115 protein-coding genes, 2 tRNA genes and 1 pseudogene (1 of these 118 running past the window's edge) are annotated in these 115,343 nt (G+C 41.9%); 89 read left to right on the forward strand and 29 right to left on the reverse strand.

Going from position 1 to position 115,343, the window contains the following annotated elements; translation table 11 throughout:
* The first annotated feature begins 93 nt into the window (after nt 1–93).
* The 12 genes from ACHUET_RS09345 (at nt 94) to ACHUET_RS09400 (ending at nt 11,666) form a co-directional block, all read left to right on the forward strand.
* Nucleotides 94–294 (forward strand): hypothetical protein, encoded by a 201-nt coding sequence (locus tag ACHUET_RS09345; RefSeq protein WP_394212365.1) that lies wholly within the window; start codon nt 94–96, stop codon nt 292–294.
* A gap of 90 nt (nt 295–384) precedes the next feature.
* Nucleotides 385–978, forward strand: coding sequence for a c-type cytochrome (locus tag ACHUET_RS09350; RefSeq protein ID WP_394212366.1), 594 nt, complete (start codon nt 385–387; stop codon nt 976–978).
* 139 nt (nt 979–1,117) lie between these two features.
* On the forward strand, nt 1,118–1,765 hold the full coding sequence (locus ACHUET_RS09355; protein ID WP_394212368.1) for a DUF411 domain-containing protein: 648 nt from the start codon (nt 1,118–1,120) through the stop codon (nt 1,763–1,765).
* Nucleotides 1,766–1,863: 98 nt separating this feature from the next.
* Nucleotides 1,864–3,564, forward strand: a complete 1,701-nt coding sequence (locus ACHUET_RS09360; protein WP_394212370.1) for a copper resistance system multicopper oxidase — start codon at nt 1,864–1,866, stop codon at nt 3,562–3,564.
* 25 nt (nt 3,565–3,589) lie between these two features.
* Nucleotides 3,590–4,747 carry a copper resistance protein B gene (locus ACHUET_RS09365; protein ID WP_394212372.1) on the forward strand — a complete coding sequence of 386 codons (1,158 nt, stop codon included), beginning with the start codon at nt 3,590–3,592 and terminating at the stop codon, nt 4,745–4,747.
* A 27-nt stretch (nt 4,748–4,774) separates the two neighbouring features.
* Complete coding sequence (locus tag ACHUET_RS09370) at nt 4,775–5,260, forward strand: DUF305 domain-containing protein (RefSeq protein ID WP_057758571.1); 486 nt, start codon at nt 4,775–4,777, stop codon at nt 5,258–5,260.
* 431 nt (nt 5,261–5,691) lie between these two features.
* On the forward strand, nt 5,692–5,970 hold the full coding sequence (locus tag ACHUET_RS09375; RefSeq protein ID WP_057758573.1) for a DUF5676 family membrane protein: 279 nt from the start codon (nt 5,692–5,694) through the stop codon (nt 5,968–5,970).
* A gap of 140 nt (nt 5,971–6,110) precedes the next feature.
* Nucleotides 6,111–8,576 carry a copper-transporting P-type ATPase gene (locus ACHUET_RS09380; protein ID WP_394212374.1) on the forward strand — a complete coding sequence of 822 codons (2,466 nt, stop codon included), beginning with the start codon at nt 6,111–6,113 and terminating at the stop codon, nt 8,574–8,576.
* Nucleotides 8,577–8,655: 79 nt separating this feature from the next.
* Nucleotides 8,656–8,934 (forward strand): Sec-independent protein translocase subunit TatA, encoded by a 279-nt coding sequence (gene tatA, locus ACHUET_RS09385; protein WP_394212375.1) that lies wholly within the window; start codon nt 8,656–8,658, stop codon nt 8,932–8,934.
* Nucleotides 8,935–8,990: 56 nt separating this feature from the next.
* A complete protein-coding gene (tatB, locus tag ACHUET_RS09390; protein WP_394212377.1) occupies nt 8,991–9,377 on the forward strand; it encodes a Sec-independent protein translocase protein TatB in 387 nt (128 codons plus the stop codon).
* A complete protein-coding gene (gene tatC, locus ACHUET_RS09395) occupies nt 9,374–10,210 on the forward strand; it encodes a twin-arginine translocase subunit TatC (RefSeq protein ID WP_394212379.1) in 837 nt (278 codons plus the stop codon). The genes tatB and tatC overlap by 4 nt, the downstream gene beginning before the upstream one ends.
* A gap of 163 nt (nt 10,211–10,373) precedes the next feature.
* Nucleotides 10,374–11,666 carry an ATP-grasp domain-containing protein gene (locus ACHUET_RS09400; protein WP_394212381.1) on the forward strand — a complete coding sequence of 431 codons (1,293 nt, stop codon included), beginning with the start codon at nt 10,374–10,376 and terminating at the stop codon, nt 11,664–11,666.
* A 466-nt stretch (nt 11,667–12,132) separates the two neighbouring features.
* Here the strand turns inward: ACHUET_RS09400 and ACHUET_RS09405 are convergent, their stop codons facing one another.
* Nucleotides 12,133–12,327, reverse strand: coding sequence for a heavy-metal-associated domain-containing protein (locus tag ACHUET_RS09405; RefSeq protein WP_394212383.1), 195 nt, complete (start codon nt 12,325–12,327; stop codon nt 12,133–12,135).
* Between the two features lie 150 nt (nt 12,328–12,477).
* Here ACHUET_RS09405 and ACHUET_RS09410 point away from each other — a divergent pair, with 150 nt between their 5' ends.
* The 3 genes from ACHUET_RS09410 to ACHUET_RS09420 all read left to right on the forward strand — a co-directional run bounded on the left by ACHUET_RS09410 (nt 12,478) and on the right by ACHUET_RS09420 (nt 16,271).
* Nucleotides 12,478–14,955 (forward strand): heavy metal translocating P-type ATPase, encoded by a 2,478-nt coding sequence (locus tag ACHUET_RS09410; protein ID WP_394212385.1) that lies wholly within the window; start codon nt 12,478–12,480, stop codon nt 14,953–14,955.
* Between the two features lie 65 nt (nt 14,956–15,020).
* A complete protein-coding gene (locus ACHUET_RS09415) occupies nt 15,021–15,413 on the forward strand; it encodes a MerR family transcriptional regulator (protein WP_394212386.1) in 393 nt (130 codons plus the stop codon).
* Nucleotides 15,414–15,713: 300 nt separating this feature from the next.
* A complete protein-coding gene (locus ACHUET_RS09420; protein WP_394212388.1) occupies nt 15,714–16,271 on the forward strand; it encodes an ArsB/NhaD family transporter in 558 nt (185 codons plus the stop codon).
* Nucleotides 16,272–16,366: 95 nt separating this feature from the next.
* Here ACHUET_RS09420 and ACHUET_RS09425 read toward each other — a convergent pair whose 3' ends face one another.
* Together ACHUET_RS09425 and ACHUET_RS09430 are read right to left on the reverse strand one after the other, a co-directional pair.
* Nucleotides 16,367–16,714, reverse strand: coding sequence for a DUF3147 family protein (locus ACHUET_RS09425; RefSeq protein ID WP_394212389.1), 348 nt, complete (start codon nt 16,712–16,714; stop codon nt 16,367–16,369).
* 30 nt (nt 16,715–16,744) lie between these two features.
* Complete coding sequence (locus tag ACHUET_RS09430) at nt 16,745–17,626, reverse strand: cation diffusion facilitator family transporter (RefSeq protein ID WP_394212390.1); 882 nt, start codon at nt 17,624–17,626, stop codon at nt 16,745–16,747.
* A 103-nt stretch (nt 17,627–17,729) separates the two neighbouring features.
* Here ACHUET_RS09430 and ACHUET_RS09435 point away from each other — a divergent pair, with 103 nt between their 5' ends.
* A complete protein-coding gene (locus tag ACHUET_RS09435) occupies nt 17,730–18,005 on the forward strand; it encodes a metal/formaldehyde-sensitive transcriptional repressor (RefSeq protein WP_394212392.1) in 276 nt (91 codons plus the stop codon).
* A 35-nt stretch (nt 18,006–18,040) separates the two neighbouring features.
* Nucleotides 18,041–18,391, forward strand: a pseudogene (locus ACHUET_RS09440) (manganese efflux pump MntP); the annotation flags it as partial.
* 172 nt (nt 18,392–18,563) lie between these two features.
* On the opposite strand, the gene ACHUET_RS09445 reads toward ACHUET_RS09440, so the two are convergent.
* The 5 genes from ACHUET_RS09445 to ACHUET_RS09465 form a co-directional block, all read right to left on the reverse strand.
* Nucleotides 18,564–19,157 (reverse strand): hypothetical protein, encoded by a 594-nt coding sequence (locus ACHUET_RS09445; RefSeq protein ID WP_394212393.1) that lies wholly within the window; start codon nt 19,155–19,157, stop codon nt 18,564–18,566.
* Nucleotides 19,158–19,168: 11 nt separating this feature from the next.
* Complete coding sequence (locus tag ACHUET_RS09450; RefSeq protein ID WP_394212394.1) at nt 19,169–22,240, reverse strand: tyrosine-type recombinase/integrase; 3,072 nt, start codon at nt 22,238–22,240, stop codon at nt 19,169–19,171.
* A complete protein-coding gene (locus ACHUET_RS09455) occupies nt 22,237–24,768 on the reverse strand; it encodes a hypothetical protein (protein ID WP_394212396.1) in 2,532 nt (843 codons plus the stop codon). The genes ACHUET_RS09450 and ACHUET_RS09455 overlap by 4 nt, the downstream gene beginning before the upstream one ends.
* A 117-nt stretch (nt 24,769–24,885) precedes the next feature.
* A complete protein-coding gene (locus ACHUET_RS09460) occupies nt 24,886–26,061 on the reverse strand; it encodes an Arm DNA-binding domain-containing protein (protein ID WP_394212398.1) in 1,176 nt (391 codons plus the stop codon).
* A 2-nt stretch (nt 26,062–26,063) separates the two neighbouring features.
* The gene (locus tag ACHUET_RS09465; RefSeq protein ID WP_020442991.1) at nt 26,064–26,279 is read right to left on the reverse strand and encodes a hypothetical protein; all 216 of its coding nucleotides are present in this window, start codon (nt 26,277–26,279) and stop codon (nt 26,064–26,066) included.
* A 136-nt stretch (nt 26,280–26,415) separates the two neighbouring features.
* On the opposite strand from ACHUET_RS09465, the gene ACHUET_RS09470 reads away from it, so the two are divergent.
* Nucleotides 26,416–26,622 carry a helix-turn-helix domain-containing protein gene (locus ACHUET_RS09470; protein WP_394212400.1) on the forward strand — a complete coding sequence of 69 codons (207 nt, stop codon included), beginning with the start codon at nt 26,416–26,418 and terminating at the stop codon, nt 26,620–26,622.
* A 227-nt stretch (nt 26,623–26,849) separates the two neighbouring features.
* The gene (locus tag ACHUET_RS09475; protein WP_394212401.1) at nt 26,850–27,128 is read left to right on the forward strand and encodes a hypothetical protein; all 279 of its coding nucleotides are present in this window, start codon (nt 26,850–26,852) and stop codon (nt 27,126–27,128) included.
* Between the two features lie 463 nt (nt 27,129–27,591).
* Here ACHUET_RS09475 and qatD read toward each other — a convergent pair whose 3' ends face one another.
* The 4 genes from qatD to ACHUET_RS09495 are packed head-to-tail and all read right to left on the reverse strand — an operon-like array spanning nt 27,592 to nt 32,130.
* Entirely contained in the window at nt 27,592–28,323 is a 732-nt protein-coding gene (gene qatD / locus ACHUET_RS09480; RefSeq protein ID WP_394212403.1) for a Qat anti-phage system TatD family nuclease QatD, read from the reverse strand.
* Nucleotides 28,320–29,618, reverse strand: a complete 1,299-nt coding sequence (gene qatC, locus ACHUET_RS09485) for a Qat anti-phage system QueC-like protein QatC (RefSeq protein WP_394212404.1) — start codon at nt 29,616–29,618, stop codon at nt 28,320–28,322. Before qatC ends, qatD begins: the two co-directional genes overlap by 4 nt.
* Complete coding sequence (locus tag ACHUET_RS09490; RefSeq protein WP_394212406.1) at nt 29,615–30,370, reverse strand: hypothetical protein; 756 nt, start codon at nt 30,368–30,370, stop codon at nt 29,615–29,617. Before ACHUET_RS09490 ends, qatC begins: the two co-directional genes overlap by 4 nt.
* 2 nt (nt 30,371–30,372) lie before the next feature.
* On the reverse strand, nt 30,373–32,130 hold the full coding sequence (locus ACHUET_RS09495) for a KAP family P-loop NTPase fold protein (RefSeq protein ID WP_394212408.1): 1,758 nt from the start codon (nt 32,128–32,130) through the stop codon (nt 30,373–30,375).
* Nucleotides 32,131–32,395: 265 nt separating this feature from the next.
* On the opposite strand from ACHUET_RS09495, the gene ACHUET_RS09500 reads away from it, so the two are divergent.
* Nucleotides 32,396–38,707, forward strand: coding sequence for a P-loop domain-containing protein (locus ACHUET_RS09500; protein ID WP_394212409.1), 6,312 nt, complete (start codon nt 32,396–32,398; stop codon nt 38,705–38,707).
* Nucleotides 38,619–39,341: a hypothetical protein gene (locus ACHUET_RS09505; protein ID WP_394212411.1), complete on the forward strand. Its 723-nt coding sequence runs from the start codon at nt 38,619–38,621 to the stop codon at nt 39,339–39,341. Before ACHUET_RS09500 ends, ACHUET_RS09505 begins: the two co-directional genes overlap by 89 nt.
* A gap of 568 nt (nt 39,342–39,909) precedes the next feature.
* Here ACHUET_RS09505 and ACHUET_RS09510 read toward each other — a convergent pair.
* Nucleotides 39,910–39,986, reverse strand: a tRNA-Arg gene (locus tag ACHUET_RS09510).
* A gap of 352 nt (nt 39,987–40,338) precedes the next feature.
* Between ACHUET_RS09510 and ACHUET_RS09515 the strand changes: the two genes are divergently transcribed.
* The 6 genes from ACHUET_RS09515 (at nt 40,339) to ACHUET_RS09540 (ending at nt 46,490) form a co-directional block, all read left to right on the forward strand.
* Nucleotides 40,339–40,995, forward strand: coding sequence for a c-type cytochrome (locus ACHUET_RS09515; protein WP_394212413.1), 657 nt, complete (start codon nt 40,339–40,341; stop codon nt 40,993–40,995).
* 298 nt (nt 40,996–41,293) lie between these two features.
* Nucleotides 41,294–42,256 (forward strand): ABC transporter ATP-binding protein, encoded by a 963-nt coding sequence (locus ACHUET_RS09520; protein ID WP_201599143.1) that lies wholly within the window; start codon nt 41,294–41,296, stop codon nt 42,254–42,256.
* A gap of 29 nt (nt 42,257–42,285) precedes the next feature.
* Nucleotides 42,286–43,059, forward strand: a complete 774-nt coding sequence (locus ACHUET_RS09525) for an ABC transporter permease (RefSeq protein ID WP_057762348.1) — start codon at nt 42,286–42,288, stop codon at nt 43,057–43,059.
* A 305-nt stretch (nt 43,060–43,364) separates the two neighbouring features.
* Entirely contained in the window at nt 43,365–44,402 is a 1,038-nt protein-coding gene (locus ACHUET_RS09530) for a FecCD family ABC transporter permease (protein WP_394212415.1), read from the forward strand.
* Nucleotides 44,399–45,667, forward strand: a complete 1,269-nt coding sequence (locus ACHUET_RS09535; RefSeq protein WP_394212417.1) for an ABC transporter substrate-binding protein — start codon at nt 44,399–44,401, stop codon at nt 45,665–45,667. Before ACHUET_RS09530 ends, ACHUET_RS09535 begins: the two co-directional genes overlap by 4 nt.
* A 46-nt stretch (nt 45,668–45,713) precedes the next feature.
* Nucleotides 45,714–46,490, forward strand: coding sequence for an ABC transporter ATP-binding protein (locus ACHUET_RS09540; protein ID WP_394212419.1), 777 nt, complete (start codon nt 45,714–45,716; stop codon nt 46,488–46,490).
* A 30-nt stretch (nt 46,491–46,520) separates the two neighbouring features.
* On the opposite strand, the gene ACHUET_RS09545 is transcribed toward ACHUET_RS09540, so the two are convergent.
* Nucleotides 46,521–47,396: a DMT family transporter gene (locus ACHUET_RS09545; RefSeq protein WP_394212421.1), complete on the reverse strand. Its 876-nt coding sequence runs from the start codon at nt 47,394–47,396 to the stop codon at nt 46,521–46,523.
* 279 nt (nt 47,397–47,675) lie between these two features.
* On the opposite strand from ACHUET_RS09545, the gene queF reads away from it, so the two are divergent.
* A complete protein-coding gene (queF, locus tag ACHUET_RS09550) occupies nt 47,676–48,545 on the forward strand; it encodes an NADPH-dependent 7-cyano-7-deazaguanine reductase QueF (protein WP_394212423.1) in 870 nt (289 codons plus the stop codon).
* Between the two features lie 117 nt (nt 48,546–48,662).
* Here queF and ACHUET_RS09555 read toward each other — a convergent pair whose 3' ends face one another.
* Entirely contained in the window at nt 48,663–50,381 is a 1,719-nt protein-coding gene (locus ACHUET_RS09555; RefSeq protein WP_394212425.1) for a proline--tRNA ligase, read from the reverse strand.
* A 578-nt stretch (nt 50,382–50,959) separates the two neighbouring features.
* On the opposite strand from ACHUET_RS09555, the gene ACHUET_RS09560 reads away from it, so the two are divergent.
* Nucleotides 50,960–51,691: a DUF4230 domain-containing protein gene (locus ACHUET_RS09560; protein ID WP_394212426.1), complete on the forward strand. Its 732-nt coding sequence runs from the start codon at nt 50,960–50,962 to the stop codon at nt 51,689–51,691.
* A 1-nt stretch (nt 51,692) separates the two neighbouring features.
* Here the strand turns inward: ACHUET_RS09560 and ACHUET_RS09565 are convergent, their stop codons facing one another.
* Nucleotides 51,693–53,312: a cryptochrome/photolyase family protein gene (locus tag ACHUET_RS09565; RefSeq protein ID WP_394212428.1), complete on the reverse strand. Its 1,620-nt coding sequence runs from the start codon at nt 53,310–53,312 to the stop codon at nt 51,693–51,695.
* A gap of 201 nt (nt 53,313–53,513) precedes the next feature.
* Between ACHUET_RS09565 and ACHUET_RS09570 the strand changes: the two genes are divergently transcribed.
* The 10 genes from ACHUET_RS09570 to ACHUET_RS09615 all read left to right on the forward strand — a co-directional run bounded on the left by ACHUET_RS09570 (nt 53,514) and on the right by ACHUET_RS09615 (nt 65,659).
* On the forward strand, nt 53,514–54,185 hold the full coding sequence (locus tag ACHUET_RS09570; protein WP_394212429.1) for a phosphoribosylanthranilate isomerase: 672 nt from the start codon (nt 53,514–53,516) through the stop codon (nt 54,183–54,185).
* A 135-nt stretch (nt 54,186–54,320) separates the two neighbouring features.
* Entirely contained in the window at nt 54,321–55,595 is a 1,275-nt protein-coding gene (trpB, locus tag ACHUET_RS09575; RefSeq protein ID WP_201599184.1) for a tryptophan synthase subunit beta, read from the forward strand.
* Nucleotides 55,596–55,754: 159 nt separating this feature from the next.
* A complete protein-coding gene (locus tag ACHUET_RS09580; RefSeq protein ID WP_394212430.1) occupies nt 55,755–56,516 on the forward strand; it encodes a hypothetical protein in 762 nt (253 codons plus the stop codon).
* Between the two features lie 53 nt (nt 56,517–56,569).
* Entirely contained in the window at nt 56,570–57,394 is an 825-nt protein-coding gene (gene trpA / locus ACHUET_RS09585) for a tryptophan synthase subunit alpha (RefSeq protein WP_201599187.1), read from the forward strand.
* Nucleotides 57,395–57,879: 485 nt separating this feature from the next.
* Complete coding sequence (accD, locus tag ACHUET_RS09590; protein WP_178379272.1) at nt 57,880–58,824, forward strand: acetyl-CoA carboxylase, carboxyltransferase subunit beta; 945 nt, start codon at nt 57,880–57,882, stop codon at nt 58,822–58,824.
* Nucleotides 58,825–59,010: 186 nt separating this feature from the next.
* Nucleotides 59,011–60,369 carry a bifunctional folylpolyglutamate synthase/dihydrofolate synthase gene (locus ACHUET_RS09595; protein ID WP_394212431.1) on the forward strand — a complete coding sequence of 453 codons (1,359 nt, stop codon included), beginning with the start codon at nt 59,011–59,013 and terminating at the stop codon, nt 60,367–60,369.
* A 234-nt stretch (nt 60,370–60,603) separates the two neighbouring features.
* A complete protein-coding gene (locus ACHUET_RS09600; RefSeq protein WP_394212433.1) occupies nt 60,604–61,746 on the forward strand; it encodes a LysM peptidoglycan-binding domain-containing protein in 1,143 nt (380 codons plus the stop codon).
* A gap of 293 nt (nt 61,747–62,039) precedes the next feature.
* Entirely contained in the window at nt 62,040–62,570 is a 531-nt protein-coding gene (locus tag ACHUET_RS09605) for a DUF2726 domain-containing protein (RefSeq protein ID WP_371532694.1), read from the forward strand.
* Between the two features lie 237 nt (nt 62,571–62,807).
* On the forward strand, nt 62,808–64,262 hold the full coding sequence (locus tag ACHUET_RS09610; RefSeq protein ID WP_394212434.1) for a hypothetical protein: 1,455 nt from the start codon (nt 62,808–62,810) through the stop codon (nt 64,260–64,262).
* A gap of 221 nt (nt 64,263–64,483) precedes the next feature.
* Nucleotides 64,484–65,659, forward strand: a complete 1,176-nt coding sequence (locus tag ACHUET_RS09615; RefSeq protein WP_394212435.1) for a hypothetical protein — start codon at nt 64,484–64,486, stop codon at nt 65,657–65,659.
* 34 nt (nt 65,660–65,693) lie between these two features.
* Here the strand turns inward: ACHUET_RS09615 and ACHUET_RS09620 are convergent, their stop codons facing one another.
* The 7 genes from ACHUET_RS09620 to gatC all read right to left on the reverse strand — a co-directional run bounded on the left by ACHUET_RS09620 (nt 65,694) and on the right by gatC (nt 71,748).
* Nucleotides 65,694–66,671, reverse strand: a complete 978-nt coding sequence (locus ACHUET_RS09620) for a DUF1853 family protein (RefSeq protein ID WP_394212437.1) — start codon at nt 66,669–66,671, stop codon at nt 65,694–65,696.
* 102 nt (nt 66,672–66,773) lie between these two features.
* Nucleotides 66,774–66,941: a hypothetical protein gene (locus ACHUET_RS09625; protein WP_394212439.1), complete on the reverse strand. Its 168-nt coding sequence runs from the start codon at nt 66,939–66,941 to the stop codon at nt 66,774–66,776.
* Between the two features lie 103 nt (nt 66,942–67,044).
* Complete coding sequence (locus tag ACHUET_RS09630) at nt 67,045–67,923, reverse strand: hypothetical protein (RefSeq protein WP_394212441.1); 879 nt, start codon at nt 67,921–67,923, stop codon at nt 67,045–67,047.
* A gap of 215 nt (nt 67,924–68,138) precedes the next feature.
* A tRNA-Pro gene (locus tag ACHUET_RS09635) sits at nt 68,139–68,215 on the reverse strand.
* A gap of 114 nt (nt 68,216–68,329) precedes the next feature.
* Complete coding sequence (gene gatB / locus ACHUET_RS09640) at nt 68,330–69,856, reverse strand: Asp-tRNA(Asn)/Glu-tRNA(Gln) amidotransferase subunit GatB (RefSeq protein ID WP_394212443.1); 1,527 nt, start codon at nt 69,854–69,856, stop codon at nt 68,330–68,332.
* Nucleotides 69,856–71,352, reverse strand: a complete 1,497-nt coding sequence (gene gatA, locus ACHUET_RS09645) for an Asp-tRNA(Asn)/Glu-tRNA(Gln) amidotransferase subunit GatA (protein WP_394212445.1) — start codon at nt 71,350–71,352, stop codon at nt 69,856–69,858. The genes gatB and gatA overlap by 1 nt, the downstream gene beginning before the upstream one ends.
* Before the next feature lie 81 nt (nt 71,353–71,433).
* Nucleotides 71,434–71,748 (reverse strand): Asp-tRNA(Asn)/Glu-tRNA(Gln) amidotransferase subunit GatC, encoded by a 315-nt coding sequence (gatC, locus tag ACHUET_RS09650; protein ID WP_201599209.1) that lies wholly within the window; start codon nt 71,746–71,748, stop codon nt 71,434–71,436.
* 624 nt (nt 71,749–72,372) lie between these two features.
* Between gatC and ACHUET_RS09655 the strand changes: the two genes are divergently transcribed.
* From ACHUET_RS09655 to rplQ, 33 genes are all read left to right on the forward strand, one after another.
* Complete coding sequence (locus tag ACHUET_RS09655; protein ID WP_443517537.1) at nt 72,373–73,410, forward strand: rod shape-determining protein; 1,038 nt, start codon at nt 72,373–72,375, stop codon at nt 73,408–73,410.
* A gap of 227 nt (nt 73,411–73,637) precedes the next feature.
* Entirely contained in the window at nt 73,638–74,495 is an 858-nt protein-coding gene (gene mreC / locus ACHUET_RS09660; RefSeq protein ID WP_394212448.1) for a rod shape-determining protein MreC, read from the forward strand.
* A gap of 127 nt (nt 74,496–74,622) precedes the next feature.
* On the forward strand, nt 74,623–75,108 hold the full coding sequence (mreD, locus tag ACHUET_RS09665) for a rod shape-determining protein MreD (RefSeq protein WP_058024002.1): 486 nt from the start codon (nt 74,623–74,625) through the stop codon (nt 75,106–75,108).
* A 74-nt stretch (nt 75,109–75,182) separates the two neighbouring features.
* A complete protein-coding gene (locus ACHUET_RS09670) occupies nt 75,183–75,869 on the forward strand; it encodes a Maf family protein (RefSeq protein ID WP_394212450.1) in 687 nt (228 codons plus the stop codon).
* A gap of 120 nt (nt 75,870–75,989) precedes the next feature.
* Entirely contained in the window at nt 75,990–77,594 is a 1,605-nt protein-coding gene (locus ACHUET_RS09675; protein WP_394212452.1) for an Rne/Rng family ribonuclease, read from the forward strand.
* A 408-nt stretch (nt 77,595–78,002) separates the two neighbouring features.
* Nucleotides 78,003–78,314 (forward strand): 30S ribosomal protein S10, encoded by a 312-nt coding sequence (rpsJ, locus tag ACHUET_RS09680; protein ID WP_010196670.1) that lies wholly within the window; start codon nt 78,003–78,005, stop codon nt 78,312–78,314.
* Nucleotides 78,315–78,363: 49 nt separating this feature from the next.
* Complete coding sequence (gene rplC, locus ACHUET_RS09685) at nt 78,364–79,002, forward strand: 50S ribosomal protein L3 (protein WP_201599214.1); 639 nt, start codon at nt 78,364–78,366, stop codon at nt 79,000–79,002.
* Between the two features lie 14 nt (nt 79,003–79,016).
* Nucleotides 79,017–79,619 (forward strand): 50S ribosomal protein L4, encoded by a 603-nt coding sequence (rplD, locus tag ACHUET_RS09690; protein WP_075106934.1) that lies wholly within the window; start codon nt 79,017–79,019, stop codon nt 79,617–79,619.
* The gene (rplW, locus tag ACHUET_RS09695; RefSeq protein WP_238038746.1) at nt 79,616–79,966 is read left to right on the forward strand and encodes a 50S ribosomal protein L23; all 351 of its coding nucleotides are present in this window, start codon (nt 79,616–79,618) and stop codon (nt 79,964–79,966) included. Before rplD ends, rplW begins: the two co-directional genes overlap by 4 nt.
* 11 nt (nt 79,967–79,977) lie before the next feature.
* Nucleotides 79,978–80,805, forward strand: coding sequence for a 50S ribosomal protein L2 (rplB, locus tag ACHUET_RS09700; RefSeq protein WP_058025575.1), 828 nt, complete (start codon nt 79,978–79,980; stop codon nt 80,803–80,805).
* A 12-nt stretch (nt 80,806–80,817) separates the two neighbouring features.
* Nucleotides 80,818–81,093, forward strand: a complete 276-nt coding sequence (gene rpsS / locus ACHUET_RS09705) for a 30S ribosomal protein S19 (protein ID WP_010196682.1) — start codon at nt 80,818–80,820, stop codon at nt 81,091–81,093.
* A 10-nt stretch (nt 81,094–81,103) separates the two neighbouring features.
* Complete coding sequence (gene rplV / locus ACHUET_RS09710; RefSeq protein WP_021813373.1) at nt 81,104–81,433, forward strand: 50S ribosomal protein L22; 330 nt, start codon at nt 81,104–81,106, stop codon at nt 81,431–81,433.
* 3 nt (nt 81,434–81,436) lie between these two features.
* Complete coding sequence (rpsC, locus tag ACHUET_RS09715; RefSeq protein WP_394212456.1) at nt 81,437–82,165, forward strand: 30S ribosomal protein S3; 729 nt, start codon at nt 81,437–81,439, stop codon at nt 82,163–82,165.
* Nucleotides 82,166–82,168: 3 nt separating this feature from the next.
* Nucleotides 82,169–82,582 carry a 50S ribosomal protein L16 gene (gene rplP / locus ACHUET_RS09720; RefSeq protein ID WP_010196693.1) on the forward strand — a complete coding sequence of 138 codons (414 nt, stop codon included), beginning with the start codon at nt 82,169–82,171 and terminating at the stop codon, nt 82,580–82,582.
* The gene (rpmC, locus tag ACHUET_RS09725; protein WP_110923946.1) at nt 82,582–82,779 is read left to right on the forward strand and encodes a 50S ribosomal protein L29; all 198 of its coding nucleotides are present in this window, start codon (nt 82,582–82,584) and stop codon (nt 82,777–82,779) included. Before rplP ends, rpmC begins: the two co-directional genes overlap by 1 nt.
* Nucleotides 82,776–83,051: a 30S ribosomal protein S17 gene (gene rpsQ / locus ACHUET_RS09730; protein ID WP_021813375.1), complete on the forward strand. Its 276-nt coding sequence runs from the start codon at nt 82,776–82,778 to the stop codon at nt 83,049–83,051. The genes rpmC and rpsQ overlap by 4 nt, the downstream gene beginning before the upstream one ends.
* A gap of 183 nt (nt 83,052–83,234) precedes the next feature.
* Nucleotides 83,235–83,603, forward strand: coding sequence for a 50S ribosomal protein L14 (gene rplN, locus ACHUET_RS09735; RefSeq protein ID WP_010196702.1), 369 nt, complete (start codon nt 83,235–83,237; stop codon nt 83,601–83,603).
* A gap of 8 nt (nt 83,604–83,611) precedes the next feature.
* On the forward strand, nt 83,612–83,929 hold the full coding sequence (gene rplX, locus ACHUET_RS09740) for a 50S ribosomal protein L24 (protein ID WP_011279796.1): 318 nt from the start codon (nt 83,612–83,614) through the stop codon (nt 83,927–83,929).
* A 21-nt stretch (nt 83,930–83,950) separates the two neighbouring features.
* Nucleotides 83,951–84,487: a 50S ribosomal protein L5 gene (rplE, locus tag ACHUET_RS09745; RefSeq protein ID WP_057758706.1), complete on the forward strand. Its 537-nt coding sequence runs from the start codon at nt 83,951–83,953 to the stop codon at nt 84,485–84,487.
* Between the two features lie 12 nt (nt 84,488–84,499).
* Entirely contained in the window at nt 84,500–84,805 is a 306-nt protein-coding gene (gene rpsN, locus ACHUET_RS09750) for a 30S ribosomal protein S14 (RefSeq protein WP_193006033.1), read from the forward strand.
* A gap of 11 nt (nt 84,806–84,816) precedes the next feature.
* Nucleotides 84,817–85,215, forward strand: coding sequence for a 30S ribosomal protein S8 (rpsH, locus tag ACHUET_RS09755; protein ID WP_057758708.1), 399 nt, complete (start codon nt 84,817–84,819; stop codon nt 85,213–85,215).
* A 176-nt stretch (nt 85,216–85,391) separates the two neighbouring features.
* Nucleotides 85,392–85,925 (forward strand): 50S ribosomal protein L6, encoded by a 534-nt coding sequence (gene rplF, locus ACHUET_RS09760; RefSeq protein ID WP_201599217.1) that lies wholly within the window; start codon nt 85,392–85,394, stop codon nt 85,923–85,925.
* A gap of 11 nt (nt 85,926–85,936) precedes the next feature.
* The gene (gene rplR / locus ACHUET_RS09765; RefSeq protein WP_057758713.1) at nt 85,937–86,287 is read left to right on the forward strand and encodes a 50S ribosomal protein L18; all 351 of its coding nucleotides are present in this window, start codon (nt 85,937–85,939) and stop codon (nt 86,285–86,287) included.
* A gap of 2 nt (nt 86,288–86,289) precedes the next feature.
* The gene (gene rpsE, locus ACHUET_RS09770) at nt 86,290–86,805 is read left to right on the forward strand and encodes a 30S ribosomal protein S5 (protein ID WP_010196711.1); all 516 of its coding nucleotides are present in this window, start codon (nt 86,290–86,292) and stop codon (nt 86,803–86,805) included.
* A 20-nt stretch (nt 86,806–86,825) separates the two neighbouring features.
* Complete coding sequence (gene rpmD / locus ACHUET_RS09775) at nt 86,826–87,005, forward strand: 50S ribosomal protein L30 (RefSeq protein WP_057758718.1); 180 nt, start codon at nt 86,826–86,828, stop codon at nt 87,003–87,005.
* Nucleotides 87,005–87,445: a 50S ribosomal protein L15 gene (gene rplO / locus ACHUET_RS09780; protein ID WP_057758719.1), complete on the forward strand. Its 441-nt coding sequence runs from the start codon at nt 87,005–87,007 to the stop codon at nt 87,443–87,445. Before rpmD ends, rplO begins: the two co-directional genes overlap by 1 nt.
* A 19-nt stretch (nt 87,446–87,464) precedes the next feature.
* On the forward strand, nt 87,465–88,796 hold the full coding sequence (gene secY / locus ACHUET_RS09785; protein WP_178379273.1) for a preprotein translocase subunit SecY: 1,332 nt from the start codon (nt 87,465–87,467) through the stop codon (nt 88,794–88,796).
* Between the two features lie 30 nt (nt 88,797–88,826).
* Nucleotides 88,827–88,943 carry a 50S ribosomal protein L36 gene (rpmJ, locus tag ACHUET_RS09790; RefSeq protein WP_010196721.1) on the forward strand — a complete coding sequence of 39 codons (117 nt, stop codon included), beginning with the start codon at nt 88,827–88,829 and terminating at the stop codon, nt 88,941–88,943.
* 252 nt (nt 88,944–89,195) lie between these two features.
* The gene (rpsM, locus tag ACHUET_RS09795; RefSeq protein WP_021813384.1) at nt 89,196–89,552 is read left to right on the forward strand and encodes a 30S ribosomal protein S13; all 357 of its coding nucleotides are present in this window, start codon (nt 89,196–89,198) and stop codon (nt 89,550–89,552) included.
* Nucleotides 89,553–89,572: 20 nt separating this feature from the next.
* Complete coding sequence (gene rpsK / locus ACHUET_RS09800; RefSeq protein WP_045454458.1) at nt 89,573–89,962, forward strand: 30S ribosomal protein S11; 390 nt, start codon at nt 89,573–89,575, stop codon at nt 89,960–89,962.
* A gap of 48 nt (nt 89,963–90,010) precedes the next feature.
* Complete coding sequence (gene rpsD / locus ACHUET_RS09805) at nt 90,011–90,652, forward strand: 30S ribosomal protein S4 (protein ID WP_058025563.1); 642 nt, start codon at nt 90,011–90,013, stop codon at nt 90,650–90,652.
* A gap of 80 nt (nt 90,653–90,732) precedes the next feature.
* Entirely contained in the window at nt 90,733–91,740 is a 1,008-nt protein-coding gene (locus tag ACHUET_RS09810; RefSeq protein ID WP_201599219.1) for a DNA-directed RNA polymerase subunit alpha, read from the forward strand.
* Between the two features lie 19 nt (nt 91,741–91,759).
* Nucleotides 91,760–92,119, forward strand: coding sequence for a 50S ribosomal protein L17 (gene rplQ, locus ACHUET_RS09815; RefSeq protein WP_021813387.1), 360 nt, complete (start codon nt 91,760–91,762; stop codon nt 92,117–92,119).
* A gap of 92 nt (nt 92,120–92,211) precedes the next feature.
* On the opposite strand, the gene ACHUET_RS09820 is transcribed toward rplQ, so the two are convergent.
* Together ACHUET_RS09820 and ACHUET_RS09825 are read right to left on the reverse strand one after the other, a co-directional pair.
* A complete protein-coding gene (locus tag ACHUET_RS09820; RefSeq protein WP_394212460.1) occupies nt 92,212–92,832 on the reverse strand; it encodes an L-threonylcarbamoyladenylate synthase in 621 nt (206 codons plus the stop codon).
* A 232-nt stretch (nt 92,833–93,064) separates the two neighbouring features.
* A complete protein-coding gene (locus ACHUET_RS09825) occupies nt 93,065–93,808 on the reverse strand; it encodes an elongation factor P hydroxylase (protein WP_394212462.1) in 744 nt (247 codons plus the stop codon).
* A gap of 182 nt (nt 93,809–93,990) precedes the next feature.
* Here ACHUET_RS09825 and ACHUET_RS09830 point away from each other — a divergent pair, with 182 nt between their 5' ends.
* From ACHUET_RS09830 to lysM, 6 genes are all read left to right on the forward strand, one after another.
* Nucleotides 93,991–94,584, forward strand: coding sequence for a YceD family protein (locus ACHUET_RS09830; RefSeq protein WP_394212463.1), 594 nt, complete (start codon nt 93,991–93,993; stop codon nt 94,582–94,584).
* 318 nt (nt 94,585–94,902) lie between these two features.
* Nucleotides 94,903–95,085 (forward strand): 50S ribosomal protein L32, encoded by a 183-nt coding sequence (gene rpmF, locus ACHUET_RS09835; protein ID WP_057758809.1) that lies wholly within the window; start codon nt 94,903–94,905, stop codon nt 95,083–95,085.
* A gap of 424 nt (nt 95,086–95,509) precedes the next feature.
* A complete protein-coding gene (fabD, locus tag ACHUET_RS09840; RefSeq protein ID WP_394212465.1) occupies nt 95,510–96,478 on the forward strand; it encodes an ACP S-malonyltransferase in 969 nt (322 codons plus the stop codon).
* The gene (fabG, locus tag ACHUET_RS09845) at nt 96,475–97,203 is read left to right on the forward strand and encodes a 3-oxoacyl-ACP reductase FabG (RefSeq protein ID WP_238038754.1); all 729 of its coding nucleotides are present in this window, start codon (nt 96,475–96,477) and stop codon (nt 97,201–97,203) included. The genes fabD and fabG overlap by 4 nt, the downstream gene beginning before the upstream one ends.
* A 253-nt stretch (nt 97,204–97,456) precedes the next feature.
* Entirely contained in the window at nt 97,457–97,693 is a 237-nt protein-coding gene (gene acpP, locus ACHUET_RS09850; protein ID WP_058025368.1) for an acyl carrier protein, read from the forward strand.
* A 257-nt stretch (nt 97,694–97,950) separates the two neighbouring features.
* Entirely contained in the window at nt 97,951–98,460 is a 510-nt protein-coding gene (gene lysM / locus ACHUET_RS09855) for a peptidoglycan-binding protein LysM (RefSeq protein ID WP_201599224.1), read from the forward strand.
* Between the two features lie 140 nt (nt 98,461–98,600).
* Here lysM and queG read toward each other — a convergent pair whose 3' ends face one another.
* Entirely contained in the window at nt 98,601–99,764 is a 1,164-nt protein-coding gene (queG, locus tag ACHUET_RS09860) for a tRNA epoxyqueuosine(34) reductase QueG (protein WP_394212467.1), read from the reverse strand.
* A gap of 248 nt (nt 99,765–100,012) precedes the next feature.
* On the opposite strand from queG, the gene ACHUET_RS09865 reads away from it, so the two are divergent.
* Entirely contained in the window at nt 100,013–101,824 is a 1,812-nt protein-coding gene (locus ACHUET_RS09865; RefSeq protein ID WP_394212469.1) for an NAD(P)H-hydrate dehydratase, read from the forward strand.
* Between the two features lie 18 nt (nt 101,825–101,842).
* On the opposite strand, the gene ACHUET_RS09870 is transcribed toward ACHUET_RS09865, so the two are convergent.
* A complete protein-coding gene (locus tag ACHUET_RS09870) occupies nt 101,843–102,340 on the reverse strand; it encodes a DUF4124 domain-containing protein (protein ID WP_201599227.1) in 498 nt (165 codons plus the stop codon).
* A 973-nt stretch (nt 102,341–103,313) separates the two neighbouring features.
* Here ACHUET_RS09870 and ACHUET_RS09875 point away from each other — a divergent pair.
* The 8 genes from ACHUET_RS09875 to ACHUET_RS09910 all read left to right on the forward strand — a co-directional run bounded on the left by ACHUET_RS09875 (nt 103,314) and on the right by ACHUET_RS09910 (nt 111,041).
* Nucleotides 103,314–105,026 (forward strand): acetolactate synthase 3 large subunit, encoded by a 1,713-nt coding sequence (locus tag ACHUET_RS09875; protein WP_238038788.1) that lies wholly within the window; start codon nt 103,314–103,316, stop codon nt 105,024–105,026.
* Nucleotides 105,026–105,523: an acetolactate synthase small subunit gene (ilvN, locus tag ACHUET_RS09880; RefSeq protein WP_075106943.1), complete on the forward strand. Its 498-nt coding sequence runs from the start codon at nt 105,026–105,028 to the stop codon at nt 105,521–105,523. The genes ACHUET_RS09875 and ilvN overlap by 1 nt, the downstream gene beginning before the upstream one ends.
* A gap of 150 nt (nt 105,524–105,673) precedes the next feature.
* Nucleotides 105,674–106,690 carry a ketol-acid reductoisomerase gene (gene ilvC / locus ACHUET_RS09885; RefSeq protein WP_238038758.1) on the forward strand — a complete coding sequence of 339 codons (1,017 nt, stop codon included), beginning with the start codon at nt 105,674–105,676 and terminating at the stop codon, nt 106,688–106,690.
* A 351-nt stretch (nt 106,691–107,041) separates the two neighbouring features.
* Nucleotides 107,042–107,374: a hypothetical protein gene (locus ACHUET_RS09890; protein WP_227517147.1), complete on the forward strand. Its 333-nt coding sequence runs from the start codon at nt 107,042–107,044 to the stop codon at nt 107,372–107,374.
* Between the two features lie 369 nt (nt 107,375–107,743).
* The gene (locus ACHUET_RS09895; RefSeq protein WP_057758834.1) at nt 107,744–107,956 is read left to right on the forward strand and encodes a cold-shock protein; all 213 of its coding nucleotides are present in this window, start codon (nt 107,744–107,746) and stop codon (nt 107,954–107,956) included.
* 238 nt (nt 107,957–108,194) lie between these two features.
* Complete coding sequence (locus tag ACHUET_RS09900) at nt 108,195–108,758, forward strand: DUF421 domain-containing protein (protein ID WP_394212472.1); 564 nt, start codon at nt 108,195–108,197, stop codon at nt 108,756–108,758.
* 456 nt (nt 108,759–109,214) lie between these two features.
* The gene (locus ACHUET_RS09905; RefSeq protein ID WP_193011083.1) at nt 109,215–109,964 is read left to right on the forward strand and encodes an electron transfer flavoprotein subunit beta/FixA family protein; all 750 of its coding nucleotides are present in this window, start codon (nt 109,215–109,217) and stop codon (nt 109,962–109,964) included.
* A 144-nt stretch (nt 109,965–110,108) separates the two neighbouring features.
* Nucleotides 110,109–111,041 carry an electron transfer flavoprotein subunit alpha/FixB family protein gene (locus ACHUET_RS09910; RefSeq protein WP_201549324.1) on the forward strand — a complete coding sequence of 311 codons (933 nt, stop codon included), beginning with the start codon at nt 110,109–110,111 and terminating at the stop codon, nt 111,039–111,041.
* Between the two features lie 207 nt (nt 111,042–111,248).
* Here ACHUET_RS09910 and ACHUET_RS09915 read toward each other — a convergent pair whose 3' ends face one another.
* Complete coding sequence (locus ACHUET_RS09915; protein ID WP_394212474.1) at nt 111,249–112,043, reverse strand: TrmH family RNA methyltransferase; 795 nt, start codon at nt 112,041–112,043, stop codon at nt 111,249–111,251.
* A 105-nt stretch (nt 112,044–112,148) separates the two neighbouring features.
* The gene (locus tag ACHUET_RS09920) at nt 112,149–113,132 is read right to left on the reverse strand and encodes a class 1 fructose-bisphosphatase (protein WP_394212475.1); all 984 of its coding nucleotides are present in this window, start codon (nt 113,130–113,132) and stop codon (nt 112,149–112,151) included.
* A 385-nt stretch (nt 113,133–113,517) separates the two neighbouring features.
* Between ACHUET_RS09920 and ACHUET_RS09925 the strand changes: the two genes are divergently transcribed.
* The gene (locus ACHUET_RS09925) at nt 113,518–114,591 is read left to right on the forward strand and encodes an aspartate carbamoyltransferase catalytic subunit (RefSeq protein WP_394212476.1); all 1,074 of its coding nucleotides are present in this window, start codon (nt 113,518–113,520) and stop codon (nt 114,589–114,591) included.
* 58 nt (nt 114,592–114,649) lie between these two features.
* Nucleotides 114,650–115,343 carry the 5' portion of a dihydroorotase gene (locus ACHUET_RS09930; RefSeq protein WP_394212478.1) on the forward strand. The gene runs 518 nt beyond the window's last position, so only the first 694 of its 1,212 coding nucleotides appear in the window; it begins with the start codon at nt 114,650–114,652; its stop codon lies beyond the right edge, outside the window.

Raw genomic sequence — 115,343 nt, forward strand, 5'->3', positions numbered from 1 at the left:
GCTCGTAATTTTAAGTCAATGCTTTATCTGGCATGTACTATCGTTCATTGTAAGATGAATTGAAGACACGCCCTAGTCGTTTCAACCTCTGCTATGGCACATGACCCAAAAATGCATGCTGAAAAAGATCAGATGAACTGTGAAAAAATGGAAAAGCACATGCAAATGATGGGCAAAATGGATCATAGTAAAATGGATATGAAGGATCCTGCTATGAAAGCCATGATGACCAACATGAGCAAAATGAAAGCGATGTACCAAAAGCACTGTGTTACTAGTAAAAGTGATTCTTAGACATTGATCGTAGAAATTCAATATTATTGTTAGATGGTTTTGTCGAGCAGTAATTGGGTATTAACAAAAATGGATTTTTAGGACAAAACTATGAAGTTTTTACTAGGGATACTGCTTACTGTCTTTGTCGCTATTGTGGGCATTTTTATTGTGGTGACTAGTGGCGTGATAAATATCGGTGCTGATCAAGTCCATAGTCCGCTGGTTTACAATTTTTTAGAAACGGCACGTACGCGTTCAATAGCAAATGCTAGTAAGGACATTGCTGTTCCAAACCTAGAAAAGACAGAAATGATCAGCTCGGGCGGGGCAGACTATAAAGATATGTGTGCAGGCTGTCACTTATCTCCTGGGGTAGAAAGTACTGATTTTAGTGCAAGTTTATATCCAAAGCCGCCCAATTTTACCAATACTGAATTGGTTGAACGCTATAAAACAGATGCCGGTGCTCAGCAAGCCTTTTGGGCCATTAAACACGGTATTATGGCATCAGGTATGCCAGCATGGGGCGCTTCGCACGATGATGATAGAATGTGGGCAATGGTCGCTTTTATCAGATCGTTACCTGAATTAAATGAAAACCAGTACACCATGCTAACGACTAGGATAGACGATGATATGTTGGGCATGTCATTTGATGGTGAGATGGATATGTCAGGTGATGGATCCGGAATGCAACATTGATTTTTCGTAAAAGATGCAGTGCTTAATAGTGCTGCCTTTTGCGATTTGAGTTTTAAGCTTTACCAGTACTACTTTGGTCAGTGTTACGGCTTTAATTTTTATAAATGTGATCGTCAGATAGACGCTCAGGAGTGGTTTTATGAGACGCTATACTAATAGATTTATTAATGAACACAACCTGTTATCTGGCCGTGTGCTCTCAGCGATTGTGGTATTGCCATTATCGTTAACGATAGCCGCTTGTAGTCAACCTAACGCGACTACTGCTGACTCAAAACCAGCGACTGAGCCAACTACCGCTACGCAAAAAACCGCTCTAGTAGAGCAACCACAAGCCGAAATAATACCTGTCAGTGCTCATTCAGATACCCAATCAACTATTTTGCGAAATGTGTCAGCCACCGTCTATAAAGATGCCAATTGTGGTTGCTGTAAAGAGTGGGTCGGCCACGCAGAAGACAATGGGTTAAGCGCAGCTGTCCATGATGTTGCCGACGTGTCTTTGTTTAAAGATCGTTATGGCATACCACAGCAAATGCGCTCTTGCCATACTACCGTTACTACCGATGGCTTTGTCTTTGAAGGCCATGTCCCTGCCAAATATATGGCGCAGTTTCTAAAGAACCCGCCAAGTGATGCGATTGGCCTTGCCGTACCTGGCATGCCAGTTGGTAGCCCTGGTATGGAATATCAAGATAAATTTATGCCATATAAAGTGATGCAGCTTAACAAAGATGGCTCAACAGCCATTTATGCAACCATTGACTCACCGCAGCAGCAAATCTAGTTTGATTAAAACATTACATAGCTCATTCTGTTCTATTAATGAGCCAACAGTTATATGAACTCAACTCCCATTTCACGGATTAAGTTAGGTAAATTATTATGAACAAGAATATGTTCAATCGCAGGCGTTTTTTGACAGGGTCTTCTACTTTGTTAGGGGCATCCATGCTATCTACGCTGCCGTCCATTGCCAATAGTGCACTCGGTAAAGGTCAACAAAACGTAGCCGTCAACAGTGATAAAGCTGACCATATCGTACCCATCTTAACTGGCAACGAGTTTGACCTGTATGTCAGCAAGAAGCCCGTTACTGTCAATGGCAAGTCGAGTATGGCAACACTGATTAATGACTCACTACCAGCACCAACGCTAAAGATGCAAGAAGGCGATACCGTAACCATTCGTGTTCATAATCAGATGGATGAGTCGACCTCTATCCATTGGCATGGTTTGCTCGTTCCATTTGAGATGGATGGGGTACCAGGTATTAGCTTTGATGGTATTCCTGCGAACAGTACCTTTACCTATAAATTCAAACTCATTCAATCGGGTACGTATTGGTATCACTCCCATACTGGCTTTCAAGAGCAAACTGGGATGCGCGGCGCTATCGTCATTGAGTCTAAAGGCCGCGAACGCCACCCAGTCGCCGAAGATCATGTGATCGTGCTGAGTGATTGGACACACCGCGATCCGCATAACTTACTGAAGCTACTCAAACAGCGTGCAGACTTTGATAACTACCACTTGCCAGATTTTAAAAAGCTATTGGCTGATATTGCCGCAACAGATTTAGAAGCTGCTTATGACAAGCGCAAAATGTGGAATCAGATGCGCATGATGCCGACAGATTTTACTGATCTATCTGGTGAGAAGACCTTTACGTATCTGATGAACGGTAAAACCACCGCAGCCAATTGGACACAACTAGTGAAAGCGGGACAGCCTGTCAAACTACGCTTTATTAATGCCTCAGCACAGACGATATTTGATGTGCGTATACCGGGTCTAAAAATGACCGTCGTCTCAACGGATGGCAATGATGTCGCGCCTGTTGCGATTGATGATTTCCGTATTGGGGTGGCTGAGACTTATGATGTCATCGTCACGCCGACCAAAGACGCACATACCATATTTGCCCAAAACATCGATCGTTCAGGCTATGTCGCGACCACGCTTACAACCAAAAAAGGTGCGCGAGCTGCCATACCTGCTATGGACAAGATCGAATGGCTAACCATGGCAGATATGATGGGTGCGATGGGTGATAAAGGCTACAAAGCAAAACACGCCAAGACCGAGTATGACTTCAAATCTGATATGCGCGTCGACAGTCCACGTATGAACCTTGATGATCCTGGTATTAACCTGCGTGAGATTGATAGAAAGGTTTTAACTTATGACCAATTACGCTCTGTCGATGAGGCCATATTTGCGGAGCAGCGCCAACCTACTAGAGAGATTGAGCTACATTTAACGGGTAACATGGAGCGCTATATTTGGGCGTTGGATGGTGTCATGTTTAAGGATGCGACCCCTGTCAATATTAAGCCAAACGAACGCGTACGTATTACCTTAGTCAATGACACTATGATGAACCATCCGATGCATTTGCATGGTATGTGGAGTGATTTGCGCACGCCATCTGGAGACTTTCAGGTACGTAAACATACGATTGTGGTGCAACCAGCACAAAAGATTAGCTTTGATGTGACGGGTGAAGTTGGACGATGGGCATGGCATTGCCATCTGCTTTATCACATGGAAGCCGGTATGTTCAGAGAAGTTGCCGTTGTTTAACAAACCTTCAAATATGAGGCTTATTATGAAAATATCTAAGAAAAATCTGCCATTCATTGGTTTGTCATCGCTAGTCTTGCTCACATCATCTTTTGCAACGGCTGCTGATATGTCTGATATGGACCACAGCGGCATGGATATGTCTGGTATGGATCACAGCGGCATGGATATGTCAGGCGATATGTCTGATATGGATCACAGTGGTATGGACATGTCGGGCGATATGTCTGATATGGATCACAGTGGTATGGACATGTCGGGCGATATGTCTGATATGGATCACAGTGGCATGGATATGTCAGGCGATATGTCTGATATGTCTGATATGTCTGATATGTCTGATATGGATCATAGCAGCATGGATATGTCTGGTATGGATCATAGCGGCATGGATATGTCTGGTATGGATCACGGCGGCATGGATATGTCGGGCATGGATCATGGCAGTATGGATATGTCTGGGATGCAGGGCGGGCAGCCACCAGCTAATGCTCGTAGTCCAGACTATTCAAATGGGGTTCCCTACGGGCAGTATGGTAAGCCAATGATGATGGGCAGCATGCCATTATGGGGAGTATCAGTAGACGACTTGGGCTATCAGTTTGATGAAGACCAAATCAACTTCGAGGCGACGGGTTGGTACGGTACTGATAGCAATCGTATAAGACTACGTACCGAAGGTAGTGCTCAGACTAAAGATGATAAAGAAATAGATAGCTTGAGCTCCCTTGCTTATTGGAAACCACTGAGCATTTTTTGGAATGGTGAAGCTGGTGTCGCTTACGATACTGAAAACGATAACGCTGCAGTGATGGCAGGTATTGTCGGCACCGCGCCGTATTTCATCGAAACGGATGCGAGAGCCTACTTATATACCGATGGTCAACTTCGTCTTGATTTAGGTGCAGAGTACGAATGGCGTTTGGATCAGCATTGGGTAGTCATACCGGAGGTGGGGTTGACTGCTTTTAGTAAAGATGACCATGATAATGGCATTACCAAGGGTTTTAATGAGATGGAAACTGAGGTTAGGCTGACTTACGAGACATTCAGTCGCCAGCTAGCCCCTTATGTGGGTGTTAGTTATGAGACAGCGCTTGGCAAGGCTCGTGGTCAACGACGTCAAGAAAATGAATCGGTTGATAGCAGTAGTTTGACTGCGGGGGTCAAATTCTGGTTCTAATATTATTAAAATAATAGGGGATATACTATGAATGCTTCAGATCAAAACAGCATGAATCATCAACAGGGCATGAACCCTTATGTAAAGTTCACTCTGATGATTGTGACGTCTACGATTGTGATGTACATCATGATGTATTTCAATACTTATGAATGGGATCATATTTATTTTAGTGAAACCCGAGCTTACATGGCGCTCTACATGGGTGCCGGTATGGCAGTGGTCATGTTGGCATTTATGACGAATATGTATAAGAAGACCAAAGTCAATTTAATGATCTATGGTCTAAGCGTATTGATGTTTGCTGTTGGTATTTGGGGTGTTAGATCACAAGCAACTGTCGATCAAGTCGATTGGATGCAAGCGATGATACCGCATCACTCGATTGCCATTCTCACTAGTAGTCGCGCTGATATTGAAGATCCGCGTGTACAAAAGCTTGCTGATGATATTATAAAAGCGCAAAAGCGTGAAATCGCTGAGATGAAGCAATTGATTGATGAGCTTGAATAACGATCTATACTGATAGGAATATTTTAAACAAATAAAATAATGGTCTATCAAATGATAGACTTAAGCATATAGGTCTTTTTATTCAAAGCTACTTTCACTACAGAATCAAAACATTGCTCATGAAAAAGCAATAAAAGGCTGAGTATGCATGGTTCACTTTCCCTACCGGCCTTCTGGCTGCTGCAATTGTTGTCTCTTTTAGTGCTTACTCCTATATCAAAATCTCTAACGCTTACCCGTCAGCTGGCGGTGCTGCGACGTACTTGCATCAAGTATATGGAGACTGTTTGACGACCGGTTTTAATGCTCTGCTGATGTAATTTTCTATAATTATTGCGCAGAGCTTTCTGGCTCGGATGTTCGGGTCATATACCATACCGTTGTTTGGTGGTGACGAAAGCGGTGTATAGCATCCACCAAGGAGAGTCAAGATGAACGAATTGAATTCAAAAGCGAATACTTTAAGAATTGGTCCTGTGGGCAACAGCGTGTCTCTGTTTCTGCTCATTAGCTATCTCTTGTGCATAGGCTTTGGCCTACTCGCACCTGAGCAGATAAGCATGCATGAGGCTTGGGCACCGCTGCTACCTGGTTTTGAGTGGCTGACATGGTCAGGTTTCCTAATTGGATTTGTCGAATCCTATCTTTATGGTTGGTATTTTGCGATTGTGTTTGTACCGCTATATCGCTGGTTTGCCAAAGCAGGATGAGTCTAGCGTAGCCATTGAATCTTCGGCTCAGATAGGTCAGCTATGCTGAGAACGACGGACAGTGCACCAATCTTGGATGGGATCAAAAGCTGGCGACTTAGACCTAAACTATCATTGCAATCAATAACGGGAACATAGTCATGAAACACGATACGACAAAAAGTACTTCGGACAGCGAAGACCATGATTGCTGTGATGGGACAGCGAATACAGGCATAGAATCCAATAAAGATATCGCTTACGATAAGGTGCCAGCTGGCTACAGCGGAACCGTTTATACCTGCCCTATGCATCCCGAAGTGAGAGATGTTGAAAAAAGCGATTGCCCAATATGCGGTATGTTTCTCAAACCTGAGGGCGAGGTTACTGATGAAGACAGTCATGCACACTGTCATGGAAAGGATACTGACCGTACTAAGGTAAACTCTATAAAAGGCGGCAAGTACGATAAGGTGCCAGCTGGCTACAGCGGAACCGTTTATACTTGTCCCATGCATCCCGAAGTCAGAGATGTTGAGAATAGTGGTTGTCCCATATGTGGCATGGCACTTGAATCAGAGACTGTTACTAGTGGTGAAGAGGATACCTCAGAGCTCGATGACATGACTCGGCGTTTTTGGATTTGTACCGTGCTGACCGTCCCTTTGTTTTTGTACGCAATGAGCGATATGGTAGGTATAAATCTGGACAGCTTCATTCAAGGCGGTCAGGGTGATATCGCTGGGCAGATTGCGCAGTGGATACAGTTGGCGCTTGCGGTACCAGTGGTGTTATGGGGAGCAGCACCTTTCTTCGTACGAGGTTGGCAATCCATAAAAAGTCGCAATCTAAATATGTTTACCTTAATTGCGATAGGCGTAGGTACCGCGTTTGGTTTCAGTCTGATAGCGACCTTTATTCCGGGCATTTTTCCAGACAGTTTTAGGGATGCCTCCGGTCGAGTCGGTGTGTATTATGAAGCGGCAGCGGTTATCACGACACTGGTACTATTAGGTCAGGTTCTAGAGCTTAAAGCCCGAAGTCAGACTTCTGGTGCAATCCGAGCACTGCTTGAGCTCGCACCACCAAATGCAAGGCGGGTCGATGACAACGGCGTTGAGACAGAAGTCTCTCTTGACGAAGTCGTCAGTGGTGACAAATTACGGGTTAAGCCAGGAGAGAAGCTGCCTGTAGATGGTACAGTGCTTGATGGCAATAGCAACGTTGATGAATCAATGGTCACTGGTGAACCACTGCCTGTTTCAAAGGTACAAGGCGATACGGTTACTGGCGGTACAGTAAATGGTACAGGAACGCTATTGGTCGAAGCGGTCGACGTCGGTGATGATACGGTATTGTCTAAGATCGTCAAGATGGTTGCCGAAGCCCAACGCAGCCGCGCGCCCATACAGAAACTCGTTGATAAAGTAGCAGGTTGGTTCGTGCCCATCGTCCTTATTTGCTCCGTCATCACTTTTATCGTTTGGGCAATATTCGGACCTACGCCAGCGATGGCTTTTGCATTGGTTAATGCTATTGCGGTTTTAATCATCGCTTGCCCTTGTGCGCTGGGACTTGCCACGCCGATGTCAATCATGGTGGGCACGGGTAAAGGTGCGCAGAATGGTGTACTTATCAAAAACGCTGAAGCGTTAGAGAGTATGGAAAAAGTCGATACTATCGTTGTCGACAAAACAGGCACCTTGACCGCAGGTAAGCCAGAACTCACGGCTATCGAGGCACTTGGCGGCTTAGATGAGAATGAGCTGCTTATCCTTGTTGCAGCGGTAGAGACCGCCAGCGAGCATCCTTTAGCAGAAGCTATCGTCAATGCTGCAAGGGCAAAATCTCTCGATATCGTCAACGCAAGCGATTTTAGCTCCACCACAGGCGAGGGCGCACAGGCTCTCGTTAATGGCAAGCAAGTAGCGGTCGGTAACTCAAAGTTTATGAAGCGTCTTGATAGTTTTGACAGTGCACTTTCAGAACGCACTGACAAACGCCGAAAAGATGGTGAAACCGTCATGTTCGTAGCCGTAGATGGGCAAGCCGCTGGTCTAATCTCAGTCGCTGACCCGATCAAGCCAAGTACTAGTGAGGCAATATCACTATTGCATCAAGCTGGTCTGCGGGTGGTTATGCTGACAGGAGATAATGAGATAACTGCCAAAGCCGTTGCTAATAAACTTAATATTGATGAAGTCCATGCTGATGTCTCCCCAGAGGACAAGAACCGAATTATCAAAGAGCTACAAAGTAGCGGCAAAATCGTAGCGATGGCGGGAGACGGTATCAATGATGCGCCTGCGCTTGCACAAGCTGATGTCGGTATTGCTATGGGCACAGGTACCGATGTGGCTATGGAAAGTGCAGGTATTACCTTAGTGAAGGGTGACTTAATGGGTATTGTCAGAGCATATAAACTAAGCCATTCAACCATGCGCAACATTAGGCAAAATCTGTTCTTTGCCTTCTTCTACAATGCGCTTGGTATACCGCTTGCGGCAGGCGTGCTGTACCCATTCTTCGGACTGTTGCTCAGTCCAATGATAGCGGCAGCAGCCATGAGTCTCTCTTCAGTATCAGTTATAGGTAACGCGTTAAGATTACGTCGTCTGAAGCTATGATGTTGGCACTGTAAAAGACATTCTTAGCGCAGTCATAATTACGGGTTTTATCAAGACCTCAAAATATAAGGATAACGTTATGGGTAGTTTCTCTATTACACATTGGCTGATTTTATTGGTAGTAGTGGTTGTCGTATTTGGCACTGCTAAGCTCAAAAATGCGGGTAAAGATTTAGGTGGTGCGGTCAAGGGTTTTAAAGAAGCGGTAAAAGATGAAGAAACCGAACACGCGCGCAAGAAACAGGTGCTTGATCATGAAAATAGTACTTCAGCTACCGACTTAAATATACAGTCAGGCACTCAGGTTGATGATATGGAAATTAGACCTGTCACCACTGAGGATAAGCACAAAGTATAAAAAGTGCCATTAGCTGACGATACTCACTCGCCTATTCATTACTATATTTGACTGTTATGTTTGATATCGGATTTTCCGAGTTACTCTTGTTCGGCGTCATCGCCTTGATTGTATTGGGCCCAGAAAAACTGCCACAGGCTGCACGTACGGCTGGGCAATGGTATGCCAAATTGCGTCTTATGATATCCACCCTACAATCTGAAATAGAGTCTGAGCTTGATCTGGCTGAAACACGAAAACAAATGCAAGACGAGTTGGCGAAAATCCGCCAGACTGAGACAGATATGAAGCGTGAGCTGGCAGAGATGCGCGGTAACATGCAAAAATTTGAAGACTCACAGAATCATCACTTAAATGAGCCACATCAGCCAGTCGCCCTTGATGAGCAAGATCATCAGCCCACTAGCGCCTCCTCTTTAACCACACAGGAGGCAGATAAATGAATCTATTTAAACGACAAAAAAGCCGACAACAGAAGATAGCGGATACAGAGCTTGAGGCGACAATAGACACGGCTGATAGTCATAAGTCTGATGATGCGCTGAGTGCACTTGGTGACATGCCTATTACGGCGCACTTGATAGAGCTACGCGCCCATTTAATCAAGATATGCGTAGCGGTTTTGATTATATTTTTAGCATTGGTAGGGTTTTCACGTGAGCTCTATACTCTTCTATCAGACCCTTTGGTTGCTCAGTTGCCTGCTAATTCGACTATGATTGCGACCGATATCACTTCGAACTTTATGGCACCCATTCGTTTAACGATTTTTGTCGCTGCATTTTTAGCGATGCCTTATATCTTGTATCAAATTTGGTCATTCGTCGCGCCTGGTCTTTATAAAAAAGAGAAAAAAATAGCCATTCCAGTATTACTGTCTTCAATATTTCTATTTTATACGGGTGTTGCCTTTGCCTATTTTGTCGTACTCAAAAGCGTATTGAAGTTTTTTATCCTATTTGCACCGCAAAATGTCATACCGATGACTGATATTGACAGTTATCTGAGCTTTGCGCTCAAATTGTTTATGGTGTTTGGACTAACTTTTGAGATTCCAGTGGTTACCTTGTTGATGATAATGGCTGGTATCGTATCTACTCAGAGTCTAGAGAGTAAACGCCGATATATTATTGTTGGTTGTTTTGCAGTGGCAGCGATAGTGACACCGCCCGATGGTGTCTCAATGCTATTGCTAGCAATTCCAATGTGGCTACTATTCGAGCTAGGTTTGTTTTTAGCAAAAGTACTTATCAAAGAAGAGCGTAAAACTGTCTGACCTTACAAAGTAACTAATTCATAAAATAGATATATTGCAAAATGACTATTTTATACAGTAACTATAGAAATAACCTTATCTTAAATATTTCATATACCTTCTTTATTTTGGCTGTCCCTTAAACCCTATCAGTACATTCACTAAACTTAGTAATGAGATGTAAATGGAACACCTAAGCAATAACCAAGAAAAAGAGAATGACAATCTTGCAGATCAACTCAATCAAGAGTGCTATTGCCATACTCTAGATCGCAAAGCACTTAATACCAGCCTGCAAAATCAATTGTCAGACACTAGAGACAACCCAATAGGAGATAATGAACTTAATCAGCTTTTTTCAGCAACACCTGTGTTCGTACCCAAAACAGAGATAGAGACAATGGTGCGAATCGTTGAAGCTATTGAATCAGCTGCTAGGTTACCATCGTACCAACAGCAAGTACTGTCATGGGCACCTAATATCGCGGCTTTCGATCCAGGGCCAATAGGGGCCTTTATGGGCTATGACTTTCACTTAGGGAGCGATGGTCCTCAGCTTATTGAGATAAATACTAGTGCTGGAGGCGCATTTTTAAACGTAGCACTTGCCCGCGCACAAAAACAATGCTGCCACCCTTCCGAGCAAAGTGCTGCTACTACTAAAATGCTTGAAGGGTTTCAAGAATCCGTCACTAATATGTTCATACAAGAGTGGCAGCGACAATCAGCTACTGCCATGCCCAACCGCATAGCTATTATTGATAATGATCCTAAAAGCCAGTTCATGTATTTAGAGTTTCAGCTGGCTTGTAAACTACTTCAAGCTAAGGGCATTGATACCGTTGTACTTGATCCGTCTGAACTTAACTATGTTGATGGCAAGCTGACAGCCTATGGCAAACCCATTGACATGATTTATAATCGATTGGTCGACTTCGCATTTGAGGAACCTGACCATGCGCTGCTTAAGCAGGCGTATCTAGAGGGTGCTGTGGTAGTGACACCTAATCCTCATGTACATGCTATATTGGCCAACAAACACAACTTAACCTTACTATCCGATACGCAGACATTGCGTGCTTGGGGGCTAGATAACGCTGCCGTTGAATATCTAGAAAACTCTGTACCAAAGACGCGAATAGTTGCAAGAGCTGATGCAGCGGAGTTGTGGCGTACTCGGCGAGACCTGTTTTTTAAGCCAGTGGCTGGTTATGGAAGCAAGGGCGTCTATCGTGGTAGTAAGCTGACTCGACGCGTTTTTGAGAACATACTGGATGAGGATTATATTTCACAGACTTTTGTGCCTGTAACAGAGCGAGTGCTAAAAATTGATGATATCGTAACAACAAGAAAGGTAGATATACGTCTTTATACGTATGGCGGAAAACTGTTGATACTTGCTGCGCGTGTGTATCAGGGTCAGATGACTAACTTCCGTAAGCCAGGGGGTGGGTTCGCGCCTGTCTTTCAGGTGTGATCGTCTAGGTCTTATTTAGATGGCATTAGGCTGTGATCAGTCCGGTTGACTAATTCAACATTCTTCTTACCTAATAAAAGGTGGTTGTATATTTATGATTGTCTATTATTTTCGGCACGCTTTTTAAAACACTTCGAAATCAATTGAAGCTAGAGATAGAGGGGATTACCAAAGGAGCTAGATTGTTTTAGAGCTAAATTCTATCTAAAGTCACAATAAAACGTCACCTGAAGCCATATACTTAGTAGTATATTGCAGCTAAAATCCTAAGCATACTCAAAAGCACATATATGACAAGCGCACGGGGCAAATGCGTTAATAAGATGCATTTGCCTACTTAAGCGTTATCAATTCAACTTCTTTTATCCCACTCCAGCTTTCCTTTAAATGGTCAGTGTCCTCAAAATTATGAAGCCCATTATTCCTTTCCGTTAAAACATTCGGGCAGCGTGTTTATAACATTAATTCATTGCACTTGTGCAGGGAAGCCACCCTTTGCTAAAGCAGCCGTCATCTGCTCAGTACTTGCAATGGTTTCGATACTGACCATTTTGGCTGCTAGATCCATGTCAACCTTGGCATTTGAGTCGATATCGTGAATGATGGCTGTCACACCACGAGCACAGCCGCCACAGTTCATGTTTGTAATCCATAGTTTCATAGCCTTTCTCCAAATAAGTTTTATTTCATTACTAAGCTTAAGCCTTGTCATGATGGTAAGGTCAAACACATTTTTAAAAAACATGCTTGACCTTACCATTATGTCAACCTATATGCTGTTGATAACAGATTGAACATAATAGAGGGTGTTATGAATTCAGAGAATAGTAAGCCTTATCTTTACAATGAAACATTGCCCATTGAGGGTATGACTTGTGCTTCCTGTGTGGGACGAGTGGAAAAAGCATTAAAAAAGGTTGGAGGCGTTGAAAATGCTGAGGTGAATCTAGCGACTGAAAACGCCATGATTTCCTCGTCTCAACCTTTAGATCTTATCGCAGTAACCAAAGCAGTAGAACGAGCCGGTTATAAGGTTTTGGCATCTCAGCCAATCGAGCTGTCGATAGAAGGGATGACTTGTGCTTCCTGCGTGGGACGGGTAGAAAAAGCATTAAAAAAAGTCGAAGGTGTACAACAAGCAAACGTCAACCTTGCTACCGAACGAGCATGGGTACAAGGCAACGCTCAAGTACAGAGCAGCGATTTGATTCAAGCCGTTAAAAAATCGGGATACACGGCTAAACAGATTGAGCAAAGTGTGAGTGTTCAACAGGATAAGAAAGCCACGGAACAGCAGCAGCTCAAACGAGATTTAATCATCTCTTTGATTTTGGCCGTCCCTGTTTTTATTCTAGAAATGGGCTCACATATAATTCCAGCCTTTCATATGTGGGTGATGCACAATATCGGCACTCAACAAAGCTGGCTAATTCAATGTGTTTTGACGACGCTGGTACTCGTCTTTCCAGGGAGACGTTTTTATCAAAAAGGCATTCCGGCATTATGGCGCTTGGCCCCAGATATGAACTCATTGGTAGCGGTTGGTACATTGGCGGCTTATGGTTTTTCATTAGTCGCAACATTTATTCCACAAGTTCTACCTAAAGGCACTGTAAATGTATATTACGAAGCAGCGGCTGTGATTGTAAGCTTAATTTTATTAGGGCGTTATTTTGAAGCAAAGGCAAAAGGACGTACTTCTCAAGCCATCCAGCATTTAGTTGGCATGCAAGCAAAAACAGCGCGTATTCATCATAACGAACAAGTAGTTGAAGTCCCGATTGCAGAAGTGACCACTGCAATGATCGTTGAGATTCGTCCCGGTGAGCGTGTTCCAGTCGATGGGGAAGTTATTGAAGGTCAAAGCTATATTGATGAATCTATGATTACAGGTGAACCCGTTCCTGTCAAAAAACAAGTCGGTGATCAAGTGGTAGGAGGAACGGTCAATCAGAATGGCACATTGAATTTTCGGGCAACTACCATTGGCGACTCGTCGGTATTGGCGCAAATCATTCGCATGGTTGAACAGGCTCAAGGGGCTAAATTACCGATTCAGGCATTGGTTGATAAAGTTACTATGTGGTTTGTTCCCATGGTCATGCTTTTAGCGACTCTGACTTTTGCTGTGTGGTTTGTTTTTGGTCCTGAACCTGCTTTGACGTTCAGTCTTGTCAACGCCGTTGCCGTCCTAATTATTGCTTGTCCCTGTGCAATGGGATTGGCAACACCTACCTCCATTATGGTTGGTACAGGTCGCGGTGCAGAAATGGGCGTCTTATTCCGTAAAGGTGAAGCGTTACAAGCTTTACAAGACGTTCAAGTCATTGCGGTCGATAAGACCGGCACATTGACTGAAGGCAAACCAACCTTAACGGATTTTTATGTCCAACAAGGATTTGAACACGAACAAGTCTTGCGTATTGTGGCATCGGTTGAAGCAAAATCTGAACATCCCATTGCCTTAGCCATCGTTCAGGCAGCTGAGCAACAAAATATTAGCTTATTACCGATTACTACTTTTGACTCTATGACGGGATTTGGAATCAAAGCGGAGGTGGCAGGTCAAGCCGTTCATATTGGTGCTGATCGTTATATGCAGCAATTAGAACTTGATGTTACTCCCTTTAAAGACAAAGCGGCACACTTAGGACAAGAAGCTAAAACCCCCATATATGTCGCGATTGATCAGAAATTGGCTGCTATTATTGCCGTTGCAGACCCTATTAAAGACACCACTTATACCGCTATTGCAGGTTTACATCAACTGGGCTTGAAAGTGGCGATGATGACAGGCGACAATCGCCATACTGCGCAAGCGATTGCAGCAAAACTAAATATTGATCAAGTGGTCGCAGAAGTGTTGCCTGATGGAAAAGTAGATGCGATACGTCAACTGCAACAACAATATGGACGAGTGGCTTTTGTTGGTGATGGTATTAATGATGCACCCGCTCTCGCTCAAGCTGATGTCGGGCTGGCAATTGGGACAGGGACAGATGTGGCGATTGAGGCAGCAGATGTGGTGTTGATGTCAGGTAGTTTACAAGGGGTTCCTAATGCGATTGCTTTAAGTAAGGCCACTATCAAAAATATTCGACAAAATCTATTTTGGGCATTTTTCTATAACATTGCTCTAATTCCAATTGCCGCAGGGGTTTTATATCCAGCATTTGGAATTTTGTTGTCACCCATTTTTGCAGCAGGAGCAATGGCCTTATCTTCTGTTTTTGTACTAGGTAATGCCTTACGTTTAAGGTATTTTCAGGTGCCCGTGATTAAAACGTAGATACTGTTAATATAGGGTTAAAGTAGCTGTTTGGCTTTAACCCTTTTTATATCAGGAGGAAAGTTATGAATATCGGTCAAGCGTCAGAGCAATCAGGAATCTCTCCCAAAATGATCCGCTATTATGAACAGATCGAATTGCTTGATGCCGCAAAACGTTCAAATTCAGGGTATCGAATCTATTCTAAACAAGATATAGACGATTTATGCTTTTTGAGACAGGCTCGTGATTTAGGTTTTTCCTCCAAACAGATGAAAGAGTTGCTTGATTTGCGGAAAAATACAGATCGGCAGAGTGCTGATGTTAAACAATTGACACTGCACCATATCGCAACTTTGAACCAAAAAATAGCTCAATTGCAAGATATGGTGAGCTTATTACAGGTTTCTGCTGATCATTGCTCAGGTGATGCAAACGCCGATTGTGCCATATTAAAAGATCTTGAACAAAGCCAATAGAGTCTTATCTATTTTTCTTATTCATATATTAGTCTGAAAAAAGCATACATAATTTGACATTACCTTACTTCATAGTCGTAAATGTAAAGTACCATCTTACTATTAGATAAACAAAAACCTACAATCCTAATATCTATCAGTTCACTTTTATCTGGATTTTCTTCATCTTTTAAGTAACCGTCTATGAAGTAAGTCATATGTTTGTAGAACGGTGGACCCATGTAAGTTCCTAGTGTAATTGTACTATCTCTTATTGTTCGAACTGATAAATGTTTCGGATTCAGTTCTATAGGCAGTTTGGTGGCTACAATATCGCCAGCTATTATCTCCTTTGCAACCGCAGGTCGCTGGTGGCAAAGCGGTCGTGATAACAAATTTTCTATGCCCCCTTTTCTAGGCAAGGCTCATTGGCAAATTGTCTTGTTTTCAATCGTTATGTACTTGGTGGTTTATGGCTTGGGTAACGCAGGAATCACGGCATATGGCGCGCAAATACTAAACTGGTTAGGACATCAAGGTAACGTCATTGCGACGGTCGGCACAGGCTTTCTATCAGCTATCGTAGCATCTGTAGTGAATAATATGCCGTCAACGCTCATAGGAGCACTGGCGATTGATAGCGCCCAAGGTCCCGTTGCAACGCGTAATTTGATGATTTATGCCAATGTTATTGGTAATAATTTAGGGCCAAAACCCACCCCAATTGGTAGCTTAGCAACCTTGTTATGGCTACACATACTGGCGGAAAAGGATTGTAAAATCAGCTGGGGTCAGTATATGAAGATTGGCTTACTAATCACGCCATCTGTACTACTCGTAACGCTTTTAGCTTTAGTGTTTTTGTTACCTAGCGTTTAAGTCAGATCGCATTTATTTTGCTCTATAAAAGGATCTGTAAATGGTCTGACGTTTTATCAAATTTTTAAAAATCTTGGGAAAGTATGTATTCTTGACTAAAAAAGATTAATCTTAAAGCTTTGTAGTGCGGTTGCGAATAGTGCAAAAAATAAAGCCGTCAGCAAGCTACTAGACAACAGTGCCATACCAAAACCAAATTTGTTGAGCAGGTAAGGGAATAACAAGAAAAAAGGCAACGTTCCGAGAACATACCAAAAGGTATAGTAGGCGTGATTACTTATCTTAGCGATTGGCTGTTTTTCAACATACAGCCAAATTAAGGTAAGGAGCGTGACTAAAGGCAAGGAGGCAAGCAAAGCACCTATTCTATCGCTACGTTTAGCAACCTCAGAGATAATAACAACCAGTGAGGCAGTGATTGCGTATTTAAGCCATATATTCAAGGTACTCTCCTAGACACAGAATCACTCCATTCAGATTTTATTAATTTCAACAGAGACATGAGAAATTTGAGGTAGGGATTCTGATAATATTTTTTTGTATTCTTCCGTACTTAAAGGGGATGATGAGGAAACTGAAAGGATGGCAGCTTGGTGGGTTGAGGCTATTTTCCAGACATGAATATCGTTAATAAACGTATTTCTCTTATCAAGAGTCTGCGATATCTTCTCAAAAGTTGAAACATCAACAGAGTGATCTAAAAGCACGCTACTCGATTCTTTAATTAATCCATAAGACCAGTGAAGAATCACTATTGCTCCGACAATACCCATGACAGGATCAATCCAGATGATGCCCATATATTTACCGATTAATAACGCCACGATAGCAAGCACAGAAGTGAGTGCATCCGCTAAAACATGTAAATAAGCCGCTTTCATATTGTGGTCATGGTCATGGTGATGGTCATCTTTAAGTATAAATGCCGACACTATGTTTACGATTAGACCGACAACAGCAACGATAATGGCTTCGTTAAAATATATATTGTTTGGCTCTATTATTCGTTGGACTGATTCTAAAATCATTAATAATGCGACAATGGCTAATGCAATGGCACTCGCAAAACCACCGAGATAATTTACCTTACCCGTACCAAAACTAAATGATTTATTATTAGCGTTCTTTTTAGCGTACGAATAAGCAAAAATGGCAATAAGAAATGCAGCTGAATGCGTGCCCATGTGCCACCCATCAGCAAGTAATGCCATAGAGCCAGACCATGTACCAGCAGCGATCTCTAAAACCATGATTATCGTCGTCAACCAAAATACAATCTTTACTTTAGATTTGTTTTGGGCGCTATCGACACCGAAATCATGAGAGTGTTCCCACTGAATAGTTGATTCTTTCACGTTTTAAATCCTTAGCTGTGTATGAAAAGATAGCAATCTTATGTATTATAAACATCATCAATAAATATACTGCCCCCCAGTATAAAATAAGGTAATAAAAATAATGTCACACACTCAAAAAAGTAAGAGCAAGCTACTAGGACGTATCAGACGTATCAAAGGTCAATCGGTAGCAATAGAGGCTTCATTAGAAGGTAATCCTGAATGCATGGCTCTTTTGCAGCAAATAGCGGCATTAAAGGGGGCGGTAAACGGTCTTATGAAGGAGGTCTTAGAAGAGCATATAAGAGAACATTTAGGGGCAGAAGGCATTACCCAGCAACAACGACAACAAGAAATAGAAGACGTGTTATCTATTCTAAAAACTTATATGAAGTAGAAAATTAAGAGTAAAAATATCTCAAAAGGTACTGGCTTATTGTACTAGGAATACTATTATTGGCGCTAGCATTGGTCGCGTTTAGGATTAGGATGCTTTATGAGTCGCGTTCAGTTAATGATGACGATACTCGGATCAATGCAAGTCATAAAACACTGCTATCGTTAGCCATAGCTACCAGTCTCGATGCCATGGCAGCAGGCTTTACGTTAAACCTGTTGGCTGTTAATGCTTATGTTGCCTGTTTAATCATGGCACTGACGACCGCTGTTTTAAGTGTCTTAGGAGCTTATATAGAACGCCAATCAGGGACATGGCTCGGCAGTTGGGCAGAAGCGCTTAGCAGTTTGGTGTTGATTGCAATTGGAGTAAACAGGATGGTTTGAATCGACTAAAAGTATATTAAGAGGCACTCAGATTTTTATAATTAAATTAAATAAAATCATAACAGCTACTGCTAAAGCTACAAATGTTATCTAATTATTTTTAATCGAGATCACTATATTCATTCGATGGTTTTAGTAATTATAGTATCAATTTAAATTGTTAACACTAAAGCTACTTCTCCAGTTTAGCCTGATTGTTCAATGCTCCGCGTGTTGTATCAAGCAAATCTGCGACGTTGTTTAATAAAACATAGTCTTTCGGATTTTTTGCCTCCCTATTAAATATCTCACTCCATATTGGGCTTTTATGCTTTTGCGTTATTTCTTTAAGACTTTTATACAGGATTCCAGGTTTAGATAATGACAGCATCGATATTGCTCGAATAAAATCCATAAAAATAAAGTCAATAACATCCTGATCAAATTCCTTATCAATTTCACTTTTGTGCTCTGGTTTAAAATTATGTTTAGATGTTCTGTAACTTAAGAATATAGTGTTACGGTTATTAAGGTCTTTGCGATTGAATACTGGTGAAAAACAACCTCCGATTAGCAGATATTTATTAGTATCTTCACTTATTAGTGATACATTATGAATAGGTAAGCTCTGATAACAGTTAAACTTATCAGTTATACACTTGATGTATGTCTCTTGCCCTCCTACGATATACGCACTCATCATTAATTTATAAAGCTTCCCAGCTAACGGATGCAATCTAATATTGGTACTATCGTTAATAGTAATAGTTTTAGCCTCTAATCTCACAATATTATTCCTTATTTGAGTTTGATTTTTTCAATTTTTTCGCCTATCAAGATATATACGTAATGACAAAATATTTGTATTGTTCTAACATTCCACTGATTGATAGGCATATTCGAGGCCACTCTGTTTTTTATTCTCTCGGACTCAGTTTGACTAGCCAGTGAAAGCTCAACTCGAATTTTCTTTTGATATAACATCCTTTTTATTACTTTATTTTCAATTTTATTTATCTGCGATCGAGAAATAGCTTGCAACACAAACTCCCATGAATCTTTATCTTGTTTTGAGGCTTGCTTGTAGTGATATAGCTTTAAGCGGATGTTTTTCTTATATACAAGTTGACAGATTATTCCAAGATAGCTACTTAAGTCTTCTGCTTGATCAAACATAATATAGTTTCTGTGGTATTGAGCATGGGTAAGTATGTAATGAACAAATCGAAGAATAGATTTTTTATCTTCATCTTTACTCTGTTGATACAAGCTACGAAATTTATCAGTCATTTGTAACATGACCTTCCTATCAACACCGTATTTATCTTTAACAGGTAATAGGGTAGTAATATCCTTCGAACTAAATAGTCTTGGATTATCTTTTTTAGTTTGAAATTTAGGCGCTTGGATGAGCTGCTGTGCATTGTAATACCACTGTTTTACTATTTCCTCACTCACATCGAACGGATTTACAAGATCTTCAAAATTACCATTGGGGTCGTAAATACTCAAAAGCTGGTGAACTTCATCAAAAGCAAATCTTTTAATTTGTTCATTGCGCTCTACATCGAGAATTCTGCTATGTTTTGGTTTAGGTAGTTCTGACAATTTGAGTTTGCTCATCAGGTAATCGTTGATCTCCTGAGAAGCATCTTTAATAATAGACTTTTTTCTTCTAGGTATCTTTAATAGTTCACTGTGTTCAACAGATAATTGAAAATCAATATTCCACAGCAATAGCCCAGTTTCAATATCTGTAAAATGCACATAAGATGAAAACGTTGTGTTGGGACTGGCATGACCTGCAATACCCGCTAATGAATAAATCTTCTTATAAGCAAGATTGGTCTCGAAACAATTCATAATACCTATAGCTTGATCATCTTCGTAAGGCAGTAGACTTTTTAAGAAGGCTGTGCTCGGATGACTGGCAAATTGATAGTCTTTATCATATAAAAACGAAATTAATTGCAAATTACTTAGACAACTATGTCGCAGATGATGCGTAGTGAGATAGCCTAAACCCGTAACTTCTTTTATAATACTGCTAAGCATTTTTGATAGTGCTTGAGCGTTGTAAGGTATGCCATCTTGACTAGAAATAAGCGTTTGGCCATTAACATTTGAACGTCTGCCATAAACACGCCTTAGCAATTTAATATCAGATTCTGTTAGTAGCTGTGCAAGCAACACACGACGCGTAGCCGATAGACTTTTATTATTACCAAGTTTATTGCTACGAATCTCTAAGTAATTCTGAGTTTTTGATACATCGCTTAGTCGTATTTTAACAATTTCGCCAATTCTAAGACCACAACGGTGTCCCAATATCAAGGCTAGGCTTAATGCATGCTTCTGATCAACTGTTACTTTAAGTTCGTCAATTTTAACCATGATGGCTTGGAACATATTTTCTGAAATATAGCCTGCTTTATGGTGCGATCTTTCATCTTTAGATAGATTCGTCATAGGCTCAACGTTATAGTATTGAACCATATACTGATGAACTTCACTAATGACTGCAGCAGCTTTATTTTTAGCATTATCACTCTTGCTAAGCTCAATCATCTCGTTATATAGTGCTACAAAATCTTCTTTTTGATAATCCTCTAAAATTACATTTTGAGTAAGTGCAAGCCAGCGATTAGTAACTCTATTACTATAAGTTTGAATACTGCTTACTTTACAGCTAGCGGTCTTTGACAGTAGGAAACCAACAATGACTATTTCACTGAGAGGCGCATCATTACTAATTAATCTTTTGTGAAGCTCTGTTAGCTCTTTAGTAAATACTTTCTTAGAGATTTTCGTAGTAGAATTTCTTCTAAATAGTTTGGCTATTTCAACTGTTAATTTGGGGTTGGATCTTACTATAGCGTTGGAAGTGCTTATTTGTTGATCAATTAAATCTCCTTGCTGACTATCTACATTATGCTTAACGTTGTAGATAAGCGACTGCCAATTAGATGTTGATAAACTATAGGTGGTCTCTGTAGTGTCAGCAATGATATACCAAGCGTGTTCTGGCATATCCAATGACAAATAGCTTTCAAGTACATAAATTGCTCCACTCAAAAATTTATTTAAGCCAAAATTTATATTTCCATTCTGATTTTTTTCAATAGTCTGTATTCGCTTATAAAACCCGTATATATTTAAGTTTTCAGATTTATTAACTACCGCACCTTTCCTGTTTTTGAGATAAGACTGAACCATATATGTAGATAATGGTGAGAGAAAAACTTGTGCCTGATGCACAGCTTTCGCGTCTATATACATATTTGTATGATAAGAATTATCATCAATAATTATAGTGATAACTGGTAGCCCAGAAATTTTTTCAATAACTAAGCGTTTCTTAGATATTTGATCTAGGATTGCCTGTAGCACTGCCGCTTTCAATACTGCACTATGAAATACTAAACTTAAAAAGACGTCACTTTCGGTTATATCTGTCGAAGCTTTATTTTCTAAAGTTTTCATCCACTTCAGATAGAAGTCTAGTACTAGTTTACTGTTTTCAAACCACTCTCTAGTGCGAAAAGATTTTGGACGAAATGAGTTGATTATCAGTTTTGGAAATCCAACATCAATATTTTTATCTTCTATCCTCTCTTGGCAGTACTTAATAGCATGATTGTAACCTTCAGAATATTTTTTTATATCTTGAAAATGCTTGTTAGTGGATAACTTATTATCAAATTCTTGCCACATTAAATTAAAAAGCTGTTGCTGATCTTGAGACTCTTCGATTTCGATAAAACTGATATGTTGATCAATTAATTTTTGTGCTAATAGAAAGCGTTTTTGTTCTTGCTTATCACGCTTTGCTTCTCGAATCTCAATACCAGATTGTCGATTAGTCATCATGATAGCTCCAATTGAATAGCTTTAAATCCGATTCCATCAATTAATTCATTAAGTATTTGGGCAAATTCTTTAAGATCACTTCGTTTCAGTCCACTAAATCGATCATAGAAACTAAAGCCCAGCTCATCAGAATGTCCCATCCATGCACTAACCACATCGTGCCCAAGGGGCTTGTCTGATAAGTAAGTTTCAAATGAATATATGCCAATGTCTGAGCTTCTAAGTGAACGTATAAAATGTCTATGCCAATTTAAAGGGAGCAAAATGTATGCTGATAAACGCTCTTTTATGAATGTGCTGTCAAGCCTCTGCTCAGTGACAGTATTGGTGAGTACATCTAATTTTAGATAAGTGATTAGTCCAATCTTTCCCTCTAAAATATCTATATAGATGTGACCAAGATCATTATCTAGCTTGTTCAGTAGATTACCGTTTATCTTGATAAATTTTTTATACTCGTCAATCTGCTGGCATACTATTTTTGGTAAATAGATAAACCTACCGATAGCATCAAGTTGAACCTCTTTATCGCTGATAAAGTACATTCCTGTTCTAGTATCTATATCTGATAATCTACCAAATGGCTCAGTAACAGGACGATGGCCACTTGCGATAGACATCAATAAATATAAATAGTCCATAAAACGATTATGTAGAGACACAATAGTGTTCATTTTGCTTAAATCTAGATCTTCAACAGCATATTCTACTTCTTTCCGTAGTTTTATAACTATCTCTTCTAGTTTTATCTGATTGATAGCCAACGCGCTTCCTATATTCTTATCCCAGTAACTCGTTAACTCCTCATCAGGTAATTCAAACAGCTTATAAATATTACTGCTGGCGTGGTCAGGATCATATTTATCACCGAGTAACGCTATCAGATGGTTCATATATTCGCGCTGACATCTAAATAAGTCATACTGGCTAGTATTGAAGTAGGGTAGGGCTGAATGATGATGCACGGGGGAACTAGTAAGCACTTCTATCAGAGCTTTATCTATGCTTTTTTGAGTCAAAAAATGCGATAGGTAGTTTTTAATCTTATTAATACTCAATCTTAAACCAAACTTTTTATTAAGCTCTTGAAGTTCAACTTTTGCTTGGGCATAAATACAATTCGCTATAGAGTCACTAGTATCTCGCACCATTTCAACGTGCATTAAACCCACGGGTTGTGGCATGAATAAGTAAAGATCCCTACTATTATCAGCGCATAATGATTTGTCCCAATCATCATCAATACGACTACGTGATGGCTGAAACGTTAATCGATAGCGATAACCGTTGAATCCGAGCCGTAACTGTTCAGAAGTATATATGTCATGAATACCTGTAAGTAATAGCATGTATAGATATAATACTGATTGTTGAGATATATCGAATCTAAACTTATTTTCTTCGTACTCATGCTCATATTCGTACTCTCTATCAATCGACTCAAAATCGAGCTTACTTAGTTTACTGGCTATGTGTTCGACCAGAATTTTTATTTCATCTTCATGCGCTGAATTAACATCAGTGACCTGGCTCATAGCATTTTTTCGGCGACTATTCAGCTGACCTTCAGCTTTTGCAAGGTCGATATAGTAATTGCTTGGATCGGTGATAAGTACTTGCTCAAAAGACTCTCTCTCATCGTCTTGACGCTCACCAACCTCAAAATCTCCACCATCGCTAACATCTTCAGCGATATTAACCAAATCATTGACTGTATTTCCGGTTGTATCATCATAGTAGGATGCGCCACTAACAACATGATAAGTAGTACTGGTAATTCGGGTAATACCAGAGTCATCTTTAAAAAAGTTTTCTAATGGCAAGATATATTCGTAGAGATAGTGAGCTATGCGTTCATTAATTTCGGATTGGGCCTCGCTAGAGTATAGTGCTACTTCAACGCTCAAGAGCTTACTTTTATATTTTTTAATCTCTAACTCAAATGCTTCAGGAGATCTATTTAACCACCTATTATAGTTATCGTTCTCTTGCGCTTGGATTAGATATTCTTTAATATATTGTAAGTTTCTGAGTTCAGTCATATCTGGCAAAAAAGGAATCAAAAAACTACGAGTTTTATTTGTTAAAAAACGACATTCATCAAGTGTAGTTTCAATTCGACTATCATAGTCACTCAGTTCTACCATTCTAAGGCATAAGAAAAGGTACAAAGAACGAATAGTATTTACTTTAGTGGACTCCGCACGGTTTACCAAAAAATTAACTAAATATAGCTCTTTCATGTTCTGATGAGGTTTTCTTATACCCTTAAGAAAGACTTTATGATCTATTCCTTCCTCATAAATCTTTAGCTTTTCTGACTCTTCTAGAGTACTATCCAAGCCTTTGGTCGCTATCCATGTAGATAAAATTTTATACTCGTTGTAAAAGTCTGATCTAAATTGCTCAGGCAAAGTATCTTTCAAAAATTTTAGCTCTATTATTAGGCTTTCAATCTCACTAGGATTAGCGAATTCAAGAAGATTTAGCTTTAACCAGTCCTCAATAATATTATCTTCACCATCCATGATTACGCAACCTTTATAAGCTATTTAAATAACTGTAACTCCATTTATGCAAAGCATCCACCCATAAAATAAAAAAAGACATCTATTTGGATGTCTTTTTGTTAAATATAGGTATTTTCATGGATTTTGTAATATACCTCGCTCTATCAGTAGCTTATCTAAAGCACTTCCATCTTGACGAGTTAGGTTGGGCACATAACGCGAATAGACTGTGAACAACATTGTAGTGCTGCTATGACCCATTTGTGCAGCAATCCACTCAGGAGACTCACCAGAGGCAAGCCAAAGAGTGGCAGCCGTATGCCTTGATTGATAGGGGTTACGTATATCAAGCTCTAGATATCGCAGTAACGGATACCAAACGCGCTTTGTCACATTGCGATGACTCAAAGGAGTACCTGCTCTTGTACTAAAAACAAACTCGCTATGATGTTTGGTTAGGCTCTGCTGCTCAATCAATGCATCATAAACCAATTGGTTCATCTGAATGATACGATTAGAGCCGGAAGTTTTAGTATCACCTATAACGCCCTTAACCACTGCTTGATCAATAATGATTTGTCGACGCTCAAAATCAATATTTTTCCAAGGTAAACCGTCAATTTCACCTGTACGCATGCCTGTAAAAAACCGTACCGTAAAGTATGGCTTATAATCTACTCTAACGTTTTCAATGATCAGCATGACTTCCTCTAAAGTAAAAGGACTAACACTGCTTTTAGCTACACTTAGTGGCTTTATGTTTTTCCAAGGGTTCTCAAAATTGAAACGCTCAGATGCTTCTATAATTACCATACGTAATGGAGTCATAATATGGTTGATGCGAGACGCTGATAAAGGTCGTCCATTATTTCCTTCTTTGACTAAATTGCCCCGAAAAGCCATTATTTTAGCTTTGTTAATGGTATTCAGTGGCACATTGCCAAAATGGGGGAGTAGATAAATCCTAAATATATTCTCTACATTGTCTATTTGAGAATCCCGCCATTCTGGCTTTTTCTCCTCTATCCAAACTTTGCTGAAGCTATCAAAGCTTGAGTTTGAATCCTTATGACTGTTTGTTGATCTCATAAGTTCTAAGCTTTTAAACTTCTCAATCTTTTTACTTTGCGGAAAATAGTTTTCATATTTAAAACTACCCAACTGAATTTCAGCCTCCATTTTACTAACGAAGTTTTCTAAACGCTTTCGATTAGGCTTAGTGTCAGCCAGTAATGTTTGTTCTCTACAACGTTGACCTATATATCTAAAATCTACATACAGATTGCCATTACGGCTATTAATACTTGCCATGATTATGCTCCCGCTGCAAATGGAATGGTATCGTCGTAGCCTGTCAACATTAACTCTTCAATTTTTTGCCATATAAAAAGGATTTTCCTCCCTCCAAACGGCTTGATATAATGAACCCCCTCAATAAATACCGCATCTTTAAGTTGATTGCGTATGGTCTTACTGTCATATTTAATGCGTTGTGACAGCTCTTCGGTTGTTAAATAGGTATAACTCATAGTAAAATCCTTACTAAAGATTAAAGTGTTATTATTTAATAGCTTTATGACCTGCTATAGAACATAATTTACACTAAAAATAATCTTTTGCAAGACATTTTTATCTACAGTAGGTTATTTTATTATGGAGGAGGTTATGGTGAAATGTAATTTATCTAAAATTATGGGCGAGAAGAGACTTAAGATTGCGGATGTGTCTAGAGACACCGATGTCAACAGAGGCACAATTACGCGCATGTATAACGAAGAAGCGACTAGAGTGGATCTAGAAGTCGTAGAAAAACTATGCCTATATTTGGATATTGAAGTAGGGGACCTTTATGAGCTAGTCAAAGAAGAATAGACGATCTTCGTTTTAAGATCTAAGTTAATGGTGCTCTTAGCCGTTATTACACCAGACAATACGCAGTAAACTGTCGTTAATCAGATAACATAAATGTTCTATAAAAGAATAAAAAGTTCTATAGAAGATTATTTTAAGTTGCAATAGCTTAAAATATATGTATAATTTAATCTGTAGTAGGTTATTAAACCCAACAGAAAGAAATATTAATCTATAGGAGATTATACATGAACACATTTATTAAACCGCCTCATGCTTCGATTTGGTTGAGTGCTGAAGCGATATCGATATCTACCAAGCTTATGGTGAACCTGCAAATACAACAGGGTTCGCAGCTGGCGAAAATGCTAGGCGTCAATCCGATATTTTATAATGATGAGGCGATTAGGATATGGGTGCAACGCGAGCTAAATGAAGGATTAGTGTCAAATCGTTATACCTTAACGAATCTTGAGACCAAATTTTTGGCCATTATGAATCATTACGATATTACTTATTCGTTGTGATTGACGTCAACTATTTGGTTTGGAGATAACCATGAGCTTAAAACTTATTTTTAACCCTAATTCAGATCAGTCAGACATACAACTATGTGAAGACTATTGGGGATATGGGCATGATGGACGTTATTTAGAGCATATAGAGGTACTCTGTAGGCGATATTATATCGATTATCATATTCTGTTTGGCACATTGGCTGAATGTCAGGTGTACTTAGATGATTTGCACTGTGAGTATTGTGGACGACCGTATCAACCCGATGTACCGGCTGATGTTCTTTATATCAGAAAACAGCCGTCTTGGTTCTGCGAATCATGTATTAGTTTTTCTAGAGGTGAGATTGTAGTTGGTAGGTGAAATTCGGAGTGTACTCAATAACCAGATTGCTGATGCTCTCTGGTTTGTTTGCAAATGTGATTTATTTATAGATATATCTAAACGAGGGGGAAGAGCTGAGGCTTGCTCCGATTAATGATTAAGCCTTACTAGATGTTTTAGATTCTTTTCTAACTGTTCATGAACTAAGGCAACAGGTATATGCCACAATTCAGATAACTGCTTAGTGGCAATATCACTATCCCATGGCATTAGAGACTTTCTATTGAACTTTGCAAATGGGCCATCCGTTTCAGTAAGAATCCGATCTTTTGGCATCATTGATACCAAAGCTTGCCCTTTTTTAGTATTAAGCATTGCAGGACCAACGGTGAACCAACAACCCATATTAATCGCTCTTTTAAGCTGTCCCTGAGTACCTGTAAACCAGTGAAGTAAAGGAATGCCATCAATGCTTTCTAACTCATCTAGAACCTCAGAAGAACTCTTTATACTATGAATACTCATAATCCGACCGCCAGAATTGTGCGAAGTCTTTAGGATATGGCGAAAAACTTTCAACTGAATGTCCCAATGCTTTTTAAAGTTAGTTCCTCCATCAAGACCAATCTCACCGATATACTTCGCTTCAGGTAGTAGAGCATCGAAAAGCTCAAGCTCGTGTGCTCGATGATGAGCAAGCTGGGGATGTAGCCCCAAGGCTGTTCTAATACGAGAACTGTCGTGTGCTAATAATTTGGTTCCTTCCCATGCTTTGGGAGTCGTAGTTACTGATAATAAATATATGCCTCTATCGTCACATTCTTTAGCTACTTCAAATGGGTTTTGATATAGATCCAAATGACAATGCATATCTATCTTCATAACACACCTTCTGATTCGAAATATAGCTTAACTTCATCAAGACCTTGAGTAAACACAGTCTTATAATCTGCTAACTCGTTTTCAGATAAAGGCCCACTATTTAGAACCCAAGTGCTAATGTTCTTACGCTCTTTTTGTGCTATAGCAATTAACATCGCCATAACATCATCCCGATGGTCAGGATCAGATAGTGCATTAGTAAGTGTTTTAAAATAAGTTATATTTTCTTGAATCCCTCCTGTGTGTAGAGATGCTTTACGAATAATACAAGGTACACAAGTTCCACACTGTTGATTTTTACGTTTCCAATGGCTGCAAGACACTGTTTCATTTACTAAATTTGCAAGTAGGGCTCTATTGGCACATTCTAATACCATCTGACCTTTGGTCTTAAACTGATAAGGATTAACAATATTGCATGCAATACCAACTTGATCAAAAATGTCTTGAATGCTTTTAATAAAGTGAGGGTGAGTTGTTCTGGTACTCAGTGAACCAATACGCCTAGGTGTCAATGGCGCATTTAAAGAAATAAATCCATTCTCAGGGACATACAAATCAACACTTTGTAGATTATTATTTTGTTGCAAAGCATTTGCGCCTACAACTGCGAAAGCCAGAAAATTGATACTACGAGTACGCATTGTAATATCTGTGACACCAGTTGCCTTGTGAGGGTCGGCGTTTACTTTAAAACGGGAATACTCACCTGTTAAAATCTGGTCTATTTTTTCTTGATGAGATTTATCGCCTTTATAGGCATGACTAATTAGCAATGGTTTACACCCATCGCTGAGTAGGTCTATTACCCCAATAGTTGAATCTAATCCTCCCGAGAATAGACTTACGCAATCAAGCTCATCCAGTTTAACTAATTTAAATCTTCCTCCATAAGGTATAGGAGGTTCATACCCGCCTTCTACAAACTCTAAGTTCCATATATCGCCACTTAAAAAGTGTAGAGCTTTTTCTAATTCACGCTTTAGTGGAATCCAACTCTCTGGCTCGCAAAGTGGAAGTTTAAGTGAAAGCTGACGCGTCCATCCGTCTGCACTGTCTGAACGTAACACAAACGTATCAGCTGCTGTAACAGCTAAAGCAATAGATAGGAAGTCAATTGCTTTAGGACTGATACCAACGCCCAAACGCTGAATTTTCTCTGTTATTGGATTACCGATAACGCTAATATTTCTACGAGCGTGCCTTCCATCGATTCCGTATAACTGCACAGGTATCAATGAATCACTCGCTACGGGAAGTTGTTGCCAATCATGATGAAATACTAATTCTGTCATACGTAATCTTCCCACTCAGTCCAAACATCTATAATTGTTTGTCGTTGAATTTCTTTAAATTGATCTTGTGTGATCAAACGAATATTATTGGAAAGTCTATTTGCCATATGCTTATCAACAACTACATGGATCAACTCACGTAAAGTATTCTCAGTACGAATTGACTGCGTGAAAGCTTCAGCTTTATTAAAAGCATAACGTGAATCCATTATCATTTGTAGAAGAATATTCTCGGATAAATAATTTATCATGGTATTCACAATAATTTCATCAGTAATACTTTGGGCGTCAAAGGTTTCCATGCCTTCTAAAGCTTCTGCTAGAGCTTGACTCATAGCAAATTTTATCTTTTCTGAATCACCATCTTCAGTTGTAAGAGATTGCGCTATTCTAGATATTGCAATTTCAGCGGGAAGACCATTTAGACTATCTAAATTAATAGTTTCAGTACCAGTGACAGTGACAGTGCCATTGGTCAATAAGCCGAATAGTTGCGAACCTGCACTAGTTGTACTACCTAAACGCCTAACTGCAGCTGTACTTCCTCCACTACTACTTTTTGCGTAATACCCAACAGCTTTTTTGAAGTCTGAAGTACTACCATTAGAGGCAGCCCTGCCTAATGCTTGTCTATAAGGGGAGTATCTACGGTTTTGTGCGTCTGGAAGGGCTTCTTCAGGTGTATCATCAGCCCAAGGTGGTACTAATGGCGATTTACCACCTGGACCAAAACTAGATTGTGACGTTCCCATTACTATCCCCTATACCATGGTTGATTTTTTAACATTTGCTTCATCCAAGGGTGACTTTTATCTAGACTACTTAAATATCTAACAAAAACTTTTGCAGCTTCTGAAGAGTATTCTGCGAGTATAAAAGCTCCTGCGAACCCTTCTGGCTGCGTATTCCAATCAGAAACATTTCTTAAATGACTAATAAGGCCTTCCATAACGGGAACCTGCTCTTCTATTACAAGCTCTTCCAGACTTTTCTTAGCAGCTGGAGATGATACTCTCTTAGTCTTACTTAAGGATTCTAATGCGACTCTGCCTATTGGAGATAAACCAGTTACATAACTACCTAGTGGTATAGTCTCACGAGATAAATAAATTGCTGGTCTTAGATCAATTTCACTTAGTTTAGGCTCAAGTAAGCACCACTCATTAATGAAATCGCGTCGTTGATTTAGTGATTCTGGTAGAGATACTGATTCATTTTTGTCTTCTAAAGCCTTAAGAAAATTAGGTTTTCCTTGCTCTCTATCAATTGCACTATAGAATTCCTTTGTTGCATCTGCTCCAGCACATCTTTCAAATATTACTAGTTTAGTAATAATAGCTTCGTTAATCGGCATTTCACGCCGCTGCGCAGTTTTAACACGCATTTTTATTACATTTAAAAGCCGTTTTACAGTTCTAGGGTTTCCATGAATGATTGGCGAATTGGCAAGTATAGGAGCAATACGCTCAACTCGTTCAAACGATTGTCCTAAGTCACTATTTTCATCATAACCTATAAGCCTTAAAACCTGTTCTCTTGTGATAGGTTCATCTTTCCAAGATTGTTGTAAAGCTTTCTCTAGACCTATTCTAAGCTCACTCAGTTTATCATCAGAGACTTTAGCCTCAATTGCATATAGCATAAATAAGTAAGAACGAATCTCTCTCACACCAGCTTTGGGTACGCGGATAGGCACTTGAATGAGTTTGTCGATATAATCAAGCTGGTGTCTATCTGTACTACCTTTAAAATGCTCAGCAACTGAAGATTTAATCATTTCTTCATCAGCAGCAATTATAAAAGCTGTGTTTTTAAGGAATAAAAATAATCTAATAGCTTCAAGTGTGTGGATTGCATTAGCAGGCAAACAGCGATCTAAATTATCAATAATAATAACTACAGGCTTATTTAATGCATCTAATATTTCTTCATACTCTGTTCTAAAAGCATGGATTTGTTGAGGAGGAGTTTTAGACTCTTTAGGTTTTATCGTTTTATCAAACTCATTCTTCACATCTACTACTACAGCACGACCTTCTGTATACTCATCCTCGTTTTGAAGTCCATCGGTTGCATTACCAATAGCATTAACTCCTCTCGCAAGAAATCCTGCTGTAGGAACACCAGCAAATAGTGCAGCACCCTCTGCAGCTAGACCTAATGCTCTAAAAATATTGACTCGCTTAAGTAAACCTTTACCTTTCTCTACTAAATCTTTATCTCCTTTAGCTTCTTCTAAAAGTTTTGTAGCTATTACCTCTAGAAGGGCGGCTCTCGCATCATCGAAACCTTGATAAAGCCATGCATCAAAATTTATTACGATATAATCCTGCTCGTCATCTTCAAGTTTAGTTTCAATAAGCTTGAGAAGTGAAGACTTTCCCGCTCCCCAATTACCGAAGATTCCAATTGAAATAGGCAGTATATTTTTAGCAGATAAAATATCGACCGCAAGATCCGATACTTCCCCAAAATTTAGATAATCTTCGCTTGATTCAACGTCAGACCACATAATTTCATCTCATTTATATAATTTCATAAACAATAATTATAAACTATTGTACATATCTAAACTTGAATGAATATGGTGGTTTTTGAGTATTGTTAGATGTTTTTTAGTTTTTATTTAGCTAGATGCGACAGTACTTGACGTATGAGATTGTTTGTACCTATCAATTTTTGTGAGGTATTGGTATATTTAAATTCAAATATTAATCTGCAAATCATGAAATACCTCTTGGATTATTTTAACTATTACATTGAATGAACCATTTCCTATGAATCAGAATGCAACATCGATTAATTTTTCAAGAGCTGGTGATATATTTCATTATCGCTGGGCTGTCAAACGCTGCTTGAAGCTGTTAGATTTCGATACGGATTTAACTCATATTACGATTGAAGGTTCTGACGATTATAGTCAGGGTGGTGAAAATGTTGTTGATTTAGCCGAGTATAGGAAGTCAGCTAATGGTGAAAATTCAGTAGAATACTTTCAGCTAAAACACTCTACTGTTAGAGCCGATGAAGATTTTAAGATATCTGACCTGAAAGACACTATTATTGGGTTTTCCCAAAGATATGTAGACTCCGTAAATAGTAATCATTTTAAAAGCTATAAATTCACTGTAACAACCAATAGAAAAATATGTCCTAACTTTAAAAAAAATATTAGTAGTCTTGCCCATGGCATTCCAGCAGATAAAGCATTCGTCAACACTATAAAAAGATATACCAAGCTTAGTGAAACAGAATTGAAAGATTTTTGTTCACACCTTAACTTACATGATATCGAAGGCAATTTTAACGTACAAAAGCAAGATATTCATAAAGAGCTATCTAGAATTTGGATATCAAAGAACGTTACTGATATGGAGCGTCTGTTGGTAGCAACAGTTTGGGAGCGTTTAGAGCCGAATAAGAGAAATACAGTAAAAAAAGAGGATATTCTTGAAGCGTTTAATATTACTGATATTAATGACTTCTTTCCTGCTCCGCCAAAATTTGAAGCACTTCCAAATAATTATGTTCCTCGCCAACAGCAAGATGCCATAATCAATAGTATTCAATCTACTAATGCTCATACTATCATCACGGCATCAGGGGGTGTAGGCAAGTCAATTCTAAGCAGTAATTTAGTTAATATTTTACCTATGCCTAACATAGTGATTGCTTATGATTGCTTTGGCAACGGTGGTTATCGTAAAACTAGCGAGAAACGGCATACTGTCAAAGATGCAATGACGCAGGTTATTAATGAATTAGCCAAAGCTGGGTATTGCCTACAAATTATTCCTACTAGAAATGAGCCTGATGAACATTGGATTCGTCAGTTTTTAGACAGGATAAATGAAGTTTGTAGTAACTTAACAGCCGATCACCCTCAAGCATTACTGGTCATCGTATTTGATGCTGTGGACAACGCCATGATGGCGGCAGATGAGTTCAATGAAAGTTGCTTTGCTAATCAACTTTTAAAGGAAGATGTGCCAGATAACTGTCGATTGGTTTTTACCTGTAGGCCTGAAAGGTTGGAGCTACTTGATCCACCAAGCTCTATCGTACCACTAGAGCTATCACCCTTTACCATTGAAGAAACGCTCAAAAATCTTCAACAACATTATGCTGATGTAAATATAGCGCAAGCAGAAGAGTTTAATAGTTTGACGGGGGGTAACCCTCGAGTGCAAGCCAATGCATTAGCTTTAAATTATAAGTCATTACATGAGTTACTATTGTCCTTTAACTCAACAACCATAACTGTTGAGGATTTGATAGAAAGACAGTTGGCGAAGGCTATTAATGAATTAAAAGATGACTTTCCTTTAGTTTATAGACAGGACATCGATAGCATTTGTATAGGACTGGCAACATTACCACCTTTTATTCCTTTATCCGTATTAGCTACTATTGCACTGGTTCCAGTGGACTTAGTAAAAAGCTTTGTAGCAGATTTAGGGCGTCCTTTATGGCTGACAGACCACGCTGTTCAGTTTCGGGACGAACCTACTGAAAAATGGTTTCAGGATACCTTTACTGCAACCAATGATCAAATATCAAGCTATATTGATGCTATCAAACAACTTGATACCATTAGCCCGTATATTGCTGAAGCTCTACCCATATTACTTCATAAGTCCGAAAAGTATAATAAATTAGTGGCACTAGCACTGTCTGATAAATATCTACCTGAAGGTAGTCCATATGATAAGAGCCTAATTAAGATTATACGCTTACAATATGCTTTTAAAGCTTCGTTAAAAGTTAATCGTATTCATGACGCTACTAAACTCGCATTACTAGCAGGTGAAGAAATTGCTAGTAACGAACGTCAAAATGAAGTATTCAAAAATAATATTGATTTAGTCACTCAAAACCTATCAGAAGGCAGAATAACGGAGCTAGCTCATAAAAAGGTCATAAGAGGAAAATGGCAAGGTTCTGAATTAGTTTATTCGGCGTCATTACTCGCAAGCTTACCCGATTCAAAAGGACAGGCTACAGTTTATCTGCGTTCTGCTGAACACTTTTTGCATCGTTATTTTAAAAAAAGAGATGAAAACGATGAAGAAAAAAACGGTTTCTTTAATGAAAAACTAGAAGATATTGATATTGTAGAGCTTGCTTCAGCACATTTTAATATTTTTGGAAGCAAGGATAGTGTGGATTTTATCGTGGGGTGGAAACCACCAGAGACGATGTATCGTATAGGTCTACGGTTTCTTAAAAGGTTAATTGATAGAGGTGATATTGCTACTGTAGCTCAGATGGCAATTTATGGAAAAGATAACCCTAGCTTTGTCCTTGCAGCGACTGAAGTACTTATGCAAGTAGGTATAGCACCACCACGAGAATGCCTGACAAGGTGTCTTAATATAGTTATTAATCCTAAAGCACGACTTGTAGCATCAAGCGAATATAGCGGTTACAGAGCTTCTTATTCTAACCATACCTTCCTATCATTTTTTGAAGCTTGCCTAATTGAAAAACTACCGATAAAAGATATTAGAAGAGGGTTGAACTATTACTACAATAAACCCTATTCGTATGCTCTTTCAGAAATAAGACCTAATGCGGATGACGTTGAGAATTTCTTACGCTTTTTATCCTTGCAATCAAGCTTTAAAGATAAATTTAAAATAGATCCAAAAAACTTTATTAAACAATGCTTTCAACGGGAGGGGCAAAAAAGCTATGAAGCGCAAAAAGAGTTTGAGGATAGCTGTAATTTAATTGATGAGTTTCTACCGCTATACATCTTGAGGATAAAAGCTTTTAGTGATGTAAATATCATAAGCTCAGATGACTTGAATAAGAATAGAGAGGTTTTCGTCAAGTCGCATTCTAGTCATTATCAAGATTACGATCCTAAAGCTTATTTAGCAACTAAAGCAAAGTTTGAGATCATACTCTTTGGACAATCCGACTTATTTATAGATATATTTATCGAACAGCTCATGACAGACGTAATCAAACGTAGCCTTCAAAATGATTTTTGTTTTTTAAGTGCTAGTTGTCAGCATCATAAGCTTGAAGAATTAGTTGATTTTTTTGAGTCTGATTTAAACAAACTTTTAAACAAGTTTGATATTAAAGAGTTACCAGAGACGTATTCCGATAGTTATATAAGTTTTGCTAGAGCAGTATTAGCTATCGATACAGAGGCCGCATCAGTCTATTTCGATACGGGCTTAAAGAAAGCCACAAATTTTGGCAATGAAGTAGCCCACAGATGGGAAGCAATATCTGCTATAGCTCAACGTAGCGTTGAAGACAAACTATATAGTCCACAGCTTGCCCATCGTTATATGCGTGTGGCAGAGCTGATCGGTGACTCTGATACGGGACAAAACTATTGGGATGAGAGACAAATATTCTCTACTTGCTTAAAAATATCACCTTTAACAACGTTGGCAATAGCAAACAGATGGAAAGAACGTAATGTTGGATGGCATGGTATCTCAAACCTTGTTGGTGGTATTCTAGATATTAAAGAGATTAATCCGATTATTTTATGGGCATTCACAGCATTCAGTTTTGATAGTAGTTTGGTAGGTTTTTTCGATAAGATCGTTGCTATAACATATGATAAGCAGAATCAGCAGACTATGCTTGATCATGTGATTAGAGCGTTAAGGGTTAAGGGCTGTACTGGTAGAGATTGGAAGACCATCGAAAATATAGCGAGCCAATACAATTTAAGCAATAATGAATTAAATAATTTAGAACGATTAATCGGAACTGATGAAAAAAGTGATTCTAAGATAGTACCTATTGTTAATCTCGCTAAAAAGAAAGATAACAGCGAAAAAAATCAGAGCTGGCTAAAACGTTACGGCCATGTAGATATTCTAACAAAAAATGGCTTTAGAGAAGCTTTTAATATTTTTAAAGATAATAGAAGGTCTAGACAGTACGATGATTATTTTTGGCAAGGTTGCTTTGAACAAGTCAGTTCTAGAAAGTCACTAGTGTTTTTAGATATAGTTGTCAATTCAGAAGAATTAAGCTTTCATGGGATAAGGGACGCCTTCGAAGCTATCCCAGAACAATGGAAAACTCGGCCCGCTTTATTGAGCCATTGGTCTGTATTGATAAGTCACCTAGCTTCTAGATTTCCTATTAATTTCACACACAATAATCGTTACGAGCAAAACTTTTTGGGTTCCTTTATTATCAATGAGGCTTCTAGAGAGGTTATTCGTTTAGGAGCAACCAAAGGATTGTCTGAAACTGGATTGGTTGAAGACGCAGGTTCACTTTTTCAGTTTGCGCGTTATTATGCATCGCAACTAACTGTTGCAGAAGCTAAAGACTTGGTAGATTTCGGTCTCTGTCGTTTTGAAAAGTATGTCGATTCAGAATATGCAGACGGCGTATGGAAGGATGAATTTTTATTACCGACCAGCATAGCGCATGCAATAATTAGTTATATCTATGCAAACTTAGGATCTCCTTTTGTAGAGGAGCGCTGGCGAGCTGTACATGCAGTAGTACGATTATATCAATTGGAATGTTATGAGGAAATAGACTTATTGATGGACTGTCTATCTAACAGTGTGTTAGATATTTTCATTCCACCAGCCTATGAATTTTATGCATTACATGCAAAATTATATTTATTAGCTGCTCTAACTCGCTGTGTTCATATTAGTGCAACTCCTTTACTAAAACACAAAGAAGAATTTGTCGCCATAGCCCTTGATGACAGCCAAGGCATTCTATTTCAGTATTATGCCAAACAAATATGCTTGCAAATTTATGGAAGTATCCCCAATAGTTTTGATGAATCCACTTTTAATCGTATTAATCAAATAGCTGTTTCTCAAATCTCCGCTATTAGTGGTGAAGAATACGGCTACTCTACCGATTCACCTTGGCATCAAAACCAAAATTTCAATGACTTACCTGAATTCTATTTTGGATATGATTTTGATAAATCGTGGCTTCCACCTCTCGGTAGAGTATTTGGTATTTCAGCGAAACAAGTAGAAGATATAGCAAAGGATATTTTGTTTAATGAATGGGGTATGGTGATTGATGGCAAGTGGATAAACGATAGCAGGAAAAATCTGTGGAAAAAGCTAAATAGCCATTCACGTCAGTATGATATGCATGGTAGAGATGGTAGTTATCCCGATATCGACAGTTATAGCTTTTATATCTCCTATCATTTAATGCTGGCTGTTGCTTCGAGGTTAGTTAAGACTATGCCAGTTGTTCAAGTCAGCTATCACGAAAAATCATCTTGGTTAGAGTGGTTAGATAGGCATTTATTACTAGATGATAATCTAAAGTTGTTATCAGAAAGCAGAGATTACATACCTATCGAGAGAAGAGACTGGGTGATAGAAGATGACATTAAAGAATGGCAATGGCAAATAAAAGAGAATGATTTTATTGATTTGCTGGTTAGCACTCAAGGTAATAGTACTTGGTTGAATGTAGAAGGCGAATGGGAAGAGGTTGAACATAATAGAATCGAACGGGTCTCATTCAAAAGTATATTAGTATCCAAGTGTTTCAGTCAGTCCTTATTAAACACGACTATTAATCACGAGAACTATGTCCACGAATGCTTCCTCTATGACTTTTGCTTGATTGATGATGAACATGACGACAAAATGTTTACAGCAGTAAAACTACTTGAGTTAGATGAGCAAAGGTACGGTGTTGGCTCTATGGATCCGTTTCTTGGTGGTGTCAGAAGGATGCAGCCATTTAAACTACATTCCTCTATTAAAGAGGTAATTCATTGTACTTATAGCGATGATATGAAAGACTGGCAACTTGATGATAGGGCATGTTTACAAAGCAGATATTGGAGCGAAGATAAGCCAAGTCATAATGACGATTATATGAGGAATGGTAATCAGGCGTTAGCGTCTCTAGATTTATTAACTCTCGTATGTAAGCAAATGAATGTAGAAATTGCTATTCAAGTGAATATTAAAAGAACATATAAAGACTCATATAATAGTCGGAGCAAGGACGATGACATTGGATATATCCCACCCTATAGCAAAACCTTCCTCTTATCTGCAGATGGAAAGCTTAGAGACGCAACAAAGCGTTATCAACTTAGGTAAGCGATTAATTGATAATTTTAAAGATGATGAAGTTGACGAAATAACAGCATGGATGTGTAACTATATCGCTGAAAAGATATTATTAGCTGAACAAACTAATAATGAAGAGACTAAGAAAGAATGCTTTGACACTATACTTAAACTCTGGGAAAGACATTCTTCATTTCCTGATGGCAAACGTCCATTTGAAAATCTTGAGCCCATTTTAAAAACATTTAATTCTCTAAATCCTAATAGTCAAAATTATAGATACCTACCTAATCCATTTGCTCAATTCTCTTCAAATAAAAATGACACCGATTCGAACAGTTGGCTTAAGATGACGAAAGCTTTAGATAAGAATGCACGTATTCTTATCTGTTTTTGTATTGATCAAGCCATTAAAGAAACTATAGATGAAGATACCAAGAACTGGCTGAATGAAATAAGCCGACTCTTGGAAGACCCCATTATTAATTTTAGATTCCTTTATCCAGATGAAGGTGAGTCTAAAGCTAACCAAGATAAAATAGAGTCTTTGAGAGGCAAGCTCGCAATTATGGAAGAGTTCAGGTCATTAAGTGAAAATATTGTGCGGGCTATTGAGGATGAAATATCTGATTTGGAAAAGAACCAATCCGTCACGAACCTTTGATATTTCAAAAACTTTGTTCATGAAATTTTATGCAAATCTTACATAGATAAATTTAACTTACTTTATCACTACTCTCTTAAATCAAATGCCTGTCTATAACTTCTAGTACATTGTTAGTCTTAAAATGCTTACATTCAGCAGAAGAATTGAGATTGTAGGCCATACCATTTTATATTCAAACTGAAAAAATGATTACGGATGAATTGATAGAACGCTCTTCATTCTTATCTCAAATTGAGCTTGATTCTTAAATTTTAAGCTACTGAATTTGTCCATAATCATAAATTATAGGGATCCGTTACCACAACCGACTTTTAACAATCTTGGTCACAAAATGGTCACCGTTTGGTCACCAATCAGGTGGTCACCAATTTTTAAAGGATAGAGTGCATGCACGCAAACTTATCGCGATTATATTATTAAAGAGTAGACTGCCTCTTAATGGTTGGTGAATATATAGCAGCTAGCCCTTATAAATAAGGGTTTTAAAGGAGATTTTAAACATAAAAAAGCCTCAAACAATATAATGTTTGAGGCGAAATTTGAAAAAAACTTAAGCTGTAAATAGTGGCGCGCTCGACAGGGATCGAACCTGTGACCCTCGGCTTCGGAGACCGATACTCTATCCAACTGAGCTACGAGCGCATGTGATAACGATATGTCTGACTGTCACGCTTAGATGCGCATGATAACCAGCATAAGATGCCTAGAAATAAAGACCGCTTAGTCTAACAAATAAAACGCATAAAGCCAATAAATGACAGTCGTGATTGAGGTTTTTTAAGAAAAAACAGCCAAGTCATTAAACAAGCATGGCAATTTACCTGCCTTTTCCCTTATAATGTTGGGGAGAATTCATATTTATAATCACCGATTGCAAGTGCGCTGGCACGCGGGATGGCTGTCTGCTATTGAGGACTTAGAGGTCGTCAAAGGAGGACAGACAGAATGTCCGAGCTGTGCTAGTCCTTGTATACGTAATAAGAGAACGTGACGAATGAGAAAAGTAGTTATGTTATCGGCAGCTGCCATTCTAGGAATCGCTAGTATCGCGGTGAGCCAAGCTGAAGATATTGTCGACACGCCTGTAACTGTGACTGATGTCGCAGAAGGCCAAGAAGTCGTAGAAGAAGCGCCGCAAACGCTAGGTGGTGAGCCCCAAGCTGCTGCAGACACAACAGATGGCGCTGCACCTGCTGATGGTGCCGCTCCAGCAGAAGGCGAAGAGACCGCTGCTGCAGCGCCTGCCGCTGACGAAGAGCCTATTCCACAAGATACGCCGCAAGTACAAAAGCTGATTGCTTTGTATCCTAATCTGATTGCGCGTATTCAACCTGTTGCAACGGTATGTTTTGAAGACGATGAAGTGTGTGACGTAACAGCACGCTCATCTGGCCCATCTGCAGGCGACGGTCCTCGTGATGGTAAAGCAGTATACAATGCGGTATGCCATACTTGTCACGCCGCTGGTTTGTTAGGTTCACCTATCTTCGGTGATGCTGGCGCTTGGGGACCACGTATCGCGAAAGGTAAAGATACGCTATATACCCATGCTATCAACGGTTTCAATGCGATGCCTGCTAAAGGCGGCGCGGACATTCCTGATGAAGAAGTCCAAAACGCTGTAGACTATATGGTTGCAGAAGCAAGCTAATTTTTGCTAACGGCTTTGCTGGCTTTTACAACAGTGATCGATGAGCGCCTATTTCAGTAATGAGATAGGCGCTTTTTTATGATGAGTATTATTAATACGGTACTTCAAATATAAAGCAGTTGAAATTTGCGATTAGTAGCCTCATTTTATGAGATTACACCGTGTCTCCTAGATAGTAGAGCGTGTTGAACATTTTTATATGGCATAGGCCATTATGATAATGACAGTCGAATGTTCAACACGGCCTATTATTCTAAAATCGTGTTTTATACAAATTGATAAAAAATAAGAGGTCTTCATGTCTGATGTACCAGCACTTTCTATCCAAGGCTTATCCAAAACCTATGATAATGGGTTTTCGGCATTAAAAGGGGTTGATTTAACCGTACCACAAGGTGGGTTCTTTGCATTACTTGGGCCAAATGGCGCAGGTAAGTCCACCATGATTGGCATTATCAGTTCACTATTTAAGCCAACCACGGGTAGTGTCCATATTTTTGGGACAGATCTATTAGAGAACCCTTCGATTGCCAAACAGTACCTTGGAGTAGTACCACAAGAATTCAATTTCAACATGTTTGAAAAAGTCGAAGATATTTTGATCACTCAGGCCGGTTACTTTGGTATTCCAGCGAAAGAAGCCAAGCCAAGGGCAAAAAGACTGCTGACAGCACTGGGGCTTTGGGATAAGCGTGACAGCAAATCACGCGAATTATCTGGCGGTATGAAACGTCGTCTGATGATTGCGCGAGCATTGATTCATAAGCCAAAATTATTGATTCTTGATGAGCCAACGGCTGGTGTCGATATTGAGCTGCGCCGCTCGATGTGGGAGTTTATGCAGCAGATTAATATTGAAGAAAACACCACGATTATTTTGACCACCCATTATCTGGAAGAAGCCGAGCAGTTGTGTAAACGCATTGCGATCTTGGATCATGGTGAGATTCGTATCAATACAGAAATGAAAGATTTATTGGCACAGTTATCTGTAGAGACGTTTGTCTTTGATCTAGAGACGCCGCTCACCGAGCAATTGGCCTTGACCGGAGTGACAGATATCTCACAGCCAGATGAGCAGACGCTAGAAGTCACCCTGACAGAAGGCGAGTCATTAAATGGTGTCTTTGATCAGTTATCCGATAAAGGCATCAAAGTCGGCAGTATGCGTAATAAAGCCAACCGTCTAGAAGAGTTGTTTATGCGCTTGGTTGACAAAAATATTGAAAGTGCAAACAGCATGAAGGAGGCGGGATTATGAGTCAGGAACTAATCGATCATAATAAAACGATGTCACTGAGTAAAAAGTGGATTGCTTTTCGTACGATATGGTTCAAAGAAGTGCGCCGTATTCTGCGTATTTGGCCGCAGACGCTATTACCGCCAGTGATTACGATGAGTTTGTACTTTGTCATCTTTGGTAAGATGATTGGCTCGCGTGTGGGTGAGATGGGCGGTGTGCCCTACATGCAGTTTATCGTACCAGGTTTGATCATGATGTCGATCATTACCAACAGTTACTCGAACGTGGTTTCGAGCTTTTTTAGTGCCAAGTTCACCTCTAGTATCGAGGAGCTTTTGGTCTCGCCTGTCTCTAAACATGCAATTTTGATGGGTTATATCAGCGGTGGTATTTTCCGTGGACTCGCCATCGGTGTCATTGTTTCGATTGTCGCGCTATTCTTTACTGACCTTGGTATCGAGCATTTATTTGTCACTGTATTTACGGTACTTGGTACGTCTATCTTGTTTTCACTAGGCGGTTTTATCAATGCGGTGTTTGCGCGCTCATTCGATGATATCTCTATCATTCCAAGCTTTGTATTGACCCCGCTGACCTATTTGGGCGGCGTCTTTTATTCGATGGAAAACTTATCGCCATTTTGGCAAAATATCTCGCTATTAAATCCTATCGTGTATATGGTTAACTCGTTCCGTTACGGTATCTTGGGCTATTCTGATGTCAACGTTTGGTATTCGATGGCGGCTATTTTTGTGTTCTGTGCGATATTTTATACCATTGCTTATCGCTTGCTCAGTAACGGTTCGCGCGTGCGTTTGTAGTTTGCTTTATCGTCTAAGCTGCTGATTGTTAGTAGTTTGACGCTTTCTTTTTTTTTTATTCAATTTGGTCGCATTATTTTTCGGATAGGTGTGTAGGTCTTGGTAATTTCTTTTGTGATAAAAGGAAGCACCAGTCTTATCATGCCTATCCGTTTTTTTTAATAAAATGATACTTGTTACGTAAATGCAGGGGTTGCTTAGCAGAAAGATAAGCTATTAATTGCGAATAGTCCTCATTAGCATTATACTTCTCATTTTTTAAGATAAAAGGTAGCCTCAGGTTACCTTGGTAATTGAGACACTAAATGACCCAATCAGTCAGCGAACAAATCATTCGACAGCAACGTCGCATAGAATCGAAACGCCGATTGGTGTTGTTGGCACTTGCGGTAGCGTGTGTCGTGGGTCTGGTGCTAGATGTAATGACAGGCCCTTCTATGCTACCGATGGGAGAGGTGATTAGCTCGCTATTGCAGCTAAGCGGTGTAGATGATACCTCACATACCATTGTTTATGATTTGCGCCTGCCTATTGCGTTCATGGCTTTGCTAGTAGGGGCATCGCTCGGTGCCGGTGGTGCTGAGATGCAGACACTACTCAATAATCCGATGGCAAGTCCTTATACGTTAGGGCTTGCGGCAGCAGCAGGATTTGGCGCCTCCTTAGTCATTGCGTTTGGTAGTTTTGGTTTGCCACTACAATATGCTGTGCCTATTGGAGCGTTTTCGATGACAATGATCGCCTCTGCGGTGCTGTTTTTGTTTGCGTCATTGCGACAGTTTGCGGCTGCTACACTGATATTAGTGGGTATTGCTCTATTATTTATTTTTCAGTCACTATTGTCATTGGTGCAATTTACCGCATCAGCTGAGGTCTCCCAGCAAATTTTATTTTGGCTATTCGGTAGCTTAACCAAATCTACTTGGTCCAATGTGTCGGTGGTCGCTGTCGTCAGTGGCATTTGCATTGCTCTCTTGATGCGCGACAATTGGAAATTAACCGCGCTAAGATTGGGTGAACAGCGGGCATCAGCACTTGGTGTCAATATCACGCGTCTGCGTATTAAAACCTTGATTTTAGTGGCGATGATGACGGCAACAGCGATTAGCTTTGTTGGGGTGATTGGCTTTATCGGTTTGGTGGCACCGCACGTGGCACGGTTGCTCGTTGGTGAAGACCAACGTTATTTTTTGCCCGCGACCATGCTCGCAGGCGCAGCGTTTTTATCATTCTCATCGGTGTTATCGAAAGTGATTGTCCCAGGGGCATTGTTTCCGGTTGGGATTGTCACGTCGTTTGTGGGTGTACCCTTTTTATTCTGGATTATTTGGACTAAGCGATGAAAAACTGGATTTGCGGGACAGTGGCAGTAGGTTTGATGTTAACGACGTTAACTGCTCATGCAGAAATCAAAACCATCAACGATGTGCTAGGACGCGACGTTCAAGTCGATGTGCCTGCCAAGCGTGTGGTATTAGGGTTCTATTATCCTGATTATATTGCGGCGACAGGCTCGGAAAAATTTGGACAAGTGGTGGGTATTTCACGAGAGTTTTGGGAAGATTTTAATCCCGGTAGTTGGGAATTATATAGCGAAAAATTACCAAATCTAAATAGCATTGGCGATATTGGCAATATTGACAGAGGCACGTTTTCTTTCGAAAAAACCTTAGCAATGAAGCCCGATGTGGTGGTGTTAGCAAAATGGCAATATGACACCCTAAAGGCCGAGATGCCCCGTTTTGAAGCGGCAAACATTCCAGTGGTGGTGGTTGATTATAATGACCAAACGGTAAAAAACCATGTCAAAAGCACCGAGATTTTTGGACAATTGGCAGGTAGCGAGCAACGCGCTGACCAAGCGGCGCAAGAATATGCTGATGGCATCGCAGATATCCAGAAACGCGTACAAGCCGCAGCGCTACCTAAGCCCAAAATCTATATGGAGTTTGGTGATAAAGGTCCGCAAGAGCATAGCTTCACCTTTGGTAAAAACATGTGGGGCGCGATTGCAGACACGGTAGGTGGCGATAATATCAGTAGACCCTTCATCGAAGACTGGGGCATCATTAACCCAGAACAAGTTTTGGTCAGTAAACCTGACGTGATTATGATCTCGGGCACCGAAGTGGGCATGAAGCAGCCCAATGCGATGGCAATGGGAATCGATATCCCAACTGATGAAGCCCAGCGTCGCCTAAAAGGCTTTACCACCCGTAGCGGTTGGGAAAATCTGCCCGCAGTGAAGAACAACCGCGTATATGGCATTTATCACACGACGTCTCGCTCGTTGTCTGATTTGGCAGCCGCACAATTTATGGCAAAAGCGTTATATCCTACAGCATTTGCTGATGTCGACCCTGAAAAAACATACATGGATTTTCACGAAAAGTATTTGCCAGTCAAGCCTAACGGTACGTTTTTCATCCAGCTAGGCTGTGGAGCAAGTATTTGTGACGACAATGCTAATGTTCAAGCAAAAGATCAGGGCAACGCATCAACCGCTGCGACCCAAGCCGATTCTGCTGCCAATATGTCTGAAAACGCCACTGAAAATGTGTCGTGGTTTACTAAGCTTATGAATTGGTTCAGCAGTTTATTTGCTTAAGTAGAGACATGCCCTGATTTTTGACAATTTAATAGAAGAAGTCGCTATGCTCAAGCTTAACCGTTTAACCATCCAATATGGCTCGCACACCGTTGCTAGGGAGATTGATGCCCAGTTTGAGTCGGGCAAGATTTACACCATTTTGGGAGCAAATGGGGCAGGTAAGTCGAGTTTGCTCAAAGCGATTTTTGGTGAGTTGGCATTTTCTGGCGCTATTGACTATCAGGGCAAAGCGCAGAGCAAAGCCCACCTCAATACATGGCGAAAACCCATTGCCTATATGCCGCAAGACAGTCACACTGACGCCGAGTTAACTACCCTTGAAGTGGTGTTGCTCGGACGCATGGATGCCTTGAGCCGTCATATTGGCGATGAACTATTAACAGAAGCGGTCGAATTATTGGCAGAGCTGAATATTTCTCATTTGGCACATCGTCCGATCCACTTATTGAGTGGCGGGCAGCGGCAACTGGCGATGTTTGCTCAAGCCTTACTGCGCCGTCCCAAGATTTTGTTACTCGATGAACCTGTCTCCGCACTTGATATGGCACATCAAATCAATCTATTGGACAAAGTGAGCCATTATACTCAGCAGCATCAACTGATTTGTATTATGGTGTTGCATGATTTGAGCCTAGCTGCTCAATTCTCGGATGAAGTTTTACTGTTGGCTGATGGTCACATTCATGCTCAGGGTATGCCGAGCGCTGTATTGCAATCCGATATTTTACGCCAAGTGTATCACGTGGATATTGAGATTTTGACCAGTCATCAAGGCTTGCCAGTGATTCATCCGTATCGCAAGCAGCTTGCTGGCGTCTGACCCATGCCTGATTAGGTGACTCATGCCTGATTAAGAAAGTTTAACGGCTTTTTTGTCAGGTAAGCTGCTGATTACCCCTGCAAAGATGACCGCTACAATACCAAAAACCTCTATCCAGCCAATGCTTTCACCGGCAAAAATGACCCCATAAGCCGCGGAAAACACAACGGTTAAGTAGGACAATGCCGCGACCGTGAATTTTTGCCCCACGTGATAAGCATGCGTCATTGCTAATTGAGCCAGTAGCCCTGCCACGCCGATACCAATGATGTAAGGCAAACTCGCACTCGTCAAAGCACTCCAACCAAACCATGTCGCTGCTACGGCTGAGACAACGGTCGCCACTGCCGAAAAGTAAAACACAATCCGCCACGCAGGCTCACCCATCAAGGATAGCTCTCGCACTTGTAGCAGCGCAAACGCCGTAAAAATACCGCCACTTAAGGTAATCAAAGTTTCCAACAGTCTGTCGGAGGCGAAGGCAGGTTTTAACATCAAACAAATACCAGCCAATCCCAGTAGTAGCGCACCCCATGTTTTGAGCGATGGTTTGTCTTTGAGCCAAAAAATAGATAGCAAGGCAATAAAAACGACAGAGGTGTAGTTCAGCGTCACAGACGTTGCGAGCGGTAAATGGCCTAAGCCATAAAATGCCAGTAATAATGCCGTCGTGCCTGCCAGACTACGCTGCATGTGGCCCCAAAAAAAAGGCGTCTTGAGGGTTTTTTTTCGCGCAAGGGTCGTGCCAAAAATGACTAAGGCAGGCAACAAGGAGCGCCAAAACGCCAGTTCATATTCATTCATGTGCAAGTGAGTGGCGGCGTTTTTGACCAAAATACTCATCGTAGCAAACAAGAATGCCGCAATAATCATCCAGCCTGAGCCTAGAGAGACTTTTTTTATCATAAGTAGCGATAAGCAAAAAGAGGCAATTGTACCATTCCAAGCGGTATACTTTTTGGTTAATTTAGAGCGTTAAGGAGGGTGGTATCTGAACTCGGGCAGACAATATTTAATGATGTGAAATTAAGAAATAAAAGTGAATATCGGCTTATCCTCATTGGCTAAGGCGTGACAGCCGCAAGCATACAAAAGGCGCACACAGGCAGGCCAATTGCGTTAAAATAGCGACCTATCAATATTACGTACATTATTTAGCAACTTATTTAGTAGTCAGGGCCGTTTATGAGTATTCATGGTATTTTAGGAGAACAAACCACCGATTATCCGACTGAGTATAGCCCAGAGACGTTATATCCTATTGCACGTAGCATGGGACGTGATGCGATTGGTTGGCACGCTGGCAAACTAACGGTTGGCGTAGATTGGTGGCAGGCATTCGAGATCTCTTGGTTAAATCTGCAAGGTATTTCGCAAGTGGCGATGGCCCGATTTAGTATTCCTGCCAGCTCGCCATTTATTGTAGAGTCAAAATCGCTCAAGCTATATTTGAACAGTATCAATTTTACTGAGTTCGCCAGTTGGAATGACGTCCAAGCGTTGATCGCTAAAGACTTGTCAGCTTGTTTGCAAGCGGAAGTACAGGTGGAATTATTTGCGCTGAATGATGCAGCAAGCCTGCTGATTGCCCAGTCAACAGGTATTTGTATTGATGACGCATTGGCAGGTAGCACGGGAAAAATCGCGTTAACTGAGCATCCTGATGCGTTACTGCTGAGTAATGATGAAACAGAAGCGAGCAGTGAGATTTTGGCAAATAACAGCAATCAGCCTTATGTGTTTTATTCTAATCTGCTGCGTAGTAATTGCCCTGTGACCAATCAGCCAGATTGGGGTACACTAGCTGTGTCGATAACAACTGACAAGACTTTTAACAACGCAAATATGCTACGTTATATATTGAGTTTCCGTCAGCATAACGGCTTTCATGAGCAGTGTGTTGAGCAGATATTTGCTGATTTAAGTGAGCATTATAAGCCAAGTGAGTTGATGGTTCGTGCATGGTATACACGCCGCGGCGGTATCGATATCAATCCTTGCCGTGTCAGTGATATGGCACTATTGCCTGCACCCAGTCGCCTGATTCGCCAGTAGTTTATGAGTCGTACAAAAAAGCGCCTATCTCATCAAATGGGATAGGCGCTTTTTTTGTGCATCAAATCAAGCATATCTGACGTTCAATTTACTGACACTGTATGCTTGGACTGCGATTTACTCACAGCCAAGTTTTGCCAGTAGCTCGTCACGGCTAAGCAACTCTTTTTCACCGTCACGGCGATTGACATATTCGTACTTGTCTTCAGCGATGTTGCGATCAGACACGACGATGCGGTGCGGGATACCAATCAATTCTAAATCAGCAAACTTCACCCCTGGGCGTTCGTTACGATCGTCCAGTAGGATATTGACGCCTTTGGCTTTTAGCGTTTCATAAAGCTCAGTGGCAGTCTGCATGACCGTCTCTTCTTTTGACTTCATCGGTACGATAGCCACTTCAAAAGGCGCAAGTGAGTCTTTTACATCAGGTGTTTGTGGCCACATGATACCGTTATCATCGTGGTTTTGCTCGATGGCAGCAGCGATGATGCGGCTGACGCCGATACCATAGCAGCCCATCATCAAGGTTACCGGCTTGCCAGCTTCGCCTGAGACGCTGCAGCCAAGTGCTTGTGAGTACTTATCACCCAACTGGAAGATATGACCAACTTCGATACCGCGTTTGATTTGTAGGGTTCCCTGACCATCAGGTGAGGCGTCGCCTTCGAGTACGTTGCGGATATCAACGATGCGCGTGATGTGCGCGTCACGATCCCAATTGACTCCGGTTGTGTGTTTGTTGACTTCGTTGGCACCAGCGACAAAGTCAGAGAGAATAGCTGCTGCGCGATCGACGAACACAGGTATGTCTAGATCGACACCGATATAGCCCTTGAGCAGTCCTGCGGCTTTCAGCTCTTCTTCGCTCGCCATAGTCAGCGGCGTGTTTACTTCTTCGATTTTTTCCGCTTTGATATCATTGAGCGTATGATCGCCGCGTAGTACCAGCGCAACCAACTGCTCTTCGCCTTCTGGCGTATGGCCTTTGACAATCAAGGTTTTCACGGTGGTGGCAAGTGGAATGTCTAAATGCTCAGCAACTGCTTCGCAAGTTGGCATGTTAACGGTATCAACGTTGGTTAGCTCTTGGGTCGCAGGCTGACGCTCGCCCGTGCTGATGGCTTCAGCAAGCTCAATATTGGCTGCATAGTCAGAGATGGTGGAGAAGGCAATGTCATCTTCGCCACTGTCTGCCAAAACATGAAACTCATGTGAGGCAAAGCCGCCGATAGAGCCAGAATCCGCTTGTACCGCGCGAAAGTCAAAACCCAAACGGCTAAAGATGCGGGTATAGGCGTCGTACATATCTCGATAAGTCTCAGCAAGTGAGGCTTGATCGATATGGAACGAGTAAGCATCTTTCATGGTAAATTCGCGTGCGCGCATCACACCAAAGCGTGGACGAATCTCGTCACGGAATTTGCTTTGAATCTGAAAGAAAGTAATCGGTAGTTGCTTATAACTACGTAGCTCGCCTTTTGCCAGATTGGTGATGACTTCTTCATGCGTTGGACCCAGCACAAAGTCACGATCATGACGGTCTTTGAAGCGCAGTAGCTCAGGGCCGTAGTCTTCAAAGCGTCCGCTGGTCTGCCATAGCTCAGCAGGCTGCGTCATCGGCATCAGCAACTCTTGTGCGCCGATGCTTTGCATCTCTTCACGAACGATGCGCTCAACCTTTTGCAAAATACGCAGACCCATGGGCAACCAAATATACAATCCAGAAGCGATCTTGCGGATAAGACCAGCACGCACCATCAATTGGCTTGAGGCGATGTCGGCATCACTTGGGGTTTCTTTTAGTGTGGCAAATAAAAATTGACTGGCTTTCATAAATAAAGCGTAACCTTATCAACGATAAAAAAATAAGAAATAGTAGGATGTTGAGCGTATGGCTAATCGTTTCATTGCCGCCGCAAGCTTACCTTTATCACTTAGCAATATTCTAGGGTATTTCCTAGTTACTCACATGCTGATATAAAAAAGCACATTAGTAAGAACCACTCTTATAAGAGTAAACAAGAGAGGCAAATTTGATTTGAGGTATGAACATGCCGAAATGCAATATATTCAGGGCAAAAGCCCGATAATACTAAAAGACTGACATTTTATACATACAATCTGACTATGTTAGGTAAAGTTCGCCTAAGACGCAATGACTTTTTGTCTTTTCAGACCGAACGTTATACAAAGGCTGAGATGAGACTCGAATAATTGAGTTGTTGATAAGCTTTTAAGCTAAAGGAAATGTACACTTTAGAGAGGGCTTAGTTTGCTCATTATGTAGAAGATTGGTAGCCATTACTTGAATTTACTGCACAATAGTCACATTTATAGGTTAAGCAGTTGTTTTAATTGCATAAAATCGTTAGTCGTCTGAAAAACGATCCACTCTTATAAAGGTAACTTCTATGAGTAGTCCTGATATGAATAATACCAATGGCACCCACAAGCCAGCGAAGCAGCCTATTGCCACGATGTCTTGGGTGATACTGCTCATTGGCTTAGCAGCCATCGTTTTTGCTATTTATAGCGCGCAAAAAATCACAGAAGAAGAACCGATAGAAACCATTACTCGAGAAGGCGTGGTCACACAAATCCAGCAATTAAACAGACTCCATACCGTCGCGTTCAGCGTTGATACGGTGATTACGAGTGAGCGTCCGGGGAGTTGGATGAAGTTATGGCAAGATGAACAAAAAGCGCTGTTCATCGCTCATGGTCGCGTCGAAGCAGGGGTTGATCTGAGTGCTTTGACGCCTGAGATGGTACAAGTGGTACAGCCTGTTCAAGCCGATGAAGCGCAAGTAGATAGTAATGTACCCATTTCAACCATGCCACAAATCAATATTACCTTACCGCCCACAGAGATATTTTCAGTATATTTAGATGATATCGAGATTTATGACTGGCAGACAGGCGCTTTTGGCATGATGCAAGTTGATCCTAAGATATTGGCGCAAGCACAAACGATGGCAAAAAAAGAAGTGCTAGAGCGTGCCTGCCGAGGAGACGTCATGAATATGGCATTGCAAAACGCCCAAACGCAATTGCAGCAGCTGTTTGCTTTAACGGGTGCTGTCGTGACGGTCAACACGCAAGGTGCAGGCGCATGTCAGTTGCCTGCAGTCACTAATAGCTAATTTACTCTTTTTTAAACTCAGCAATGGCGAGCTTACGTGCTGATTTATGCTCGACCATTGGCGCAGGATAATCAACATCGGCAAACTCCCTATCCTTTGATAGTGCCTTACGCATCTTGTCTTCACTATGCAAGGTGCTCGCGGGGATATCCTTTAATTCTGGTAGCCATGTCTTAATGAACAATGCTTTTTTATCATGAGTGCTGCCTTGGCTAAAGGGATTCATAATACGGAAGTAGGGCGCTGAGTCAGTGCCTGTTGATGCGCTCCATTGCCAGCCGCCATTGTTGGAGGCAAAATCCCCATCTATGAGCTGCTGCATAAAGTAGCGCTCACCCAAGCGCCAATCAATCAACAAGTCTTTGGTCAAAAACATTGCCGTGACCATTCTTAGTCGATTGTGCATAAATCCAGTAGCGTTCAGACAGCGCATCGCCGCATCAACGAGTGGCACGCCTGTTTTGCCAGTGCACCATGATTCAAAATCATCTTCATCGTATGACCAACTCACTTTGGTGTCAGTGTCTTCTTTATACGCTTTATGGCGAATCAGGTTTGGCTTATCGACCAGTACATGACGATAGAAGTCTCGCCAAGCAAGCTCGCTTATCCAGCGGTCGATATCTTCATTATCGCCATCATTACCGTGTAGCTTTTCTTGTACTTTGCTGGCTTGTAGATAGCAGAGCCGAGGGCTAATGGTGCCTATAGTGAGATAAGCGGATAGCTGACTGGTGGCATGCAGGTGCGGCACATCACGGCTGACATCATAGTCATTGATATCATCATCGACAAACTCATCTAAACGCTTGCAAGCAGCAGACTCACCTGCAGGATAGGCGTCCCTTGCGGCTGTGAGTTGGGCTTTCATATCGATATGCTTTAACGAGTCCTCTTTTTGCAGCGTCTTTTGATAATCACCAAGCATTTCTTCACTGAGGGCTTTAATATCGTTGACTGTATTGGCACTATCTTTCGATGATTTTAGATTGATTTTATCATCGCAGTCGACTGCTGGTGCGTCATGCATTTGAATGGTGCTAACGTCTAGCGTATGCCGCCATTTTTTATAGAATGGCGTGAAGACTTTATACATACTATCGCCGTCATTTGTCGTGATACTCAGCGGTGGCAAAATACATTGGTCATGCCAGCGGACAAACTCGATGTCGTCCTTTGCAAGCTGCTCACACAATTGCTCATCACGATCAATCTCATTGCCTTCGTATTCATGGTTAGCCATGACGCAGCTGATGTCATTGTCCTTGCATAAGCTCGTCAGAGCATCTATACAGTCAGAAAAGCTTGGACAGACCTGTACCGTTAAAGTGATATTTAGTTGTGATTTCAGATCTTTTGCTAGTATAGGTAACGTACGGGCAATATGGTCGACTTGTACTAGAGAGGTATCATGCTGTTGCCACTGCTCAGGCGTCAAAAAGAATATGGCGGATACCGATGCATTGTCTTCATTAGCACGTTCGCACAGTGCTGCTAATGCAGTATTATCATGAATGCGCAAATCTCGACGAAACCACATCAAGTAATGCAAAGGACTGTCGCTATCGCTACTGTCATCATTTTTATTATTGCTACCATTGTTGTTAGTAGTCTTTGACATCAAAGTATCCCTATATTAATCAATCGCAATCATAAACAAAACTGAGCATAAAAGTATGCTAGGATAAGTTTTTGGATGCAATGGCTTTGCCGTTTGCGTAACAAATTCTCATCATATCTCACGATTTATCTTTAGTCTGACGCTATCTGATGTCGCTATAATCGATGTCAGATTTATGAATATAAAATCCAAGGTCACAAAATGCACGTTAAGTTTTGCGGATTTACTCAGCTTAGTGATATACAGACTGCGGCACAGTTAGGTGCAGACGCAGTCGGTTTGGTGTTTTATCCACCAAGTCCGCGTGCGGTCACAATAGAGCAAGCACAAACATTGAGCGCTGCCGTACCTGCTTTTGTGAGCGTGGTGGCGTTAGTGGTTAATATGCCTAAAGATGAGCTAGTCAAATTAGCAAACGATGTACCTTTTGATATCATTCAGTTTCACGGTGATGAAACGCCTGAGCAATGCGAGCAGCTAGCAAGCACAGTCAATAAACGCTGGATCAAGGCATTGCGTATCAATGCAGAGCAAGACACACCCGATAGCGTTCGTGCTCAGATTGCACAGTTTGCTGACGCAGGTGCCAGTAGTATTTTGCTCGATGCTTATCATCAAACGGCATATGGCGGAACAGGGCAGCGCTTTGACTGGAGTCTCATTCCCCAAGACAGCGCGCTACCAATTGTATTGGCTGGTGGTCTTGATGCGCAAAATGTCGCAGAGACATCAAATCTGCCTATCTATGGCGTCGATGTCAGTGGTGGTATTGAGGTTGATAAAGGTAAAAAAGACGCCGCCAAAATGCGTGCCTTTATGAAAGCAGTCAAGCGCGACCGATGGCAAAACGCTACGGTCACTGACGCCATTTAAGTTTGTTATCGTAGGTTGTTTTCTATATATAATAGGCTTATTTGATCGTTATTCCGATTTTTCCGTTCCAATCTTATTTCATTTTTCTCTTTATATTTATTCTAAAAAATACCACTTATTACAGTAGGAATTATCATGAGTCATGTCGCGAACAAAGATTTATCTACTACAGCGCAATCTGTAAACACCTTTACCAATCCTGAAAATGTACAGGATTTTAACCAATACCCCGATGCACGCGGACATTTCGGCGTACACGGTGGTCGCTTTGTCTCTGAGACGCTGATGGCGGCATTAGAAGAGCTTGAGACACTTTATACTAAAGTCAAGGCAGATCCAGCGTTCTGGGAAGAGTATCATAACGATTTGGTCAATTATGTCGGTCGTCCAACACCGCTTTATCATGCCAAACGCTTGAGCGATGAGATTGGCGGCGCACAAATTTATTTTAAGCGTGAAGACTTGAATCATACAGGCGCGCACAAAGTAAACAACACCATTGGTCAGGCATTGCTTGCCAAGATGTGTGGTAAAAAACGTATCATCGCTGAGACTGGCGCAGGACAGCATGGCGTAGCGACGGCGACAATTGCCGCACGCTTGGGGCTAGAGTGTATCGTCTATATGGGTGCTGACGATGTTGAACGTCAAAAAATGAACGTTTATCGTATGCGTTTGCTTGGTGCCACTGTCGTGCCAGTGACGTCTGGCTCACGCACGCTAAAAGACGCGATGAACGAAGCCATGCGTGATTGGGTGACTAATGTCGATAGCACGTACTATATTATTGGTACCGTTGCAGGGCCGCACCCTTATCCGCTATTGGTTCGTGATTTCCAAGCGATTATTGGGAAAGAAGCGCGCATTCAGCATTTAGAAAAAACAGGCAAAATGCCAGATGCCTTGGTTGCTTGTGTCGGTGGTGGCTCAAACGCTATCGGTTTGTTCTTTGACTTCCTAAACGATACTGACGTTAAGATGTATGGTGTCGAGGCGACAGGTGATGGTATTGAGTCAGGTCGTCATTCAGCGCCATTGGCTGCGGGTCGTATCGGTGTATTACATGGCAACCGTACTTACCTCATGGCAGATGATGATGGCCAGATTCAGGAGACACATTCTATCTCAGCGGGTCTTGACTATCCTGGCGTTGGTCCAGAGCATAGCTTCTTAAAAGACATGAAGCGCGTTGAGTATGTTGGCTGTACCGATAAAGAAGCGCTAGAAGGCTTCCATGAGTCCACGCGTAAAGAAGGCATCATCCCTGCGCTTGAGACTGCTCATGCCGTCGCTTATGCATTGAAACTGGCCAAAACCATGACGCCTGATCAGACAATTATCGTTAATATGTCCGGTCGCGGTGACAAAGATTTGCATTCGGTGATGAAGGCAGAAGGGATTGAGATGTAGGAAGAATAGAGTAGTTTAGATGGTTGTATAAGAAAGTTTAGCAGCGTATTGATTCGATTAGGTATCATAAATCTCAATACGCTAATTGATAACCACTCTATAGAGTAGAGTGGTTATCAATATTGCTAGCTATTTTTTAATTATTGATAGTATACCTCCATGAATTTGAACCGCTTAATACCGAGTAAGCCTAGCCAGTTGAGCAAATATCCAGATCAAACGGTGCTAACAGCGCCAGTCACAATAAGTGTGGGTGTGCCTACTGAAACAGTCAGTTTTTGGCAGAGTTATGGTTTCTTTGTAGTTGTCATTGTATGGTCAGTGATTTATGTCTTTATGGCCGTTTGGGAGTTTTCGACAGGTTATACGGTTACGACAATTGATGAAATTTTAAGAAGTATTATTGGGCTTTGGTCTTTTTTAACTATTCCCATGCTGTTTTTATTCCTGATGATATATTGGTTGCATCGTACCTACAGAGGTTTTGTCGTTCCAAATCCATGGGTTGCAAAGCGGTTGACTTGGAAGCATGTGCCAATCATGGTTATTAAAGAAGATAGCATTAGCTTTCTATCTAGCTTCTTTATATTCATTGATAAGCTACATCATGATCAGATAGTAAGCTTTGATGATGTTGAAAAGTTTTATCTAAATCAAAGTAGTCATTCTGGTATTGGTTTTTCGATAATATATAAAAAACAGCACGTTGCAGCTATGAAAAATAAAGATAAAAGACTTGAAGGCTTGTTAGCTCACAAAAAATTTACGTTATATGAGCATTACAATGTTTTGAATGGCCGGTATTATATTGATTTGCGTGAAATTCTAAATATTATGAATACTTTTCACAAGCAAAGAACTGATGGTATTAAATATTTGTCGCAAGATAACCACGATAATTTAATGGATATTGGCTGGTAAGAATACACTTATATAAGCTAAAAATTTATTTAACGAAATTATAAGAGAGCATTATGACCAGAATTGAAAGCACTTTTGAAACCCTGAAATCACAAAATAAAAAAGCTCTAATCCCTTATGTGATGGCAGGCGATCCTAATCCTGCAACGACCGTTGGTCTATTGCATGACTTGGTCAAGCACGGCGCAGATATGATCGAAGTTGGCTTGCCGTTCTCTGATCCGATGGCAGATGGCCCTGTGGTTGCGTTGGCTGGTGAGCGCGCATTAGCAGCAGGTACGAGTACTCGTGATGCGCTCAAGATGGTGGCAGAGTTTCGTCAAACAGATACGCAGACGCCAATTATTTTAATGGGTTATCTTAATCCTGTTGAAATCATCGGCTATGACAATTTTGTCGCGCTATGTGAGCAGTCAGGCGTTGATGGTTTATTGATGGTAGATTTGCCACCAGCAGAGGCGGGCAGCTTTACGCAGCATTTGACCGACCATTCGATGAATGAGATTTTCTTGCTATCGCCAACGACGTTGCCTGAGCGCCGTGAGCAAGTATTGACCCATTGTGGTGGCTATATTTATTATGTATCGCTAAAAGGTGTGACTGGCTCAGCCACGCTAGATACAGACGATGTTGCGACCCAAGTCCAAGCAATCAAAGCAGAGACAGACCTGCCAGTATGCGTTGGCTTTGGTATCCGTGATGGTGCCTCTGCAAAAGCAATTGGTACTCATGCGGATGGTGTTATCGTGGGTAGTGCGCTGGTACAGAATTTTGCAGATATCGATGCCAATGATACCGATGCGGTAGCAAGTGCTCAGCAAAACATCATGGCAAAAATGGATGAGCTGCGTGCAGCATTAGACAGTCTGAGTGCTTAATACTCATTATCCTAGCATTGCCTTTATTGAGCTAACAGCTGCATGATGTTTTAAGTATCTCATTGAGGCGATTTGATAAAGGTGATAGTTATAAAGGCGATAGTTGATTTGAAGGGGTTATTTTGAGTAGTTGGCCTTGAATCGCGAAGTTAGATAACGGGAAGCAATGACTCAAAAACGTTACTGAAAGATGACGTTAAATGACTTTGCTAAATTTAGTTTACGAGTGTAAACTAACATGACTATTATATGGCGTCTGATAGCCGTGGTTTGTCAGTGACTAGTTTCAAAAAGCATTTGCCAAAAAGTCTCAACAAGCACATCATCTATCAACAAGCACCTAACCAAATGATCGACACGTAAGATTGATACATCAGCGTGTCGCATAATTGCTCATGTTATGACTGGGTTTGACGCTTTGTTTAGACAACCATTAAACTCTCAATGACAAGCGAATGAGCCAACTTGTCAATAAGCCTTTTATGATGGCAAATAATATGACTGATACAGCAACAAAACTCGATAATAATACTGCTAAAGCCGAGCCAAACAGTAACGCGGATAGGCAGTCATGGTTTAACCGTCCTATACCAGGTATCAAGCAGCAATTAACTGCGCAATTGACCGCGGTAGAGACTGAACCGTCGACCAAATGCAGCAATTGTCATTCTGTGATTACCAACACCGCACTGATTTTTAACTGCTATGTGTGTCCACACTGTGATCATCATTTACCGATGAGTGCTCGTGAGCGCTTGAATTGGTTGCTTGATCAAGTAGACGGCGAGACAGGGCAGGAGTTCACTGCCAAAGATCCGCTGAGCTTTGTGGATAGCAAGCCCTATCCTGCACGTATGAGCGAAGCGCAAGAAAAGACGGGCGAGAGTGAAGCATTAGTTGCCATGTACGGCAAGTTGCGGAACCTTGATATTGTCGCTTGTGCCTTTGATTTCCGTTTTATGGGCGGCTCGATGGGGTCAGTGGTTGGCGACCGTTTTGTACAAGCCGCTGAAAGAGCGCTTGAGCAAAAAGTACCGTTAGTGTGCTTCGCTGCTTCTGGCGGTGCGCGTATGCAAGAAGGTCTGTTATCATTGATGCAAATGGCACGCACGGCGGCAGCGATTGAACGTTTGAGAATCGCTGGCATCCCTTATATCGTGGTATTGACTAACCCTGTCTATGGCGGTGTGACTGCATCATTGGCCATGCTAGGTGATATCCATTTGGCAGAACCAAAAGCGATGATTGGCTTCGCTGGTAAGCGTGTGATCGAGCAGACGGTGCGTGAGACGTTAGAAGAGCCGTTCCAACGTGCAGAGTTCTTGTTAGAGCATGGCGTCGTAGATGAAGTGGTGCATCGTCATCAACTGATCGATACCATCTATCGTTTGCTCGCAAAACTGTGCCACGTACCTAATGTAGATGCTTAATAAGATGTATGGCTCAGTATCATGAGTTAATTATTGAGTGCATAAACGCCTAGCAGCGTGCTAACATCTACTACATATGCAAGACCCTCTAATAGCATTTATCGTCATTGCACGGTAAATGCTATTTTTGGTTTTAGCCAACACATATATTTCTATTTCTTATCAAATTTCATATAGGTTTTATCCATGTCTGATCTTGTAGCGTCCAACTCTAGTAGCCCTAACGACAAAGTTGGTTTGGCCAGCTTGACCGAATGGCTAAATTATATGCAGCAAATACATGTGTCTGCGATAGATATGGGACTATCGCGTGTATTGCCTGTTGCCGAAGCGCTAGGAGTAGTACAGTCAGCCAAAGATGACGCTTATGTCTTCACTGTGGCAGGCACCAACGGTAAAGGCTCTACGACCGCTGTCATCGCCGAAATGTGTAAAGCCGCAGGTTACAAGACGGCACTATATCAATCGCCACACCTGAGTGTCTTTAATGAGCGCGTGCGTATCAATGGCGAGATGGTCAGCGATGAGACGCTGATTGATGCTTTTAGCAAAGTAGAAGCAGCACGTTTAGAGTGCGATTTGACCTTGTCATTCTTTGAGATGACAACGCTGGCAGCATTACTCATATTTGCTGAGGCAGACTGTGATGTGTGGGTGTTAGAAATTGGATTGGGTGGACGGTTAGATGTGGTTAATATTATTGATCCTGATATGGCAGTGATTACTAATATTGGTATCGATCATGTCGACTGGCTAGGTGACAATGTCGAGGACATCGGTCGCGAGAAAGCAGGTATATTGCGCCAAGGTATTTCTTTAATTTATGGTGCTACTGAAATGCCATCTAGCGTGCAGCACGCTATCGATAATGAGCAAGCGACTTGTTATCAAATTGGTCAAGACTTTAGCTACCGCGATATTGACTCAATGATTTGGCAATACAGTAATGCGGCAGTTACCTTGCAATTACCACGCCCTGCGCTGTCCTTGATCAATACTGCCAATGCACTATCGGCGGTACTTGCAAGCCCGTTGAGTGTCGATATCAGTACCATCGAGCAGGCATTGCAAACTGTCAAACTGGCAGGGCGCTTTGATTATCGCGAAAGCCATCATCGCCATTGGTTGTTTGATGTGGCGCACAACGAGCAAGGCGTGGAATTTTTATTAGCGCAGTTATTGCCATTTTGGCAGCAGCATTTGAGTAAACACGGTAGCCAAGCTGGTAGAGATCTCCCAAAAATCAAAATGTTGTTCTCTATGTTGGGTGATAAAGATATCGACAAAGTAGTACAACGTCTGACTCAAGCAGGCTTGCCGATTAGTGATTGGTTCATTGCTGAGATTGATTATCCTCGTGCCGCGAGTACCGAGCAGCTACAAGGCGTCTTAACTCAATATGTGGATAGGGCCAACATATATGAATTCGATGGCTTGCATGCAGCGACGTATGCGGTGATAGCTGATAGTCAGCCACAAGATCTAATCGTCGTATGCGGTTCGTTTCATACGATTGGAGAGGCGCTCGCTGCACTTGCCGTATGATCATTTAAGTTAAGGTGGCGCCTGTTTAGTGTTAATCTTAGTACTTGCCTGATAGCAGACAGCACGAAAAATATGCTTTATAATCAAAATGATTTGCAAGACTGGCATAAATTTTGAACACTGATGGCAGTAACTGGCGGTACGAGACGTTTATTAGCGCAATTATCTATATTGCTGTGAGACAGTCCCTGCGCCGCTCAATCAACCTTATTACCAACTAAGAGACGTAAACGGATGAACTTTTCGAGACAAGCCTTATTGGGCATTGGGATGATTCTAGGCGGTAGCGTGATGTTATACGCCATGGTGCAGCAGATTGGCGAGAGCAACCAGCCACAGCCAACATCAGCGATGATAGAGAAGCCAACGACCGAGCAAGAATCTCCGCAACCGCTAACGACTGACATCGAGACAGAAAAACGTATCCTTGCGCAAAAGCAAAAAGAACGTGCTGCTCGTGTTGCCGAGCAGGAGAGACGCGCACAGGAGTTTTTGACAGAACAAGAAGTGGCTGAAGCAGAAGCGTTGGCCAAAGCCCGCGCTGAAAGTCAGCAGTATGTCAAAAATATCGCGGCGACAAATGAACAGAGTGAGAGTTCAGAAGACGTAAAAGACACAGAAAAAAGTGTCAAAAGTAAGGAAGTGCAAGATGCTGAAAAATTGGTTAAAGCAGCCGATGATGCAGTGAATGAAGCCAAAGCAAAAAAGCAGGCGGAAGATGATCAGCAGCAGGCCAAAGCAAAACAAGAAAAAGCCGCTGCTGAAAAACTAGCAGAAAGTAAAAAAGAAGCAGAAGCAAAAAGACAAGCGGACGCTCAAGCTGCGGCCGAAAAAAAGAGAGAGGCAGCTGAAGCGGCTAAAAATGAACCACCAAAATCGCCCTCTGATTATCAAGTCAAAAAAGGCGATGGGCTGATTAAGCTCGCAAGACAGTACAACATGCCTGTCGAAGTCTTGGCTCAAGCAAATAACATTTCACCATCGACCTCATTACAGCTGGGTCAAAACATTACCATACCTTCGCGTAATCAAGTGCAACGTCTGGAGCGTGAAGCCGCTGCTGCCGAAAAAGCGGCTGAGGCTAAGCGAGACGCTCAGCAAAAGCTTCGTGAGGCTCGTCAAGAAGTCAAAGAAACCGATGCGAAAGGTAGCTTTGGGGTGCAAGTAGCGCTCGCAGATAATCAGGCCAAAGCGGATCAGTTAGCGAAAAAATTCAAAGAGGCCGGATATCAAGTGAAAACCAGCCCGACCAGTCGCGGTGTACGCGTCATTGTCGGTCCTGAACGTGGAAAGGTCGCTGCATTGGCATTAAAAGATAAGATCAATAGCGATTCTAACGTCAATACGAACGGTGCTTGGGTGCTTTACTGGCGTTAAGCTGTAGACTCAGCAACTGTTGTCAGAGATTGATGGGTAGATAGATGAAATATTTTCTTTAGTGCTGACTTGAATTATTATTTAATGATTAAAACACGACATCTGCTGTCGTGTTTTTTGTTTTATCGTTTGCCGATTGGCGCAAGCTTGGTTACGATGAGCACCATTTTCATTACTCATTTTTGTATAACCTGTCAGCCTACAAAGGTTGCCCTGTGGTGATCAGCCAGTCGTTGACTATTCAGAGTTGTGAGCGCTAGCCAGTCACTTGTTATATTGTATAAGGTAATATCATGTCATTTGGCGCTATATTTTTAATCTTGGCCGTTGGGTTTTTAGGGCTGATTACGTTACCAAAGCTATTGGCGAAACGTCCAGTCGCAGAGCCTGAACCAAAGCCTGTGCGCGGTGATGAGCTGGCTATCTGGCCATTTGCCCCAATGCCAATCATGACCGACACTGAGGTCATATTTTTTAATAAATTAAAAAATGCGCTACCGGAGTATCATATCTTCGTGCAAGTTCAGTTGTCACGAATCATTGAAGCCAATAGTGACGAGACATCGGAGCGCAGCTTTTGGTTCAATCGTATTTGTCGTCAGAGCGTTGATTATGTGATCGTGGATGTTGACGCTCAGACCACGCTTGTTGCTATCGAGCTTGATGACTGGACACATAGTAGTAAAGCACGGCAAAAGGCTGATGATAAAAAAGACAAAGCCCTTGCCAGTGCAGGCATCGCCATCGTTCGTTTTCACGCTGAGCGTATGCCTAGTGCCGATATGCTGAGATATGAGCTAATGCAGGTGATTGAGAGTTATTGATGACTTGTTTTCAGCAGAAAAATGAAATTAGCTGTGTTGCTCCCTTTTTTATTGTAACAATACTGTTATATTTGTTTACTTTATAGATAAATTATTCAAATAAGAGTATTATTGCTCCATTCAAAAGCAAACTTAAGTTTTCTATTATTTATCAGACTTCTTGACTGAGTTTGTTTTTAATTAGAGCTAACTTTTGCTACTTCTACTCTTTGAAATATCTCTATAAAGGACCGTGCGATGAAATTTTTTAAATTGAGTACATTGGCGTTAGCGAGTGTATTAGCGTTAGCAGGCTGCGGTGATGATAGCAACGACTCTGTTGGCAACGGCGGCAATACATCAGATGTGCCTGTCAAGCCACCTGTTGATAATAGTCTATCGGAGCTTGACCAAGCAAAAGAGATGATTCGTACTGCCAAGTTATTCGTGAGTGACAACCAAGCAGTCACAGAGGCTTATGAAGGCGCAAGTGATATCCTCACCGACAATCAAAGCACGCGTCTTAATTATACGTTTCATATCCCAAGTGATTTGCAAGAGTATATGAAAGAACAAAATCTCTCAAAGCTTACCGCAGCGAATATTATGGCCTTGTCTAATGATCAAGCATTTGACACCTCGCTGGGTAACATCGTTCTGACACCAGAGTCAGACTTTGTGGCAACGCTCAATGCAGATGGGCAGTTTGCTTTGACGGGTACGACCAAAGTGGATGTGCAAGAGTATAATTATATTTATAACCCGGCGACTAAAGTTTATGATGAAACCACGGCTATTGTAGATACTTTTACGACTGTATTTGATGGTTATGAAAATGCGCTAAGCTCTAATACGAGTACCTCTAACTTCAATGGCAGCTTAGGTTTTGAAAGCATTAAAATTGGTACTGGTATTGATGCGGTTGTTTTGAGTTCGAGTACCAAGGGCGCAACAGTTAGTGGACAATTTAGTGATAAAGTTGTGGTCAATGATGACTTTGATATGAATGATGTCAATGAAGCTGGCATTACACTAGAGAAGGCTGTTATCAAATTAGGTAGTCTAAAATTGTCTGCCAATGATAGTACTATTGAAGCAAAAAATTTAGAGTTTGCAGCATTAGATATCAGTAGAAAGTTGGCAGATAATAGCTTATCTGTCAGAACGATACCTTATAAGATTGCAATAACAGGCAAGTTGACTAAGGCTAAGCCTACTACAGACATAGAGATTACGCTTAACGCAACTGCTAACGATAATGATATAAAGAAATTTATCACTATTGATGGGGCGGATAATATCGAAGAAGCAGCAGACCAATATGTCGGTATGGAAATCGTATTGGCGATCAAAGGAAACGTGACCAAAGAAAGTGCAACGATTATTCCGCTTGACTTCCAAGCCAACCTCAAGCGTACGGCTCGTAATATTATCGAATTACAAGGCCTCACAGCCAGCGTAGAAGGTAAAAAGTTATTTGTAAAAGGCCAATCTACTTTAGACAATAACTATGATGTGGCTGGTACACAGTTCACAGTTGAGCAAAATAAAGCGTCGATCACATTAAAGGTTGACGCTGACGGTGACTTCATCAAAGATAGTATGGGCAAGTTAGGTGATATCATGGTTAATGGTAAAGACTATGGCGATTTGATGGATAATGATGGCAAAATTACCGCTAAGTTTAATGATAATAGTTTAATAATTCTTTAATTGAGCTATGTTCATACCTCACTTTCAGATGTTTCTATTCATGATTGAGGTATAAAAAAGAAAAAAGAGACAGCACCAGCTGTCTCTTTTTTGTGCCCTTTGACAAATGTGAGAAACCAATGTCAACTTCTGCTTCAACTCTATGTCATTTGCTACCTGAAAACGCCGTATTATTTCTATATAAACGTATGAGGATGATTATTACACCAACGACTACCAGTATGATTGTATCTGCTATAGTATCTACCTCTACGATTGCTCAAAGCAATAGGGTTGATAATGATGCCGGTGTGAATTTTTACCTCAATCCACAAACAATAAACTTCGTAGATATTAACGCTGAAATAACAGATACTCAGAGTGCTTGGACAGTCATGGCCACTGCGCATAGCCCAGCTCAGCCTATATCTGAATTTTTGGACGACTGGGATGCACCTTTAGGCTCAGGTGACCATGCTTATGTACAAGGCCGAGCTTCTTTTGAGATTCGTCCTGCGAATAGTGCGATTAGCTATGGCTTAGGATGGCGTTATGATTATTTAATGAGCTTTAGTGAGCAGACTGCTAAGGTCTACTGGCAGTATGAAAACCAGCTGCCCCCAAGCACCAGTCAGACTTATCCTTTGTATTTAGAAGCTAAGCACAACGAAAGAGTAGGGGCTAATATTGGTTTTACTAAAAAGGTTTTGCCAAACTGGCAATTAACGACTCGTGCCAACATATGGCAAGGATTGCATGCTTTAGATGGCAAAATAATAGGTGATTTGAGTACAATCGGACTACCAGCTAGTGAAATGACAAATATACGCGACAGCTTAGATGAGACGCATGCTGATATCAATTATTATTATGATAAGCCCGCCTTAGGTGAAGAAAATCTGGGCTGGAACCCAAACAAGCCTTCAGGATATGGTTATTCGTTTGATTTGCAACTGAAAGGCGATCTATCCGAGAATACAAAATTATCTATTGATGCTTACGATGTACTTGGACGTATGCATTGGAAAGAGATGCCAAGTACCCGTTATACATTAGATTATGATATCAATGGTCGACCTTTATATACCATAGAAGGGCAGCTTGATACTGATGATGTCACACAGACATTACCATGGCGGGTAGAGGGTAGTCTTCAGCATCAAATAAATAATCACTGGCAGCTTGGTCTACAGGGGCAAGTAAATGATATTCAGGATTTATACCAGCTATCGGCAGGTTATCAGACAGATTATCGTACTTATCCAATGACCATCACAGGACTCATAGAGCCGCAGACGCACGCACTAGGTCTGGCGCTAGACAGTCAATATGGTGGTATCAGACTACTGACAGACAGTCTCAATTGGGACGAGGCTAAGCGCAGTGAAGTCAGCTTATACGGGCAGTATGCTTGGTAGCTATGATATAAACAAAATAGCAGCTCCGCTCAGACTATTCTTTTATTTGGTCTAACGGTCTTGGGTAAATAACGATTGGTCGATTATCTTCGAAATATAAACCTGTCTTAGGTAGCTCGCTATCTGACCAAACTATTGGCTGCTCATGACCACCATAAGCATTTCGCTCATCATAAAAGTCGCGCTTGGTGAACCACTCAATGTAATGCGCGGCTCGCAAAGCTGTAGTGTCAATCGTTGCAAGACTTGCCATGTCTCTTTTATCGCACCACTCATGTATTGGAAAACTCGGCGTTAGCCAATATGGCCAGTCATAATCACCGCAACCAGCTGTGTTTATCGGTAAAAAGAATCGCCCTTTGATCACGCCATAACGCTTATTAATTTTTACCTGTCCATGGTTTTCTGTATCTACCCACACCGCTCGAAACTGCTTGGTTTGCATGTGCGTCATTTTACGCTGTAGATTATCATTGGAGTTAATCCCCACCCAGTTCACAGGCTCAAAAGGCGCTGAGCCCATAAAAAATTTAATGGCTAGTTCCCAATGCTCCACCAGATCCTCTTCATGATTATACAAAATCAAATCAAGCTCACCGACGGTCTGTTTGCCATTATACAGCTGTACATTATTCGCCAGTGTCTCATACGGATGCAGCTTGCGCACAAAGCCATCCTCTAACCAAAATGATAGCAGTCCCTCAAAATGAAATCCCAGTCGATTGGGACTTGGGCGTTTGAGTAAATAGCGAGTCAGCTCTTGATAGGCGGTAGTGGTGTCTAGCTCTGTTAATCGTTGCTCATACGCTTCAAACTGCGCCTGCCAAAAGCTTGCACTATGCACGGTAACCGTGTGGGTATTCTCATGCGGTGCAAAATCTAGCCACTGCGTCAAAACATTGGGACACGCCAATACATAAGCCAAATCACGCACGTAAGGTCGCTTATACGCTTCCCAAGGTGAATCATCTATGAGGCGATTAGGTATAGGCTGATTGATAGGTTCGGGCATAGGATAAACCAGTGTGAAGAGGTAGCATTTACCCTAACGGCTCGCTCTATAAAAGTCTATAGATGACAAGTATCCGATAGGGCAGTGCTCGGTTTTTTGGCTTTAAAACAGGATATTAATGTGATGGATATGAATACTGATATCAGATGGTGATAGCAAGTAAGGTAATAGGATGCTAACTACCGCTTTAAGTAGAGAGAGTTGCCATTTAGGCTGATATTGAGATGACTTTTCTTGTGGCTTAGTTGGAATATGATTTTTCTGTTTCATGTATCTAGCTCCATAATTTACCGTAACTTGATTGCCACGGTTTATGGTTGCTATTTTATGAAGTAAGGTCATTCGATAGTTCTATATAGAAAATGGCAAAGTTCTATAGAACTTCATCAGCTTTCTTTAGCCATTTTGCAACGAAGTCTTTTTTAACTGACAGCCCTAGTCCCTCGGCTTTGGCTTGAATAAGCTTATTAAGTTCTCCATAAGGATCGGCTAAGTGTTCTTTATCATATTCAGCCATTTTAATAAGTGTGGTGACTAACGCTTGCATAGAACCTACACTTTTATGGTGTGTTGGCTCGTCATCAATCGGTGTATTTAGTTGAGTTACTTTGTGACCCCTATCTATTCCTTCAATAGCCTTTGGCGTATTAAGGGTCAAATCATAAGCAGAAGGCTCTAGGTTTAAAACTTTGCTTAATTCCCTAATATCAATATAGACATCATCTCTTTTAATAATAATTGTATCTATCAAATCTTCATGACCAAAATGCCCTTTATAAACTGGTTTTTCATTAAAAAGAGCAGCTCCTTTATTTAATATAGTGACCTCGCCTTTAACATCAATATCGTTAAGATCTTCTTTCGTGTGGCTACCTACATATTCGAAGTAATTCAAATCAATAATATATCCACCACTAGAACGTAGTATAAACCTATCGTTCTCTAAGTTTCTAAAAGAAGACTTTAACCTTTCTTTAGAAATCTTCGGGAAATGAAACATATTAGAGTGTCTGTCACGAAAGTAACCATCAAAACGCCACATATTTTGAATGTTTTCATTTTCACGATAAAATTTATTTTCAACGAATGCCTGCAAAACGCCATAACCTGAAAAATGAAAAACTGGCTCAATTTCTGCACTGTCTAAAGCTCGTTGCAAAAACTTTTCAGTTCCTAAAATCTCAAATATAGAAGCTTTAATTTTCGATTCAGCTATTTTAATCATTTCATCTATAGACACATAACCTTTCACAATTCACACCTCTATACACCATTAAATCAAAGTAGATATAAGACAAACTAGCCTAAAGCTATATGGATGACTGGCTTTAGATTGTTGATCATGCCTTGCAAGATTTTTATTATTATTTGCTCAATCAAAAAATCATACAATTACTAGCCAAATTTAGCACAAAAAAAAGCCAACCATTGAAAACAATGATTGGCTTTTCTCTTTACTGCTATATTTGGTCGGAACGGCAGGATTTGAACCTGCGACCACTACACCCCCAGTGTAGTGCGCTACCAGACTGCGCTACGCCCCGAATGACTGACTATTTTACGCAAAATTATGCATATTGCAAGAGCTATTTATATCAGCCAAAATCTACAACACCATTCTGCCCAGTATAGTCAGTCTAACTGCTGCGCCGCTCGTATTAACCCAACAATTCTTTTAGAATTTGGTTCACTTGCTGCGGGTTAGCACTACCGCGGCTGGCTTTCATGACTTGACCGACCAGACCGTTAAAGGCTTTCTCTTTACCGCCGCGATATTCTTCGACCATCGCTTCATTTTTTGCGATGACTTCTTCGACCATCGCTTTGATAGCGCCAGTATCGGTTTCTTGCTTGAGGCCTTTGTCTTTGATGATTTTATCTGCGGCATCATCATCGTTGCCGCCTTCGCGCTCATATAGCGCACTAAAGACTTTCTTAGCCAATTTGCCAGATAGCGTGTCATCTTTGATACGCTTAAGCATACCAGCCAGTTGTTTGGCGCTGATAGGGGAGTCGATGATGTCGGTGTCATCTTTGTTCAATGCGCCGAGCAAATCGCCCATGACCCAGTTACCAGCCATTTTGGCATCTGCTTGCCCAACTTCTGCGACCACAGCTTCGAAATAATCGGCAATTTGACGACTACCAGTCAAGATACGAGCGTCATACTCTGACAGACCAAGCGCTTCTTCAAAGCGTGCGCGACGAGCGACTGGCAGCTCTGGCATCGCTGCTTTAATCGCATCGACAGTATGCTGCTCGATTCGGACAGGTAGCAAGTCAGGATCAGGGAAGTAGCGATAGTCGTTGGCGTCTTCTTTGGTACGCATGGTACGCGTTTCATCACGCTCTGGATCATATAGCATCGTTGCTTGTACCACTTTGCCACCATCTTCCAAGATATCGATTTGACGTTCGATTTCACGATTGATAGCACGCTCGATAAAGCGGAACGAGTTTAGGTTTTTTAGCTCAGTACGTGTACCGAGGTCGGCGCCTGGCTTGCGTACAGAGACGTTACAGTCACAGCGGAATGAGCCTTCGGCCATCACTGCGTCTGAGATACCAAGCCACGTGACTAGTTGATGAATGGCTTTGATGTAGGCAAGTGCTTCGTGAGCAGAGCGCATGTCTGGCTCAGAGACGATTTCGATTAGTGGCGTACCTGCACGGTTCAAATCCACACCCGTCATACCATCGACTGCGTCATGGACAGATTTACCTGCATCTTCTTCTAGATGCGCGCGGGTGATACCCATACGTTTAGGATATTCGTTCTTCTCACCTTCGTTGACCACAACATCGATGTAACCTTCACCCACGATAGGATTGGCCATCTGGGTGATTTGATAGCCTTTAGGCAGGTCAGGGTAAAAGTAGTTTTTGCGGTCAAAGGTATTAAATAGACCCAGCTCAGCATTGACACCGATACCGAACTTTAGCGCGCGATCGACCACGCCAGCATTTAGTACTGGTAATACACCAGGTAAGCCTAGATCGACGATACTTGCTTGGCTGTTTGGCTCATGACCAAAGTCAGTCGGCGCACTAGAGAATATTTTACTTTCTGTATTTAGCTGGCAGTGAATCTCGATACCGATGACCACTTCATAGCCATCGACGAATAGCTCTTTACGCACGGCATGCTCGCGGACGGCATTGTTATCAGTAGTAGCTGTACTCATTATACCGTCTCCTTTGCGATGGTAGAGTGTTGTAGATGATGGTCTGTATGCTGCTGGAATAGATGCGCAGTCGTGAGCAATTGACTTTCTTGCCAGTGCTTACCGATTAATTGCAAGCCAATAGGTAGACCCTCTGTCGTCAGACCTACTGGCTGGCTGAGCGCAGGTAGACCTGCTAAGTTGACCGCGATGGTATAAACGTCACCCAAATACATCGTTGCAGGATCAAGATTGTCAGTAAGCTTGTAAGCTGCCGTCGGTGCGGTTGGGCTAGCAATCACATCACAGCTAGCAAAGGCTTCATCGAAGTCTTTGACGATTAAGCGGCGGATTTTTTGTGCTTTAGTATAGTAAGCATCGAAGTAACCAGCAGATAGCGCATAAGTACCTGTCAAGATACGGCGCTGTACTTCAGGGCCAAAGCCTTCAGAGCGTGAGCGCGTGTATAGATCAATCAGGTCCGTTGGGTTTTCACAGCGATAGCCAAAGCGTACACCATCGAAGCGTGACAAGTTCGATGATGCTTCGGCAGGTGCTAGCATGTAGTAAGTGGCAAGCGTGATCTCAGGATCAGTGATGTTCACTTCTACAATTGTTGCGCCCAGCTCTTCGTATTTCTTGAGCGCGGCACGTGCTGCTTGCTCGACTTCGCTATCAAGCCCTGTACCGAAGTATTCTTTAGCCACACCAATACGAAGACCGTCAAATGGCTTATCACCAGCCGCGGCCTCTGCATCATTGATGTCTTGTACGTAGTTAGGCATATCGTATTTAATAGAAGTGGCATCGCGCGGATCGTGACCAATCATTGGCTGAAGTAGGTAAGCGCAATCTTTAGCGCTGCGTCCCATGCTACCAGCTTGATCTAGACTTGAGGCATAGGCAATCATACCAAAGCGTGACACACGGCCATAAGTAGGCTTGATACCGGTTAGGCCACAGAATGAGGCAGGCTGACGAATAGAGCCACCCGTATCACTACCAGTCGCAACAGGGACAAAACCTGCGGCAACCGCGGCAGCACTACCACCTGATGAGCCACCAGGGACGCGCTCTAGGTTCCAAGGGTTCTGTACCGTACCGTAGTATGAGCTGCTGTTATCTGAGCCCATCGCAAACTCATCCATATTGAGCTTACCTAAGCTAATCATGCCAGCTTTGTCGATGTTAGAAACAATAGTCGCATCATATGGAGAGACAAAGTTATGCAGCATCTTTGAGCCACAAGTCGTTAATACGCCTTGAGTACAAAAGATGTCTTTGTGCGCCATCGGTACGCCAAGTAGTGGACGCTGATCGCCTTGTGCACGCATCTCGTCTGCGGCTTTTGCTTGTGCACGTGCTGTCTCAGAGGTATGTGTAATAAAACTATTGATCTTGCTGTCCAGCGCGTCTATACGCTTGATGTAATGCTCGGTTAATTCTGCGCTGCTAAATTGTTTGTTTTGCAAGCCAGCAATCAGCTGCTCGGTACTTAATAAATGAAGTTCAGACATAAGGTGTCGTCCGTCAAAATGTGAATAGCATAAAATAAAATAGGATAATGGCAAATGCGTGGTTGTATTATTCAGCCACTATTATTCAATCACCTGAGGTACAAGGTATAAGCCCTCTTCAACAGCAGGCGCGACTGACTGATTGCGCTCGCGATTGATGTCGTGTTTGGCTACATCAGCACGTAACTCTTGGCAAGCTTCATGGATATTGGCTAGTGGTTTGATGTCTGTCGTATCAACGTTAGATAAGGTATGCATCAATTTTAATACTTTACTGATATCATCGGCATAGCTATCGGCAGTGCTTTCATCGACACCCAAGCGCGCAAGGTTGGCAACTTCTAGGATTTCTTCGCGGCTGACAGTGTTGTCAGACGTTGCTGGTTGCTGAGACATAGTTTCTCCAGTTAAGGACAGTTTTGTTAGAGTGGTTGACTACGATAGTCAGAATACGTAAGCCCTAAAATAGAATTGGCGATAAAGTTGGCTTATTATAAAGCATCTGACCCAAGTTTACAGAGCATGAGGCTTGATTGGTGCACAATATCCATCAACACACCGTATCAATCAAGGCATAGTGCTGACATAGCAATACACAAATACTTGCAAAACTGACCGAATAATTCATGATTGATTTTCAATTGCTTCCCAATTAGGTTCTAAAATACGTTACAGTATGCACCTAATACTAAGCAAAACAATTATCTGCCTGTAGAGCTTTGTTAGTTATCACATTAAAAGCGGCTTCATTGAGTTGAATGATAGTCACTACTATTTCAAACTTTGTAACAACTTTTAGCGTCTCAGGCAAAAATCCTTGCTTACTGATGCAAATACCTATGTTTTTTTTGAGCTAAATCGGTATAATTTAGCACAGTTTTTCATATCATCATTATTGCTTAGGTTTGACTGGTTGCGATGATTCACTTTCGCTCCCGTTAATGTCTAACGACGACCTGCTCAACACTGACGAGTAACCCCTCAGTCAATCTCATTCGCCTCATTCGTAAGACGCTGGATATATTAGTCATGAACCTGTTTGGATTTTTATCAAATAATATCGCTATCGACCTCGGTACTGCGAACACCCTTATTTTTATTCCTAATAAAGGCGTCGTACTTGACGAGCCTACGGTGGTCGCGTTACGCAGCAATCGTACTCAAAACCCGACCGTCGCTGCTGTGGGTATCGATGCCAAGCAAATGCTGGGTCGTACGCCTGCCAATATCACAGCGATTCGCCCGCTAAAAGACGGTGTGATTGCTGATTTTGAAGTGACGCAAAAAATGCTAAAACACTTTATCACTAAGGTAAAAGCCAAGCGTTTTATGGCACAGCCTAACGTGGTGGTATGTGTGCCATGTAAGTCTACCTTGGTTGAGCGTAAGGCGATTCGTGAGGCAGTATCATCAGCAGGCGCGAGCAAAGTATTATTGCTAGAAGAGCCAATGGCTGCGGCTATCGGTGCTGGCATGCCTGTTCATGAAGCCAGTGGTTCTATGGTCGTTGATATCGGTGGTGGTACGACTGAGATTGCCGTTATCGCGCTATCTGGTTGCGTCTATGCTGAGTCTATCCGTATCGGTGGCGACATGTTTGATGAGGCGATTATTACACATGTGCGCCGTACGCATGGTTGTGTGATTGGTGAGACGACCGCTGAGCGCATCAAAAAAGAAGTTGGCTCTGCATTGAATGAAGACAGCAAGCTAGAAGTAGAGGTTCGTGGTCGTAGCATGGCAGAAGGCGTACCAAAGACCTTTATCGTCAATTCAGAAGAAGTACAAAAAGCATTGACTGACCCATTAAGCGGTATTATCAGCGCTGTAAAAGTTGCCCTTGAGCAGACACCGCCAGAGTTGTCATCGGACATCGCAGAGCGTGGTATCGTATTGACGGGTGGCGGCGCATTGCTACGCGATCTTGACAAGCTTATCTCACAAGAGACTGGCTTACCAGTGACGGTAGCAGAAGACCCATTAACCTGCGTTAGCCGTGGTGGTGGTATCGCCCTTGATTTCATCAATAACAAAAGTTTGAACATGATTTTTGTTTAAACAGCTTTTGCTCATGAGTGTTATGCCCACATACCTTTGCTATCGCTATTATCCCGCTTCAGGATGGCTGACATAACCCATGAGATGACAAGTAGATAATATTAAAGGTAGCCAATTGCGCTGCCTTTAATTGCATTAATCCATGCTAGAACCCGATATCACCGATAAACATTCATGCTCTAAATAAGTGCTATTGCTCATTTTAGAATTCTTAAATTAGACGACTTATGACTCCAAGTATCTTTGCGCGCCAAGCGTTATCACTTCGTAAGACTGCCATTGTATTGATAGCAGCCTTGATACTGATGTGGTTTGATAGCAAAAACTCGGAATGGTTCAATCCAGTACGTAGTACCAGTCATGCTGCCATGCAGCCTATTTATGAGATATCTTTATTACCAAGCTATGCCAAGCATTGGGCGAGTGGTAGTTTGCAGTCAAAAGAAGCGCTGCGCCGCGAAAACATGCAACTAAAATCGCAACTCATTCATGCACATGCCAAACTGCAGCAACAAGATTATATCTTGGCGCAAAACGCACGCTTGCAGGGGATTTTATCAACCACTAAGCCTGAGCAGTTTGATCTCAACTTAGCTCAAGTCATTGGTACAGATACCAACTTACTCAGACAGATTGTTGTGCTCAATAAAGGCAAGCAAGATGGTGTACAAGTGGGACAAACGGTCATCGATGAAGATGGTATTTTAGGACAGATCATTAACGTCTATCCTAATACAAGCCGTTTGCTATTGATTACAGATGAGCAGCAGTCAGTGGCTGTCACTGTCAAACGTACTGGTCAGCGTGCTATCGTAACAGGCCAAGGTATCCCATCTGCACTGAGCCTAAACTATGTCTTTAAGACTTCAGATGTGCGTGTGGGTGATGAGTTGGTATCATCTGGTTTGGGTGGGCGAATTCCAGCGGGCTATCGTGTTGGCCGTATTGCCCACATCAAAGATGAGCAAGCGGATAATTTTAGAAGTATCGAGGTTACGCCCTCTGCAAACTTTATTGATAATGCGTACGTATTGATACTCCAAGACAAGCTACTCAATAAAAATAACACTGCTATTGGTCAGTAGCAGAGATACATTAACACTTTATGCAAAACTACCAAATGGCTCATCAAATTTTTTATCCATAGTATCCTATCAGTATTCAATCAACCATATCACAGTAGCCACTATATAATCGCTAAGGTAAGTACTCATGTCGTATCCTGATTCTGAGAATTCAACGGCACTGTTGATTGTGGTCATTGTTCTAAGCTTTATCATTGCTTCATCGCTCAATGTCTATCCCTTAAGCCCAAGTATGGCAACATTACGGCCCATGATTATGATCATGGTGCTGATATATTGGCTACTGTTCCAGCCGCGCTATGTGGGTATCTTTACCGCATTTACTATTGGGCTTATTGCAGATTTGCTGATGGACACCCATCTAGGTCAGCAAGCCTTTGCCGCAGTCGTGGTGGCACTAGTGATCAAAATTACTAGTATCTATGTTAGACAACTAAATACCATCAGCGCATGGTTGATAGCCAGTTTAGGGTTAATCGTTTTTCAGCTAAATTTATGGATGCTGCAGATGTTTATCCAAAATACTTTTATCGCAAAATCTGCTTTGTCGCTTATGATGAGTATCATCAGCTGGCCACTTGTCTTACTGGCTCTACGCAAGTTTGCGCGTTAATGATGTTTATTAACTTATCTATAAGGTATCTAAAAAATACATACCTAATAAATCTGTAAATGAAGAGAAGAGCGATGGATATCATTTTAGCGTCTGGTTCGCCGCGTCGTCGAGAGCTACTAGCAAGAGCACAGTTAGATTTTAGAGTGTTGAGTGTAGATATTGATGAAACGCCGCAAGATGATGAATTACCCAAAGACTATATTGAACGTATGGTCGCTACCAAAACCATAACTGCCATAGAGCAACTAAACGAAACATTAGAAATCGATGAGAACGGTGTCAGCGAATCAATTATCATACTGACTTCTGATACTATCGGTGTGTTACCAGATGGCAAGACAGTACTGGTCAAACCGACCGATCGTGAGCACGCTTATAGCATGTGGCAGCAGATGTCAGATAATATCCATGAAGTATGGACTGCTGTACAAGCCACCAAAATACAGCGACTACCTAAAGTAACAGAACACAATGCATCAGAGCGCACTCAAGCGTTTCAAATTATCGACCAGCAGCAAATTACTGAGCGTACAGCAGTAACCTTTATACCATTGACTACAGAGATGATGAGCAATTATTGGGACAGTGGGGAGCCTGCTGATAAAGCGGGTGGCTATGGTATTCAGGGTTTGGGTGCTGCTTGGGTGAGTCGTATCAACGGCAGTTATACCAATGTCGTTGGGTTGCCACTGGCGCAAACGCTGGCCTTAATCAAAGACATGACAGAAGGCAGTGAGGATATTGTTGAACCGTTATAATTACATATGCACATAATGACACGGTAGGGCAATGGGCAAGAGCAAGGCGCATTTGTTACACTGTCAATCTAATAGACGATGACCGTCTGATAAGAAAGCTGAGAGATAAGAGAAAAAACTATGTCCGAAGAGCTGCTGATTAATATTAGTCCAATGGAATCCCGTGTTGCGGTTTTAGATAATGGCATCTTGGGTGAGATTTATATTGAGCGACATCACAAACTGGGTTTGGTCGGCAATATTTATCTGGGTACAGTCGTACGTGTCCTTCCAGGCATGCAGGCAGCCTTCGTTGATATTGGTCAATCGCGGACAGCATTTTTACATGTTAATGATATGCAGCGTGAGCCTCGCCCAGTTGCAGAAGACAAAAGCAAAGCCGCTATAAATGACAAAAAAGAAAATAGTGACAATAGCGCCACCACAGAAACATCCACGGATAGCTTAGCAGTCACACCACCTATTGTCAGTACTCAAAGTACGGAGGTCATGCCTGTTTCTAAGACCTTGATTCAGCATCGATTACACGAAAGCCAGCGTGTCTTGGTACAAGTTACCAAAGACCAGTTGGGTAGTAAAGGCGCTCGCTTAACCACCAATATATCCTTACCATCCCGCTATCTGGTCTATTTGCCATCAAGCGATCATATCGGTATATCACAGCGTATTGATGGTGAAGAAGAGCGCACGCGTCTAAAAACTGAGCTCAGCAGTTTGATGCAAACAGTCAATCTAAAAGGTGGTCTCATTGCTCGTACTGCGGCTGAGCGTGTCCCTGTTGATAAGCTAGAAGAAGATATTTACTATCTGTTGCAGCTATGGCGTACTATCTGTGCTCGCCGCCAAGAGATCAATCATCACCAAAGCTCAGAACTTATTTATCAAGAACTATCGCTACCACTGCGCTCTATTCGTGACTTGGTACATGCTGATACCGAAAAAGTCATCATTGATAATACGCAAATCTATGAACAAGTCAGATACTTTGCCAAAGAGTTTGTACCGTTTATTTACGATAAAATCGTGCATTATACGGCAGAGCAGTCACTGTTTGACGTGCATCGGGTTGAGGATGATTTACGTGATGCATTGAAACGTCGTGTCGACCTAAAGTCTGGTGGCTATCTGATTATTGACCAAACAGAAGCAATGACGACGATTGATGTCAATACAGGCTCTTTTGTGGGCGGTCGCTCATTAGAGGACACCGTCTACAAGACCAACCTAGAAGCCACACATGCCATTGCACGTCAGCTGCGCCTGCGTAACCTAGGTGGTATTATTATTCTTGATTTCATTGATATGCTAGAGCAGCAGCATAAGGATGATGTATTAGAGAGCTTGCAGGCACAGCTGACCCAAGACTATGCCAAAACTAAGATTACGCAGGTTAGTGAGCTTGGATTGGTAGAGATGACACGTAAGCGCACACGTGAATCACTAGGGCAACAGCTGTGTGAGCCTTGCTCAACCTGCCAAGGTCGCGGGTTTGTAAAAACAGCAGAGACGGTGTGCTTTGAGATATTCCGCGAAATCATGCGCTGTGCTCGAACTTATAACTCCCCTAAGAAATTCACAGTAGTGGCTCATGCGGCCGTCATTGATTTATTGCTGACATCAGAGTCAGATACGGTAGCCGATCTAGAGTACCTACTAGGTAGGGTTATTACGTTTGATGTAGAGAATTTATATACTCAAGAGCAGTATGATATTGTTTTAGACTGATACCACTGGGTACAGTTAAAATTTTTTGGTGGCAACACGCCAACTTGCAAAGCAGATTTTTGAGAGCTGGTATCTTTCATCACTTCAGAGATTGCTCTTGCAATAACCAAAATACTGTGTATAATATACACCACTGAATTATATATGCGCAGCTGACTAAAAAAGCTAGCGCTATTACAGCTGGAGCATCGTTTCTAGCACTATTTCATTATGCCTTTGCTGACATCCATTATAGGAGAGTTGGCGGGGCTCTAAACTATTTTGCTTTTGGCACGCTATAAGTTCGGATAAAGAACTCATTCTGGTTAATAACAGAAGGCCGCTTTAAGTGAATATTTAACCAAACTGCTTTTGATCATGATCTTGCGACGCAAGAATGACGAAAGCACATATTAGGAGCTTGCTGGCATGGCTAACCAGAGAATCCGTATCCGTCTTAAGTCTTTTGATCATCGTCTGATCGATCAATCTGCACAAGAGATTGTTGATACTGCAAAGCGCACCGGTGCGCAAGTTTGTGGTCCTGTACCGTTGCCGACTCGCATTGAGCGCTTCAACGTTCTAACCTCACCACACGTTAACAAAGACGCGCGTGACCAGTACGAAATCCGTACTCACAAGCGTATGGTTGATATCGTTCAGCCTACTGACAAAACTGTGGATGCGCTAATGAAATTAGATTTAGCGGCGGGTGTTGACGTCCAAATTGCTTTGGGTTAATGCACATTACACACCCAACCCATTAATATAAGATATAAAGAGGTCTAAAATGGCGATCGGTTTAGTCGGTAAAAAATGCGGCATGACCCGTGTCTTCACTGAAACAGGTGCATCTATCCCTGTAACAGTGGTTGAGGTCGATGCAAACCGCATTACTCAAGTAAAAAATACTGATGTAGATGGTTACCAAGCCATCCAAATCACCACAGGTACTCGTCGTGACAGCCGCGTAACAGCCGCACAAAAAGGTCACTTCGCGAAAGCTGGCGTTAAAGCTGGCCGTGGTGTTTGGGAGTTTCGTGTCAACGATAGCGATCTTGAAGGTCGTGAGATTGGTGGTGAGATTCTAGCTGACTTGTTCGAACAAGGTCAGATGGTTGATGTGACAGGACAGAGCAAGGGTAAAGGCTTTCAGGGCCCTATCAAACGTCACAACTTTAGTATGCAAGATGCTACTCATGGTAACTCAGTGTCTCATCGTGCACATGGTTCAACTGGTCAAAACCAGTCACCAGGTAAAGTATTCAAGGGCAAAAAGATGGCGGGCCAGATGGGTAACAAGCGTGTTACTGTTCAAGGCCTAGAAGTGATTTCGGTTGACGCCGAAAAAGGGTTACTTGTCATCAAGGGTGCTATCCCAGGTGCCACCGGTGGCGATGTTATCGTACGTCCGTCAGTCAAAGCCTAAGCAAGGGGATTAACGTGGATTTAAAAACAGTTACAGGTGCGGCGGTTGAGCTTTCTGATACGGCATTTGGTCGTGAATTCAACGAAGCACTAGTGCATCAAGTCGTCACCGCTTATTTAGCTGGTGCTCGCCAAGGTACACGCGCACAAAAAACCCGTGCCGAAGTTTCTGGCGGTGGTATTAAGCCATGGCGCCAAAAAGGTACTGGTCGCGCTCGTGCGGGCTCTATTCGTAGCCCAATCTGGCGTTCAGGTGGTCGTGCATTCGCTGCAAAACCACAAGATTGGTCACAGAAAGTAAACCGTAAAATGTATCGCGGTGCGATGCAGTGCATCCTAGCAGAATTGATTCGTCAAGAGCGTCTGATTTTGGTAGAAGAGTTGAGCGTTTCTGGGCCGAAAACTAAAGAACTGATTGCAAAGCTAAATGAGCTTGGTGCACCTCGTGCATTAATCGTCACCAAAGAAGTTGACGAAAACTTATACTTAGCTGCTCGCAACATTCCGCACGTCAATGTACTTGGTACAAACGAAGTGGATCCAGTGAGCTTGATCGCATTTGATAAAGTGATCATGTCAGTTGAAGCTGCGAAACAATTTGAGGAAGCACTAGCATGAACAACGCAAGACTTTATCAGGTCTTAAGAGGGCCTGTATTCTCAGAAAAATCTCAAATGCTTGGCGACTCACTTGGTGTGCAGGTATTTAAAGTTGACTCTAACGCTACTAAGCTTGAAGTCAAAAAAGCAGTTGAGTTGATGTTTGAAGGTGTTGAAGTTACTAAAGTAAACACTTTGAATGTTAAAGGTAAGACAAAGCGTTTTGGTAAAAGCATCGGCCGTCGTAACGACTATAAAAAAGCCTATGTTACCTTAAAAGCTGGTCAAGATGTACAAATGGCTGATGCTGGTGAAGACGTAGCGAACACTACTACTTCTACTAGTGAAACAGCGAATAACGAATAAGGATTACACTCATGCCTATCGTAAGAGCAAAGCCAACATCACCAGGCCGTCGTTTTGTTGAAAAAGTGGTGCATCCACACCTTTATAAAGGTCGTCCTTATGCAGCGCTTCTAGAATCAAAAAGTAAGTCAGGTGGTCGTAACAATAATGGTCGTATCACTACTCGTCACATTGGCGGTGGTCATAAGCAACATTATCGCATTATCGACTTCAAACGTACTAAAGACAATATCCCAGCTGTGGTAGAGCGTATTGAATACGATCCTAACCGTACTGCTCATATTGCATTACTTAAGTATGCTGATGGCGAACGTCGTTACATCATCGCTGCTAAAAAACAAGCAGTTGGCGATACAGTAATGTCAGGCGAGACTTCTCCAATTCGTCCAGGTAACTGCTTACCGCTAAAAAACATCCCATTGGGTACTGTGATTCACAATATCGAACTTAAAATCGGTAAAGGTGCACAGATGGCTCGTTCTGCGGGTGCTAGCGTTCAGTTATTAGGCCGTGACGGTATCTATGCTATTCTACGTCTACGTTCAGGCGAAACACGCCGTGTACACGTAAACTGCCGTGCTGTTATTGGTGAAGTTTCTAACACTGAAAACAACTTGAAATCACTTGGTAAAGCTGGTGCTTCACGTTGGCGTGGTGTTCGTCCTTCAGTTCGTGGTGTCGCTATGAACCCGGTTGATCACCCACATGGTGGTGGTGAAGGTCGTAACAAAGGTCGCCATCCAACTAGCCCTTGGGGTCAGAAGTCTAAAGGACTTAAAACGCGTCATAACAAGCGTACTGACAACATGATCATCCGCCGTCGCGCCAAGAAGAAATAAAGGAAGAATTTCATGCCTCGTTCATTGAAAAAAGGTCCATTCATAGACGCGCACTTATTTGCTAAAGTTGAGAATGCATTAGACACCAACTCACGCAAGCCAATTAAAACTTGGTCGCGCCGCTCGATGATCCTACCACAAATGGTTGGCCTAACTTTATCTGTCCACAACGGCCGTACTCACGTACCGGTTATCGTAAGTGAGCAGATGGTTGGTCATAAACTAGGTGAATTTGCCCCGACTCGTACGTATCGTGGTCATGGCATTGACAAAAAAGCTAAGAGATAAGGTGCTTACCATGGAAGTAACTGCAAAATTACGCGGTGCCGCCATATCGGCACAAAAAGTTAGACTCGTTGCTGATGAAGTTCGTGGCAAATCTATTGAGCGTGCTTTGGATATCCTAACGTATAGCAATAAAAAAGGCGCTGTGTTTGTTAAGAAATGTCTTAACTCAGCCATCGCCAATGCCGAACATAATCACGGCCTAGATATCGACGACCTTAAAGTCGCCACTATCTATGTTGATGAAGGCATTACGCTAAAACGTATCCTACCACGTGCCAAAGGTCGCGCTGATCGTATCAGCAAGCGTACTTGTCACATCACTATAAAGGTAGGAGAATAAGTTATGGGTCAAAAAGTACATCCAATCGGAATTCGTCTTGGTGTTGTAAAAAAGCATAATGCAAACTGGTATGCTAACCCTAAACAATACTCAGAATACCTAATCAACGACATTCAAGTCCGTGAATATTTACGCAAAAAGCTAGATAACGCAATGGTCAGCAACATCATGATCGAGCGTCCTACTGGCGCTGCTAAGATTACCATCGCCACTGCGCGCCCTGGTATCGTTATCGGTAAGAAAGGCGAAGATATTGAAAGACTTCAAAAAGAATTGACCAAAATTATGGGCGTGCCTGCTCAGGTCAACATTGAAGAAATCACGTCACCTGACCTTGATGCACGTTTGGTAGCAGAAGGTATCAGTAGCCAGCTTGAGCGTCGTGTTATGTTCCGTCGTGCGATGAAGCGCGCCGTACAAAACAGCATGCGTTCTGGTGCTAAAGGTATTAAAGTTGAGCTGTCTGGTCGTCTTGGCGGTGCTGAGATTGCTCGTAGCGAATGGTATCGTGAAGGCCGTGTGCCATTGCATACACTTCGTGCTGATATTGACTATGCGTCAATTCGTGCAGAGACAACTTACGGCACCATCGGTGTTAAAGTTTGGATTTTCCGCGGAGAAATCCTTGACGGTATGAACAGCGTTTATAATCCCGTCAAAGAAGAGCAGACTCGTGCGCCAAAACGCCGTGGTCGCGGAAACGGAAACCGTCGAAACTCAGACAGAGGTTAAACTATGTTACAGCCAAAACGTACCAAGTTTCGTAAAATGCACAAAGGTCGTAACACTGGGCTAGCTCATCGTGGAAGCACCGTTGCATTCGGACAAATTGGTCTAAAATCATTGACGCGCGGTCGTATGACAGCCCGTCAAATCGAAGCAGCACGTCGTACCATCACTCGTAAAATTAAGCGTGGCGGTAAGATTTGGATTCGTGTATTCCCAGACAAGCCTATTACCAACAAACCATTAGAAGTACGTATGGGTAAAGGTAAAGGTCCAGTCGAGTATTGGGTATGCGAAATCAAGCCTGGTAAAGTGCTATATGAAATTGAAGGGGTGCCAGAAGAGCTTGCACGTGAAGCTTTCACGCTTGCTGCAGCAAAACTGCCCTTTAAAACTACCATTGTTAAGCGGACGATAATGTAATGAAGATCAGTGAATTACGTGATAAATCATTAGAAGAACTGACCCAGTTACTTGATGAAAAGCAACTTGATGCTTTCCGTATTCGTATGGCTAAAGCAACTGGTCAGTTGGGTAATACCCATGAAGTCAGAGGCAATCGTCGCACGATTGCTCAGCTTCAGACTTTGATCAACGAGAAACAACGAGGCGACTCATGAGCGATAACAATCAAACAGCTACCAATGCTAGCGTATTGACAGGACGAGTTGTCAGCGACAAGATGGACAAGTCCATCACAGTTTTGATTGAGCGTCTGGTTCGTCATCCTTTGTATGGCAAACAGCTTCGTCGTTCTACTAAAATCAAAGCACATGATGAGAACAACGTTTGCCAACAAGGCGACCTTGTCCGTATCAAAGAAACGCGTCCAATCTCAAAAACTAAGTCTTGGACTTTAGTTGATGTGGTTGAAAAAGTAGAAAAAATCTAAGTAAATTGCATTAAAAGCCAGAAGCTGTTAAAATAGCCGCCTTTTTAAGGATGCTGATTGCGCCGAGCGTATATCACTCACATTAAGAGTAAGTTGCGGTTATTTATATTAAAATGCCGTCCTACTCATTCTGTGCTAGCGGCAGCAACTGGTTTTTATTGCTCATACGTGTGGAGTAACGCTATGATTCAGGTTGAGTCAATGCTGGAAGTTGCAGACAATAGCGGTGCAAGGCGAGTTCAGTGCATTAAAGTACTGGGTGGTTCTCATCGTCGTTATGCATCAGTTGGCGACATTATTAAAGTAACGGTTAAAGAAGCCATTCCTCGTGGTCGTGTTAAAAAAGGCGACGTGATGAATGCAGTAGTTGTACGTACCAAAAAAGGCGTTCGTCGTCCAGATGGTTCTGTGTTACGTTTTGATGACAATGCTGCGGTATTGTTGAACCAAAACAAAGCGCCGATTGCAACTCGTATTTTTGGACCGGTAACTCGTGAACTACGTGGTGATCAGTTTATGAAAATTGTATCACTAGCACCAGAAGTATTGTGAGGTAATCCATGTCAAAATTACGTAAAGGCGATACAGTTATCGTGATTGCTGGGAAAGACAAAGGCAAGCAGGGTACTGTACAAGCTGTAAAAAACGATCGTATTAAAGTTGAAGGCATTAATATTGTCACTAAACATCAGAAGCCAAATCAGGCAACTGGCGTTGAAGGTGGCATTCTTAAGCAAGAAGCTTTTCTGCATATCTCAAATGTCGCAATCTTAAATGCGCAAACCCAAAAAGCAGACCGTATTACTTATCAGTTTGGCGAAGATGGCAAGAAACAACGCGTCTATCGTTCAAACGGTGAAGTAGTGGCGACTGCGTAAGACACTAAGGGTGTAATGGTAATGGCAAGATTAAAATCTTTATATAACGATAAATTAAAGCAGCAAATCAAAGAAGATCTTGGTTTGGACAACGTGATGCAAGTGCCTAAAATCACTAAAATCACACTTAACATGGGTGTGGGCGGCGCGTCTCAAGACAAAAAATTGCTTGAAGGTGCTGTAGCTGACATGACCGCGATTGCTGGTCAAAAACCTGTTGTCACCAAAGCGCGTAAATCAGTTGCTGGCTTTAAGATTCGTGAAGAATGGCCAATTGGCTGTAAAGTAACGCTACGCGGTGAGCAAATGTACGAATTTTTAGATCGTCTCGTTGCCATTGCAATTCCTCGTATTCGTGATTTCCGCGGTTTTTCACCTAAAGCCTTTGACGGACGTGGTAACTACTCATTGGGTATCAAAGAACAGATCGTATTCCCAGAAGTAGATTTTGACAAGATTGACCGTATCCGTGGTATGGATGTGACAATCACCACGTCAGCTCAATCTGATGAAGAAGGTCGTGCGTTGCTTAAAGCATTCGGCTTCCCATTTAAATAAGGTAAAGACGTTATGGCAAAGAAGAGCATGATTAACCGCGAATTAAAGCGCGAAAAAATGGTTGCTAAATATGCTGAAAAGCGTATCAAGCTAAAAGAAACTATCAGTGATATGACTGCAAGTGACGAAGCTCGTATGGAAGCGATGTTAGAGCTACAAGCTCTTCCACGCAATTCATCACCAGTACGTCTGCGTAATCGTTGTGCTATCACCGGTCGTCCTCACGGTTACTTCCGCAAGTTTGGCTTATCACGCAATATGCTGCGTGAGCGTGTCATGCAAGGCGATGTGCCTGGTGTTCGTAAAGCAAGCTGGTAAGGAGTAACTATATGAGTATGCAAGATACCGTTGGGGATATGCTAACCCGTATCCGTAACGCACAAATGGCTAACAAAGTATCGGTAGCAATGCCGAGCTCTAAATTACGTAAATCAATTGCTGATTTGCTAGTTAGCGAAGGTTATGTGGCGAGCGCCGTTGTTACTGAGCAAGAAAACAACAAAGCAACCCTTACTATTGAATTGAAATACTTCGAAGGCCGTGCGGTTATCGAAACTATTCAACGTTATAGCCGCCCTGGTCTTCGCCAGTTCCGTGGTAAAGACGAAATCCCTACTGTTAAGCAAGGTATGGGTGTTGCTATCGTATCTACTAGCCAAGGTATCATGAGCGATCGTGCTGCACGCGCTGCTGGTATCGGTGGTGAAATCGTTGCATTTGTAGCGTAAGCTATACGACGATGAAGTCTATTTGATGTTGGTTAGGCTTCTATCGATTGAGTAATGTTAAATTATTTCAAATTGATAGGTGTCTAACACAGTCAACTATGCTAAACTAACACGCTTTTTAGCCTGTTAGTTTTTTCGCTAATATAAAGAAGTTAAATTTTTTAAGGAATATTCCTATGTCTCGTGTGGCTAAAGCCCCAGTGACGCTGCCAAATGGCGTAAGCGTTACTTTGAACGATCGGCAGGTCGAAGTTAAAGGCAAGAACGGTACTATGTCTTTACACCTGCATGAATTGGTCGAGCTGAAACAGGAAGATGATGCTATCATTTTCTCACCTACAGTCGATTCAAAAGAAGCTATGATGCACACTGGCACCATGCGCGCTCTTATTAACAACTATGTTAAAGGCGTGAACGAAGGCTTTGAAAGACGTCTTCAGTTAATTGGTGTTGGTTATCGCGCACAAGTCGCTGGTAACAAAGTAACCTTGAACGTTGGTTACTCTCATCCAGTAGAGTACACGTTACCTGAAGGTGTGTCAGCTGAAACCCCAACGCAAACTGAAATTGTTTTGAAATCAAACAATAAACAGCAGCTTGGTCAAGCAGCGGCTAATATCCGTGGTTTCCGCCCACCTGAGCCTTATAAAGGTAAAGGTATTCGTTATAGTGACGAGCATGTGATTCGCAAAGAAGCTAAGAAAAAATAAGGTGAGTTGAAATGTTTGATAAAAAAGCAGCTCGTCTGCGTCGAGCTAAGAAAACACGCGCACATATCCGTTTCTTAGGCGTTCATCGCTTAACGGTTAACCGCACGTCAAAACATATTTATGCCCAGATTATCTCTCCAAATGGTGGTGAAGTGATTGCTCAGGCATCTACCTTAGACAGCAGCTTGCGTTCAGGCGCGACTGGTAATGCTGATTCAGCAACGTCTGTAGGCCAAATGATCGCAGAACGCGCAAAAGCAGCTGGCATTACTAAAGTTGCCTTTGACCGTAGTGGTTTCAAATATCATGGTCGAGTTAAAGCTTTAGCAGAAGCTGCTCGCGAAAACGGATTGGAGTTTTAATCATGGCTAGAAATGATAAAAATGATAAAAATGAACAGACTGACGGTCTAGTAGAACGCTTAGTTACCGTTGATCGCGTTGCAAAAGTTGTTAAAGGTGGTCGTATTTTCTCTTTCACTGCGTTGACCGTAGTGGGTGATGGTAATGGTCGTGTTGGTTTTGGTCGTGGTAAAGCGCGTGAAGTGCCTGCTGCTATCCAAAAAGCACTGGAAGCTGCCAAACGTAATATGATTACTGTTGAGTTAAATGATGCAACTTTGTATCATCCGATCAAAGCACGTCATGGTGCTAGTAAAGTCTACATGCAGCCTGCATCTGAAGGTACTGGCGTAATCGCTGGTGGCGCAATGCGTGCTGTATTAGAAGTTGCTGGTGTCAAAGATGTTTTGACTAAATGTTATGGTTCTACCAATACTGCTAACGTTGTTCGTGCAACGTTTAACGGTTTACGTGATATGTCAACTCCAGAGAAGATGGCAGCTAAACGTGGTAAATCTGTAGACGAAATCTTGGGTTAACTTAGACTAGGTGAGTTACGATGAAAAAAATGAAAGTCACTCAATTTAAATCGGGTGCCCATCGCCTAAAGAGCCACAAAGCGAGCTTGAAAGGATTGGGTTTACGCCGCATTAATCACACTGTTGTAGTAGAAGATACTCCTTCAACACGTGGCATGGTTAATCGCGTTAACTACATGGTAAAAGTGGAGGAAGCGTAATGGGTCTTAGATTAAATGAATTATCACCAGGTGTTGGCGCAAAGAAAACTGCCCAACGTCGTGGTCGTGGTATCGGTTCAGGTCTTGGTAAGACTGGTGGTCGTGGTGTAAAAGGTCAGAAATCTCGTTCAGGTTCTAGCATTCGCTCAGGATTTGAAGGTGGTCAAATGCCTTTATATCGTCGTCTACCAAAATTTGGTTTTACCAGTAAACTGGCTATGAAGACTGCTGAAGTACGTCTTTCTGAACTGAATAAAATTGAAGGCGATGTAGTTAGCCTTGAAACACTTAAAGCTGCTAACCTTATCCGTCACGATATGAAACGTGCTCGTGTAATGCTATCAGGCGAAGTCACTAAAGCTTATACCTTTAAAGGTATCAAAGTGACTAAAGGTGCTAAGCAAGCAATCGAAGCTGCTGGTGGTAGCATCGAGGAGTAGTAACGTGTCAAAACAATCAATGTCATCGGCTGGTATACCGCTTAATCCATTCGCATTTATACGCAAGTATGATGAGCTATGGTCGCGTTTATTATTCTTAATCGGCGCATTGATTGTTTATCGTTTAGGGTCGCACATTCCAGTGCCGGGTATTAATCCGGTTAATCTGGCTGATCTGTTTTCGCGCAACGAAAATACCATTTTGAGCATGTTTAACATGTTCTCAGGTGGTGCGCTAGAGCGTATGTCTATTATGGCGCTAGGCATCATGCCATATATCTCAGCATCGATTATCGTACAGATGATGTCTGCGGTATTGCCATCGCTTGAAGCTCTCAAAAAAGAGGGTGAAGCGGGACGACGCAAGCTGAACAAGTATACCCGTCAAGGAACGCTTGCTTTAGCACTAGTACAGTCATTAGGAATGTGTGCTGGCTTAATCAGCCAAAATCTTACCTTATCATCTGGTCTGACGTTCTATATTCCAGCCGTTACTTCATTGGTAGCGGGCGCAATGTTCTTGATGTGGCTTGGTGAGCAGATTACAGAACGCGGCGTTGGTAACGGTATATCAATGCTCATTTTTGCGAGTATTGTTGCTGGTACGCCAGGTATGATTTCGCAATCTATCGAACAGGTCAATCAAGGTCAAATGAACTTGATTGTACTATTTATTTTTGTATTGTTGGGCATCGCGGTCACTGCAGGTATCGTTTATATTGAACGTGCTCAGCGCCGTGTTCCTGTTAACTATGCACAGAAGCAACAGCAAGGTCGCAAAATCTATGCTCAGCAGCAGTCACATCTGCCGTTGAAGCTCAACATGGCAGGGGTTATCCCAGCTATTTTTGCCAGTTCTTTGTTGCTGTTTCCAGCAAGTTTAGGGCAGTGGGTCGGTCAATCAACTGATCCTACCTTCGTACAAAAAATACTACAAAATATGGCATTGGTACTGTCTCCTGGACAACCGCTATATTTAGTACTGTTTGGTGCAATGATTATTTTCTTCTGTTATTTTTATACGGCGCTAGTATTTAGTCCACGTGAAGTAGCAGAGAACCTTAAACGTAGTGGTGCGTATATCCCAGGTATTCGCCCCGGACAACAAACTCAGCGTTACCTCGATCATGTATTAAACCGACTGACCTTTATTGGCGCGATGTATATGACGGTTATTTGTTTAATGCCAATGGTCGTCCAGTCATCGTTTGGTGTACCGTTTCAACTTGGTGGTACGTCGCTACTGATTATGGTGGTTGTGGTAATGGATTTCATCTCGCAGATTCAAGCGCATTTGATGACCCATCAATATCATGATCAGACGTTAATTCAATCGCCCACTCAACCTTAATGAGCGGTACGATATTTCAAGGAGCATGCTATGAAAGTTCAAGCATCAGTTAAAAAGATTTGTGGTAGCTGTAAAGTTGTGCGCCGTAAAGGCCGTGTACATATTATCTGTACAGCAGAACCGCGCCACAAGCAACGTCAAGGTTAATATTTGATAGCATGAGTTTTTTAACTTTTGTTACCAAATAAATTAATACTTGAAAAATAACGGCGGATGCGATATCATCCGCCACTTGCCGTGTTTATGCAGAATGTTTTATAATGTTTTCGATCGATAGGCTTTCAACTAAGTCAAAAGAACGACTATCGTTATAAAAAATCTAGTATTAACAGCAACAAATCTGAAGAATAATGCCTTATTGATAAATAACGCTTATTTTTCTTTAATGGAGAGAAATCAATGGCTCGTATTGCCGGCGTAAACATTCCGGATAATAAGCATGCTGTTATTTCACTAACTTACATCTTTGGTGTAGGTCGTACCACTGCTCAGAAAATCTTAGAAGCAGTTGGCATTGCCCCTACTACTAAAGTTAGTCAGTTAGATGATACACAGTTAGATGCTATCCGTGCACAAGTTGCAAATTACATGACTGAAGGTGACCTTCGTCGTGAAGTTTCAATGAATATTAAGCGTTTAGTTGATCTTGGTTGTTACCGTGGCATCCGCCATCGTCGTAACCTACCAGTTAGAGGTCAGAATACCAAGAACAACGCTCGTACTCGTAAGGGTCCGACACGTCCTCTCAAAAGATAATTAACTTAGGAAGCTAAAAGATGGCAAAAGACACTCGTAGTCGCAAAAAGGTGACTCGTCGTTCAGTATCGGAGGGCATTGCCCATATCCATGCGTCTTTTAATAACACCATTGTTACGATTACCGATCGTCAAGGTAATGCATTGGCTTGGGCCACTTCAGGTGGACAAGGCTTCCGTGGTTCACGTAAATCTACACCATTTGCAGCTCAGGTTGCAGCTGAAGTCGCTGGTAAAGCGGCTCAAGAATATGGTGTTAAGAATATCGACGTTTTGGTCAAAGGACCAGGACCGGGTCGTGAGTCTGCGGTAAGAGCACTAGGTGCATTGGGTTATAAAGTTAACAGCATCTCTGATGTAACCCCAATCCCACACAATGGTTGCCGTGCGCCGAAAAAGCGCCGCGTCTAATATTAAAGACGAAGCTTTTTATCCCAAAAGCTTATAGGAGACATAACAATGGCCCGTTATATTGGACCAAAACTTAAATTATCACGTCGTGAAGGCACTGACTTAGGTCTTAAGTCTGGCGTTAAACCATACGACGTAAAAACGAAAAAAGCTGGTCGTCCACCAGGTCAACACGGTGTAAGCCGTAACAAGACCTCAGAATATGCTCTACAGTTGCGTGAAAAGCAAAAAGTTAAGCGTATCTACGGTGTATTAGAGCGTCAGTTCGCTAATTACTATAAAGAAGCTGCTCGTAAGCGCGGTGCTACTGGTGAGAACTTGTTAGCTATGCTTGAGAGCCGTCTAGACAACGTGGTATATCGCATGGGCTTTGGCTCAACTCGCGCTGAAGCACGTCAGCTAGTCAGTCATCGTACTGTTATGGTAAAAAAAGCTGGTCGTGATGAGTTTGTTCGTGTGAACATTCCATCAATTCAGCTTCAAGATGGTGATGTCATCGCTATCCAAGAGAAGTCTCGCGAACAGCTACGTATCAAAAACGCTATTGAACTAGCGACACAACGTGGTATTCCAGAATGGCTGGATGTTGATCACAGCAAACTACAAGGCACGTTCAAAAAAGCGCCTGATCGTATTGATCTACCTGCTGAAATCAACGAAAGCTTGATCGTTGAGCTATACTCTAAGTAATAACGTCGTGCTCAATGTTATGAAAATGGCATTGAGCAATTAACGTTAATTAAACCAGTTTAATAAATCGAGGTGACATCATGATGCTAAATGCAACTGAGTTTCTAACGCCGAACGCCATTAATGTGGATACGGTTAACGAAACGATTGCGAAAGTCACGCTCGAACCGTTAGAACGCGGCTTTGGGCATACCCTAGGTAATGCTCTGCGTCGCATCTTGTTATCTTCATTACCTGGTGCTGCAGTCATTGAAGCTGAGATTGATGGTGTTGACCATGAATACTCAACGCTTGAAGGACTACAAGAAGACGTACTTGACCTGCTTTTGAACCTAAAAGGCTTGGCAATTACACTTCATGACCAAAATGAAGTATTTTTGACCTTGGATAAACAAGGTCCAGGCACTATTACTGCTGCAGACATCGCGTTACCGCACAATGTTGACATCATCAATCCAGAATTGGTCTTGGGTACATTGAGCGATCGTGGTCATCTTAAGATGCGTTTGCGTGTAGTGATGGGTCGTGGATATGAGCCAGCAAACCAGCGCCGTGAAGATGGTGATACCAGAGCAATTGGACGCTTAAAGCTTGATGCAAGTTTTAGTCCTGTGCTTCGTGTTGCTTATCAGGTTGAGAACGCTCGCGTTGAGCAGCGTACTGATCTTGATCGTCTTATCGTTGAGCTTGAAACTAATGGCACTATAGATCCAGAAGAAGCAATTCGTAAAGCAGCCACTATTTTACAACAACAGATTTCTATCTTTGTTGACCTAGAAGCTGAAGAAGCGCCTGAGCCTGTGAAAGAAAAAGAAGAGGTTGATCCGGTGCTATTACGCCCTGTGGACGATCTTGAACTAACGGTTCGCTCAGCCAACTGCTTGAAAGCTGAAAACATTTACTATATCGGTGATTTGGTACAGCGTTCAGAGACTGAACTTCTAAAAACCCCAAATCTTGGTAAGAAATCATTAACAGAAATCAAGGACGTATTAGCGTCTAAAGATTTAGAGCTCGGTATGCGCCTAGATAACTGGCCACCAGCTGATTTACGTGTTGATGATCGCTTTTCTTATCGTAGCCGTTAAACTTTAAGGATTTTTGACTATGCGCCATCGTAAGAGTGGAGTCAAGCTGGGTCGTACCGGCAGTCATCGTAAGGCAATGTTTCAGAACATGACCAACTCATTATTTGAGCATGAACTGATCAAAACAACTTTACCAAAAGCTAAAGAACTACGTCGCGTTGCCGAGCCATTGATCACTATGGCTAAAGAAGACAGCGTTGCTAACCGTCGTTTAGCATTCAGCCGTATGCGTAGCAAAGCTATGGTAGGCAAATTATTTGGCACGTTAGGTCCTCGCTACCAGACGCGTCCAGGTGGTTATTTGCGTATCGTAAAATGTGGTTACCGTGATGGTGACAACGCGCCAATGGCTTATGTAGAATTGGTTGATCGCGACTAGTTTTGCATTGAAGACATATTTTATAAAAGAAGCTCCAATTCAATTGGAGCTTTTTTTTGTGCTTAAATTTAGTTAATCATATTGCTATCTGATCACAGTAGTAATGAATCGACATCAGCAGCACCTTGCCTAATGACTTCAGGGCGGCTACTAGTCATGTCTACAATGGTGGTGAGCTTGGTCGTTTTTATACCTGCATTGATGAGTCCGTCGATTTGATTACCTAATAAGTCTTCAATCTCAAACGGGTCATCCAATATATCATCTCGATTGGGAAGAATTAACGAGCTGGTCAGAATAGGTTCATCCATTGCTTCTAATATTGCTTGAGCAATAGGATTACTAGGCACACGAATACCAATGGTTTTTTTCTTCGCATGCGCTAATTTTTTCGGTACATCTTTTGTCGCATTAAGAATAAAAGTAATCGGGGCAGGGGTGTGGGCTTTAAGTTGCTTAAATTGTACATTATCCACGGTTGCATAGTTGGCAATTTCGCTTAGGTCACGGCATAGCAGTGTAAATTGATGCTTATCGTCAAGCTCACGAATTTGCTTGAGCTTAGTCAAAGCGTCTTTTGCACCTAATCGACAACCAAAAGCATAACTGGTATCGGTTGGGTAAATAATTAATTGGTCTTTGCGCAGTAGGTCAGCGGCTTGCTCAATGAGACGTGGCTGAGGATTATCGGGATGAATGTAGAAGACTTCCATAATGGTTCCTTATTTTATAATTATTGGTTTTTAATTGAGACAAATTTTTCATTAATTCGATGTAGTTCAATCATTGGACATATTAAAAAAGTTATTTTAAAAATTAAGCAAATCTGTATTTTTAAAATACTACTTTAGTTATCAGTATAGCTTAAAGCAAATATAAGTTTAGTGGCAAGGCGTTACCAACCGTAGAAAATCGTTAATAAGTAGGAACACTTAGTAATTTAAATTAAGCGTTGATTTCAGATGAATGAGTACAAACGCTAAGCAAAGCAGTCAGTAAAGTCTTAGCGTCACGCGGCAGAGTTTGAGGTTTGGCTATATAGCTTTCTACTTGCTGATAGACATCACTAGCAAAGGTGCTACTACTCGTATCAAAGTCGGCAAACAAATTATCTTGTGAGACTTGGAAGTTTCGCCCACAAGCCAAAGTAAATAGACACTCTAATGCCTGCGGCTTGATCTCTACACGCTCAAATGCTTGCTGCTGAGCCTCTGTCCTACCGTCTGGGGCATACCAGTAACCAAAGTCAGATAGTTGTCTACGAGCGTCACCAGCCACGCACCAATGACTTATTTCGTGCAAGGCACTGGCAAAAAATCCATGAGCGAATTCAATTCTGGCAGGCTTATTATTTTGAGCAGGGAAATACTCTGGCTCACCCTCACTACGAACCAATATCACTTGCTGGTTAGTAAATAAAGTGTTAAATAGCTGTATGAGCCAATCAGTAGCTAATCGTTCGCTATCAATTATCGATTCTGTTGAGTGAGTATTGTCAGGCTGAGTAGTAGATAATTTTTGCCACTGACTTCTCCATTCTTTTAAATACTCATCTTCATCGAGGCACAATCTATTATTAGGAGCATTTTCAGTATGACGATCTAGTTGAGTAAGATATTGCATCAACGAACTTGCTGTAGCAGGAGAAAGCAAATCAGAAAAATTAATTTTGTTATCAGATAGGTTCATAGAGAAGACATTGACTTAATAAATATTAAAGGCAAAAAATTTTAGATAAAACAGTAGGTAGTAAAAAATCTTGAACATATTTGCTATCAAAAAATCTTAACATACTAGCGCTAGCAGAATATGGCACTTTCCGTTAGTATGGCAGGCAATATTATACACCGTTTTTATGAATGAGGCCGCGCATGTCAAGCACTCCAGAAACTAAATCGTCAGCACCTTACGCTGACAATAAAAAAGCGCCTGTGTCCACTAGCATGCCTGAGCACATTTCTTTGGACAAGTGGGCAGACACGGGTTTTGAGTGGTCAGGCGAAGTCGATCCAAACTCTTTTGAACGTCTTGCCACGACATTGAGTACCGAGCATGATCAGTCAAATACTCAGCTAAATGCTGAACTCTATCGTCGTAATAATGTTTTGCATTTGGCATTTACGTTGACAGGTGATGTTTGGCTAACGTGCCAACGCTGTTTGCAACCAATTGCGATAGACTTGTCTGATGATTACAACATTGCACTACTCGAAAATGACAGCCAAGTGCGTCTGGTTAATGACGAGCAAGATTATTTGTTACTTGATGAAATCGTCACTGAGCAGTCTCCTGAGCGTCTATTACCATTTAAAAAACTGGTAGAAGATGAGATATTGCTCAAAACACCAATGGCGCCAAAGCATGATGATTGTGAGATGTCAGTTGAGCAGTTTGGCGAGATACCAGAAGAAGAAGAGAATGAAAATCCATTCGCTGCTTTAGCTTCCTTAAAAGGCAAGCTATAAGAGCCAAATTTATTTATTTAATGTATTTGAGAAGCCTTTTATCTGCTTTGTACAGAAGAGTGCAAGGCAGGGCTTTATTAATCTAATAAACATGCGTATAATGTCCGGTTTATTGCATTCGAGCAACCTGTTGCGTGCTGATAGAAGCTGACTAGGTAAATTTTTCATAAATTTCAGACATAGTTAGCGCTTTATGTAAGTAACAATCTATTTAACTAATGATGCTTCAGACTTAGGTTGTTGTGATTATATAGCCTCTGTCAGTATCGACTAAAGCTGAATTTCAAGCTTATCCCTTTTAAGTATAGGAGCTATATCATGGCTGTTCAAAAAAGTCGTAAAAGCCGTTCTCGTCGTGACATGCGCCGTTCACATCACCGTATGGAAATTGCTGAACTAAGCGTAGATGCTACTACTGGTGAAAAACATCGTCGTCATCACATGACTAAAGATGGTTTCTACCGTGGTCGTCAGCTATTCAAAGTTAGTCAAGATGCCTAAGACATTGGTCCTATGATAGCTAGGTAAAGTAGTAACAGTACTGGTGACTGTTGTTATATTTGTCTAGCTTTCATTAGTCAATAAGCTTTGAGCTAAAAAAAGCCAAGTTATTTCGCTATCATATATTATGTGGCTGGATAACTTGGCTTTTTGTTATTTATGACTAAACTCACTGCTTAGATGACTTTTTATTTTTAGCAGATAGAAAAGCGTACTCATATCGTTAGTGCTTTTGATTGGTATCGTGTTTTCCTATCGTTGTTTGGTCTGCATCCGCTATGATAATAGTGTGTGTCAGTGTATAGTTTACTGACAATCCGTTTTCTTATACAAATAATTGAACTAACGGCTTTGTATCACATCTAATAATATAATACACCCCATTGTTTTAGGGATATTTCTAATCAGATAAGGAATATTGGTTATGGCTTCTGTACCCGATATGGTAAAAAAGCAACCCGCTCGTATCGCGGTCATTTTTCCTGGACAAGGATCTCAAGCAGTCGCGATGACAAGTGAGCTTGCTGAAATCTATCCAGAGATACGCGATACATTTACCGAAGCGAGTGAAGCGCTTGGTGAGGATTTATGGGCAATCTGTCAAGATGAAGAAAAACTCAATCAAACTCAATATACTCAGCCAGCGCTACTGACAGCTAGCATTGCCATTTGGCGTGTCTTACAACAAAAAATAGAAGAGACGCCTTGCTATCTAGCTGGTCACTCTCTAGGCGAGTACAGCGCCCTGTGTGCTGCCAATGTGATATCGCTTGGTGATGCCGTCACCCTAGTGCATAAGCGCGGTCAGTTGATGCAAGAGGCTGTTGTAGGTGTCGATACTGCTATGGCTGCCGTGTTAGGACTTGAAGATAATCGAGTCGAAAATCTGTGTGAGCAAGCAACAGAGCATGTCGAGGGTGCCATAGTTGGCGCTGCTAACTTCAACAGCCCAGGACAGGTAGTGATCTCGGGTAATGCTGCTGGCGTTAACGCTGTAATCGACAAAGTGAAAAATACGGGCAAAAAATCTGTGCCCCTAAAAGTGAGTGTGCCATCTCATTGTGCATTAATGGAGCCAGCAAGTAATGCCTTAGCTGAGATATTAGCAGGTATTCAATTTGATCAAGCGACCATTCCTGTGATTCAAAATCGTTATGCGCGCGTTGAAACCAGTGCAGTCGGTATCAAGCAAGCATTGACTGAACAGTTGAGTGAGCCTGTATTATGGTCAAAAACCATGCAAGAGCTGGCTGATAAGCAAATTAACATATTAATCGAATGTGGCAGCGGTAATGTGCTCAGTAACTTGGCTAAGCGTCAAGCACAGCCAATTACAAGCTATCCTACTGACAAGCCTGCCCGTCTAGAGAAATTATTAGAGGTGTTATCATGAGTCGTACGATTACATTAGTGACTGGCGCGAGCCGTGGTATTGGAAAGGCCGTTGCTAAACGCTTTGCTAAAGAAGGACATTTTGTCATTGGAACAGCAACCACTGAAAAAGGTGCTGAATTGATTAATGACTATCTTCATGATACTGGTGGTATCGGTCGCGTCTTAGATGTACGTGATACTGCTCAAATTGATAAATTGTTCGAAGAGATCGAAAGCGTCTATGGTGCGGTACAAGTATTGGTCAACAATGCAGGTATCACGCAAGACGGTCTACTAATGCGTATGAAAGACGATGACTGGTCAAATGTCATCGATACGAACTTGACCTCAGTTTATCGCATGAGTAAACGCGCAGTACGCGGTATGATGAAAGCACGCCGTGGTCGTATTATTAATATTACCTCTGTTGTTGCTCAAATGGGTAATGCAGGTCAATCTAACTATGCTGCGACTAAAGCTGGTGTAGAAGGATTCAGCCGTACGCTTGCACGTGAAATCGGCTCACGCCAAGTGACTATCAACTGCGTGGCACCAGGTTTGATCGAGACTGATATGACAGATGAGCTCGACGAGCGCCTATTAAATTCTATGCTAGATGCCGTTCCTATCAGCCGTCTTGGTCAACCAGAAGACATCGCAGCAGCAGTGCATTTCCTAGCCAGTGATGAAGCTAGCTACATCACCGGTGCAGTTATTCCGGTCAATGGTGGCATGTATATGTAGGCGTTACATAGTTATAATAAAAAACTGTGTGAACGAGTGTAAACTATAATAAAGGGTGTTATAATAACGAATACTTTTGATTCAAAGCCCTGTATTATAGCAGGGCTTTATTAGACAGACTGTGTAACAAGTCATAGAGTACTCAGACAGCAATGCTCGTCTGGCAAACACATTTTATATACCATGCTACAGAGCTTAAATGAGGCGCTATAGCAGTTTATTAAAAATAATAGATGATAACGGAGTGATCTATATGAGTAATGATATCGAGCTAAGAGTAAAATCAGCAGTAGCAGAGCAACTAGGCATGAACATTGAAGACATCAACAACGATGCTTCATTCATGGAAGATCTAGGTGCAGATTCACTTGACCTAGTCGAATTGGTTATGTCTTTTGAAAGTGATTTTGGTATCACTATCCCTGACGAAGACTCTGCAGAATTGACTACTGTTCAAAAAGCAATTGATTACGTACAAGCCCAGCTATAATTTGCTATTCGTTTAGCGATTTTATAATGCCGCTTATCTTAATAGATAGGCGGTTTTTTTATGAGCGTGATTTAATTTATTGGTTGCATTAACATAAGCTACGTCAATTAACATTACTCAACATACTCTTACTATTCACGTTTGGTCCCTTTGTCTATACTCATCATGGTAAACAGTACAAAGCACAGTGATGTTAAGTACCACATCATCGAAAATAAATATGAATAATAAATAATAATATTTCAAGGAGCAGTTATATGGGTATGTTCAGTTTTGCAAAAGATATCGGTGATAAAATCTTTAATCGTGATGACGAAAAGCATGACGCTAAGACAGAAACCAAGGCAGACGCCAATACACCGGTGAAGAGCAGTGAGCCTTCAGCTCAATCAGTTGCTAACATTTTGCTACGTCGTATTCAGCAACAGAACCTAAATATCAGTAATTTAAAAATCAAGTATAATGGTTCTACAGACACGGCAGAAATTAGCGGTAATGCTAAGACTCAAGCTGATCGTGAAAAAGCGATTATTGCTATTGGTAACGTCCAAAACGTTGCTAAGGTCATTGACAATATCGATATTGAAGAAGATGCACCTGAGTCGACGATGTATACGGTGAAATCTGGCGATAGTCTATCTAAGATTGCTAAAGACGTTTACGGTGAATCTGGCGATTATATGAAAATCTTTGAAGCCAACAAGCCAATGCTATCTGACCCAGATAAAATCTATCCAGGTCAAGTGTTACGTATCCCTAAGCCGTAATAAACTGACGATACAAGCAATAAATAATCGGTACAAAAAACCGATGATAAAAAAAGCTTCTTATAAAAGAGGCTTTTTTATTATTTAAAAGGATATAGCAATAGATATGAAGTTCCAATAGTAGCGAATACTTGAGATATTTAGACTTGGATACAGTCCTTCAGCTTTTTTTGTTGCTCATCCAATGCCCACTCGATATGCTCGTCCAGCATAGCACTATGTATGGTGAGCTTAGATTTTAACTGCTCAACCACTTCCAAACTGGCATTGGCATTGCCAAGACCAATCGCGATATTACGTAAAAAATTGATATAGCCTGTGCGTCTGAGCGGGCTTCCTTGTGTATTTTTCAAAAAATCTGCTTCTTGCCATTGCCATAATTCAAGCAAACTGCTGTTATCGAGACCATGCCTCGGTGCGAAGTCCTCAACAGTAGTCAGATTGGCATAACGATTCCACGGACAGATCAGCTGACAGTCATCACAGCCAAAGACTCGATTGCCAATCGCGCGTCGATACTTGGTATCAATAACACCATCGTGCTCAATCGTTAAATAAGAAATGCAGGCAGAGGCATTGAGCTCATAAGGCGCTACAATTGCTTGGGTAGGGCATACATCAATACAAGCACTGCAACTGCCACAATGCTCTTTAACAGGCTGATCATCGGGAAGCTCTAAGCTCAAAAACAGCTCACCCAGCACAAAAAACGAACCAGCTTGTTTATTTATTAATAACGTATGCTTACCTGTCCAGCCCAGACCAGCAGCATCAGCAATAGGCCGCTCAAAGATAGGCGCAGAATCACTAAAGGGTCTAAAAACAAACTCTTTATCTGAACCAATATCGAGATGTTGCCATTCAGGAAGCATGGCCTCGATATTCAGCGCCAATTGCTTTAAACGGCTGCGCATTGTCTTATGATAGTCACGACCTCTTGCATAACGTGCAATGATGCCTTGGTTGGGATGGTCATTATCTGTGACAGCACGTGGCGTCGGGGCTTGGGTGAGATAATCCATACGTACACTAACAATGGTCTTTGCGCCATCTACCAATTGTTCAGGATGAGCACGCAGATGATGGTTGTTGTGCATGAACTGCAATTGACCCTCATAGCCTTTATCCAGCCACTTCTGTAGTTGTTCGACTTGCTTAGCAAACAGTGGATGATGGACAGATAGAAACCCACAATCAGCAAATCCTAACGTTTGTGCTTGGGTTTTGATCCATTGTTTAACATCTGCTGTTGTTGCAAAGACTGTTGAGTTACTAACGGCAATTTTGTTTTTATCGGTAGGCATATAGATAGAGGCTTATTGGCTGTCTGGTTGTTTGGGTTGATCAGATTATTCACATCTCACAATCAGCGATCCTATGAATAGCGTTTATGATAAGCCAGTGAGCGATAAGCGCAAGTAGAAAAGAAAATAAACTCACATTCATATTGATACATAAGTAGACACAAGCTTTTGCTAAGCTGATACCAAAGGTGAGCCACTAGACTTTCAACACCATAAAAATATCAGAAAAACATGGCCGAGGATAATAAATGAAAAACTGGAGCAATTTATCAACGATAAAAAATACAAAACCCGTTGCGCTTTATAGTAGTGAGCAAATTTATGCCATGGAGCAAGCGTGGTTTGCTCAAGGATATGATAGCTTTGGATTGATGCAACAAGCAGCTTGGCAAATGGCACAGCAGATAGAGCTGCTTCATGAACAAAAGTGTCTCCATGCTAATCATTCTGATAATACCAACGTTTATCATCGTACGGAGCGTTTGCGCCGAGTAAGTATTTGGGTAGGTAAGGGTAATAATGGCGGGGATGGTTGGCTCATTGCTCACTATCTGCAACAAGCTGGCTGGCAAGTAGAGGTCATTGCTGTTGGTTTTGATAAAAATGATTTTGTTATTGATGATAAATCAGTCACTTCTAACAGCAAAGACAGCGACAGTAGCAATATGACTGATGCAGCCAAAGCGCTACAGATAGCCCTGTCTGCCAACTGTCATTATCAACGCTTCGAAGAGATTCATAGCAGCCATAATGATTCAGAAAAAATGGCTTTATCAGCTGATGTTTATATTGATGCACTGTTTGGGATTGGGCTGGATCGTGCGCCAGAAGGTGTCTATAAAGAGGCTATTAGTACTTTTAATCGTACCACTCAGCAACAAAACGCACTAGCGGTCGCCGTCGATATTCCAAGTGGGTTGGTGGCTTCTACTGGTGAGGTGTTCGATTGTGTAGCAGTACAAGCTGATGTCACCTTATGCCTGATTGCACGCAAATTTGGTTTGCATACCAAAGACGGTACGGATTATAGCGGAGATATAATAAATATACCGTTAATACCTTATCAAACAGCTAGACCTCACAAAATATCTGATAAAAATGCTATTGAAACATTTGAACCTGTTGCCATACTACTGACGGCTGCACATAGTATGAAGTCGCGCCGCCAAAACAGTTACAAAGGTAGCTACGGTCATGCGCTAATCATCGGTGGAAATCGCGTTGATGGCTCTCAAGGGATGGGCGGTGCTGCGATACTGTCTGCCTCAAGCACCATGGCAACTGGCGCTGGTAAAATAACCGTTGCCTGTCATGAGGCTTTTCATGGTGCATTATTAACGTCACTGCCAGATGCGATGACAATTAATTTGCATGACGCAAATGGGGTAAAGGCACTGATTGAGCAAGCCAGTGTTGTCGCTATTGGTATGGGATTGGGCCGTGATGAAAAAGCAAAGGCGCTGTTTATCGACTACATACAGACTGCGATAGCTCATGAAAAATCAATAGTGATCGATGCAGACGGTCTTTATCATTTGGCATCGCTACAAACGGACAACCATGAATTGGTAACAGAGCTTCGCGAATATAGCATCAATCATCGAGTTTGCTTGACACCGCATAGCGGCGAAGCGGCTAGATTGCTCGATCAAAAAATAAGCGAGGTAGAAAGTTATAGATTGCAAGCCATAAAAAAATGCGCAGCGGTTTATGGTGGTGACTGGGTATTAAAGGGAGCAGGGTCGCTAGTTTTGGAGCAAAAATCAGGACGAACACAAGTATATGTTTGTGATGCGGGCAATGCTGGTATGGCAACCGCTGGCATGGGTGATATTCTATCTGGAGTGACTGCTGGATTATTAGCACAACAAGACTTAGCAGCAGAGTCGCGCAGTTTATCTCAGGCAGTGCTTATTCATGGGTTTGCAGGGGACACACTGGTCAATCAAGGTAGGGAATATTATAGTGACAATAAGCTATTGACTGGACAACGAGGGCTACAAGCTCAAGATATGCCAGCAGCCATTCGTCATGTTATGCAATTAATGATGATTAAGTAGTCATCATTAGCATAAAAATTAGGTCGTAGCGCTGCCACAATATTGGTCGATTGCCTGCTGTACACGCTCACGTTTTAGCTCAATCTCACGGCCATCTAAGTACTGACGCTTGCCATTTGCATCCATCTCATAGATACGGCCGCCAACATTTAAGTTGGTTAGGTTGTTACGCAGTGATTGACAGCGCTGGGCATTGGCTTGCGCTTCTTGTTCTTTAATACGTGCTTCGAGCGCTGCTACACGCTGCTCTTCTGCCGTTTGAGTATTGTTGCTTTGGCTGGCATCTGTTTTGCCTGCCATTTCTCCAGCGTTGTTTTGTCTACCGTCACTACGAAACTCAATCAATTCAATATTTTTACCATTTTGCGGTGCGTGCTGGCTATATTTAACTTCGCCATGTGCGCCAATGGATTTGTAAACTTGAATAGCCTGACTGGCATTCATGGACAGCATTAGCATACACGCAGTACTTGTTAGCAGTTTGGTAGCGGTAGCTATTTTAGACGCATATGCCATAGCAGCAATCCTCTTGTTTTATAAAAGCAAATTTGTATAAGGGTAAATATAACATTTGAGCACTTTATTGGCAGCACTAATGTATTGACTTCCAATTTTAGCAAATAATACTTATCAATGTATATTATTTAATAACTAATAGTTTGGGATAGGCTTTAGAAGTTTTTCTTGACAATAACAGACAAACAATCGAATATAATAGAAGTTGATTGGTCAGTGAGCGGCTTTTACGATATTGCCGTGGCACTTGAGAATGAGAACTACGGGTTACTTATCGGTAGCTTACGCAGTTTTATTTCCTTTGTGATAATGATATAGCAGATATAGTAGCAGAACGATTACTATTGATAGCTAATCATCGTCTCCGGACTTATCTGTCTACAATGACTAAGATAAACTTATTATTTGACATGTGCTAAATGTGATTCTAGCAGTTGTATGAAACACGATATAATATTAGGTATGAGATTTTTTTGATGCCTTGTCATCAGTTCTACTGAACTTGTGACACCGTATTTGGCTATAAAAGTCATTTCATCTATATCGATGCATCTGTATCAATGAATTTATTATCCGTACTTGCTTGCATGAATACTCAATAATAAGCTTCTTTATAGGTGCGCCCGCATCTTGTCACTGTATATCGATAAACATCCATCACAAAGCTGACCTTAAATACATTGCTGTGTTTGAGTAATTTGCTGTCTTAAAAAACAACGTTACTTAAATATGATAGGCAAATATTCTTGATATGGACAAGGATTAGCGATCATTTTATGAGTTTGGAAGTAATACCTATATGGGATTATCTCTTGTCATAGAATACCGCAAATCCTCGCCGCAAAAAAAGGTGATGACAGTGACGCAAACCACGCAAAGTCCGAATATGACGGGACATACCCAAACGGGTAATGCCGCCAAAAATTTTGAAGAAAAGCAGCAACGTCTTGCAGAAGGCAGCTCACAGCCTGTGATGCTATCGGGCGCTGAAATGCTGGTACAAGCGCTGACAGACGAAGGTGTCAAATATATCTTTGGTTATCCAGGCGGTGCTGTTCTGCATATTTATGATGCGCTGTTTCAGCAAGAAGCCATTGAGCACATCTTAGTGCGCCATGAGCAGGCTGCTGGTCACATGGCAGATGCTTATTCACGAGTTACTGGTGAGACGGGGGTTGTATTGGCAACCTCAGGACCTGGTGCGACCAATACGGTGACCGCTATTGCGACAGCTTTTATGGATTCAGTACCGATGGTAGTGATTTCAGGTCAGGTGCCAAGTAGCCTAATCGGGGAAGACGCTTTCCAAGAAACGGATATGGTTGGTGTATCACGTCCGATCGTTAAGCATAGTTTTCAGGTGCGCCATGCTAGCGAAATTCCGATGATTGTCAAAAAAGCCTTTTATATTGCACAGTCTGGACGCCCAGGCCCTGTTGTCATTGACGTGCCAAAAGACATGACTGCTCCTAGTGAAAAGTTCGCCTATGAGTATCCAGAAGAGGTATTTATACGCTCTTACCAGCCTTCACTCAAAGGTCATAGTGGTCAGATCAAAAAGGCAGTCGAGACACTACTATCTGCCCAGCGCCCTGTCGTATATGCAGGCGGTGGTGTGATTTGGAGTAATGCCCACGAAGAGCTAACCGACCTTGCTCATCGTCTGAACTTGCCAGTGACCAACACATTGATGGGTCTTGGTACGTTCCCAGGCTCTGATCGTCAGTTCCTAGGTATGCTTGGTATGCATGGTACTTATGAAGCCAACATGAGCATGCATCACGCCGATGTTATCTTGGCAGTTGGTGCGCGTTTCGATGACCGTGTGACCAATAACGTCAAAAAATTCTGTCCGAATGCGACGATTATTCATATCGACATCGATCCTGCTTCGATCTCAAAAACCATTCTTGCGCATATTCCTATCGTTGGCGATGTAAAATCTGTCTTAACCGATATGCTAGAGATCGTTGGAGAAGATAAGCAATTAGAGCAACACGCATTGCTCGATTGGTGGTCACAGATCAACGAATGGCGTAAGCGTCATGGTCTGCGTTATGACACCAGTACAGATAATGGTATTAAGCCACAAAGCGCTGTACAAGCCCTGTGCAAGGTCACAGATGGCAATGCAATTATCACCAGTGACGTCGGTCAACATCAGATGTTTGCAGCCCTTTACTACACTTACAATGAGCCTCGCCAATGGCTGAACTCAGGTGGTCTAGGTACGATGGGTGTTGGTTTGCCGTATGCCATGGCAGCAAAGCTTGCCAATCCTGAGCGTGATGTAGTGTGTATCACAGGCGAAGGCTCTATTCAGATGAATATCCAAGAGCTGTCAACTTGCTTACAATACAACTTGCCAGTCAAGATCCTGAACTTGAATAACGCACAGCTAGGCATGGTCAAGCAGTGGCAGGACATGCTGTATGAAGGTCGCCATGCTCAGTCTTATATGAACTCCTTACCAGACTTTGTCAAATTGGCTGAAAGTTATGGTCACGTCGGTATCAAGATTACTGATCCTGCGACCATGGAAGCACAGTTGGCTGAAGCCATGGCAATGAAAGACAAACTGGTATTTATCGATGTTTATGTCGATCGTAATGAGCATGTATATCCGATGCAAATCGCTGGACAGGCAATGCGTGATATGTGGTTAACAAAAGGGGAGCGTACCTAATGCAACAACAACATCTGATTTCGGTATTGATGGAAAACGAAGCGGGTTCGTTGTCGCGTCTAGTCGGCTTGTTCTCACAGCGTGGCTACAATATCGAAACGCTAAACGTCGCGCCTACTGATGACCCAAGTATTTCACGTCTGACGTTGACGACCATTACTTCACCAGAAAGAATCGAACAAATCACCAAACAATTGCATAAATTGATTGAAGTGGTTAAAGTGCATAATCTGACAGAGAATGTACACGTTGAGCGTGAATTGATGCTGATCAAAGTACGAGCGACTGGTAGCGTACGTGAAGAGGTGAAACGCAGCGCAGATATTTTCCGCGCACAGATTGTCGATGTGAATGCCAACTTGTATACGATTCAAATCGTTGGTGATAAAGCAAAACTTGATGGCTTTATTGACGTACTTGGACGTGAGCGTATTATGGAAGTGGTTCGCTCGGGTGTGATTGGTATTGCTCGCGGCGAAAAAACACTTAGCACTTAGTATTTATTACGACCTATTTTAATCAAGCTATATTTTAATTAAAAACTATTTATCTAAATCAACAAAGCGCTTATCTTAGTCACTATATCGATTACAGTATAAGCGCCTACTATCCATGGTACGCCATGATTGAGGACAAGGACTCTATTTATGAACGTTTTTTATGACAAAGATTGTGATCTATCAATTATCCAAGGTAAAAAAGTTGCTATTATCGGTTATGGTTCACAAGGCCATGCTCATGCGCTTAACCTACAAGACTCAGACGTTGATGTAACGGTTGGTCTACGTGCCAACTCAGGTTCATGGAAAAAAGCTGAAAATGCGGGTCTAAAAGTTGCTGAAGTAGAAGAAGCCGTAAAGGCTGCTGACGTAATCATGATTTTGACGCCTGATGAATTCCAAAAAGAGCTTTATAACGACGTCATCGAGCCGAACATCAAAGAAGGCGCGACATTGGCTTTCGCTCATGGCTTTGCGATCCATTATAACCAAGTGGTACCACGTGGCGATCTAGATGTGATTATGGTTGCGCCAAAAGCACCAGGTCATACCGTACGTTCAGAGTTTACTAAAGGCGGTGGTATCCCTGATCTTATCGCAATCTATCAAGACGCTTCAGGTCAAGCCAAACAGTTAGCACTATCATACGCTGCTGGTGTTGGTGGTGGTCGTTCAGGCATCATCGAAACCACATTTAAAGATGAGACTGAAACTGACTTGTTCGGTGAGCAAGCGGTTCTTTGTGGCGGTGCAGTAGAGCTAGTCAAAATGGGCTTTGAGACGCTAACAGAAGCAGGCTATGCTCCAGAAATGGCTTACTTCGAGTGCTTGCATGAGCTCAAGCTAATCGTTGATTTGATGTATGAAGGCGGTATCGCTGACATGAACTATTCAATCAGTAACAACGCTGAATACGGCGAATATGTCACTGGTCCTGAAGTCATCAATGAGCAGTCGCGTGAAGCCATGCGTAACGCGCTAAAACGCATTCAGTCTGGTGAATACGCGAAAATGTTCATCTCTGAAGGCGCAACCAACTACCCATCAATGACTGCGCGTCGTCGTAACAATGCCGAGCATCAAATTGAGACTACTGGTGCCAAGCTGCGTGGCATGATGCCTTGGATTGGTGGTAACAAAATCATCGACAAAGACAAAAACTAATTCGATACTACTTAAATAGAGTATTTGATAGTTTGTTAATTAGCCCGTGTTATCACCTGATAGCACGGGTTTTTTATATCCTACTTTTAGCATATGGTTACACCGCTATATGTGTTGGTTGAAAACCATTAATACCTGCCCAATATAGGCAGGCATCTTCACGTTAACCGATGGGCTTTTACTGTGCTTACTTATCTTTGAGTCATCAAAGTAGATGAGTCCTCATTCATATTTTCTATAGATTACAGGTTGTATGTTGTGCAAATATCTTATCCAGACTGGCTAACGCCGCAATTCGTGTATATTACTCTTAGCGCTGTAGTAGCAGTTTTAATTTGGATAGAAGGGGAAATGCTTAAGAAAACCGATGGTAAACTGCCCAAATCTAAGTTTTTCCAAATCAGTTCAATCTTAGATACCATCTGGTTCTTTATCTCTGTAGTTGTCCTATACGTGATTGATTTGGCACCGCTCGCGATTGCTGTACCTGCCGCTTATGGCATTTACACGACTTTTGGTTGGGTCTACGGTACGCGACTATTAAAGCGCAAAGGTATCCCTGATTCTCCTAAAGACTTGGTCATACCGGCCAAATACATTGCGTATAGTCAGTCGTTTTCGTTGATATTTTTTGGGCTATGTTTGCTTGTATTAAGTTCACCATGGTTGCCGATATTGCAATAGGCAATGACTGAGTTTTTGGCCTATAACGGTCTTTCTTTTTGTATTTAACGATGCCTCCATAAATACAGCCTAATATTCAGATGTTAGAAATTTATTTAATATCAATGTGATAACGGCAAAAATGCTATCTATTTTAATAGGTTCTAATAGCTAGAATTTATTTACAAAAATCATCAATTTAGACTGTTACCTGTATAGAAAACTGTTATAATCAGATTGTACTCAAAGTATTTGAGGTAAAAAATTCAGGTTTTCTCTTAGATTATTTGAAATTTTGAACCGTAGCGTTCAGCAAAAGATGCATGGGTATATATCAATTAATCGGTGATGACACAAGTCTCGCCAACAGTTAAAGAGTCAGGAAAATTTATGTCAGATAAAGTTGAAGGCACTGTAAAGTGGTTTAATGAAGCTAAAGGTTTTGGTTTTATCGCTCAAGACAATGGCGGACAAGACGTATTCGCTCACTACAGCGCTATCCAAGGTAACGGTTTCAAAACTCTAGCCGAAGGCCAAAAAGTGTCTTTCATCTTAGGTGATGGCAAAAAAGGCCCACAAGCTGAGCAAATCGAAGCTATCTAATCTCATTTACTATTAAGTTAACTGACTTTCAGTAAGCTTAATAACAATAAGATTATCAATATGCATTGATTACTTTGTTTGTTAAAACAATAAAAATACTGTATCGACTTTAAAAAAAAGCAACCTCTCATCAGGTTGCTTTTTTTATATCATTTTGTCTGAAGTAGCGTCTGATTGATTTTCTTAATAATTATCAGTTCATAATAGGTACTGACTCAATAATAAATAAGGTTCTATTATGAAATGGGAAACTTGGTTTTCAATTGACGGGCAACAAGCACTAGGTATTTCTTTATCTGCGGTGGGTTTCTATATTGGTTTGATGCTCTGTACCCGATTGATGGGTCTACGTAGTTTCTCCAAGCTATCAAGCCATGATTTTGCAATGACGGTCGGCATTGGCAGTATATTAGCGTCGACTGTATTGGCTGACAAGCCGTCTCTTCTGCAAGGATTGTTTGCAGTTGCCATGTTGTTTTTGATTCAAGGCACCATTTCAGTTATCAGACGCAAGGTAAAGCCACTAAAAGCGCTGATAGACAATCGGGCTATTATACTCATGGCGCATGGCGAGTACTTTGCAGATAATTTGAAAGAGGCAAACTTAAGTACTAGTGACGTCCAGGAGGTGCTGCGCAAAAATGGTATCAAAGCCAAGACGGAGATATTTGCCGTCATTATGGAAACGACAGGCAATATGAGTGTCATCAAAAATAATGGTGTGACCCCTGACTGGGCATTGTTCGATGACATACGTGATAGTGAGTTGTTAATGAGCTCTAGCAAAGACAGCGACGTATAGATGTTGGGTTCTTGGTGATTGCTATCAGTTGAGCCCTAAGAAATAAATAATAACAAAATATTAAATAAACATACCATTGAGAGTGCTATAAAGGTGAGGACTCTTAAGGCTATTATTAAACAAAAACCACCAGATCACGTGCTTATAAACTATTTATTATAGAATAGTGACAAATTTATGACGCATTATTCACGGCGTTGTCTTGACCTTATCTGCAGGCTGACGCAAGATACATAGGTCTGATAATAACGGTTGGCTTAGCTTTAGCAGATTTTATTCGTAAGAAGTGCAATGCTAATATAATTTCGAATATTGGCTTATTTTTCTTAATTAGTTATACATCTGTTGATATAGTAATAACCTTGAGTAGTATTTTGAACGACGATTTGAACCACAACGAAAATTTGGTTCTTAACTGATATTTTTTAATTCATAACATTAATAAACGAGGAACGTATGAAAGCATTAGTAGCGGTCAAGCGTGTCATTGATTATAACGTAAAAGTTCGTGTAAAAGCCGATAACTCTGGCGTTGATCTATCAAACACCAAAATGTCGATTAACCCTTTTGATGAGATTGCAGTAGAAGAAGCCGTTCGTCTAAAAGAAGCTGGCGTCATTGATGAAATCATCGTCGCGTCTATCGGTCCAAAAGAGTCGCAAGAGCAAATTCGTGCAGCCCTAGCATTGGGTGCTGATCGTGGCGTTTTAGTCGTGAGTGACGAAAAACCGTATCCACTACAAGTTGCCAAGATTCTAAAAAGTATCGCTGAAACAGAAAGCACTGATATTATCTTGTTGGGTAAACAAGCGATTGATGACGACAACAACCAAACGGGTCAGATGCTAGCGGCATTGATGGGTATCGGTCAGGGTACGTTTGCCTCAGAAGTGAAGGTTGAAGGCGACAAAGTCAACGTCACGCGTGAAATCGATGGCGGCCTACAAACGGTTGCTCTTGATTTACCAGCGGTTATCACGACTGATCTACGTTTGAATGAGCCACGTTATGCGAAACTGCCTAACATCATGAAAGCGAAGAAAAAGCCGCTTGATGAAAAAACGCCAGCGGATTTCGGTGTCGATATGACATCTAAGCAAGAAATTATTAAAGTCGTGCCACCTGCTGAACGCAAAGCTGGTATTACAGTAGGGTCAGTTGATGAGTTGGTTGATAAGCTAAGAAATGAAGCAAAAGTCATTTAATGATTTGACGCTTCGTTACGGCATATCCTGTACAAGGCTATCCATTTGACTGATTTGTTTCATATTGAATAATAGTCGCTCAAATAGCTTTGTACACAAACAACCGCATGAATAGATAATACGAATAAATAAAGGATTAAAACCATGGCAATTTTGGTATATGCAGAACATGACAATGCCAGTCTAAAAAAGGCAACTTTGAACACCATCGCTGCTGCTAAGCAAATCGGTGGCGACATCCATGTATTAGTAGCGGGTAGTGGTGCTCAAGCAGTCGCTGATGAAGCAGCAAAAGCAGAAGGCGTGACGAAAGTACTATTAGCTGACAATGCAGCCTATGAGCATCAACTGGCGGGCAATGTGGCGCTATTGGTTGCTGATGTCGCTGGTGATTACAGCCATATCCTAGCAGCTGCGACCACGACTGGTAAAAACTTTATGCCACGCGTTGCAGCGTTACTTGACGTCAGCATGCTGTCTGAAATCTCAGGTGTGGTAGATGCGCAAACGTTTGAGCGTCCTATCTATGCAGGTAATGCAACGGCAACCGTAAAAACGACAGAAGACAAAGTGGTACTAACTGTACGTACGACTGCGTTTGACCCAGTAGCAAGCGAAGGCGGTTCAGCGACTGTTGAAACTATTGACAACGTACAAGAAACTGGTAAAGCTAGCTTTGTGAACGAAGAAATGGCTAAATCTGATCGTCCAGAATTGACCTCAGCTGGTATCGTTGTTTCTGGTGGTCGTGCCTTGGCAAATGGTGAAAACTTCACCAAATATATCGAGCCATTGGCTGACAAACTAGGCGCAGCTGTTGGTGCATCACGTGCGGCTGTTGATGCAGGATATGTACCAAATGATATGCAGGTCGGTCAAACGGGTAAAATCGTTGCACCGCAGCTATACATCGCCGCTGGTATCTCAGGCGCGATTCAGCATTTGGCTGGTATGAAAGATTCTAAAGTCATCGTTGCTATCAACAATGACCCAGAAGCACCTATCGCGAGCGTTGCTGATTACTTCTTAGAAGCTGATTTATTCGAAGCACTGCCTGAGCTAACTAGCAAAGTATAATATATAGTCACAGAGCTATTAAACGGCTACGGCGTTACCCTCCTTAGATGTACTACTTGTACAATCTGCAGTCGGCTGCCTTGTATCCGTTTTAGACTTCTTTGACTATATCAGTAGTAGACAGATAATAAAAAACCCACTATTAAATGATAGTGGGTTTTTTTTATGCTTTACAGAAAGGATTTTGATAGCAGTTATAAATGGACGCTAAGAATACTGTCTCTGACGCAAGGTCTCATACAGACATAAAGACCCTGCAATCGCGACATTTAAGCTCTCTTGACCATTTGGCTGCGGTAAGGCTATCGGCGTGGCACACTGCATTAGCTCGTCACAAACCCCTTGGCCTTCATGACCCATAATCCACGCCACAGGCGCAGATAGATCGTGATCGTAAATGATAGTATCTGTGTGTGAGCTAGTCGCCAACAGTGGCACTTGTACGTGATCTAAAATATCTTGCGTACTCAAGCCCTCATAGATAGTCAGCGCAAACTGTGCACCCATGCCTGCCCGTAGCGTCTTGGGAGACCAAGCTTGCGCGGTAGCACTGGTACATAGAATATTGCGGATGCCAACCGCTGCTGCTGTGCGTAGCAGTGTACCAACGTTTCCACTATCCTGTACATCATTCAGGATCAAGCAGTCCTCATCGATCATTGATAGGCTAGGCGTTGGTACTTTGATAATCGCCATAATATCGATGCCTGTACCCAAGCTACGAATACTCTCGTAAAGTGCATCTGACAAAGTAAGAATAGGCGTATAAGTGGGCAGGCGAGTCAATACCTGCTGAACTTCAGGGTGGCTACGCGCTGACTCAGACAGTAGTATCTGTGCAAAAGGATAGTCACTACGCAGCGCAGCATCTATCAAATGGACACCTTCTATGACTGTCTGACCGTTCTTTTTACGCTGGCGTGCTTGGGACAACAGTGCTTTTACAAGCTTCACGGTTGTGTTCTTATCTGAGGTAATCAGCTCGGTGGGATTTAATACCATAGTGGATCGCTTAGAGAAGAGTAAAGGGGTTATTTAAACGACCAGCAAAATATCTATGATTAATTTAGTATTCTGCTGGCCGTTCTTAACAGGTGCGTCAATCAATTATTTTTCAGAATAATTGACGTGTAAGTCTTTAACATAATTGACTTCGTTTTTGCTACCGAGTACCACAGGTACACGCTGATGAATATCAGTCGGTTCGATATCTAAGATGCGATTGACAGCGTCTGTCGCACCGCCGCCCGCGCGTTCAATCAATAAGCTCATTGGGTTGGCTTCATACATCAAGCGTAGTTTACCCGCTTTATGAGCATATTTGGTGTCAAACGGATAAGTGAACAGACCACCACGGCATAAGATACGATGGACGTCACCAACCATAGCGGCGACCCAGCGGGTATTGAAATCGCGTCCACGTACGCCTGTCTCGCCAGCGATTAACTCATCGATGTACTGTTGCATCGGTGCACGCCAGTAACGATAATTTGAGCTATTGATCGCATATTCACTCGTATCGGCATCGATTTGCACGTTATCTTCTATCAGCACATAGTCTTCAGTTTCTGGATCTAGGCTGAACATCAAGACCTTATCTGCGATGGTCAACGCCAGTACCGTAGAGGTGCCATATAACAAGTATCCTGCTGCTAACTGTTTGTTACCTGCCTGTAGATAGTCGCTGTTTTCACTGGTTTGACCTTGACGCTCATACGGCAAAACAGAAAAAATCGTACCTACTGCCATATTTATATCAATATTTGATGAGCCATCTAGTGGGTCAAATAACACCAGTAGGCTACCATCATCATTAGCAGGAGTCGCGTCATCGAGCTCTTCTGACGCGACACCAGCGCAATGGGTATTTTTTGCTAAGGCATCTAGTAATAAATCGTTCGCCAACACATCCAATTTTTTCTGATCTTCGCCTTGGACGTTTTGATTACCAGCTTCGCCTAAAATATCTGCCAGAGCACCTTTTCTAAGTAATTGTGAGATGGTTTTACCAACATTAGTAACCGTGGTAATCACGTCGTTGAGTGCAGGGCTAGTGGCATGTTGGTTTAGATAATCTGCTAAGGTCGTCATAAAGCTTCCTAATAAAGGGTATGGAAAGTAAAAAATGGATGGTCTCAGAGTAAGGCCATAGGCGGCATTCGGCACACCTTAAATGGGTAAATTCTTAAATAGCTCATACGGTATCTTTGTCCCGACCACAAAATCGGCTACACTATATCTATTGTTATTCATTTATAGATTTGTCAGAATTATTCTCTATGAGAATATAGCATGTCTATTTACGCTTTCTGATTGTCTGCTGAGGCGGTTTTTGGTCGGATTTGATTACGGTAAATTGTAGCAAATAAGCGTCAAAATGTCCTTGTCTCTGTGCCTATCAGTGCTAAATGATCGAACAAAGATGAATAAGCGATTACGACAGACTCATATAAACCCACAATAAAGACTCGCCATTATGTCAAATTCTCTCGATAGTAGCGCTACACAACCAGTCTCACCGACTGATTATGCAAAATTTGATCCCAATACAATTCATCAAAGGCTCAACACCTCACTGAGTCGTCCGCAGCTCAACACCGATGGCAGTATCAGGCATTTCTTGGGTGTTGAAGGTCTTAATAAAGCACAGCTCAAAGCTATTATCGCAAAAGCAGAGACTTTCTTTGACGAAAATGGACAGCTCATCAACCGTCCTGAGTTAGACGGCTATACGGTAATGAATTTGTTCTTTGAACCATCGACCCGTACCCGGACGACATTCGAGGTTGCAGAAAAACGCTTGGGTGCCAATGTACTCAACATCGATATCGAACGCTCTAGTACCAAAAAAGGCGAGAGTCTACGCGATACGTTGTGGAATCTACAGGCAATGACCGCAGATATTTTTGTGGTACGACATTCGGCATCAGGTGCCGCGCATTTTATGGCGACAGAAGTGACCCCTGATATTGCTATCATTAACGGCGGTGATGGCTGGCATGCGCATCCTACTCAAGGAATGCTCGATATGTTGACCATTCATCGTGAGGCACCGCGCCCATTTGAAGAGCTGTCTATTGCAATCGTTGGTGATATTAAACACTCACGCGTGGCACGCTCTGATATTAGCGCACTGCAAACGCTAGGTGTGACAGATATCCGTGTTTGTGCGCCGCGTACTCTACTGCCAAAAGGTATCGAGCGTTTTGGCGTAAAAGTATATGAAAATATGGATGAGTGCGTCACGGATTGTGATGTCATCATGGGATTAAGAATACAAAATGAGCGTATCGGTTCGCCGCTATTGGCATCATCAAGTGAATACTATAAGCATTATGGGATCACGCCAGAGCGAGTAGCGCTTGCCAAGCCTGATGCGCTAGTTATGCATCCAGGACCGATGAACCGCGGTGTTGAGATTGCCTCTAGCGTGGCTGATGGCGCGCAATCGGTGATCTTAAAGCAGGTAAATAACGGTATTGCCATTCGCATGGCGGTCTTGTCGCTTGCGATGGAAGGTCAACGTGCTCATCAAGCGGCTAACAAGTAACCGTCTACCGCGCGACTTATTCTCATTTATTTCATTTTATTGATACGGTAATAACGTTATGTCTACCATGCTTAATACGGATGCACCCATCTTTGACCATTTACCAAAAGCATTTAAAGATGCATTGCCGCAAACTGCAACAGAAAAACTGTCTACACTCGATTCTGGCCGTGAGATGTGGTTGCTACCACCATTAGTAGATCTATGCGCGCGCTTACGTGAGCCGGGCCAACAGCAACACGGTACGCTAGAGTCAGAGGGCAGCGCTGCCCGTGGTAATGGGTTCTTGCATGTGGTGACGCCACCTGACACCAATCCTATTTTAGAAAATGGCTCACTTTTAAAGGGCTTGCGTGAGCGTGCCTTGAGTGATGGCGGTATTTACTTGCATATTTTAGGTGCATTGACCACAGGGTTAGAGGGCGAACGACCCTCTAATATTGCAGGGCTTAAGAAGGGCGGCTGTATCGCAGTCTCTAATGCGCGTAGACCTTTTCGCAATGACTTAGTGCTGCTACGTACATTAGAATACGCGGCGACTTTTGGTATGAAAGTGTTCTTTTATCCTGATGAGCCAAGTCTGTCTGGAGATGGCGTGGCGCATGAGGGCTATATTGCGTCCTATCATGGCTTGCAAGGGATTCCTTGGATTGCTGAGACTGTTGCACTGTCTACGCAGCTGTTGATGGTTGAAGAGACGGGAATAGCCGCTCATTTTAGCCAGTTATCATGTAAGTCCTCTATCGAGCTCA

The sequence above is a fragment of the Psychrobacter piscatorii genome, from assembly GCF_043641605.1.
GTDB classification, from domain to species: domain Bacteria; phylum Pseudomonadota; class Gammaproteobacteria; order Pseudomonadales; family Moraxellaceae; genus Psychrobacter; species Psychrobacter piscatorii_C.

What these genes read in the sequence shown, in the direction of transcription:
- rplC (WP_201599214.1), top strand. Translation starts at nt 78,364, where the DNA reads ATGGCGATCGGTTTAGTCGGTAAAAAATGCGGCATGACCCGTGTCTTC.
- ACHUET_RS09360 (WP_394212370.1), top strand. Translation starts at nt 1,864, where the DNA reads ATGAACAAGAATATGTTCAATCGCAGGCGTTTTTTGACAGGGTCTTCT.
- rpsQ (WP_021813375.1), top strand. Translation starts at nt 82,776, where the DNA reads ATGAGCGATAACAATCAAACAGCTACCAATGCTAGCGTATTGACAGGA.
- rplN (WP_010196702.1), top strand. Translation starts at nt 83,235, where the DNA reads ATGATTCAGGTTGAGTCAATGCTGGAAGTTGCAGACAATAGCGGTGCA.
- ACHUET_RS09580 (WP_394212430.1), top strand. Translation starts at nt 55,755, where the DNA reads ATGAATTTGAACCGCTTAATACCGAGTAAGCCTAGCCAGTTGAGCAAA.
- ACHUET_RS09375 (WP_057758573.1), top strand. Translation starts at nt 5,692, where the DNA reads ATGAACGAATTGAATTCAAAAGCGAATACTTTAAGAATTGGTCCTGTG.
- rpsS (WP_010196682.1), top strand. Translation starts at nt 80,818, where the DNA reads ATGCCTCGTTCATTGAAAAAAGGTCCATTCATAGACGCGCACTTATTT.
- ACHUET_RS09435 (WP_394212392.1), top strand. Translation starts at nt 17,730, where the DNA reads ATGTCACACACTCAAAAAAGTAAGAGCAAGCTACTAGGACGTATCAGA.
- ACHUET_RS09470 (WP_394212400.1), top strand. Translation starts at nt 26,416, where the DNA reads ATGGTGAAATGTAATTTATCTAAAATTATGGGCGAGAAGAGACTTAAG.
- ACHUET_RS09520 (WP_201599143.1), top strand. Translation starts at nt 41,294, where the DNA reads ATGTCTGATGTACCAGCACTTTCTATCCAAGGCTTATCCAAAACCTAT.
- ACHUET_RS09890 (WP_227517147.1), top strand. Translation starts at nt 107,042, where the DNA reads ATGCTTAAGAAAACCGATGGTAAACTGCCCAAATCTAAGTTTTTCCAA.
- ACHUET_RS09465 (WP_020442991.1), bottom strand. Translation starts at nt 26,279, where the DNA reads ATGAGTTATACCTATTTAACAACCGAAGAGCTGTCACAACGCATTAAA.
- ACHUET_RS09875 (WP_238038788.1), top strand. Translation starts at nt 103,314, where the DNA reads ATGCTATCGGGCGCTGAAATGCTGGTACAAGCGCTGACAGACGAAGGT.
- rplO (WP_057758719.1), top strand. Translation starts at nt 87,005, where the DNA reads ATGGGTCTTAGATTAAATGAATTATCACCAGGTGTTGGCGCAAAGAAA.
- lysM (WP_201599224.1), top strand. Translation starts at nt 97,951, where the DNA reads ATGGGTATGTTCAGTTTTGCAAAAGATATCGGTGATAAAATCTTTAAT.
- ACHUET_RS09825 (WP_394212462.1), bottom strand. Translation starts at nt 93,808, where the DNA reads ATGAACCTATCTGATAACAAAATTAATTTTTCTGATTTGCTTTCTCCT.
- ACHUET_RS09895 (WP_057758834.1), top strand. Translation starts at nt 107,744, where the DNA reads ATGTCAGATAAAGTTGAAGGCACTGTAAAGTGGTTTAATGAAGCTAAA.
- ACHUET_RS09450 (WP_394212394.1), bottom strand. Translation starts at nt 22,240, where the DNA reads ATGATGACTAATCGACAATCTGGTATTGAGATTCGAGAAGCAAAGCGT.
- tatA (WP_394212375.1), top strand. Translation starts at nt 8,656, where the DNA reads ATGGGTAGTTTCTCTATTACACATTGGCTGATTTTATTGGTAGTAGTG.
- gatB (WP_394212443.1), bottom strand. Translation starts at nt 69,856, where the DNA reads ATGAGTACAGCTACTACTGATAACAATGCCGTCCGCGAGCATGCCGTG.
- ACHUET_RS09600 (WP_394212433.1), top strand. Translation starts at nt 60,604, where the DNA reads ATGAACTTTTCGAGACAAGCCTTATTGGGCATTGGGATGATTCTAGGC.
- fabG (WP_238038754.1), top strand. Translation starts at nt 96,475, where the DNA reads ATGAGTCGTACGATTACATTAGTGACTGGCGCGAGCCGTGGTATTGGA.
- ACHUET_RS09460 (WP_394212398.1), bottom strand. Translation starts at nt 26,061, where the DNA reads ATGGCAAGTATTAATAGCCGTAATGGCAATCTGTATGTAGATTTTAGA.
- rpmC (WP_110923946.1), top strand. Translation starts at nt 82,582, where the DNA reads ATGAAGATCAGTGAATTACGTGATAAATCATTAGAAGAACTGACCCAG.
- tatB (WP_394212377.1), top strand. Translation starts at nt 8,991, where the DNA reads ATGTTTGATATCGGATTTTCCGAGTTACTCTTGTTCGGCGTCATCGCC.
- ACHUET_RS09415 (WP_394212386.1), top strand. Translation starts at nt 15,021, where the DNA reads ATGAATATCGGTCAAGCGTCAGAGCAATCAGGAATCTCTCCCAAAATG.
- queG (WP_394212467.1), bottom strand. Translation starts at nt 99,764, where the DNA reads ATGCCTACCGATAAAAACAAAATTGCCGTTAGTAACTCAACAGTCTTT.
- rpsD (WP_058025563.1), top strand. Translation starts at nt 90,011, where the DNA reads ATGGCCCGTTATATTGGACCAAAACTTAAATTATCACGTCGTGAAGGC.
- rpsC (WP_394212456.1), top strand. Translation starts at nt 81,437, where the DNA reads ATGGGTCAAAAAGTACATCCAATCGGAATTCGTCTTGGTGTTGTAAAA.
- rplR (WP_057758713.1), top strand. Translation starts at nt 85,937, where the DNA reads ATGTTTGATAAAAAAGCAGCTCGTCTGCGTCGAGCTAAGAAAACACGC.
- ACHUET_RS09490 (WP_394212406.1), bottom strand. Translation starts at nt 30,370, where the DNA reads ATGGGAACGTCACAATCTAGTTTTGGTCCAGGTGGTAAATCGCCATTA.
- ACHUET_RS09540 (WP_394212419.1), top strand. Translation starts at nt 45,714, where the DNA reads ATGCTCAAGCTTAACCGTTTAACCATCCAATATGGCTCGCACACCGTT.
- rpmD (WP_057758718.1), top strand. Translation starts at nt 86,826, where the DNA reads ATGAAAAAAATGAAAGTCACTCAATTTAAATCGGGTGCCCATCGCCTA.
- ACHUET_RS09610 (WP_394212434.1), top strand. Translation starts at nt 62,808, where the DNA reads ATGAAATTTTTTAAATTGAGTACATTGGCGTTAGCGAGTGTATTAGCG.
- tatC (WP_394212379.1), top strand. Translation starts at nt 9,374, where the DNA reads ATGAATCTATTTAAACGACAAAAAAGCCGACAACAGAAGATAGCGGAT.
- ACHUET_RS09910 (WP_201549324.1), top strand. Translation starts at nt 110,109, where the DNA reads ATGGCAATTTTGGTATATGCAGAACATGACAATGCCAGTCTAAAAAAG.
- ACHUET_RS09500 (WP_394212409.1), top strand. Translation starts at nt 32,396, where the DNA reads ATGAATCAGAATGCAACATCGATTAATTTTTCAAGAGCTGGTGATATA.
- ACHUET_RS09625 (WP_394212439.1), bottom strand. Translation starts at nt 66,941, where the DNA reads ATGAAACAGAAAAATCATATTCCAACTAAGCCACAAGAAAAGTCATCT.
- trpB (WP_201599184.1), top strand. Translation starts at nt 54,321, where the DNA reads ATGAGTCATGTCGCGAACAAAGATTTATCTACTACAGCGCAATCTGTA.
- ACHUET_RS09570 (WP_394212429.1), top strand. Translation starts at nt 53,514, where the DNA reads ATGCACGTTAAGTTTTGCGGATTTACTCAGCTTAGTGATATACAGACT.
- rplW (WP_238038746.1), top strand. Translation starts at nt 79,616, where the DNA reads ATGAACAACGCAAGACTTTATCAGGTCTTAAGAGGGCCTGTATTCTCA.
- gatC (WP_201599209.1), bottom strand. Translation starts at nt 71,748, where the DNA reads ATGTCTCAGCAACCAGCAACGTCTGACAACACTGTCAGCCGCGAAGAA.
- rpsM (WP_021813384.1), top strand. Translation starts at nt 89,196, where the DNA reads ATGGCTCGTATTGCCGGCGTAAACATTCCGGATAATAAGCATGCTGTT.
- rpsH (WP_057758708.1), top strand. Translation starts at nt 84,817, where the DNA reads ATGAGTATGCAAGATACCGTTGGGGATATGCTAACCCGTATCCGTAAC.
- rplE (WP_057758706.1), top strand. Translation starts at nt 83,951, where the DNA reads ATGGCAAGATTAAAATCTTTATATAACGATAAATTAAAGCAGCAAATC.
- ACHUET_RS09350 (WP_394212366.1), top strand. Translation starts at nt 385, where the DNA reads ATGAAGTTTTTACTAGGGATACTGCTTACTGTCTTTGTCGCTATTGTG.
- mreD (WP_058024002.1), top strand. Translation starts at nt 74,623, where the DNA reads ATGTCGTATCCTGATTCTGAGAATTCAACGGCACTGTTGATTGTGGTC.
- ACHUET_RS09495 (WP_394212408.1), bottom strand. Translation starts at nt 32,130, where the DNA reads ATGTGGTCTGACGTTGAATCAAGCGAAGATTATCTAAATTTTGGGGAA.
- ACHUET_RS09870 (WP_201599227.1), bottom strand. Translation starts at nt 102,340, where the DNA reads ATGGCATATGCGTCTAAAATAGCTACCGCTACCAAACTGCTAACAAGT.
- ACHUET_RS09830 (WP_394212463.1), top strand. Translation starts at nt 93,991, where the DNA reads ATGTCAAGCACTCCAGAAACTAAATCGTCAGCACCTTACGCTGACAAT.
- ACHUET_RS09900 (WP_394212472.1), top strand. Translation starts at nt 108,195, where the DNA reads ATGAAATGGGAAACTTGGTTTTCAATTGACGGGCAACAAGCACTAGGT.
- rplQ (WP_021813387.1), top strand. Translation starts at nt 91,760, where the DNA reads ATGCGCCATCGTAAGAGTGGAGTCAAGCTGGGTCGTACCGGCAGTCAT.
- ilvN (WP_075106943.1), top strand. Translation starts at nt 105,026, where the DNA reads ATGCAACAACAACATCTGATTTCGGTATTGATGGAAAACGAAGCGGGT.
- ACHUET_RS09455 (WP_394212396.1), bottom strand. Translation starts at nt 24,768, where the DNA reads ATGGATGGTGAAGATAATATTATTGAGGACTGGTTAAAGCTAAATCTT.
- queF (WP_394212423.1), top strand. Translation starts at nt 47,676, where the DNA reads ATGAGTATTCATGGTATTTTAGGAGAACAAACCACCGATTATCCGACT.
- rplP (WP_010196693.1), top strand. Translation starts at nt 82,169, where the DNA reads ATGTTACAGCCAAAACGTACCAAGTTTCGTAAAATGCACAAAGGTCGT.
- trpA (WP_201599187.1), top strand. Translation starts at nt 56,570, where the DNA reads ATGACCAGAATTGAAAGCACTTTTGAAACCCTGAAATCACAAAATAAA.
- ACHUET_RS09560 (WP_394212426.1), top strand. Translation starts at nt 50,960, where the DNA reads ATGAGTAGTCCTGATATGAATAATACCAATGGCACCCACAAGCCAGCG.
- ACHUET_RS09810 (WP_201599219.1), top strand. Translation starts at nt 90,733, where the DNA reads ATGATGCTAAATGCAACTGAGTTTCTAACGCCGAACGCCATTAATGTG.
- ACHUET_RS09865 (WP_394212469.1), top strand. Translation starts at nt 100,013, where the DNA reads ATGAAAAACTGGAGCAATTTATCAACGATAAAAAATACAAAACCCGTT.
- rpsK (WP_045454458.1), top strand. Translation starts at nt 89,573, where the DNA reads ATGGCAAAAGACACTCGTAGTCGCAAAAAGGTGACTCGTCGTTCAGTA.
- rpmF (WP_057758809.1), top strand. Translation starts at nt 94,903, where the DNA reads ATGGCTGTTCAAAAAAGTCGTAAAAGCCGTTCTCGTCGTGACATGCGC.
- mreC (WP_394212448.1), top strand. Translation starts at nt 73,638, where the DNA reads ATGACTCCAAGTATCTTTGCGCGCCAAGCGTTATCACTTCGTAAGACT.
- ACHUET_RS09475 (WP_394212401.1), top strand. Translation starts at nt 26,850, where the DNA reads ATGAACACATTTATTAAACCGCCTCATGCTTCGATTTGGTTGAGTGCT.
- ACHUET_RS09605 (WP_371532694.1), top strand. Translation starts at nt 62,040, where the DNA reads ATGTCATTTGGCGCTATATTTTTAATCTTGGCCGTTGGGTTTTTAGGG.
- rpsN (WP_193006033.1), top strand. Translation starts at nt 84,500, where the DNA reads ATGGCAAAGAAGAGCATGATTAACCGCGAATTAAAGCGCGAAAAAATG.
- ACHUET_RS09400 (WP_394212381.1), top strand. Translation starts at nt 10,374, where the DNA reads ATGGAACACCTAAGCAATAACCAAGAAAAAGAGAATGACAATCTTGCA.
- secY (WP_178379273.1), top strand. Translation starts at nt 87,465, where the DNA reads ATGTCATCGGCTGGTATACCGCTTAATCCATTCGCATTTATACGCAAG.
- qatC (WP_394212404.1), bottom strand. Translation starts at nt 29,618, where the DNA reads ATGACAGAATTAGTATTTCATCATGATTGGCAACAACTTCCCGTAGCG.
- ACHUET_RS09620 (WP_394212437.1), bottom strand. Translation starts at nt 66,671, where the DNA reads ATGCCCGAACCTATCAATCAGCCTATACCTAATCGCCTCATAGATGAT.
- ACHUET_RS09920 (WP_394212475.1), bottom strand. Translation starts at nt 113,132, where the DNA reads ATGACGACCTTAGCAGATTATCTAAACCAACATGCCACTAGCCCTGCA.
- accD (WP_178379272.1), top strand. Translation starts at nt 57,880, where the DNA reads ATGGCAAATAATATGACTGATACAGCAACAAAACTCGATAATAATACT.
- ACHUET_RS09535 (WP_394212417.1), top strand. Translation starts at nt 44,399, where the DNA reads ATGAAAAACTGGATTTGCGGGACAGTGGCAGTAGGTTTGATGTTAACG.
- ACHUET_RS09915 (WP_394212474.1), bottom strand. Translation starts at nt 112,043, where the DNA reads ATGGTATTAAATCCCACCGAGCTGATTACCTCAGATAAGAACACAACC.
- rplB (WP_058025575.1), top strand. Translation starts at nt 79,978, where the DNA reads ATGCCTATCGTAAGAGCAAAGCCAACATCACCAGGCCGTCGTTTTGTT.
- ACHUET_RS09515 (WP_394212413.1), top strand. Translation starts at nt 40,339, where the DNA reads ATGAGAAAAGTAGTTATGTTATCGGCAGCTGCCATTCTAGGAATCGCT.
- rplV (WP_021813373.1), top strand. Translation starts at nt 81,104, where the DNA reads ATGGAAGTAACTGCAAAATTACGCGGTGCCGCCATATCGGCACAAAAA.
- ACHUET_RS09565 (WP_394212428.1), bottom strand. Translation starts at nt 53,312, where the DNA reads ATGTCAAAGACTACTAACAACAATGGTAGCAATAATAAAAATGATGAC.
- rpsJ (WP_010196670.1), top strand. Translation starts at nt 78,003, where the DNA reads ATGGCTAACCAGAGAATCCGTATCCGTCTTAAGTCTTTTGATCATCGT.
- rplX (WP_011279796.1), top strand. Translation starts at nt 83,612, where the DNA reads ATGTCAAAATTACGTAAAGGCGATACAGTTATCGTGATTGCTGGGAAA.
- ACHUET_RS09370 (WP_057758571.1), top strand. Translation starts at nt 4,775, where the DNA reads ATGAATGCTTCAGATCAAAACAGCATGAATCATCAACAGGGCATGAAC.
- ACHUET_RS09595 (WP_394212431.1), top strand. Translation starts at nt 59,011, where the DNA reads ATGTCTGATCTTGTAGCGTCCAACTCTAGTAGCCCTAACGACAAAGTT.
- ACHUET_RS09545 (WP_394212421.1), bottom strand. Translation starts at nt 47,396, where the DNA reads ATGATAAAAAAAGTCTCTCTAGGCTCAGGCTGGATGATTATTGCGGCA.
- ACHUET_RS09615 (WP_394212435.1), top strand. Translation starts at nt 64,484, where the DNA reads ATGATTGTATCTGCTATAGTATCTACCTCTACGATTGCTCAAAGCAAT.
- ACHUET_RS09405 (WP_394212383.1), bottom strand. Translation starts at nt 12,327, where the DNA reads ATGAAACTATGGATTACAAACATGAACTGTGGCGGCTGTGCTCGTGGT.
- ACHUET_RS09380 (WP_394212374.1), top strand. Translation starts at nt 6,111, where the DNA reads ATGAAACACGATACGACAAAAAGTACTTCGGACAGCGAAGACCATGAT.
- ACHUET_RS09670 (WP_394212450.1), top strand. Translation starts at nt 75,183, where the DNA reads ATGGATATCATTTTAGCGTCTGGTTCGCCGCGTCGTCGAGAGCTACTA.
- ACHUET_RS09925 (WP_394212476.1), top strand. Translation starts at nt 113,518, where the DNA reads ATGTCAAATTCTCTCGATAGTAGCGCTACACAACCAGTCTCACCGACT.
- fabD (WP_394212465.1), top strand. Translation starts at nt 95,510, where the DNA reads ATGGCTTCTGTACCCGATATGGTAAAAAAGCAACCCGCTCGTATCGCG.
- rpsE (WP_010196711.1), top strand. Translation starts at nt 86,290, where the DNA reads ATGGCTAGAAATGATAAAAATGATAAAAATGAACAGACTGACGGTCTA.
- ACHUET_RS09355 (WP_394212368.1), top strand. Translation starts at nt 1,118, where the DNA reads ATGAGACGCTATACTAATAGATTTATTAATGAACACAACCTGTTATCT.
- ilvC (WP_238038758.1), top strand. Translation starts at nt 105,674, where the DNA reads ATGAACGTTTTTTATGACAAAGATTGTGATCTATCAATTATCCAAGGT.
- acpP (WP_058025368.1), top strand. Translation starts at nt 97,457, where the DNA reads ATGAGTAATGATATCGAGCTAAGAGTAAAATCAGCAGTAGCAGAGCAA.
- ACHUET_RS09410 (WP_394212385.1), top strand. Translation starts at nt 12,478, where the DNA reads ATGAATTCAGAGAATAGTAAGCCTTATCTTTACAATGAAACATTGCCC.
- ACHUET_RS09555 (WP_394212425.1), bottom strand. Translation starts at nt 50,381, where the DNA reads ATGAAAGCCAGTCAATTTTTATTTGCCACACTAAAAGAAACCCCAAGT.
- ACHUET_RS09365 (WP_394212372.1), top strand. Translation starts at nt 3,590, where the DNA reads ATGAAAATATCTAAGAAAAATCTGCCATTCATTGGTTTGTCATCGCTA.
- rpmJ (WP_010196721.1), top strand. Translation starts at nt 88,827, where the DNA reads ATGAAAGTTCAAGCATCAGTTAAAAAGATTTGTGGTAGCTGTAAAGTT.
- ACHUET_RS09345 (WP_394212365.1), top strand. Translation starts at nt 94, where the DNA reads ATGGCACATGACCCAAAAATGCATGCTGAAAAAGATCAGATGAACTGT.
- rplF (WP_201599217.1), top strand. Translation starts at nt 85,392, where the DNA reads ATGTCTCGTGTGGCTAAAGCCCCAGTGACGCTGCCAAATGGCGTAAGC.
- ACHUET_RS09675 (WP_394212452.1), top strand. Translation starts at nt 75,990, where the DNA reads ATGTCCGAAGAGCTGCTGATTAATATTAGTCCAATGGAATCCCGTGTT.
- qatD (WP_394212403.1), bottom strand. Translation starts at nt 28,323, where the DNA reads ATGAAGATAGATATGCATTGTCATTTGGATCTATATCAAAACCCATTT.
- ACHUET_RS09525 (WP_057762348.1), top strand. Translation starts at nt 42,286, where the DNA reads ATGTCACTGAGTAAAAAGTGGATTGCTTTTCGTACGATATGGTTCAAA.
- ACHUET_RS09530 (WP_394212415.1), top strand. Translation starts at nt 43,365, where the DNA reads ATGACCCAATCAGTCAGCGAACAAATCATTCGACAGCAACGTCGCATA.
- ACHUET_RS09820 (WP_394212460.1), bottom strand. Translation starts at nt 92,832, where the DNA reads ATGGAAGTCTTCTACATTCATCCCGATAATCCTCAGCCACGTCTCATT.
- gatA (WP_394212445.1), bottom strand. Translation starts at nt 71,352, where the DNA reads ATGTCTGAACTTCATTTATTAAGTACCGAGCAGCTGATTGCTGGCTTG.
- ACHUET_RS09905 (WP_193011083.1), top strand. Translation starts at nt 109,215, where the DNA reads ATGAAAGCATTAGTAGCGGTCAAGCGTGTCATTGATTATAACGTAAAA.